109 protein-coding genes and 1 pseudogene (2 of these 110 only partly in view) are annotated in these 111,160 nt (G+C 67.5%); 77 read left to right on the plus strand and 33 right to left on the minus strand.

Annotation, left to right across the window (positions count from 1 at the left end; translation table 11 throughout):
• On the minus strand, positions 1–85 hold the start of the coding sequence (locus tag ACQEU1_RS39775; protein WP_433214201.1) for an NlpC/P60 family protein. The gene continues 902 nt to the left of window position 1, outside the view; 85 of the gene's 987 nt are visible here — the first part of the coding sequence; the start codon lies at positions 83–85; the stop codon falls past the left edge of the window.
• 89 nt (positions 86–174) lie between these two features.
• Between ACQEU1_RS39775 and ACQEU1_RS39780 the strand changes: the two genes are divergently transcribed.
• From ACQEU1_RS39780 to ACQEU1_RS39815, 8 genes are all read left to right on the plus strand, one after another.
• On the plus strand, positions 175–936 hold the full coding sequence (locus ACQEU1_RS39780; RefSeq protein ID WP_433214204.1) for a DUF3105 domain-containing protein: 762 nt from the start codon (positions 175–177) through the stop codon (positions 934–936).
• A complete protein-coding gene (locus tag ACQEU1_RS39785; protein ID WP_433214207.1) occupies positions 933–1,448 on the plus strand; it encodes a DUF305 domain-containing protein in 516 nt (171 codons plus the stop codon). Before ACQEU1_RS39780 ends, ACQEU1_RS39785 begins: the two co-directional genes overlap by 4 nt.
• Before the next feature lie 9 nt (positions 1,449–1,457).
• On the plus strand, positions 1,458–1,703 hold the full coding sequence (locus tag ACQEU1_RS39790) for a hypothetical protein (RefSeq protein WP_433214210.1): 246 nt from the start codon (positions 1,458–1,460) through the stop codon (positions 1,701–1,703).
• Between the two features lie 24 nt (positions 1,704–1,727).
• Positions 1,728–2,267, plus strand: a complete 540-nt coding sequence (locus tag ACQEU1_RS39795; protein ID WP_433214213.1) for a hypothetical protein — start codon at positions 1,728–1,730, stop codon at positions 2,265–2,267.
• Positions 2,268–2,324: 57 nt separating this feature from the next.
• Positions 2,325–3,047, plus strand: coding sequence for a YcnI family copper-binding membrane protein (locus ACQEU1_RS39800; RefSeq protein WP_433214216.1), 723 nt, complete (start codon positions 2,325–2,327; stop codon positions 3,045–3,047).
• A 29-nt stretch (positions 3,048–3,076) separates the two neighbouring features.
• Entirely contained in the window at positions 3,077–3,628 is a 552-nt protein-coding gene (locus ACQEU1_RS39805; RefSeq protein WP_433214219.1) for a copper resistance CopC family protein, read from the plus strand.
• A 189-nt stretch (positions 3,629–3,817) separates the two neighbouring features.
• On the plus strand, positions 3,818–4,291 hold the full coding sequence (locus tag ACQEU1_RS39810; RefSeq protein ID WP_433214222.1) for a COG4315 family predicted lipoprotein: 474 nt from the start codon (positions 3,818–3,820) through the stop codon (positions 4,289–4,291).
• 113 nt (positions 4,292–4,404) lie between these two features.
• Positions 4,405–4,758 (plus strand): hypothetical protein, encoded by a 354-nt coding sequence (locus tag ACQEU1_RS39815; RefSeq protein ID WP_433214225.1) that lies wholly within the window; start codon positions 4,405–4,407, stop codon positions 4,756–4,758.
• A 10-nt stretch (positions 4,759–4,768) separates the two neighbouring features.
• Here the strand turns inward: ACQEU1_RS39815 and ACQEU1_RS39820 are convergent, their stop codons facing one another.
• Genes ACQEU1_RS39820 through ACQEU1_RS39830 form a run of 3 tightly spaced genes read right to left on the minus strand, consistent with a single transcriptional unit; the run spans position 4,769 to position 7,534 of the window.
• On the minus strand, positions 4,769–5,428 hold the full coding sequence (locus ACQEU1_RS39820; RefSeq protein ID WP_433214228.1) for a response regulator transcription factor: 660 nt from the start codon (positions 5,426–5,428) through the stop codon (positions 4,769–4,771).
• The gene (locus tag ACQEU1_RS39825; protein WP_433214231.1) at positions 5,380–6,516 is read right to left on the minus strand and encodes a hypothetical protein; all 1,137 of its coding nucleotides are present in this window, start codon (positions 6,514–6,516) and stop codon (positions 5,380–5,382) included. Before ACQEU1_RS39825 ends, ACQEU1_RS39820 begins: the two co-directional genes overlap by 49 nt.
• Entirely contained in the window at positions 6,497–7,534 is a 1,038-nt protein-coding gene (locus ACQEU1_RS39830; RefSeq protein ID WP_433214234.1) for a sensor histidine kinase, read from the minus strand. Before ACQEU1_RS39830 ends, ACQEU1_RS39825 begins: the two co-directional genes overlap by 20 nt.
• 522 nt (positions 7,535–8,056) lie before the next feature.
• Between ACQEU1_RS39830 and ACQEU1_RS39835 the strand changes: the two genes are divergently transcribed.
• Positions 8,057–8,344 (plus strand): helix-turn-helix domain-containing protein, encoded by a 288-nt coding sequence (locus ACQEU1_RS39835; protein ID WP_433214237.1) that lies wholly within the window; start codon positions 8,057–8,059, stop codon positions 8,342–8,344.
• Positions 8,345–8,362: 18 nt separating this feature from the next.
• Here ACQEU1_RS39835 and ACQEU1_RS39840 read toward each other — a convergent pair whose 3' ends face one another.
• From ACQEU1_RS39840 to ACQEU1_RS39860, 5 genes are read right to left on the minus strand one after another with little or no spacing between them, the layout of a single operon-like run.
• Positions 8,363–9,889, minus strand: coding sequence for a PfaD family polyunsaturated fatty acid/polyketide biosynthesis protein (locus ACQEU1_RS39840; RefSeq protein ID WP_433214240.1), 1,527 nt, complete (start codon positions 9,887–9,889; stop codon positions 8,363–8,365).
• Positions 9,886–11,901 (minus strand): hypothetical protein, encoded by a 2,016-nt coding sequence (locus tag ACQEU1_RS39845; RefSeq protein WP_433214243.1) that lies wholly within the window; start codon positions 11,899–11,901, stop codon positions 9,886–9,888. The genes ACQEU1_RS39840 and ACQEU1_RS39845 overlap by 4 nt, the downstream gene beginning before the upstream one ends.
• A 9-nt stretch (positions 11,902–11,910) precedes the next feature.
• Positions 11,911–17,505 (minus strand): SDR family NAD(P)-dependent oxidoreductase, encoded by a 5,595-nt coding sequence (locus ACQEU1_RS39850; RefSeq protein WP_433214246.1) that lies wholly within the window; start codon positions 17,503–17,505, stop codon positions 11,911–11,913.
• Positions 17,502–17,756 carry an acyl carrier protein gene (locus tag ACQEU1_RS39855; RefSeq protein ID WP_433214249.1) on the minus strand — a complete coding sequence of 85 codons (255 nt, stop codon included), beginning with the start codon at positions 17,754–17,756 and terminating at the stop codon, positions 17,502–17,504. The genes ACQEU1_RS39850 and ACQEU1_RS39855 overlap by 4 nt, the downstream gene beginning before the upstream one ends.
• Positions 17,757–17,774: 18 nt before the next feature.
• Positions 17,775–18,404, minus strand: a complete 630-nt coding sequence (locus tag ACQEU1_RS39860) for an RNA polymerase sigma factor (protein WP_433214252.1) — start codon at positions 18,402–18,404, stop codon at positions 17,775–17,777.
• A gap of 209 nt (positions 18,405–18,613) precedes the next feature.
• Between ACQEU1_RS39860 and ACQEU1_RS39865 the strand changes: the two genes are divergently transcribed.
• On the plus strand, positions 18,614–20,092 hold the full coding sequence (locus ACQEU1_RS39865) for a hypothetical protein (protein ID WP_433214255.1): 1,479 nt from the start codon (positions 18,614–18,616) through the stop codon (positions 20,090–20,092).
• 39 nt (positions 20,093–20,131) lie between these two features.
• On the opposite strand, the gene ACQEU1_RS39870 is transcribed toward ACQEU1_RS39865, so the two are convergent.
• Genes ACQEU1_RS39870 through ACQEU1_RS39880 form a run of 3 tightly spaced genes read right to left on the minus strand, consistent with a single transcriptional unit; the run spans position 20,132 to position 27,386 of the window.
• Positions 20,132–22,492, minus strand: a complete 2,361-nt coding sequence (locus ACQEU1_RS39870; RefSeq protein WP_433214258.1) for a type I polyketide synthase — start codon at positions 22,490–22,492, stop codon at positions 20,132–20,134.
• 20 nt (positions 22,493–22,512) lie between these two features.
• Complete coding sequence (locus ACQEU1_RS39875; RefSeq protein ID WP_433214261.1) at positions 22,513–23,652, minus strand: OzmP; 1,140 nt, start codon at positions 23,650–23,652, stop codon at positions 22,513–22,515.
• Entirely contained in the window at positions 23,649–27,386 is a 3,738-nt protein-coding gene (locus ACQEU1_RS39880) for a non-ribosomal peptide synthetase (protein ID WP_433214264.1), read from the minus strand. Before ACQEU1_RS39880 ends, ACQEU1_RS39875 begins: the two co-directional genes overlap by 4 nt.
• 159 nt (positions 27,387–27,545) lie before the next feature.
• On the opposite strand from ACQEU1_RS39880, the gene fabG reads away from it, so the two are divergent.
• The 21 genes from fabG to pcaB all read left to right on the plus strand — a co-directional run bounded on the left by fabG (position 27,546) and on the right by pcaB (position 50,171).
• Positions 27,546–28,286, plus strand: a complete 741-nt coding sequence (gene fabG / locus ACQEU1_RS39885; RefSeq protein ID WP_433214267.1) for a 3-oxoacyl-ACP reductase FabG — start codon at positions 27,546–27,548, stop codon at positions 28,284–28,286.
• Between the two features lie 26 nt (positions 28,287–28,312).
• Positions 28,313–29,959, plus strand: coding sequence for an aldehyde dehydrogenase family protein (locus ACQEU1_RS39890; RefSeq protein WP_433214270.1), 1,647 nt, complete (start codon positions 28,313–28,315; stop codon positions 29,957–29,959).
• Between the two features lie 11 nt (positions 29,960–29,970).
• Positions 29,971–31,074, plus strand: coding sequence for an acyl-CoA dehydrogenase family protein (locus tag ACQEU1_RS39895; RefSeq protein ID WP_433217015.1), 1,104 nt, complete (start codon positions 29,971–29,973; stop codon positions 31,072–31,074).
• Between the two features lie 11 nt (positions 31,075–31,085).
• Positions 31,086–32,315, plus strand: coding sequence for an aspartate aminotransferase family protein (locus ACQEU1_RS39900; RefSeq protein ID WP_433214273.1), 1,230 nt, complete (start codon positions 31,086–31,088; stop codon positions 32,313–32,315).
• A 13-nt stretch (positions 32,316–32,328) separates the two neighbouring features.
• A complete protein-coding gene (locus ACQEU1_RS39905; RefSeq protein WP_433214276.1) occupies positions 32,329–32,805 on the plus strand; it encodes a type II toxin-antitoxin system RatA family toxin in 477 nt (158 codons plus the stop codon).
• A gap of 23 nt (positions 32,806–32,828) precedes the next feature.
• On the plus strand, positions 32,829–33,071 hold the full coding sequence (locus ACQEU1_RS39910) for an acyl carrier protein (RefSeq protein ID WP_433214279.1): 243 nt from the start codon (positions 32,829–32,831) through the stop codon (positions 33,069–33,071).
• Entirely contained in the window at positions 33,068–34,297 is a 1,230-nt protein-coding gene (locus ACQEU1_RS39915) for a beta-ketoacyl-[acyl-carrier-protein] synthase family protein (RefSeq protein WP_433214282.1), read from the plus strand. Before ACQEU1_RS39910 ends, ACQEU1_RS39915 begins: the two co-directional genes overlap by 4 nt.
• Before the next feature lie 9 nt (positions 34,298–34,306).
• On the plus strand, positions 34,307–35,122 hold the full coding sequence (fabI, locus tag ACQEU1_RS39920) for an enoyl-ACP reductase FabI (RefSeq protein ID WP_433214285.1): 816 nt from the start codon (positions 34,307–34,309) through the stop codon (positions 35,120–35,122).
• Positions 35,119–35,595, plus strand: coding sequence for a MaoC family dehydratase (locus ACQEU1_RS39925; RefSeq protein WP_433214288.1), 477 nt, complete (start codon positions 35,119–35,121; stop codon positions 35,593–35,595). The genes fabI and ACQEU1_RS39925 overlap by 4 nt, the downstream gene beginning before the upstream one ends.
• A gap of 62 nt (positions 35,596–35,657) precedes the next feature.
• Positions 35,658–36,485: a helix-turn-helix transcriptional regulator gene (locus ACQEU1_RS39930; protein ID WP_433214291.1), complete on the plus strand. Its 828-nt coding sequence runs from the start codon at positions 35,658–35,660 to the stop codon at positions 36,483–36,485.
• 200 nt (positions 36,486–36,685) lie between these two features.
• Positions 36,686–38,953 carry an MMPL family transporter gene (locus ACQEU1_RS39935; protein WP_433214294.1) on the plus strand — a complete coding sequence of 756 codons (2,268 nt, stop codon included), beginning with the start codon at positions 36,686–36,688 and terminating at the stop codon, positions 38,951–38,953.
• Positions 38,954–39,102: 149 nt separating this feature from the next.
• Entirely contained in the window at positions 39,103–39,786 is a 684-nt protein-coding gene (locus ACQEU1_RS39940) for a response regulator transcription factor (protein ID WP_433214297.1), read from the plus strand.
• Positions 39,786–40,658 carry a sensor histidine kinase gene (locus tag ACQEU1_RS39945; RefSeq protein WP_433214300.1) on the plus strand — a complete coding sequence of 291 codons (873 nt, stop codon included), beginning with the start codon at positions 39,786–39,788 and terminating at the stop codon, positions 40,656–40,658. Before ACQEU1_RS39940 ends, ACQEU1_RS39945 begins: the two co-directional genes overlap by 1 nt.
• Positions 40,659–40,727: 69 nt before the next feature.
• On the plus strand, positions 40,728–41,846 hold the full coding sequence (locus tag ACQEU1_RS39950) for an acyl-CoA dehydrogenase family protein (protein WP_433214303.1): 1,119 nt from the start codon (positions 40,728–40,730) through the stop codon (positions 41,844–41,846).
• Between the two features lie 27 nt (positions 41,847–41,873).
• Positions 41,874–42,905, plus strand: coding sequence for an SDR family oxidoreductase (locus tag ACQEU1_RS39955; protein WP_433214306.1), 1,032 nt, complete (start codon positions 41,874–41,876; stop codon positions 42,903–42,905).
• Positions 42,902–44,164: an aspartate aminotransferase family protein gene (locus tag ACQEU1_RS39960; protein WP_433214309.1), complete on the plus strand. Its 1,263-nt coding sequence runs from the start codon at positions 42,902–42,904 to the stop codon at positions 44,162–44,164. Before ACQEU1_RS39955 ends, ACQEU1_RS39960 begins: the two co-directional genes overlap by 4 nt.
• A 2-nt stretch (positions 44,165–44,166) precedes the next feature.
• The gene (locus ACQEU1_RS39965; protein ID WP_433214312.1) at positions 44,167–44,643 is read left to right on the plus strand and encodes a type II toxin-antitoxin system RatA family toxin; all 477 of its coding nucleotides are present in this window, start codon (positions 44,167–44,169) and stop codon (positions 44,641–44,643) included.
• A gap of 9 nt (positions 44,644–44,652) precedes the next feature.
• A complete protein-coding gene (locus ACQEU1_RS39970; RefSeq protein WP_433214315.1) occupies positions 44,653–45,174 on the plus strand; it encodes a flavin reductase family protein in 522 nt (173 codons plus the stop codon).
• Complete coding sequence (locus ACQEU1_RS39975) at positions 45,171–46,844, plus strand: AMP-binding protein (protein ID WP_433214318.1); 1,674 nt, start codon at positions 45,171–45,173, stop codon at positions 46,842–46,844. Before ACQEU1_RS39970 ends, ACQEU1_RS39975 begins: the two co-directional genes overlap by 4 nt.
• Positions 46,845–46,875: 31 nt before the next feature.
• Complete coding sequence (locus ACQEU1_RS39980; protein WP_433214321.1) at positions 46,876–48,798, plus strand: FAD/NAD(P)-binding protein; 1,923 nt, start codon at positions 46,876–46,878, stop codon at positions 48,796–48,798.
• Entirely contained in the window at positions 48,795–50,171 is a 1,377-nt protein-coding gene (pcaB, locus tag ACQEU1_RS39985; protein ID WP_433214324.1) for a 3-carboxy-cis,cis-muconate cycloisomerase, read from the plus strand. Before ACQEU1_RS39980 ends, pcaB begins: the two co-directional genes overlap by 4 nt.
• On the opposite strand, the gene ACQEU1_RS39990 is transcribed toward pcaB, so the two are convergent.
• Positions 50,158–51,582 carry a molybdopterin-dependent oxidoreductase gene (locus tag ACQEU1_RS39990; RefSeq protein ID WP_433214327.1) on the minus strand — a complete coding sequence of 475 codons (1,425 nt, stop codon included), beginning with the start codon at positions 51,580–51,582 and terminating at the stop codon, positions 50,158–50,160. The genes pcaB and ACQEU1_RS39990 overlap by 14 nt on opposite strands.
• A gap of 42 nt (positions 51,583–51,624) precedes the next feature.
• Between ACQEU1_RS39990 and ACQEU1_RS39995 the strand changes: the two genes are divergently transcribed.
• Genes ACQEU1_RS39995 through ACQEU1_RS40005 form a run of 3 tightly spaced genes read left to right on the plus strand, consistent with a single transcriptional unit; the run spans position 51,625 to position 53,570 of the window.
• Positions 51,625–52,206 (plus strand): TetR/AcrR family transcriptional regulator, encoded by a 582-nt coding sequence (locus tag ACQEU1_RS39995; protein WP_433214330.1) that lies wholly within the window; start codon positions 51,625–51,627, stop codon positions 52,204–52,206.
• A 13-nt stretch (positions 52,207–52,219) separates the two neighbouring features.
• Positions 52,220–53,095 carry an alpha/beta fold hydrolase gene (locus ACQEU1_RS40000; protein ID WP_433214333.1) on the plus strand — a complete coding sequence of 292 codons (876 nt, stop codon included), beginning with the start codon at positions 52,220–52,222 and terminating at the stop codon, positions 53,093–53,095.
• A gap of 7 nt (positions 53,096–53,102) precedes the next feature.
• Entirely contained in the window at positions 53,103–53,570 is a 468-nt protein-coding gene (locus ACQEU1_RS40005; RefSeq protein ID WP_433214335.1) for a hypothetical protein, read from the plus strand.
• On the opposite strand, the gene ACQEU1_RS40010 is transcribed toward ACQEU1_RS40005, so the two are convergent.
• The gene (locus ACQEU1_RS40010; protein WP_433214337.1) at positions 53,516–54,481 is read right to left on the minus strand and encodes a DUF4142 domain-containing protein; all 966 of its coding nucleotides are present in this window, start codon (positions 54,479–54,481) and stop codon (positions 53,516–53,518) included. The two genes, ACQEU1_RS40005 and ACQEU1_RS40010, sit on opposite strands and share 55 nt — an antisense overlap.
• Positions 54,482–54,528: 47 nt before the next feature.
• On the opposite strand from ACQEU1_RS40010, the gene ACQEU1_RS40015 reads away from it, so the two are divergent.
• A complete protein-coding gene (locus ACQEU1_RS40015) occupies positions 54,529–55,188 on the plus strand; it encodes a DUF305 domain-containing protein (RefSeq protein ID WP_433214339.1) in 660 nt (219 codons plus the stop codon).
• 8 nt (positions 55,189–55,196) lie between these two features.
• Here ACQEU1_RS40015 and ACQEU1_RS40020 read toward each other — a convergent pair whose 3' ends face one another.
• The gene (locus tag ACQEU1_RS40020; protein WP_433214342.1) at positions 55,197–56,114 is read right to left on the minus strand and encodes a cation diffusion facilitator family transporter; all 918 of its coding nucleotides are present in this window, start codon (positions 56,112–56,114) and stop codon (positions 55,197–55,199) included.
• 48 nt (positions 56,115–56,162) lie between these two features.
• Positions 56,163–56,537, minus strand: coding sequence for a BlaI/MecI/CopY family transcriptional regulator (locus tag ACQEU1_RS40025; protein WP_433214345.1), 375 nt, complete (start codon positions 56,535–56,537; stop codon positions 56,163–56,165).
• A gap of 257 nt (positions 56,538–56,794) precedes the next feature.
• On the opposite strand from ACQEU1_RS40025, the gene ACQEU1_RS40030 reads away from it, so the two are divergent.
• From ACQEU1_RS40030 to ACQEU1_RS40040, 3 genes are all read left to right on the plus strand, one after another.
• Positions 56,795–57,442, plus strand: coding sequence for a M23 family metallopeptidase (locus tag ACQEU1_RS40030; RefSeq protein ID WP_433214348.1), 648 nt, complete (start codon positions 56,795–56,797; stop codon positions 57,440–57,442).
• Positions 57,443–57,505: 63 nt separating this feature from the next.
• On the plus strand, positions 57,506–59,248 hold the full coding sequence (ctaD, locus tag ACQEU1_RS40035) for an aa3-type cytochrome oxidase subunit I (RefSeq protein WP_433214351.1): 1,743 nt from the start codon (positions 57,506–57,508) through the stop codon (positions 59,246–59,248).
• Positions 59,249–59,306: 58 nt separating this feature from the next.
• Positions 59,307–59,870, plus strand: a complete 564-nt coding sequence (locus ACQEU1_RS40040) for a hypothetical protein (RefSeq protein WP_433214354.1) — start codon at positions 59,307–59,309, stop codon at positions 59,868–59,870.
• Between the two features lie 369 nt (positions 59,871–60,239).
• Here the strand turns inward: ACQEU1_RS40040 and ACQEU1_RS40045 are convergent, their stop codons facing one another.
• On the minus strand, positions 60,240–61,331 hold the full coding sequence (locus ACQEU1_RS40045; RefSeq protein WP_433214357.1) for a hypothetical protein: 1,092 nt from the start codon (positions 61,329–61,331) through the stop codon (positions 60,240–60,242).
• Positions 61,332–61,629: 298 nt separating this feature from the next.
• On the opposite strand from ACQEU1_RS40045, the gene ACQEU1_RS40050 reads away from it, so the two are divergent.
• Genes ACQEU1_RS40050 through ACQEU1_RS40060 form a run of 3 tightly spaced genes read left to right on the plus strand, consistent with a single transcriptional unit; the run spans position 61,630 to position 64,219 of the window.
• Positions 61,630–62,637 carry a hypothetical protein gene (locus ACQEU1_RS40050; protein ID WP_433214360.1) on the plus strand — a complete coding sequence of 336 codons (1,008 nt, stop codon included), beginning with the start codon at positions 61,630–61,632 and terminating at the stop codon, positions 62,635–62,637.
• 56 nt (positions 62,638–62,693) lie between these two features.
• Positions 62,694–63,332, plus strand: coding sequence for a hypothetical protein (locus ACQEU1_RS40055; RefSeq protein ID WP_433214363.1), 639 nt, complete (start codon positions 62,694–62,696; stop codon positions 63,330–63,332).
• Between the two features lie 5 nt (positions 63,333–63,337).
• Positions 63,338–64,219: a hypothetical protein gene (locus ACQEU1_RS40060; RefSeq protein ID WP_433214366.1), complete on the plus strand. Its 882-nt coding sequence runs from the start codon at positions 63,338–63,340 to the stop codon at positions 64,217–64,219.
• Between the two features lie 342 nt (positions 64,220–64,561).
• On the opposite strand, the gene ACQEU1_RS40065 is transcribed toward ACQEU1_RS40060, so the two are convergent.
• A complete protein-coding gene (locus ACQEU1_RS40065; protein ID WP_433214369.1) occupies positions 64,562–65,164 on the minus strand; it encodes a hypothetical protein in 603 nt (200 codons plus the stop codon).
• A gap of 293 nt (positions 65,165–65,457) precedes the next feature.
• Entirely contained in the window at positions 65,458–65,709 is a 252-nt protein-coding gene (locus ACQEU1_RS40070) for a hypothetical protein (protein ID WP_433214372.1), read from the minus strand.
• A gap of 58 nt (positions 65,710–65,767) precedes the next feature.
• Here ACQEU1_RS40070 and ACQEU1_RS40075 point away from each other — a divergent pair, with 58 nt between their 5' ends.
• From ACQEU1_RS40075 to ACQEU1_RS40085, 3 genes are read left to right on the plus strand one after another with little or no spacing between them, the layout of a single operon-like run.
• A complete protein-coding gene (locus tag ACQEU1_RS40075) occupies positions 65,768–66,214 on the plus strand; it encodes a hypothetical protein (protein ID WP_433214375.1) in 447 nt (148 codons plus the stop codon).
• A gap of 57 nt (positions 66,215–66,271) precedes the next feature.
• Positions 66,272–67,156, plus strand: a complete 885-nt coding sequence (locus tag ACQEU1_RS40080) for a radical SAM protein (protein ID WP_433214378.1) — start codon at positions 66,272–66,274, stop codon at positions 67,154–67,156.
• A 21-nt stretch (positions 67,157–67,177) separates the two neighbouring features.
• Positions 67,178–68,032, plus strand: coding sequence for an aminoglycoside phosphotransferase (locus tag ACQEU1_RS40085; protein WP_433214381.1), 855 nt, complete (start codon positions 67,178–67,180; stop codon positions 68,030–68,032).
• Here ACQEU1_RS40085 and ACQEU1_RS40090 read toward each other — a convergent pair.
• From ACQEU1_RS40090 to ACQEU1_RS40100, 3 genes are all read right to left on the minus strand, one after another.
• Positions 68,016–68,690, minus strand: coding sequence for an AAA family ATPase (locus ACQEU1_RS40090; RefSeq protein WP_433214384.1), 675 nt, complete (start codon positions 68,688–68,690; stop codon positions 68,016–68,018). The two genes, ACQEU1_RS40085 and ACQEU1_RS40090, sit on opposite strands and share 17 nt — an antisense overlap.
• 83 nt (positions 68,691–68,773) lie before the next feature.
• Positions 68,774–69,274 carry an NUDIX domain-containing protein gene (locus ACQEU1_RS40095; RefSeq protein ID WP_433214387.1) on the minus strand — a complete coding sequence of 167 codons (501 nt, stop codon included), beginning with the start codon at positions 69,272–69,274 and terminating at the stop codon, positions 68,774–68,776.
• Entirely contained in the window at positions 69,262–70,413 is a 1,152-nt protein-coding gene (locus tag ACQEU1_RS40100) for a helix-turn-helix domain-containing protein (protein WP_433214390.1), read from the minus strand. Before ACQEU1_RS40100 ends, ACQEU1_RS40095 begins: the two co-directional genes overlap by 13 nt.
• Positions 70,414–70,949: 536 nt before the next feature.
• On the opposite strand from ACQEU1_RS40100, the gene ACQEU1_RS40105 reads away from it, so the two are divergent.
• The 5 genes from ACQEU1_RS40105 (at position 70,950) to ACQEU1_RS40125 (ending at position 75,114) form a co-directional block, all read left to right on the plus strand.
• Entirely contained in the window at positions 70,950–71,291 is a 342-nt protein-coding gene (locus ACQEU1_RS40105; protein WP_433214393.1) for a hypothetical protein, read from the plus strand.
• Between the two features lie 27 nt (positions 71,292–71,318).
• A complete protein-coding gene (locus ACQEU1_RS40110; RefSeq protein WP_433214396.1) occupies positions 71,319–72,158 on the plus strand; it encodes a helix-turn-helix domain-containing protein in 840 nt (279 codons plus the stop codon).
• Between the two features lie 6 nt (positions 72,159–72,164).
• Positions 72,165–73,025, plus strand: coding sequence for a helix-turn-helix domain-containing protein (locus tag ACQEU1_RS40115; protein ID WP_433214399.1), 861 nt, complete (start codon positions 72,165–72,167; stop codon positions 73,023–73,025).
• Positions 73,026–73,216: 191 nt separating this feature from the next.
• Positions 73,217–74,251 carry a GAF domain-containing protein gene (locus tag ACQEU1_RS40120; RefSeq protein ID WP_433214402.1) on the plus strand — a complete coding sequence of 345 codons (1,035 nt, stop codon included), beginning with the start codon at positions 73,217–73,219 and terminating at the stop codon, positions 74,249–74,251.
• A 29-nt stretch (positions 74,252–74,280) separates the two neighbouring features.
• On the plus strand, positions 74,281–75,114 hold the full coding sequence (locus ACQEU1_RS40125; protein ID WP_433214405.1) for an SDR family NAD(P)-dependent oxidoreductase: 834 nt from the start codon (positions 74,281–74,283) through the stop codon (positions 75,112–75,114).
• 40 nt (positions 75,115–75,154) lie between these two features.
• Here the strand turns inward: ACQEU1_RS40125 and ACQEU1_RS40130 are convergent, their stop codons facing one another.
• A complete protein-coding gene (locus tag ACQEU1_RS40130) occupies positions 75,155–76,669 on the minus strand; it encodes a pentapeptide repeat-containing protein (RefSeq protein ID WP_433214408.1) in 1,515 nt (504 codons plus the stop codon).
• Between the two features lie 433 nt (positions 76,670–77,102).
• Here ACQEU1_RS40130 and ACQEU1_RS40135 point away from each other — a divergent pair, with 433 nt between their 5' ends.
• From ACQEU1_RS40135 to ACQEU1_RS40190, 12 genes and pseudogenes are all read left to right on the plus strand, one after another.
• Positions 77,103–77,741 (plus strand): prepilin peptidase, encoded by a 639-nt coding sequence (locus ACQEU1_RS40135; protein ID WP_433214411.1) that lies wholly within the window; start codon positions 77,103–77,105, stop codon positions 77,739–77,741.
• Positions 77,742–77,966: 225 nt separating this feature from the next.
• Complete coding sequence (locus ACQEU1_RS40140) at positions 77,967–78,512, plus strand: hypothetical protein (protein ID WP_433214414.1); 546 nt, start codon at positions 77,967–77,969, stop codon at positions 78,510–78,512.
• Between the two features lie 171 nt (positions 78,513–78,683).
• Positions 78,684–79,352, plus strand: coding sequence for a hypothetical protein (locus ACQEU1_RS40145; protein WP_433214417.1), 669 nt, complete (start codon positions 78,684–78,686; stop codon positions 79,350–79,352).
• Between the two features lie 114 nt (positions 79,353–79,466).
• On the plus strand, positions 79,467–80,132 hold the full coding sequence (locus ACQEU1_RS40150) for an SAF domain-containing protein (protein ID WP_433214420.1): 666 nt from the start codon (positions 79,467–79,469) through the stop codon (positions 80,130–80,132).
• Entirely contained in the window at positions 80,132–80,947 is an 816-nt protein-coding gene (locus ACQEU1_RS40155; RefSeq protein WP_433214423.1) for a MinD/ParA family ATP-binding protein, read from the plus strand. Before ACQEU1_RS40150 ends, ACQEU1_RS40155 begins: the two co-directional genes overlap by 1 nt.
• Positions 80,944–82,344, plus strand: coding sequence for a CpaF family protein (locus ACQEU1_RS40160; protein ID WP_433214426.1), 1,401 nt, complete (start codon positions 80,944–80,946; stop codon positions 82,342–82,344). The genes ACQEU1_RS40155 and ACQEU1_RS40160 overlap by 4 nt, the downstream gene beginning before the upstream one ends.
• Positions 82,341–83,246: a type II secretion system F family protein gene (locus ACQEU1_RS40165; protein ID WP_433214429.1), complete on the plus strand. Its 906-nt coding sequence runs from the start codon at positions 82,341–82,343 to the stop codon at positions 83,244–83,246. The genes ACQEU1_RS40160 and ACQEU1_RS40165 overlap by 4 nt, the downstream gene beginning before the upstream one ends.
• Positions 83,243–84,136: a type II secretion system F family protein gene (locus ACQEU1_RS40170; protein ID WP_433214432.1), complete on the plus strand. Its 894-nt coding sequence runs from the start codon at positions 83,243–83,245 to the stop codon at positions 84,134–84,136. Before ACQEU1_RS40165 ends, ACQEU1_RS40170 begins: the two co-directional genes overlap by 4 nt.
• 37 nt (positions 84,137–84,173) lie before the next feature.
• Positions 84,174–84,359 carry a hypothetical protein gene (locus ACQEU1_RS40175; protein WP_433214435.1) on the plus strand — a complete coding sequence of 62 codons (186 nt, stop codon included), beginning with the start codon at positions 84,174–84,176 and terminating at the stop codon, positions 84,357–84,359.
• Between the two features lie 3 nt (positions 84,360–84,362).
• On the plus strand, positions 84,363–84,824 hold the full coding sequence (locus ACQEU1_RS40180; protein WP_433214438.1) for a TadE/TadG family type IV pilus assembly protein: 462 nt from the start codon (positions 84,363–84,365) through the stop codon (positions 84,822–84,824).
• A 215-nt stretch (positions 84,825–85,039) separates the two neighbouring features.
• The gene (locus ACQEU1_RS40185) at positions 85,040–85,612 is read left to right on the plus strand and encodes a hypothetical protein (RefSeq protein ID WP_433214441.1); all 573 of its coding nucleotides are present in this window, start codon (positions 85,040–85,042) and stop codon (positions 85,610–85,612) included.
• Positions 85,613–85,632: 20 nt separating this feature from the next.
• Positions 85,633–85,764: pseudogene (locus ACQEU1_RS40190) on the plus strand (TadE/TadG family type IV pilus assembly protein); the annotation flags it as partial.
• Between the two features lie 38 nt (positions 85,765–85,802).
• On the opposite strand, the gene ACQEU1_RS40195 reads toward ACQEU1_RS40190, so the two are convergent.
• Positions 85,803–85,994, minus strand: coding sequence for a hypothetical protein (locus ACQEU1_RS40195; protein ID WP_433217107.1), 192 nt, complete (start codon positions 85,992–85,994; stop codon positions 85,803–85,805).
• Positions 85,995–86,048: 54 nt separating this feature from the next.
• Between ACQEU1_RS40195 and ACQEU1_RS40200 the strand changes: the two genes are divergently transcribed.
• The 12 genes from ACQEU1_RS40200 to ACQEU1_RS40255 all read left to right on the plus strand — a co-directional run bounded on the left by ACQEU1_RS40200 (position 86,049) and on the right by ACQEU1_RS40255 (position 96,878).
• Entirely contained in the window at positions 86,049–86,468 is a 420-nt protein-coding gene (locus ACQEU1_RS40200) for a pilus assembly protein TadG-related protein (protein ID WP_433214444.1), read from the plus strand.
• A 19-nt stretch (positions 86,469–86,487) separates the two neighbouring features.
• A complete protein-coding gene (locus tag ACQEU1_RS40205; protein ID WP_433214447.1) occupies positions 86,488–86,838 on the plus strand; it encodes a hypothetical protein in 351 nt (116 codons plus the stop codon).
• A gap of 65 nt (positions 86,839–86,903) precedes the next feature.
• On the plus strand, positions 86,904–89,438 hold the full coding sequence (locus tag ACQEU1_RS40210; protein WP_433214450.1) for a BTAD domain-containing putative transcriptional regulator: 2,535 nt from the start codon (positions 86,904–86,906) through the stop codon (positions 89,436–89,438).
• 61 nt (positions 89,439–89,499) lie between these two features.
• Positions 89,500–89,868, plus strand: coding sequence for a DUF6355 family natural product biosynthesis protein (locus tag ACQEU1_RS40215; protein ID WP_433214453.1), 369 nt, complete (start codon positions 89,500–89,502; stop codon positions 89,866–89,868).
• 926 nt (positions 89,869–90,794) lie between these two features.
• A complete protein-coding gene (locus ACQEU1_RS40220; RefSeq protein ID WP_433214456.1) occupies positions 90,795–91,196 on the plus strand; it encodes a hypothetical protein in 402 nt (133 codons plus the stop codon).
• A 30-nt stretch (positions 91,197–91,226) separates the two neighbouring features.
• Positions 91,227–92,042: a DUF7178 family protein gene (locus ACQEU1_RS40225; RefSeq protein WP_433214459.1), complete on the plus strand. Its 816-nt coding sequence runs from the start codon at positions 91,227–91,229 to the stop codon at positions 92,040–92,042.
• 13 nt (positions 92,043–92,055) lie between these two features.
• Entirely contained in the window at positions 92,056–92,928 is an 873-nt protein-coding gene (locus ACQEU1_RS40230) for a hypothetical protein (protein ID WP_433214462.1), read from the plus strand.
• Positions 92,929–92,967: 39 nt separating this feature from the next.
• Positions 92,968–93,366, plus strand: coding sequence for a hypothetical protein (locus tag ACQEU1_RS40235; RefSeq protein ID WP_433214464.1), 399 nt, complete (start codon positions 92,968–92,970; stop codon positions 93,364–93,366).
• Positions 93,367–93,401: 35 nt separating this feature from the next.
• Positions 93,402–94,283: a DNA-processing protein DprA gene (dprA, locus tag ACQEU1_RS40240; RefSeq protein ID WP_433214467.1), complete on the plus strand. Its 882-nt coding sequence runs from the start codon at positions 93,402–93,404 to the stop codon at positions 94,281–94,283.
• Positions 94,280–95,059: a M48 family metallopeptidase gene (locus ACQEU1_RS40245; RefSeq protein ID WP_433214470.1), complete on the plus strand. Its 780-nt coding sequence runs from the start codon at positions 94,280–94,282 to the stop codon at positions 95,057–95,059. The genes dprA and ACQEU1_RS40245 overlap by 4 nt, the downstream gene beginning before the upstream one ends.
• 116 nt (positions 95,060–95,175) lie before the next feature.
• Positions 95,176–95,457: a hypothetical protein gene (locus ACQEU1_RS40250; protein WP_433214473.1), complete on the plus strand. Its 282-nt coding sequence runs from the start codon at positions 95,176–95,178 to the stop codon at positions 95,455–95,457.
• A gap of 167 nt (positions 95,458–95,624) precedes the next feature.
• A complete protein-coding gene (locus ACQEU1_RS40255; RefSeq protein WP_433214476.1) occupies positions 95,625–96,878 on the plus strand; it encodes a hypothetical protein in 1,254 nt (417 codons plus the stop codon).
• 70 nt (positions 96,879–96,948) lie between these two features.
• On the opposite strand, the gene ACQEU1_RS40260 is transcribed toward ACQEU1_RS40255, so the two are convergent.
• The 9 genes from ACQEU1_RS40260 to ACQEU1_RS40300 all read right to left on the minus strand — a co-directional run bounded on the left by ACQEU1_RS40260 (position 96,949) and on the right by ACQEU1_RS40300 (position 108,137).
• Positions 96,949–97,893 carry an NlpC/P60 family protein gene (locus ACQEU1_RS40260; RefSeq protein ID WP_433214479.1) on the minus strand — a complete coding sequence of 315 codons (945 nt, stop codon included), beginning with the start codon at positions 97,891–97,893 and terminating at the stop codon, positions 96,949–96,951.
• A complete protein-coding gene (locus ACQEU1_RS40265; protein WP_433214482.1) occupies positions 97,890–98,783 on the minus strand; it encodes a replication-relaxation family protein in 894 nt (297 codons plus the stop codon). The genes ACQEU1_RS40260 and ACQEU1_RS40265 overlap by 4 nt, the downstream gene beginning before the upstream one ends.
• A gap of 163 nt (positions 98,784–98,946) precedes the next feature.
• On the minus strand, positions 98,947–101,427 hold the full coding sequence (locus tag ACQEU1_RS40270) for a type IV secretory system conjugative DNA transfer family protein (RefSeq protein ID WP_433214485.1): 2,481 nt from the start codon (positions 101,425–101,427) through the stop codon (positions 98,947–98,949).
• Between the two features lie 34 nt (positions 101,428–101,461).
• Positions 101,462–102,247 (minus strand): GP88 family protein, encoded by a 786-nt coding sequence (locus ACQEU1_RS40275; RefSeq protein WP_433214488.1) that lies wholly within the window; start codon positions 102,245–102,247, stop codon positions 101,462–101,464.
• 17 nt (positions 102,248–102,264) lie between these two features.
• Positions 102,265–104,031 carry a VirB4 family type IV secretion system protein gene (locus tag ACQEU1_RS40280; RefSeq protein ID WP_433217018.1) on the minus strand — a complete coding sequence of 589 codons (1,767 nt, stop codon included), beginning with the start codon at positions 104,029–104,031 and terminating at the stop codon, positions 102,265–102,267.
• 2 nt (positions 104,032–104,033) lie between these two features.
• A complete protein-coding gene (locus ACQEU1_RS40285) occupies positions 104,034–105,113 on the minus strand; it encodes a PrgI family protein (protein ID WP_433214491.1) in 1,080 nt (359 codons plus the stop codon).
• The gene (locus tag ACQEU1_RS40290) at positions 105,110–106,879 is read right to left on the minus strand and encodes a hypothetical protein (protein ID WP_433214494.1); all 1,770 of its coding nucleotides are present in this window, start codon (positions 106,877–106,879) and stop codon (positions 105,110–105,112) included. Before ACQEU1_RS40290 ends, ACQEU1_RS40285 begins: the two co-directional genes overlap by 4 nt.
• 2 nt (positions 106,880–106,881) lie before the next feature.
• Positions 106,882–107,178, minus strand: coding sequence for a pilin (locus tag ACQEU1_RS40295; RefSeq protein WP_433214497.1), 297 nt, complete (start codon positions 107,176–107,178; stop codon positions 106,882–106,884).
• Between the two features lie 113 nt (positions 107,179–107,291).
• Positions 107,292–108,137, minus strand: coding sequence for a hypothetical protein (locus tag ACQEU1_RS40300; protein ID WP_433214500.1), 846 nt, complete (start codon positions 108,135–108,137; stop codon positions 107,292–107,294).
• 460 nt (positions 108,138–108,597) lie between these two features.
• On the opposite strand from ACQEU1_RS40300, the gene ACQEU1_RS40305 reads away from it, so the two are divergent.
• The 4 genes in view from ACQEU1_RS40305 to ACQEU1_RS40320 are tightly spaced (at most 8 nt apart) and all read left to right on the plus strand, a layout consistent with a single transcriptional unit that may run on beyond the window.
• Entirely contained in the window at positions 108,598–109,209 is a 612-nt protein-coding gene (locus ACQEU1_RS40305; protein ID WP_433214503.1) for a hypothetical protein, read from the plus strand.
• Positions 109,206–109,985: a DNA methyltransferase gene (locus tag ACQEU1_RS40310; protein ID WP_433214506.1), complete on the plus strand. Its 780-nt coding sequence runs from the start codon at positions 109,206–109,208 to the stop codon at positions 109,983–109,985. Before ACQEU1_RS40305 ends, ACQEU1_RS40310 begins: the two co-directional genes overlap by 4 nt.
• A gap of 8 nt (positions 109,986–109,993) precedes the next feature.
• Positions 109,994–110,548: a DNA methyltransferase gene (locus ACQEU1_RS40315; protein ID WP_433214509.1), complete on the plus strand. Its 555-nt coding sequence runs from the start codon at positions 109,994–109,996 to the stop codon at positions 110,546–110,548.
• Positions 110,545–111,160, plus strand: the 5' portion of a protein-coding gene (locus ACQEU1_RS40320) for a DNA-methyltransferase (RefSeq protein ID WP_433214512.1). It continues 221 nt past the right edge of the window; 616 of the gene's 837 nt are visible here — the first part of the coding sequence; it begins with the start codon at positions 110,545–110,547; its stop codon lies beyond the right edge, outside the window. Before ACQEU1_RS40315 ends, ACQEU1_RS40320 begins: the two co-directional genes overlap by 4 nt.

Genomic DNA, 111,160 nt, shown 5'->3' on the forward strand with positions numbered 1-111,160 from the left:
GCTGGGCGCTCGCCGGGATCACCGACACCGCGAGGACCGCGCCGGTCAGGGCGAACGGCAGGAGCTGTCTGCGCTGGGGTCGCACCGCTTCTCCATCTACTAGGGGGCGTAGTTTTACGGTCGAGCTTAGTACTAGGATTCCTAGTAGATGACCGGGGTGTGGAGGAGCTGAGGATGACGAGCGGCCGCAAGGCGAAGAAGAGTCGCGCCAAGTCCGTCGTCGTGGACTACCGGCCCAGACCCTGGGGCACGATCATCGCCGTGGTCGCGGTGCTGGGTCTGGCCGGCGGCGTGTTCGGGTATGCCTGGACCCGGATCTCGGCGAACAACGACCGCGAGGCGGCGCTCGCGCAGTGGAAGCCATCGGACACCAACAAGGACCCCTCGGACAAGATCGCCGGGGTGGTGAAGCTCGAGTTCCCCGCGGCCAAGCACGTCCAGCCGACCGAACGCGTCGCCTACGAGCACGCGCCGCCCATCGGTGGAGCCCACGACGGCCAATGGGCCGACTGCACCGGAGTCGTCTACGACCAGGCCGTGCGCAGCGAGAACATGGTCCACTCGATGGAACACGGCGGACTGTGGATCGCCTACAACCCCGATCAGGTCCGTGACGACGCCCTCGCGAAGCTCAAAGCCAAGGTCGAGGGCATCGCGTACATGGTCATGTCGCCGTATCCCGGCCTCGACAAGCCTGTCGCGTTGCAGTCCTGGGGTCACCAGCTGAAGCTGGACAAGGCCGACGACGAGCGCGTCGACCAGTTCATCTCGTCGCTGCTGCGCAACCCGAACACCTACCCCGAGGTCGGCGCGACCTGCGAGAACGCGCAGTTCCTCACCAATCCGGCCCCGTTCGTCGCCGAGAAGCCAGGGCCTGACGCCGTGCCGGTGAACGGGCGTCCAGAGACGAGCACGCCTCCGTCGGAGGGACCGTGAACTGGGAGCTGCTGCTGATCCTGGTTTTCCTCGGCATCGCGCTGCTGGTGATCGGCCTGGTGGTCGGCACCGCCTCGGCGAAGCAGACAGGACCGGCGGAAGCCGACGTGGAGTTCGCCCGCGCGATGTCGGCCCATCACCGGCTGGCGTTGCGCGTGGCGGTCGCGGCGGGAGTGCGCAGTTCCGATTCGCAGATCCGCCTGCTGGCGTTCGAGGTCGAGACGAGCCGCCTGGAGCAGATCGGCCGCATGGCGGGCTGGCTGGACCTGTGGAAGCGAGAACCCGCCGAGGACGTCGCGCAGCCCGAAACCAGGATGAGCGACGTCAGCTTCCTGCACTTCATGGTGCTGCACGACGACAAGGGCATCGCGCTCGCAGACCGGGCGCTGGCCACTGCGCGGCTCGCACCCGTGCGGCGCTTTGCGAGGAAGGTGCGGGCGCGGCAGCTCGAGGAGCGTGACGCGTTCGCCGAGGTGCTCGCGGCTCGCGATGTTCGTTCCGCACTTCGATAGCGAGAGATCATGACCGAAGAACTTCTGCTCGCCTTCGCCGTCCCGCTCGCGAGCCACGACGGCGAAGGCCAGACCTGGATCCTCGGAGCGGTCGCGGCGGTCGTGGTCATCTGCCTCGCTGCAGTGGCGATCGCGCAGTACCGCGACCCCAACCGCACCGCTGACAAGGAGATCCGCGAGATGCTCGTCGGAGGCGGGCCACGCAGGTCGTTCCCGTCCGGCGAGCCCGCGTCCGAAGAGGACAAGGGCTGGTAGAAGCCACGTGGTTAGCATGGCGCGGTGACCCGGCGACCGGAGCGGCTTCCCGCCTCACTGCGCATCGTGCGCGGTGTGCTCCTCGCTGCCTGTGCATTCGCGCTCACGGTCACCGCACACAGCGCGGGTGGGGGAGACCTGCCCGGTAGTGCGTTGACGGTGTTCCTGACGTTGCTGGTCGCGGCGGCGGGCACGGCGTTCGCGGACCGCAAGCGATCGGCCGGCGCCATCGTGCTTGCCTTGGGGGCGGCACAGCTGTTCATGCACCTGCTGCTCACCACGGCCGGTACGCACCACCTGGCGGAAGGCACCTCGGACACCGCGCGGATGCTGCTCGCACACACGGTCGCGGGTGTGCTGCTCGGTGCGTTGCTCGCACGAGCGGACGAGTGCGTGCTGATGTTCGTGTCGGTGGCACGCCGGGTTCTGCCAAAGCTGCCGCCACTGCTCGTGGTGCCCGACGCTCGCGTGCCACGGCCCGTCGTGCCCGAAGTCGTGGGCCTGCAGCACGGAATCGTCCTCGCGACGTGCGCGAGTCGCCGAGGTCCACCACCTTCTCGCTGACATCACTTCACCCGGTCCCACGTGGACCGGCTTTCGTCATGCGAGGAGCAACATCTCATGTCCCACAGGAAGTTCGGCGTGCTCGCGAAAGGCGCGCTGATCGCGTTCACCGCCACGCTGCTCACCACGGGCACCGCCGCAGCACATCTCGAACCCGTGCCCGGCCAGGCCGTCAAGGGCAAGTCCGCCACCATCACGTTCAAGGTGCCCAACGAACGGCCCGACGCCGGAACGGTCTCGGTGCGGCTCGACCTGCCGGCGGAGAACCCAGTGCGCACCGTGCGCCCGCGCACCACACCTGGCTGGACGGTCAACGCCGTCAAGGAGAAGCTCGACAAGTCCGTCACCATCAGCGGAGTCGAGGTCACCGAGGCGTTCCGCAACATCACCTGGACCGCGGCCGCGGGAACCAGGATCGGGCCCAACGAGTTCGCCGAGTTCGCCGTGACGCTCGGCCCCATGCCGGACAACGCCGACAAGCTCGTCATCAACGCCGTCCAGACCTACGACAGCGGCGAGATCGTCAACTGGAACCAGCCGCCACCCGCGGAAGGCCAGGGCGAGCCCGAACATCCGGCACCCGTGCTGAAACTCGTGACGGCCGACGCGACGACGGAGTCCGACGAGCACGCGGCACCCGCCGCGAAACCAGCCGAGCAGCCGGACTCCACCGCCACCTGGCTCGGCGGAGCCGCGCTCGCCGTGTCCGCCCTCGCGCTCGGCATCGCCATCGGTACCGCCCTGCGCTCCCGTCGCTCGCGCCCGGCAGGCGCAGCGTGAACCACCTCAGCTTCGAAAGGCCCCTTGTGATGCGTTACCTGCTCGTTCTGGCGATCACCCTGCTGTCGGTCCTCGCCGCCACCCCGTCCGCGTCCGCCCACACCCAGCTGACCTCCAGCGACCCCGCGAACGGAGCCCAGGTCGCCGCACCCCTGCAACAGATCACGCTCACGTTCAACGAGCCCGTCGCACCGGACTCGACGACCGTCACCGTGACCGGCCCGGACGGCGCCGCCTGGCAGATCGGCCAGATCACCGGCAAGGACGCCACGCTCACCGTCCCGGTCACGCCGGCAGGACCGGCCGGCGAGTACGTGCTCAACTTCAAGATCGGGTCGGCGGACGATCACGCGGTGACGGGCTCGCTGAAGTTCGCGATGACCGTTCCCGCGACGACCACGACGACCGCGCCACCCACCACCACGACCACGACGACCCCATCGGCCGCGCCGTCGGTCGCACCGGCCGCCCAGTCCACTCAGGACAGCGGGATTCCATGGTGGATCTGGCTCGTGGTCGTGCTCGTGGTGGTCGCGGTGGCAGTGGTGGTTCTGGCCACGAGGAAGAAGCGCACCGTCTGATCGCAGCGGGTCGGTCGGCAGCGTCGTGAACTGGTCGGCGCTGCCGCTTCTTCGCGCCCTGAAGTCGTTGTCTCCCAACGAAAAATCGGCTTTCTGGTGAACGCGGGCCCTGTTGTGGCCGTATCCATCGGTGGAGTGTTCTGGTCGACCGATCGGAGAAGAGCCTTGTCGCTACGTGTTTTGGCCGTCATGACTGTGCTGCTGGTCGCCGGTTGTGCGGGAGAACCGTCAGCCGAGTCGGAGCCAGACTCTCCGGCCGGCCCGGTCGTGGAGCCGTCCACAACTCGGGTCCTGCCCGGCGACATCGTCACCTTGCGCGCCATCGACGTTCCCGGTGTCGGCGCGGTGGTGGCCGATCGTCAGAACAACACCCTGTACCGCAACGAGAAGGACACCACGAACCCGCCGAAGTCGACGTGCCTCGAACCGGAGTGCACGCTCGTCTGGCCGCCGCTGCTCGCTGCCAAGGTGGAGACGGACGGAGTCGACGCCACGCTGGTGGGACTGATGGAACGACCGGACGGAACCAAGCAGGTCACGTTGAACGGCCGGCCCCTCTACCGGTACGTCGACGACGAGAACCCAGGTGACGCCGTCGGTAACGGCGTCGACGGGGTGTGGTTCGCGGTGGCGCCCAGCGGAGAGAAAGCACGCGCTCGGTGACGAGGAGACGTGCCGTCGCGCTGGCTCTTCTTCTGCTCCTGGGCGCGTGCTCGACGAGTCCCGCGACCTCACCGAGACCCGCCGGTTTCGCCGACACCAAGCCTGGCCCTCAGATGGAACTCCAGGTGGTGCAGTCGGCCATCGGTGACGTCCTGGCGGACCACCAGCAGCACACCCTGTACCGGAACGAGAAGGACCCGACGGATCCGCCGAAGTCCACCTGCGTCGAGGCGGCCTGCACGATGACCTGGGTGCCGCTGCTGGCCGGAGAGGTGCAGCGGACGATCGGGGTGGATGCCGGACTGCTCGGCATGATCGAGCGGCCGGAGGGCCCGAAGCAGGTGACGCTGAAGGGGTACCCGCTCTACCGGTACGTCCACGACGAACAGGCCGGCGACGTGAAGGGCGACGGCATCGACGGAGTGTGGTTCGCGGTAGGCCCGGACGGGGAGAAAGCCCGGGACTGAGGCGCGACGATCACGGCGCGTCGCCGTTGAGCTCCTCCGGCGCGACCAGGTTGTCCTCCAGGGCGCGGGCGAGCAGCTCTGACTTGGAGAACGCGGAACGGCCTGCCTTCTCGTACTTCTGCCGTGCCCGCCTGATGTACATGTCCACGGTGTGCGGGGACACCTGCATCTTCCGCGCGACCGACGCCTTCGACGAGGACTGGAACCAGAGCAGCAACGCCGTGCGCTCCTGGTCGGACAGCTTCGGCCGGTCCGCGTCGCCGTCGCTGATCAACGCTCCCGCCATCACCGGGCCGACGTACGGCTGGTCGGCGGCGACGGCGACCACCGCCTTGACGAGGTGCTCGCGGCCCTCGTGCTTCGCCACGAACTCCTTCGCGCCGGACTCCAGCGTGCGCAGGATGAGTCCGTGGCCGGTGAACTGGGAGTACACGACGACTCGTTGACCGGTGTCGGCCAGTTTGGTGACGTTGTCGAGGTCCATGCGACCGTGCAGGCTGAGATCGAGCAGCACGACGTCGGGCTGCGGTTCCTCGCTGGCGGTCAGCTTGTCCACGTCGTCGCCGGTGTGCACGACCTCGATGCGGGAGTCGCTGGTGAGCCAGCTCGCGACCCCCTCGATCACGACCGGGTGGTCGTCGATGATCGCGACCCTGATGGGGCTGTCCAATGAGCTTCCACCCACAGGCGTCCTTCCTCCTCCTGAACGTCGACCGACACTTCCTCGCTGGCCTCTTCACGGAACGGCTCCAGCGGCGTGTCACCGTCCGCGAAGATGCTCACCGTCACGGAGGTGCTCTCCGCGAGCACGGTGATCCTGGCGTGGGTCCGCGAGGCGGCGAGGGTGACCAGCGTTGCCTCGGTGATCACCCGTCTTGCTTCCGTGACGATGGGCGGCACCTCGCCGATCACGATGAGTTCCACGACGACACCACGACGCTCGGCGGCATCCGCGCTGGCCCGCAGTTCGTGCAGCAACGGGGCCTCGACGGAGTCGCTCTCGGCCAGCAGCCGGCGCATCCTGCCGACCGCGAGCTCGCACCGCCTGCGCACGGCGGGATCCGACGGTTCGGCTCCGCCACGTGCGAAGTCGGAGAGCAGGCGGGTGAACTCCTGGTCCATCTCGGCGAAACGCCGGAGCTTTCCGTGCTGGACGGCCCTGGCGGCGTTGTCCCTCGCCGCGATCGTCACGCCGGACTGGGTCGCGGCCACGGTGGTGCGCACGGCGTGGACGATCACCCGGTCCACCAGCACGGCGCAGACCTGCACGCCCACGGTGATGAACAGACCGCTGAACATCCGCAGCACCACAGAATGCGCCGGTTGCTGAACCAGTACCAGCACGGCGAAACTCAACGACGGAAGTCCGATGAGGACCCCGCCGATGATGTTCAGCTGCCAGTGCAGGATGAGTAACACCCCGAGCCAGCCGATCGTTCCCGAGACCCAGCACCCGATCTCCTCCGTGGCGCTGTCCGGGAGGTAGACGCCGACAGTGGCAATGCTGATGGCTGTGGCGCACAGAGCGAGCACACGTATCGCGTACACGCCGACCTGCAGTCGTGCCATCACCACCGCGACCAGGACGGTGAACCCGGTCAGCGTGATGGAGACCGAGGCCGCCGGGTGCACGAACGGAGCCGGCTTGTCCACGGAGAGCGCGTGCCAGACGTTCCACGCGGCCGCCATCACCACGACCACCGCGGTCATGGTGCGGTTGTTGCTCTTTCCCGCGTGATCAGCCGTTGCCGCGAGCATGCCACCACCGCATCGTCACGATCGTTCCCCGGTCGCGTCCGCTCTGGACCTCGGCCGTGCCGCCCACCGCGGCCATGCGGTCGACGATCGATCCGCGCAGACCCCGGCGGTGGAGGGGAACCAGCCGGGTGTCGAACCCCCGGCCGCCGTCGCGCACTGAAACCTCGATGCCGTCATCGCGTTCTCTGACGCTCACCGTCGCCGTTCGGCTCCCGGAATGCCGTGCCACGTTCGTGAGCGCTTCGGCCGTGGCCTCGGTCAGGGCCATGACCACGTGGTGGGGCAGCCGCGTGGGAACGAGGTCGAAGTCGATGCGCAGCGGGGGAAGACCCGGTACCCACGTCGACTCAAGGGTGCGCAGGGCGAGGTCGAGGCTGCTGTCGGAGAGGTCCGGTTCGGGCACGGTGCGGTCTCCCGCACTTTGCAACGTGGACAGGTCCGCAGCGGCCCGCTGGCGCAGCATCGCGCTGCTCTCCGTCACCGCGCCCGCCGCCACCATCGTCAGCGTCGCCAGCCCGGTGTCGTGCAGCCTGCGTTGGTAATCGTCCTGGTCGGCGCGGACGGCCGCGGCGATCACCGCTTGCACGTAGGCCGACGCAACTCGCGTGACGGCGTCGTCGACCTGCCGGACAGCGTTGTTGAGCAGGTGCACCAGCACCGCGGTGACCGCGCCTTGCGCCATCAGCATGGCCACGATGTACGCGGACGCACCGCCGAGGTGCTGGGCCGAAGCCAGCACCGCGCACACGACGAGTCCACCGGACGCGGAGAAGAGCATCTGGCCGGCGAGCAACGACCCGATGGCGAGCAGGATCGTCCAGTCCACGTGGTCCGAGGGCGAGGGCAAGAGCACGTCGTCGATCGCGCAGATCATCCCGACGATCGCGACGTCGGCGGCCACCACCAAGGAGTTGGCGTTGTCCAGAACGGCGACGGCAGAGATGACGGACCAGAGCACCATCGCCGACACGACCAGGCCCAGTTGCGCGCCGGACACTCCGTGAGCTGCGCTGGCCACGACCACAGTCCCAGCGGTCGTGACCAGCCGGACCGCGACCGCGATTCTTGTGAAACCTATTCGCAAACGCTGCTGTGTCAAGCTCACGCGCTGCTTCTCGCGCGTCTTTGCCAGAGTCCCCGTCTCCACGCTGCCCCCTTTGTGGCCAGTATGTCCGAGGGGGCGTTGCCGGTGTCGAGGTTTTGCGCGCAGATGAAGTCAGAGTGGCGAATATGGGCCGATCGGGGTATTTTTCTGCGGCCTCCAGGAGGTAGCTCTTTTATCTACCCGTGCGTAGAGTTACTGAGCGACTACAGGTCTCTCGGCCTGGTTCCGGTGTTACGCGTTCACGTGTTCCCTGTTCGCGTGTCATGCCTCGTCGGCACGTCCTCGGTACGGTCCGTTGCGGGATTGAGTGACGGCAGGGCCTTCCTCACTCCCGCTTCACGGGATTTGTTGCGCTGATCAGCACTATTCGTCGAACCGATTGGTGCGTTCGGGTGATTCTGCGTGATTGTCGGTGGGACAGAGGGGGACGTGGTAATGAGGGGTTCTGTTGTGGGCGGGACGCGTGCGGCGGTGCCGGGACCAGTGCGATTGCCGCTGGGTCCGTGGCTGCGCGCTCGGCGCCGAGGCCGGGGGCTGACCGTGCGTGCGGCCGCTGAGCTGGCCGGGATGTCGCCAGGGTTCCTGTCGATGCTCGAGAACGGGACCCGGCGGCTCAACCGCCACCGGGACATCGTCGCGCTCGCCGGGGTGCTCCGGGTGAGTGAGGCGGAACTCGTTGAAATCGAATCCACCCGGGACGAGTGCCTGAGCCTGGGTGCCTGAACTCGTGTTCCAGAAGACCTACTGCCTGTCGGCGTCGACGGGGCAGTAGGTCCATTCGTGTTCGCCCAGGATGGAAAATCCTGCTGCACGTAGTCGCGCTGCTCTCGTGGTGAAGGCAGCGCCTTTCATGAGGTGCAGGGCGACGTCGGCGACCTTTCGTCGATCCGGGTCCGCGAGGTACGTCGACCCCGCCCAATCGTTGAACCCGGCGATCGCCGGACCGCACCAGATCTGGTAGTCGAGACGACGGTTCTCGTCGCCGGTGCTGGCCCAACGCGACGCCATCCCCAGATACCAGCGGAACAACAGCGCCATGCGCCTCTTGGGGTCATTCGCGGCGCGGTCGAGCTGACTCGGGTCACGCCTGGAGAAGAACTCCGTGACCTCCCGCCACACGTTCTCGATCGGCTGCTGGAAGATTTCTGCTTCGAGCTTGGCGCGTTCCTCCGCTGGAATCGATTCCATGCTGTCGTGGCGCCGGTACAGCTCATGCAGCCTCCTGGCGCGCATGGGGAACATCGTGTTCCGCCGCAGCACCTGGATCTCGGCGCCGAGTTCGAACATGTCCGCCGCCGGTGCCATCTGGAAGTCGGCCAGCCTTGCGCCGGCCAGCGCCTGGCGCACCGCGGGTGACGTACCCGCCTCCACGCACGCCTGGTTGATCGAACCGGTGACCACGTAGTCGGCGCCCATCGTGAACGCCCCCGCGACCGCCTCCGGTGTGCCCAGGCCGCCTGCGGCACCGACTCCGACGCGGATCGCGTACCGGGAGGCGTGCACGTCGCGCTGGCGGATGATCATCGGCAGCAGGACGGGCAGCGCCCTGCGGTCCGTGTGACCGCCAGAGTCGGCTTCGGCCGTGATGTCGTCCGCCATCGGCACGAACGGGGCGAGCGCGGCCTGTTCGGCGGTCACCAGCCCGGCGTCGAGCAGGCCCGCGACGATCGATTCCGGTGGTGGGGCGAGGAAGCGCGCGGCCACCTCCGGCCTGGACACCTTCGCGATCACGCGGTTGGCGGCCACGACGACGCCGTCGCGGTCGCGGGACAGACCCGCGACCCGGTATCGCACGATGTTCGGGCTGAGTGCCACGAACGCCGAAGCCTCGACGCACCGGACCTGGTGCCGCAGGAACATCTCGACCGCGCCCTGCTCCAGCGCCGGTTCGGTCGGGCTGCTGATCAGGTTGCAGGCGAACGGAAGGCCGGGGATCTCCTGGGCGAACCGCACCAGCGCCCGCTCGATCACCTCGGGAGTGAGCCCGGCGGCGCCGAACGACGCCAGAAAGCCGGCGCGTGCCATGGCGATGACGAGATCGGCGGAGGCGATTCCCCCGGCCATCGCGCCGCTCTGGTAGCAGTACCGGACCCCGTGCCGTTCGCGGAACGCCGCCGAGCCGAGTCTAGTCGCGGGCAACGGGCCGACGCTGGTGACGACCTCGCTGTCGTCAGCGGGGCGTACCGCGGTCAGACTGCCGTCGCGCAGCAGGTGGACGTGGGCGTCGAGATCCGCCAGCAGGGACTGCTCGATCGTCGTCATCGTCATGACTCCAGGAGGTTGAGGCCGCCGAGTCGTGCGACGGCCTGCTGCTGAACGGCGTTGTGCGCGCGCAACACGTGGCGGTGTGCGCGGGCGACCTGGACGGCCCGCATCGGCTCGGGAACGGGAACGCGGTGGCACACGAGCCGGGCGAGCACTCTGGTGGCGGCGAGGCCGGTGGACACGCCCCGCTGGTCCACCGAGACCGCGACGTGCGCTCGGTCGCCGAGGGTGTCGCGGATCCACCTCGTGCAGCTCGCCGCCGGACCGACCTCGACGAAGTAGCGGTAGCCGCGCTCGTAGGCCGCTTCGACGAGCCGTGGGAAGTCGACGGGACGGGTCAGCGTGCGCGCGATCCGTTGTGCCGGAGTCGATCCCACCGGCAGCACGGCCGGGCCGAACTCGACCATCGACATCAGTTCGGCCTCCGGCTCGCGACGTACCTCGTGCGAGTGCAGGTCTGCGAACTCCGCCAGTGCACTGTTGAGCAACGCGCAGTGCAGCACGTGGGAAGTCGGTGACTTCGCCGAAGAACAACCGAGCCTCGCCAGCACTTCGGCGCAGCGCGCCGGATCACCGGCGATCACCGTCTCTTCCGGCGAGTTGACATGAGTGAGGAAGACCCGCTCCTCGCCACCGATGGCGGCGTGCACCGCTTCCGGACCCGCCAGCACGACGTGGGCGGCCCACACCTGATGATCAGGAACATCGTCGGGGACGTGCCACGCTCGCCGCACCACGTCCTTGTGCCCGCTGATGCCGCTCTGCACCAACGAGCTGGTGTCCAGCGTGGAGGGATCGCGGTCCGCGAAGTCCAGAGCGGACAACGCGAACAGCATGCTGGCCTCGCCGAAGCTGTAGGCCAATGCCCCGTCCGGCCGCACGTGCAGCTGGTCGCGCAACATCCGGGTGTGCAGCACGGCGACGTTCAGGCCCACGTTGACCATTCCCGCGAGGTCGTCCCGCAGCTCTCGTTCGTGCCGCATCGCCTCGGCAGGCCCCCGTCTCGGAGCGAGACCGTGGATCGTGTCGAGGCGGTAGTGCTGGGCGGGCTCGGAGGTTTCCCGCTCGAACTCGTCGCGCAGCGCGGGGAAGAGGTCGAAGAGGTCGTCGGCGACATCGGGATAGGCGGTGAAACCGCCGGGGTAAACGAACGCGACGCGATGAGCGACACCGATCGGAGCAGTGGTGCAGTAACTGCCCGTCGGGGTCGCCCACTCCCCGCCCGGTGGGACCCCTGGCAGCCCGCGCACGGCAGCAGACAGCTCGTCCCGCAGTCGCGCTTCGTCGGTGCCGACGAGTGCGGCACGCCAGCGGCCAGGACTTCCTGCTCGCTCCTCGATCAGCGAGCGAGCGGGCCGGCCGGAGTCGAGCTCGTCGAGGCACTGTCGCGCGGCGGTGACGAGCTCGTCGGTGCTGTCGCCCGCGAGGACGAGCAGCAGGGGCAGCGCTGTGGCCGCCGGAGGAGTGGCCTCGACGAGGACGACGTGGTCCTCGCCCGCGTCCACGGCCGCTGTGACGGGGCGATCCCGGTACCGGCGCAGCCACGGTCGGCTGTCGGCGGGGACCACGAAGCCCGCCAGGGTCAGCGGGGGCCCGCACTCCCGCGGCACCGCGAGATCGCTCGCCGGCATCCTGCGGCGGGCGATGTGCCGGGCGACGTGGGCGATCGCGGCGACCGGACCGGCACTGGCGCCGAGAGATCTGCTGAGACCGAGGCCGGGGTAGTCGGCACCGAGACGCACGAGCCGTGCCGCGGTCACGTCACCGACCAGTTCGAGGTGGTCGGGTTCGACCACGCCACTGGTCAGGTCGAGGGTCGCGTGGGCCTGTTCCGCCGTGGCGGACAGCACGACGGCGGCCGTGTCGTCCTGGACCACGACGGGCGGTCCGGCCCGCAGTGCCACCCGACGCAGGTGATCGAGCGAGTCGAGCGTGACCTCGTCGGCCGAGTCGACGCCGGCGTCCCGCAGCGCGGCGGCCGCGGTGTCGCCGATGCCGATGATCGATGTGCGCATGTGCCTTCCTCAGCGGCCGAACTTCGCGGCGAGGGTCGGGGTGGTGACGAGTTCGAGACCGGTGAAGCGCATCAGCACCCGCCCGTCCGGCGCGCAGGCCGTGACCGTGCAGATGGCCTTGGGTGCACGGTCGACGAGGTCCTCCACGACGACCACGAGCTCCTTGGGCAACGGCGCATGCACGTCGACCTTCTCGACCCGCGTGGGCAGAGCGGACCGGCCCAGTTCCCGCGCCACGGCCAGTGCCGCGGCTTGGGGGAGCAGGTCCGCCCGCACCGGGTCGTAGTCGTCCGCGCCGCACAGGCCGCCCGCCAGCGTGCTCGCGGGCAGCGAACATCGGAAGACGCGGCCGTTGGCAACGGCGTTGATCCCCTGGAAAGCCGGGCCGTGGAACAAGGTGCCGTCCGCGTACGGTGAGAGCGGAGTCCACTCGGCCGGCAGGTCGAGCTTCCCGGCTTCCGGATGTTCGAAGTGGACGATCGCGCTGTACCTCGGCGTGCCCGCGTCGTCGTGCACGCGCAGGGCGTCGCCGTCCGAGCTGACGAGCAGCTCGGACGGGCGGTGCTCGTCGAGCACGAGACCGCGGTGCACGGTCACCCCGCTCAGCCCCCGTGGCTGCCGATGCTCCACGGCGCCGAGCATCGCGCCGATCGCACCGGTCAACGGCAGTACCGGGATGCTGCCGATCGAGTGGTCGGCCAGCACCGGGTCGCTGCCGAGCGCCGCCACCCGCAGCCGGCGGCCCGCGGTCAGGCCTGGGCCGGCCTGTACGACGGCGTCTTTCGCGGTGACCAGCTCGGCGAAGATCCGGGCACCGGCGGCGACCTCGATCAGGTCGACGCCCCGTTCGGTGAACCGGCGGGCGAGTTCGGGGGTGACCATGCCGCCTGCCCAGGCGCCCCATGCCACCGAGGTCACGGACGTGTTCGGCAGGGCGACGCGCAACGCGCGAGCCATTCCGTCGAGAGCCTGGTTGGCCATCGCATAAGCCGCCTGACCCGGATTGCCGAAGAGCCCTGCGACCGAGGAGAACAGCACGACGTGGCGCAGCCTCGCGGTGTCGAGCGCGTCGAGCACGTGCCCGAGTCCGTCGACCTTCACCTTCAGCACCTGGCGGGCGAGATCCAGGTCGACGTCCGCGATCAACCGGTCGGCGAGTACCGCCGCGCCGTGCACGATGCCGGTGATGCGGTCGGCGTACGGGGCGAGTGCGGCACGGACCGCGCGCGGGTCGGTGACGTCCAACGTCACGTACTCCGCGCCGTCGATCGCGGCCAGCGTCGCCCGGATCTCGCGTTGTGCCTGGATCTGCTTCACGAGGTGGGTGACTGATCGTGGAGTCGGTCTCCCGTTCGCCGACAGCCGCTCGGTGACCGCCGCCGTCAAATCCTGGTCTGGAACACGATCGCTCCACGCGTGTTCGTCGGTCAGTTCGGTGCGTCCTGCCAGTACGACCTGGCACCGGTAGCGTGCGTGCAACTCGCGCACGCACGCGGCGGTGACACCCTGACCACCGCCCAGCACCAGGAGAACGTCGCTCGCATCCGGTGCTGCGGCCGTCGTGTCGACCACTGCGGCGCGTTCCGGAGCCAGCGTCCACCTGCCGCCGTCGTGACCGGCTTGGCGAAGCGTGACGTCGGCGTCGTGGATCTCGTCGAGCAACAGGCTGACGCACGCGTCCTCGTCGAGGTCCGGGTGGAGGTCGATCGCGCGGGAGAACAGGTCCGGGTGCTCGTGGCCGAAGGTCTTGGTCAGCCCTGGGAGGCCGGCCAGCACGGCAGGTGCCGGGTCGGACGACGCGGCGCCGAACCGACCGTCGATTCGGCTCACGGTCAGGAACGCCGCCCGCCCCGGTGACCCGGCGAGCGACTTCGCCGCCTGTTTGGCCGTCGCGAGTGCGTTGGCCAGCGCGGTCGCCGCCGCTGCGACCGTCATGGGCTCGTCGGCGAAGTGGACCACCAGGTCGAGCCGCTCGGCGGCGCTGGAGGACACCTGCCAGCCCTGGTCGCGCAGCGCGTCGGCCAGCCGCTTGGCCAGGCCGCACTCTCCCCTGACCAGCGCCCGCTTGGTGACGTAGGCGTCGTGCCTGACATCCGGTGCGGGCAGCGAGCGTGGACGCACCGGCGTGACGCCGGGTGCGTCCTCACCTGCTTTTGGGCCGACCACCTCCTGCACCGCGCCGGCCAGGAGGTCGTTGATGTCGGTGAGCGTGCGGAGCTCGGCGAGACGTTCAGGTTCGAGTTCGGGAGTCGCGGGAAAGCGTTCCCGCACCGCGCTCATGATCTCGACCCGCTTGATCGAGTCGACCCCGAGATCGGATTCGAGGTCCATGCCGGTGTCGAGCACGGCCACCGGGTAGCCGGTCTGTGCCGACACGATCTCCAGCACGACGCCGATCGTGGAGTTCGCCGGGGGTTCGGCAGCCGGGGGAGACGGTGGGGCGGCAGGAACTGCGGGAAGCACCTCGGCGGGGCGCGGCTCGATGGTGACGGGGGTCGGTGCCGGAGGGGGCAGGGGTGCCGGCGCGGCGATCGCCAGAGCCGGCGCCGGTGCCACGGCGGGCAGCGCACCGTCGTGCGGCCCGGCGAGGTGCGCGAGCCGTAGCAGGGTGTCGGCCGCGTGCACGTGCGTCCGTCCCAGTTCCTGGCTGTGCTGCACGAGCGACTTGATGCCGTCGGACAACGCCGGGTCCACGGTGCCGCGCTGTGCCTGGTCTCGCAGCAGTCCGGCGAGCTGCTCGGCGACGCGCAACTGCCCGCGCAGGTACTCGCTGTGGCCCGCGAGGTGTTCCGCCAGAAGGGAGTTCGTGGCCGAGCCGGCGGGTGTGAGGGCCGTCGGCGCCTGTGCGGGAGGTGAAGCGAGTTCGTCCAGGTAGGCACGCCGCTCAGGCGCGACGTGGTTGGCGCCGGTCACCAGGATCGCCATCCTCTCGATGTGCTTGGGTTGAGGTGCGTGCGATGTGTGGCTTTCGAAGCCGGACAACCTGGCCCCGAGCACGGCCAGCCGCGCCGCCGTGCGCTTCAGGCTGAGCTCGCTGTCGCCGTGCGGGCCGTCGTCGGCGGACAGCACCACGACGTCGGGTCGCTTGGCCAGGATCCGGCGGATGAGGCCACCCAGGACCTGCCTGGGGCCCAGCTCCACGAACACCCGGAAGCCGTCCGCGTACATCTGCTCGACGCGGGGCGCGAAGTGGACGGGCTCCCGCAGTTGCCGGGCGAGCACGGCGGCGTTCGTGGTCGTGTCCGTGCCGTACTCGGCCCCGAGGGTGTTGGCGTACACGGGGATCGCGGGTGCCTTCACGACGATCTGGTCCACCGCTTCGCGGAACGGTGCCAGCGCGTGATCGACGTAGGCCGTGTGGAACGCCGCGGCGACCTGCAGCCGGGAGGCACGCGGCCCGGTCACCTGCAACGCCTTCACGAAACGCGCGACGCTCGTCTCGCCGCCGCCGACCACGACCTGCTGCGGGCCGTTCACGTTGCAGATCCAGAGGTCTGGCTCGTTCGCGATGAGCCCTTCCACGTCCCGCTCCGAGGCGTACACGGCCGCCATCGCGCTCGGCTCCGGCCCGCTGCCGGCCATCGCGGCGCCTCTTGCAGCGGTGAGACGGAAGAGCTCGTCCGTGCTGAGACTGCCCGCCGTCCACAGCGCGCCGAGCTCACCGAGGCTGTGACCGACCGCGCCGTCCGGCATGAAGCCGAGTCCGCGCAGGTAGGAGAACTGGCCGGCGGCCAACGCGGTGATCGCGGGCTGCGCGAAGTCGGTGCGGCGCAACAGGTTCTCCTGTGCCGTCCGCCCCTCGTCGTCGGAGGCCGGGACAGGGAAGACCACCTGGCCGAGCGGCGGGGTGCCGGGGAACGCCAGCGCCGCAGCGTCGAAGGCCTCCCGCACCGCAGGTACGTACAGCGCGGCCGCAGTTCCCATGCCGACGTACTGGCTGCCCTGGCCCGCGAACACGGCGGCGATCCGGCCGGTGGCGGCTCGCCTGCGGTAGTACGCGGAACCGTCGATCTCGAACGAGTCCGGGTCGGTGCTCAGCCGCTGCACAGTTTCGGCCCGCAGTCGTTCGAAGTCCTCGTCCGACCTGGCCAGCAGCGCGATCCGCGCGTGGTCGGCCGGAATCGGCGTCGCGGTCGGTTCGCCGGCGAGCGACAGGACGAGGGTCTGGGCGTCAGGTGCGTGCCACAACCGGACTTCGGTCGTGGGGTGCAGTACCTCGGTCTGTCGTGACCCGGACTCCTCGACCACGCAGTGGAAGTTCGTGCCGCCGAAGCCGAACGCGGACACACCGGCCCGGCGGCGCGGTCGTTGGGGTTCCACGATCCACGGACGGGTCGTGCTGTTGACGTACAACGGCGACTCCGCGAACACCGCGGCCGGGGTGTCGACGTTGATGGTGGGCGGCAGCACCTTCTGGTGCAGCGCCAGCGCGGTCTTGATCAGACCGGCCGCTCCCGCCGCGCCCTTGGTGTGCCCGATCTGGGACTTGACGCTGCCGACCGCCACGCTCGCCTGAGGGGCACCTCCGAGAACCGCGCTGAGGGCCTCGAGTTCGGTGCGGTCGCCCGTGGGCGTTCCGGTGCCGTGGCACTCGATCAGCCCGATCGACTCCGGCTCGACCTCCGCCGCGGCGTGTGCGCGACGCAACGCGCGCGTCTGCCCTTCCGCGTTGGGGGAGTAGATGCTCTTCGACCGGCCGTCGCTGGAGGATCCGATGCCGCGCAGGACAGCGTAGACGCGGTCGCCATCGAGTTCCGCGTCAGCGAGCCGCTTGAGCGCGAGCATGCCGATGCCCTCGCCGATGAGGGTGCCGTCGGAGGCCGCGTCGAACGGCCGGATGTGGTCGCCGCGCGACAGGACCGTCGTCTTGGCGAAGCACATGTACATGAAGATGGTGTTCTCGATGTCGCAGCCGCCGGTGAGCATCAGGTCCGCGCGGCCGGACTGGAGTTCGGAGACGGCGACGTTCACGGCGGCGAGCGAGCTGCCGCACGCGGCGTCGACCGTGCAGTTCAGCGCGCCGAGGTCGAACCGGTTGGCCACCCGTCCCGCGACCACGTTGCTCAGCAGGCCGGGAAAGGAGTTCTCCTCCCACGGGGCGAAAGCGCGGGTGAACCGGTCGACCACGTCCTCGGTGTCCTGAGTGGACAGACCGCTGTGCTGGAGGACCTGCCGCAACACCGGGGTATGCAGGCGTGCCGACAACGAGTGCTGGAGTGTTCCGGTTCCGGTCATGCCGAACACGGCACCGGTTCGTTCGGGCGTGTACCAGGTGGAACCTGGTGCGCCGGCGTCGGCGAGGGTGTTCCTGGCCACGGTGAGGGACAGGAGCTGGACGATGTCGGTGACCTCCATGACGTTCGGCGGCAGGCCGAACTCGGTGGGGTCGAACCGCACCTCGGGCACGAAACCGCCGCGCACGCTGTAGGTCTTGTCCGGTGTGGACGGGTCGCGGTTGAGGAAGTCCGCCGCACGCCAATGCGTTTCCGGCACCGCGCTCAGGCAGTCCCTGCCGGCCAGGACGTTCTGCCAGAACGCGCCGATGTCCTGAGATCCGGCGAAGAGGCCGCCCAGACCGACGATCGCAATCCTGTTGTCGCTCATGCGGGCGTCGCCGCCTCACTGGCCACGTGCTCGGCGAGGCGCGCGATCGTGGGGCAGTACCAGAGCGTCGCGGAGTCGATCTCCACACCCGCCCACGCCGCGAGCTCCTCGGACAGCACCAGCATGTCCGTGGAGTCCAGCCCCAGTTCGTTGAAGTGCCAGTCGGGCGCGACCTGGCTCGCGTCGAAGCCCTTGCGCCGCGCGACGGCGCTGACGAGCCAGTTCCGCGCGGATTCCGTTGAGACCATCATGATTTCGTGCCCTCCAGATCAGGCCGTCGCGCTCAACTTCACAGAACTGCCGGAGCCGTCCGCGGATACACCGTCCGAGCTGTGGGAGACGGTGAGACGGCGCGGAACACCCAGCTCCTCGCGCAACAGGGTGAGAACGCGCCTGCGGGTCGGGCCGATGGAACCGTGCGGGATCCGCAGGCGTCTGCTGATCTCCGCGTAGCTCAGCTCGTCCTCGCCGAACAGCAGGCTCACCAGTTCGCGTTGCTGCTCGCTGAGTACCGACATGGCTTCGTGCAGGCGTGACACTTCGGCCGCGGCGTCGATCTGTTCCTCGGCGGTCGCGCTGGTGTCCGGCAGTTCGAACAGTTCCAGGCCGTCGCCGACGGGGTGATCGCGCTTCGGTCGCCCGACGTGCCGCAACGCCTCCCGCTTGGCCACGGTCACGATCCACGCGCGGATCTTCGCGGGCTCGCGGATCACGTCGATGCGCTGGAACAGCCGCGTCCAGGTCGCCTGGCAGGTGTCCTCCGCGTCCTCGGCGTCCAGACCGAACGAGCGCACCGTGACCCACACCAGCGGCCGGAACTCCTCGACGAGTTCGGCCCACGCGTGCTGGTCCGATTGCCGGCAACGGTCGACGACCGTACTGATGTCCGATGGCGGCACGACGCGATCCCCCTGCTATGTCAACAAAAGCCGTTGCCAGCGAACTTAAGCGCGGCTCAAGCGGTTTTGTTCACAGTCGTGATCCCCGCCGGATGTTCCTGCCCGGCGTGGAGTTCGCGATCACGCCAAGCGACGTTCATCCCCGGTTCAGAGCTCCGATCGATACTCGCCCGGCCGCACCGGCATCCCTGTCGAGGAGAGGTCGTTCGATGGCAGACAGCACGGAGTCGGAGCAGCCGCAGGTCTCACGGCGGCAGCTCGTCAAGTTCGCCGGAGTGGGCGCGACGTTCGTCGCCGCGGGCTCCGGGATCACGCCCGCGCACGCCGATGACGCGCAGGAGCGAAGCGGTGGATCGCGGAACCGGTCGTGGAGGGCCGGTGACCACCACGTGCATTCCGAGTACAGCGGAGAGTTCGACACCTCCGTCACGCCGCCGAGGTTCCACAAGGGAGCCGACGCGGCCTACCCGATCGTCACCAACGCGATCATGGCCAAGAACTTCGGCTTGACATGGGCGATGTGCACGGACCACGGCGGCCCGACGCACTCGAAGGTCAACCTGGAGCAGGCCTACCCGGACCTGCTGCTGTCCCGGGGGCTGGTGCCCGAGGTGCTCCAGTTCTGGGGCATGGAGTTCGACGCGCCCGCGCTGGACCACCACACGCTGATGATCCCGCGGCACGACGACGAGGCGAAGATGCTCTTCGAGCTGGAGAGCCGCTTCGCGAAGCACGACGCGTTCCCCGCCGACCCGAGTCGTGACACCGAAGCCAAGATGGTGGAGTTCCTCAAGGCCGCCAAGGACATGAGGCAGAAGCCGCTGGTGATCGCCCACCACGCCTCGCGTTCGGCGCCCGGCCTCGGCGTGTACGGCCAGGACACGCCCCGCGAGTTCCGCAACGGCAACGACGCCGCACCGGACGTGTACATCGGCTTCGAGGGAGCACCCGGCCACCAGGCCGGCCCGCTGAACGGCGGCGCGCGCGGCGGTTACGGCAACCACCCGACGTACGGCGGCTTCGACCAGATGACCGCACGCGTAGGCGGCCTTTGGGACTCGCTGCTGGGCGAGGGACGGCGTTGGTGGATCACGGCGACGTCCGACTCGCACGTGCACTGGACCCGCGGCGGTGCTGACTTCTGGCCTGGTGAGTACTCCAAGACGTACGTGCACGCGCGCCAGGACTACGCGGACATCATGGACGGCCTGCGCAACGGCCGGATCTTCGCGACGACCGGCGACCTCGTCACCAGCCTGGACGTCACCGCGAGCAACCGCGGCAGGAAGGCAGCGGCGGGCGAGAACCTCACCGTGCGGCGGCGCGATCGCAACGACGTCGAGATCGAGATCCGGTTCCGTCCGTTGCGCGGCAAGAACGCCAACGGCGTCCGGCCCGAGATCCGCCGCGTCGACCTGATCGTCGGCGAGATCACCGGGCCGAACTCCAACCGCGACGCGGACACGAACCCGACGACCAAGGTGGTGGCGCGGTTCGGGCCGGACCGGTGGCGTCGGGACGGCGACGAGTACTACGTGCGGCACACGCTGAAGGACGTGCAGACGAACCTGTACGCGCGGGTGCGTGGTACCGGCACCAATGAGGACGAGCCGTTGGCGGACGGCAAGGAAAGCCCGTGGGACGACCTGTGGTTCTACTCGAACCCGGTCTTCGTGCACCGCGTCTGAGCCGAGGGGGTGGGAGGTGACGGCCTCCCACCCCCTGCTTTACCTCGCCGCCACAGGCTCCTGCGCACCGGCCATCAAGGCGGTGACGAAGCCGCGGATGGTCGGATGCTCGGCGAACGCCGATGCGGGCACCTGCCTGCCCAGCTCGGCGCCGAGCTTCGCGGAGATGTCGATGAGCACCAGCGAGTCCAGGCCGATCTCGAAGACGTCCTGGTCCGGGTCGGGCGGCCCGTCCTGCGAACCGAAGATCCGCATGACCTCCTGCTGCACGTAGCCGATGATCGACGCCTCGTCGGTCAGCAGCACCCGCGACTGCTCGACCGGTGCCGCCTGCGCGCCGACGGCGTACCGCCTGCGCTCGAAGGGATAAGTCGGAAGAGGAACCCGGCGCGCACGTTCGTCCACGTAGAGCCGCTGCCAGTCGACTCCCGCCCCGGTGGTCCACAAGCGCGCCAGTGCGCTCAGCAACGCCCCACGCCCAGTGACGCAGTCGCCGAGGTAGACCCACAGCGCAACCGGGCCGCCGGAGGCGAACTCGGTGGCGGCGTGGCCCTCGACCCGGTCCAGTGCTTCCCGCAGGTCCGATGTTCCGGACAGGCAGGCGACGACGAGTTCGCCGAGACCACCGCGCAGGGCGGCGGGGGTGATGCCCCAGGAGTCGAGCAACTCCGTGAGCGCGAACTGCGCGAGGAAGGCGGCGACCGGTCCGCCGTCGTCGAGGAGATCCCGAACGTTCCCGATACCGGCTCGACTGGCCACCGAGTCGGCGGCCTCCGCGAAGGCGGCGAGTTCGTCGTACAGGCCGGCCGCGCTCCTGGTGCCGAAGGAGAAGCCGAACCGGGGCGCGGCTTCTGCGGCCGCGGTGACGACGTTGTTTTCGTCGCCGATCGCGAGCGTGAGCGCGGCGCCTCGAACGTCACCACTGCACAGGACGGCCCGCCGGTGGCGGTGGGGGCGACGGCCGACCGAGAGCGTGTGCGCCACGTCGGCCAATGCCAGGTCGGGGTGAGCACGCAGGTACCGCGACAGCTGCTCCGTCGCGGTCTCCAGCGCGGCCGGCGTGCGTGCGGACAGCACGAGCAGCTGTTCCTGGTCGCGCCGGTCCTCCTGCACGGCTGTGGGCGGCTGCTCCAGCACGACGTGGGCGTTGGTGCCGCCGATGCCGAACGAGCTGACGCCCGCCCGCCGCAGGCCGTCCCAGTCCGCGGTCTCGGTCTGCACGCGGAACGGCAGCGTGGCCGCGTCCACCTCCGGGTTGAGCGAGGTGAAGTGCAGGCTCGGCACCAGCTTCGCGTGTTCGAGCATGAGCGCGGTCTTGATCAGCCCGGCGACACCGGAGGCGGCGTCGAGGTGCCCGATGTTGCTCTTCACCGACCCGATGGCGCAGCCGCCGGTGGGCAGACCGGGACCGAACGCCTCGGTGAGCGCGGTCAGTTCGATCGGGTCACCGAGGGGCGTGCCCGTGCCGTGCGCCTCGACGTAGCTGATCGAGTCGGGCAGGACACCGGCCACGGCCTGCGCGTCGGCGATGACGGCGGCCTGACCCTCGACGCTGGGAGCGGTGTACCCGGACTTCGCGGCGCCGTCGTTGTTCACCGCGCTGCCCTTGATCACCGCGTGTACGTGGTCGCCGTGCCGCAGCGCGTCGGCCAGCCGCTTCAGCACCACGACCCCGACCCCGTTGCCCAGCACCGTGCCCCGCGCCGAAGCGTCGAACGGGCGGCAGCGCCCGTCCGGGGAGAGGATCATGCCTTCCTGGTGCAGGTAGCCCTCGGTCTGCGGGGTGCGGACGTGCACGCCACCGGCCAGGGCGATCTCGCACTCGCCGCCGACGAGGCTCATCACCGCCTGGTGGACCGCCACGAGCGAGGTGGAGCAGGCGGTGTTCACGCTCATGCTCGGGCCGCGCAGGCCGAGCTTGTAGGACAGCCGGGTGGCCAGGAAGTCCTTGTCGTTGGCGATCATCAGCCGGTACCGCTCCGGCCCCGACGCCGCGAGGTAGCGCTCGTGCAGGCTGTGCAGCAGGTGGGTGTTCATGCCGGCGCCGGCGAACACGCCGATCGAGCCTTCGAACGAGTTGGGGTCGTAGCCCGCGCGTTCGAGGGCCTCGTGGGAGACCTCGAGGAACTGGCGGTGCTGCGGGTCGAGGATCTCCGCGTCGTCCGCGGTGATGCCGAAGTGCTCGGCGTCGAACATGTCCGCGTCGGCCAGCGGCTGGCCCGCCCGGACGAACGCCGGGTTGGCCAGCACGTGCGGGGGAGTGCCCGCGGCGAGGAGTTCGTCGTCGGTGAAGTGGCGGACCGAGTCGTGGCCCGCGCACAGGTTGCGCCAGAACGCGTCCACGTCCGCCGCGCCGGGGAACCGGCAAGCCATGCCGACGATCGCGATGTCGAGTGCCATGATGCTCCAGGGTGGTCAGGTCAGCTGCGGGGCAGCGGAAGGCCGAACTCGGCCGCGGTGGCCCGCAGGTCGAGACAGGTCCGGGCGACGTGGGCGGCGGCGTCCCCGGTGGCGCCCAGCATCGTGAAGAGGCCGACGAGCTCCCGCTCGTGCTCGGCGGGGTCGCCCTCGTCCGCGGAGATCGCGAACAGCGTGGTGCGCAGCCGGTCCTCCAGGTCGATCACGTTGAGCGCCTTGGGGAACTTCAGGCTGAACGAGGTGCGCTGCAGGTCGGGGTTGCGGTGCGACGCGCGCAGGTGGCTGGCCGCGTTGATCTTGTAGTACATGCTGCCCCAGTGCGTGTACGAGTACAGGTTCAGCAGCCCGAACAGCCGGCAGTGCGTTTCCAGCGGTGAGGCGTTGTAGAGCCCCTTGTCCTTCAGTTCGGCGACCATCTGGTCCGGGTCGTAGTCGTAGCGCGAGCCGACGTACGGGAAGACGATCCGGGGCAGTTCCTCAGTGGACGCGAACAGGATCTCCTCGACCCTGCCCTTGAACACCTCGTCGGTGAGCTTCTGGCCGAACTGCTGGTAGAAACCCTGCACGACCTTCCGCACGTCCGACTCCATGGTCAGGATCTGCTGCGGGTCCGCGCACAACGCGATGTACGGGATCTTGCGCTCGAACGCGACGAGGATCGCGCGGATCAGGAAGAACGACCGGCACGAGTAACAGGGCAGCTTCTCGTCCAGGTACTTCCCGGGCTTCTCCGGCTTGCGGGAGAAGATCTCCGCCATCACCCGAGTGATGCCGTCGTCATCTGAGTCGAGCAGGAACTCCGCGCCGATCTTCCCCTGAGCACCGCGCACGTTCTCGACGGAGTGCTTGCTCTCGAACGGGATGTCGAACGTGTAGGCCAGCACCCGCTTGTTCATGCCGTTCACGAACCGGTCGAGCATGAACGTGCTGTCCTTGCCGCCGCTGTACATGAAGAGGCAGTCGAACTCGCCCGCGAGGTTCGGCCCGGCGTTCTGGAACTCGCGGTACCTCTCGCTGGTGTAGCGGAAGTTCTCGACGAGCTCGGTCGCCATCGTGAGCTTGCAGAGGTTGCACAGGCTGTCGTCGTCGAGCGTCACGCCGGGGTGCTGCGCCCCCAACGAACACACCTTGCATGAAGTCACTTCCGCGGCTCCCCGTCTCCCGTTGTCCTGACCGAACGCAGCGCGCGCAGCTCGGCGAGCCCCGCGGCACGCGTGCCGGTGTCCTTCCGCGACCTCGCCGACCCCTTCGACGTGAGGTGCCCGGCCATGGCGCGCACCGTGGGATGCGTGAACATGTCGACCCGCGTCACCGGAACGTCGAACTCGTCGCGCAGCCGCTTCACGACCTGCATCAGCAGCAGCGAGGTACCGCCCAGGTCGAAGAACCCGGAGTCCAGTCCTACGTCGCCACGACCGAGGACCTCCTGCCAGACACCCGCGACCGAGCGTTCGGCGTCCGAGCGCGGCACCACGAACAGCGCGACAGGCGCTGTCGGTACGGGGAGGGCCTTGCGGTCGACCTTGCCGTTGTCCGTCTGCGGAATGCTGCTGAGCCACACGAAAGCCGACGGCACCATGTAGCCGGGCAGCTCCGTGCCGACCCAGTCGCGCAGGTCGGCGTCAGGCACCCGCTTCTCGCGTGCGACCAGGTAGGCGACGATGCGACGGTCACCGGGCGAGTCCTCGCGCACGATCGCCACGGCGTCGGACACCGCGGTGTGCCCGCGCAGCCTGGACTCGATCTCCCCCAGCTCGATCCGGTGTCCGTGCACCTTCACCTGGTTGTCCAGCCGGTTCAGGTAGACGAGCCGGCCGTCCGGGCGTTGCCGCACCAGGTCGCCGGTGCGGTAGAGCGTGCCGGACGGGAGTCCGGCAGGGGCGGGGACGAACCGCGCGGCGGTGAGTTCGGGCCGGTTGAGGTAGCCCTGGGCGACACCGTCGCCGCCGATGTACAGCTCTCCTGGCGTGCCCGGCGGCACCGGTGTGCCCGTCTCGTCGAGCACGTGCAGCCGGGTGTTCGCGATGGGCCTTCCGATCGTCACCGGCTCACCGGCCACCACGCGGTCCACTGTGGACCAGATGGTCGTCTCGGTGGGGCCGTAGAGGTTCCACACCTCCGCGCAGGATTCGGCGAGGAAGTCGGCCAGGTCCTGCGGCAGCGCTTCGCCACCGCACAGCACCTTCAGGCCGGGATCGCCCCGCCATCCGGCCGTGCGCAGCATCTGCCACGTCGCCGGGGTCGCCTGCATCACCGTCGGCCGGCTGCGGCCGAGTTGTTCGGCCAGTGCGAACCCGTCGGCGGCGGTCTCCGCGGCCGCCACCTCGACGCGCCCACCGCTGATGAGCGGCAGGTACAGCTCCAGGCCGGCGATGTCGAAGCACACCGTGGTGACGGCGAACATGTGGTCCTCGGCCGTGCAGCCGGGCTGCTTCGCCATCGTCCACAGGAAGTTCGTCAACGCCCGGTGCCCGATGCGAACGCCCTTGGGCCTGCCTGTCGAACCGGAGGTGTAGATGACGTAAGCCAGATCTGCCGAGTTGGCCCTGTCCTGGAACTTGTCGCCGAGACCGTGCATCGCCCGCCGGTGTTCGTCGAGATTCACCACTGGCGAGGGGAAGTCCTCCACCTCGCGCACGAGCGCGGTCTCGGTCAGCAGCATCTTCAGTCCCGCGTCCTCGGCCATCGCGCGAATGCGGGCGGGCGGATAGGTGGGGTCGAGGGGCACGTACGCCGCGCCGGTCTTCAACACGCCGAGCAACGTCACCACGAGATCGGCCGAGCGGTTCAGGTAGACGCCGACGAGCGAACCGGGACCGACCCCCCGCCGGATGAGGAACACGGCGAGGTCGGCGGACCGCCGGTCGAGCTCCCGGTAGGTGAGGACAGCTTCCTCGAAGATCACGGCGGGAGCGTCCGGGGTGCGCCGCGCTTGTTCGGCGATCAGCCGGTGCACGCACTTGGCACGGGGGTAGTCACGACGTGCGTTGGCCCACGCGGCCGTCGCCCTCGTGCGGTCGGCGGACGTGAGCAAGGAGGCCGTGGGATCGGTGAACAACGCGAAGCGATCGGTGAGATCCGCGACGACGTCCGGGGAGAAGTGCTTGGCGGAGAACCGCCACAGCGCCGACTTCCCGTCGCCGGCGAGGCTGATCGACAACGTCGTACCCGGCCGGGGTTCCGCGTTCAGGCTGACCGGCAGCCCGTCGCGCGCCAGGTCGGCCAGCGGACCGGCCAGCTCCTCACGGGACCAGACCTCGTCCCGGCAGCGCGGTTGAGCGCGACTCACCGCGAGTTCGGTGCGCACCGCCGCTTCGAACGCCTCGGGTGCCGTTCGCTTGAGGGCGGGCACCCGCAGAACGCCGGTACCGAACCCGACGTCGAAGCCGTCGCTCTGCCCGCTGATCCTCGCGAGGAACGCGAGCACTCGCACGATGGTGTCGCCACGGGGTGTGGGGACCTCGACCGACACGTACTCGCCCGAGGGGGCGGAGGTCTGCTGTTCGTGGGGGAGCCGCAATGCGCGCAGAGCGGTGAGCCGGCGGACCCAGAACTCGTCGGCGGCGCGCGCGGCCGCGAAAGGGTCCGCAGGTCCGGGCAGCTCGCCGACCAGTCGGGTGGGATCCGCGGTCATCGCGCCCAGCAGGTCGACGAAGTGGGCGAGCAGCGCGGAGGCGGCGTCGTCGTCGAACCGGGACCGGTCGTAGCCGAGCGTGAACGCGAGCTCGAGGCCGCGATAGGCGTTGAGCGTGAGCGGCACGCCGACCTGGTCGCGGTAGGACGTGCGGATGTTCTCCCACCGGCCGCCCTGACCGCGGAACAACGCGTCCACGGCGAAGTCCTCGAACACGAGAATGCTCTCGAACACCGGGGTGGCCGAGGGTAGCTCGGTCCACTGCCGGATGCGGCCGAGCGGCGTGTGCTCGTACCTGCTCAGCGGCAGGTGCCGGTCACGCAGCTCACCGCAGAAGTCGATCACGGTGTGCGCCGGATCCACGTGAGCGCGGTGCGGCAGGGTGTTGATCAGCAGCCCGAGCATCGATCCGGCTCCTGGCACACCGGCGCGACACGACCGGGTGGCTCCGAACACCACGTCGTCTCGGCCCTGGTACTGGGCCAGCAGTACAGCCCACGCGGCGTGCGCGAAGACGCTCACCGGGATCCGTTGCTCTCTCGCCAGCCGCTCGACGGCCGCGGTCGCCTGCTCCGGAAGCGTCGCCGCGATCGAGCCGTAGCCGGTGTCGCCGGTGTCGCCACCCAGCCGGGGCGCGACGCCGAAGCCGGCCAGATGCGCACGCCAGAAACGCTCGCCCACGCCGAAGTCCTGCTGTCCCAGCCAGTCCAGGTGTGCGCTGAACGGCACCCGTCGTGGTAGGTCGAGCGGCGTACCGGCGCGAAGGCCGTCGTACCTGGTCACCAGCTCGTGCACCAGTGAGGCAAGCGACCGGCCGTCGACCAGCGCGTGGTGCACCGTCAGGAGGAATCGGTGCTCTTCCGCGCCCGTGCGCGCCAGCAGGAACCGCACGGGCGGTGCGGTGAAGTCGAAGGCGAGGTGTTTGTCGGCGAGCAGGTGGTCGCGCAACCGCTGGTCCGGGTCACCGGTGCGCCAGTCGACGACGCGCATCGTGCACTCGGCGTGTGCACGCACGGACTGAGTGGGACCGCTGGGGTCCAGCACGGTGCGCAGGACGGGGTGCTCCGCGACAAGTGCGCGCAGCGCCACGCCGAACGCCTCGACGTCGACGGCCTCGGACAGCGTGAGCGTGCACTGGACTACGTAGCTGCCCTCCTCGGGCGCGCTCAGGCTGTGCAGCAACATGCTGTGCTGAAGCTCCGTCAGCACACGCGGTTCGTCCGATGTGGATGGTCGGGTCATGGGTGCGGCTCCTTCACGTCGCATTCCCACAGTGGGGTCTAGTCCGGGTTCTGATACGCCGGAACGGAAATTGGCCGCCAGGTATCTGCGCCGGACGAGGCCGGGTCTGTGGCCGTGAAAGGGCGATCGCCCGTCACCACACCAGCTGGGGAGGAACCGATGTCGGAGCGTCCGTGCGCGATCGTCACCGGAGGGTCGCGCGGGATCGGCCGGGCCGTCGCGGTGAAGCTGGCCGCAGACGGCCACGACATCGCGTTCTGCTCGCGGTCGGTCGACGACCACGTCAAGGAGACGCTCGAGCTGATCCGGGCCGAGGGCGCGGACGCGGTGCACGAGGTGTGCGACGTGAACGACCTCGCATCGGCCAAGGCGTTCGCCACACAGGTCGAGGAGCAGCTCGGGCCGATCGCCGTCCTGGTCAACTCGGCGGGCGTCGTCCGCGACGGCGCGTTCTTCCGAATGTCCGAAGAGGACTGGGAGGCCGTGGTCGGCACCAACCTGACCGGCACGTTCAACCTGTGCCGGGCGGTCACGTTCGGCATGTTGCGCCGCAAGGGCGGGGCCATCGTCAACGTGTCGTCGATCGTCGGCACTCGTGCGGGCGCCATGCAGGTCAACTACGCCGCCGCGAAGGCCGGGGTGAACGGCCTGACCCGCGCGCTGGCCAGGGAGGTCGCGGCACACGGCGTGCGGGTCAATGCGGTGGCGCCCGGCTTCATCGAGACGGACATGACCGCCGACCTCGACGACAAGGTCCGAGAGGCCGCGCTGGCGATGACGCCGCAGCGGCGGTTCGGCACCCCGGAGATGGTGGCCGATCTCGTGGCGTTCCTCGTGTCACCACGTGCCGAGTTCATCACCGGCCAAGTCGTGCACGTCGACGGCGGAATCACTCTGTGAGCCAAGCGAAAACGAGAGGCAGCTCGATGAAGACGGTGCCGACCTACGCGTCGTTCGTCGGCGGGAAGGACGTCGACTCCGACCGCCACCTCTACACTGTGAGCGCGCGTTCGGTGCTGGAGGACGTGTTCTCCGCGCTGACGCTGAAGCGCAAGCTCGACGCCGGCACCGCTGATCCCGCCGAGTTCGCCGACCGGATCGTCGGCCGGTGCGCTGCCGCTGATGACGACGTGAACGAGGCGGCGTTGCGAGCCGCCGCCGACGCCGCGCCGATCTGGGCCGCGACGCCGTTGCGCACCCGCATCGAAGGCATGGCGATGATCCGGGAACGGGTCCGGGCCAGGCACGACGAGATCGTCGACACGCTGATCGCCGAGGGCAACCCGCGGCTGCTCGCCCAGTGGCAGGTTTCCGGCATGCTGACCGCGGCGAGCGACGACATGCTCAGCTGGTTCGAAACCCAGCTGTGCCAGGAGTTCTCGGTCGGGCCGCGCCGGTTGCTCGTGCGCCGGGTGGCGGACGGCGTCGTGTGCGTGAACCCACCGCAGAACGCTCCCGCGTCGAGCGCGTTGCTCGGCTGCATGTCCCTGGTGGCCGGCAACGCGATCGTCGTGCGGGCACCCCGCAGCGCGCCGCTCGGCGTCATGTACCTGCTGCGCGAGTTCGTCGCGCCGGTGTTGGAAGAGCTGGGCGCGCCTCCCGGCACGTTGAACGTGTTCTGCGCGCGGCCGGGCCGCACGATCGACACCTGGCTGGGAAGCCCGCTGGTCGACGACATCTTCTACACGGGCAGCGTCGAACGGGGCCTTGAGGTCGAGCGCAAGTGCATCGAGGCCGGTAAGAAGCCGATCCTCGAGCTCAGCGGCAACGACTGTGTGGTCGTCTGGCACGACGCGGACGTCGAGCTCGCCGCGCAGGCGCTCGTCGAGGCGTTCTACGGCTCAGGCCAGATCTGCATGGTGCCCAACCAGGTCGTGGCACATCCGCGCATCGCCGACGAATTGCTCGCCGCGCTGGACGCCGCGCTGCAGAACGTGAAACCCGGCTACCCGGACGAGGACGGCGTGCTGCTGTCCCCGGTCATGCGCACGGAGAGGTTCTTCGGCTATGTACGAGACGCGCTGGAGCACGGTGCCGAGCTCGTGCGCGGTGGACGGCGGCTGGAAGTCGACGGCACACCCTCCGACACCGGGATGTTCCTCGAGCCCACGGTGCTGCGGGTGGATGGCCTCGTGGACTGCCGACGCGTCGAAATGGTCCGCGAGGAGACCTTCTTCCCCCTCCTCCCGGTCGTCGTCCCGCAGGAGACGGAGGACGACGACCTGCTCGACGACGTGATCGCGTTCGTCGAGAGCAACCGCTACGGGCTGCGCAACTCGTTGTGGAGCAAGGACCCCGTCGTGATCGACCAGTTCGTGCGGCGCGTCCGCAACGGCGGTCTGCTCAAGGTCAACGACTCGCACATCGGGTTCGCGCCCTACCTCCCGACCCACGGCGGCACAGGTCTCACCGGTGGCGCCTTCGGCGAGGCCAACTACCCGGCCCTGCGGACCTCCCACCTGCAGGGCGTGTCGATCGCAGAGGGCGTCCGGCCCCTCGACGCGGTCTTCGACTCGTACCGCCTCGTCGCCGGCGTTCCCGCCCAGAACAAGCCCGTCCAGACCAAGGAGTAGCAGTGCAGTTCATGGAGATCGACCGGACCACGCTCGACGGACTCCTCCCGGGACTGCGCGAGCGGCTCGCCGAGATTCCGCTGACCGAGCTGGAGTCCGAGAAGAACCCCGGCATCGAGATCTTCCGCAGCCTCGGCGGCACGAACCTGCTGGTGCCGAAGGAACACGGCGGCCTCGGAGCCGACGCGCTCGACTCCGTCCGGGTCATGCGCGCACTGGCCGCGGTGGCACCGTCGACGGCCGTCGCGACGATGATGCACCAGTTCTCGGTCAGCACGATGGTGGCCGCGGTGTCGTTCGGCGCGGAGGGCGGGGTGAACCCGGCGCTGCTGGACAGCATCACGCAGAACCAGTTGCTGCTGTCGTCCGCCTTCGCCGAGGGCCGGACCGACCAGGACATCCTGCAGCCGACCATGACGGCGACGCCGGTCGACGGCGGTTACCTCGTCAGCGGCAGCAAGAAGCCGTGCAGCCTCTCGCGGTCGATGAACCTCATGACGGCGAGCGTCGCGCTCCCGCCGGAGCACAGCATCACCGGTCTGGGCATCGCGGTGATCCCGGCCGACGCCGACGGTCTCTCGGTGCACCCGTTCTGGTCGAGCTTCGTGCTCGCCGGCGCGGAGAGCGACGAGGTCCGGCTCAACGAGGTGTTCGTGCCCTTCGAGCAGATGGTCGCGCCGCCGATCGAGCAGGCGATCGCGTTGCAGATGACCGGACTCGTGTACTTCCAGCTGTCCGTCGCCGCTGCCTACACCGGCATCGCGAGCTCCCTGGTGCACCGAGTCCTGGAGCGCGGACGTGGCTCCGTCACCGACCGCGCCGACCTCGCGGTGCGCATCGAGTCAGCCGCGCTCGCGACCGAGGCCGTCGCCAGGCAGATGATCGCCGGTGACCCGATCCACGTCACGCTCGCCGCGGCGCAGGTCGCGCGGTTCGCCGCGCAGCAGACGATCGGCGACGTCGTCAACCGCGCGGTCGAACTGCTCGGTGGCATGGCCTACGTGTCCTCTTCGGACGTCGGCTACCTGGCCGCCGCCTCGCACGGCATCTCGTTCCACCCGCCGTCGCGGACCAGCGCCGCGTCGTCGATCGTCGACTACTTCACGGCCGGCTGATGACTGCCGTCATGAGCGAGACGGTGCGCCGGTACCGGGCGCACCTGGGCAAGGGCCGCGCCGCGCTCGCCGAACTGCTCGGAGGTGAGGAGGAAGTCGCGTCCTCCGGCGCCTGGGTGCACACCGACACCGGGCGAAGGCTGTTGAACTGCGGCGGGTACGGCGTGCTGATCATGGGCTCGCGGCATCCCCGCGTCGTCGAGGAGGTGTCGGCTCAGCTAGCCACCCACCCGGTGTCGACGCGACTGTTCTTCGAACCGTCGATGGGCCGTGCCGCCGAGGCGCTCGTTTCGGTCGCCCCGGCCGGACTCACCAAGGTGCACTTCGCGAACTCCGGCACGGAGGCCGTCGAAGCCGCGGTGAAGATGGCGCGCAGCAAGGGAAAGCGGAAGCTGATCTCGGCGCACGGCGGCTATCACGGCAAGACGCTGGGCGCGTTGAGCCTGACCGCCAAAGACGCGTTCCAGCGTCCGTTCCAGCCGCTGCTGCCGGACGTCACCCACGTGCCGTACGGCGATGCGGAGGCGATCCGCGCCCAGCTGGTCGCGTCGCCGGGGGAGTGCTGCGTCGTGCTCGAACCCGTTCAGGGTGAGGCCGGCGTCGTGGTCCCTCCACCGGGCTACCTCAAGGAGGTTTCCGCTCTGTGCCAGGAGTTCGGGGCCTTCCTGGTGCTCGACGAGATCCAGACAGGCATGGGCCGGCTTGGGAGCTGGTGGGGCGCCGACGCCGAGTCGATCACCCCGGACGTGCTGCTGACGGGCAAGGCGCTCGGCGGGGGCCTGCTGCCGGTGTCGGCGGCCGTGGCCACCGAGGCCGCCTACAGCGAGTTCGACCGCGATCCGTTCCTGCACACGTCGACGTTCTCGGGCAGCCCGCTGGGCATGGCGGCCGTCATCGGTGCCATCGCGGCGGTCGAGGAGGACGGGCTGGTCGACCGGGCGCGACACCTCGGCGCGGAGCTCCTACCCGAGCTGCGCGCCGTCGTCACCCGCGTGCTCGGCGACCACGTGCGCGACGTTCGCGGTGAAGGCCTGTTGATCGGGTTGGAGTTCGCGACACCGGACGTGCCGACGCTGCTGATGGTCGACCTGGTCGCGGAGGGCGTGGTGGCCAACCACTCGCTCAACGAGGGCCACGTCCTGCGCTTCACCCCGCCCGCCGTGCTCACCGGTTCCGACGTCGCATTCCTGCTGGAGGCCGTCGAACGAGCCGCCACCCAGGTCGCGCGCTGGTGCGACTGATGAGGAGTTCCGAATGAGGACCATCGAGCTCAGGGCGTCGGTGCCCGCGTGCGCGCCCGCCGACGCCTTCGAGAAGCTGAGCGACTTCAGCCGGTTTCCCGAGCTGTGCAGCGAGATCCGCTCGATCACGCAGCACCCCGGCGAACCCCGGCGCACCGACTGGTCCGTGGAGTTCCGCCAGGGCCTGCTGAGCTGGACCGAGCGCGAGATCTTCGACCACGAGGGCCTGCGCGTCGAGTTCAGCCAGGTCGACGGCGACTTCGCCGACTTCCGCGGCACCTGGCAGGTCACCGGTACCGGCGACGCCAGCGAGATCGTCTTCGAGGTCACCTACGACTTCGGGATCGAGAGCCTCGCGGGCGCCATGGACCCGATCGCCGAACGCCTGCTGCTGCGCGTGGTCGGCGACATCCTGCACGGCCTGTTCGACGACGTCGTGCTGGCCAGGAGCACCGATCCCGAGGCGCTCAGCCTCGCCAAGTCCGAGTAACCACCAGAACGAGGGTGACCCACATGTCAACGACCATCGAACGCCTCACCGCCGTGCTCGTCTCGCGCTTCGGCATCTCCGAGGGCGAGGTCAGCTCGGACACGAAGCTGACCGACCTCGACCTCGACTCGCTGGCCCTGATCGAGCTCGGCATGGTCGCCGAGAAGGAGTTCGGCATCAAGATCAGCGAGGAGGACGTCGCGCCGAGCGACACCATCGACAAGGTCGCGTCCCTGATCGACGGCAAGGTCGGGGTCGCCGGATGAGCGGGACCTTCGACGTCGCGGTGACCGGGGTCGGCCTGGTCACCTCGGCGGGAATCGGCGTCCAGGCCTCCTGGGAGCGCATCCTGCGCGGCGAGCCGACCGCCACCACCGACCCCGGTCTGGCCGGGATCGGGCTGCCGGCGGACTTCAGCTGCCGGGTGCCCGACTTCAACGCCGCCGAGCTGCTGGACCGCCGCACGGCGTGGCGTCAGGAACGCTTCACCCACCTGGCGCTCTACGCGGCCCGCGAGGCCGTCGCCGACGCGAAGCTGGACCCGGCCACGTGGGACGGCGCCAGGGTCAGCGTGATCATGGGCAACGCGCTCGGCGGCACGCCGACGTACGAGGCCCAGCTCACCGCCCTGCGCGAGGACGGCGTGTCCGCGGTGACACCGATGCTCATCCCGATGATCGGGCAGGGCGGCTCCACCGGGTTCGTCTCCATGGACTGCGGTGCGCGTGGCCCGAGCTGGAGCGTGTCCTCGGCCTGCGCCTCCGGTGTCACGGCGCTCGGCACGGCTCGCGACCTGTTGCAGCGGGGCATCTGCGACGTGGTGATCGCGGGCGGCTCCGAGTCGGCGCTCAGCCCGCTGATCACCGCGGGTTTCGCGCGCATGGGTGCGATGTCGACTCGGTGCGACGACCCGGCGGCCGCATCCCGGCCGTTCGACGTCGACCGCGACGGTTTTGTCGCCTCCGAGGGCGCGGGCGTGCTCGTGCTGGAGCGGTTGGACCACGCGCTGGCACGCGGTGCGCACGTGCGGGCCAAGCTCAGCGGCTACGGCTCGACCTCGGACGCGTTCCACGTCAGCGCACCCCGCCCGGACGGTTCCGGCGCCGAAGCGGCCATCCGGATGGCGCTCGCCGACGCGGGTGTGAGCCCGGACGAGGTCGACCACGTCAACGCCCACGGCACCTCGACGCCGCTCAACGACCTCAACGAGGCCAAGGTCGTGCGCCGGATCTTCGGTGAACGCCCCGTCGTCACGTCGGTCAAGGGAAGCGTCGGCCACTCGCTGGGCGGTGCCGGTGCCATCGAGGCCGTCTGCACGGTGTTGTCGGTCGAGCAGGGCCTCGTGCCGGCGACGGCGAACCTGGAGAACCAGGACCCGCAGATCGAGCTGGACGTCGTCACCAGGGCCCCGCGGAAGATGCCGGTGAACGTCGCCATCAACAACTCGTTCGGCTTCGGCGGCGCCAACGCCGTCGTCGTGTTCACCAAGTAGGGGAACACCATGCTGCTCAAGGACAAGCGAATCCTCGTGACGGGGGTCCTCACCGAGGACTCCATCGGGTACGCGGTCGCGCGGATGGCCCAGGAGGCCGGTGCCGAAGTCGTGCTCACCGGGCACGGCAAGGCACTGCGGCTCACGAAGCTCACCGCGGACCGGTTGCCCTCTCCGTGCGACGTCCTCGAAATGGACGTGACCGAGCAGGACCAGGTCGAGGCCGTCGCCGCCGATCTGGAACAGCGGTGGGGTGCGGTCGACGGCGTCGTGCACGCCATCGGCTTCGCGCCGGCCACCGCATTGGGCGGTGGCTTCCTCACGGCGCCGTGGGACGACGTCGCCCTGGCGCTGCGGATCTCCACCTACTCCTTCGCCACCCTCGGCAACGCGTTCGGCCCGCTGCTCGCCAAGTCCGGCGGCGGGTCGCTCGTGGGCATCGACTTCGACGCCCGCCAGGTGTGGCCCGGCTACGACTGGATGGGCGTGGCCAAGGCGGGACTGGAGAGCTGCAACCGCTACCTCGCCTACGACCTGGGCCGCGACGGCACGAGGGTCAACCTCGTGGCGGCCGGACCGCTGCACACCGTGGCAGCCCGGTCCGTGCCGGGACAGAACCTGCTCGAAGAGCTGTGGGGTGACCGCGCTCCGCTGGGCTGGGACGTCCGGGACGCCGAGCCCGTCGGCCGGGTCGTCTGCTCGTTGCTCTCGGACTGGATGCCCGCCGTCACGGGCGAGCTCATCCACGTCGACGGCGGCGCGCACGCCATCGCCACCAGCGTGTCCGGCACCTGGCTGAACCGGAAGACGGAGAACACCGCATGAAGCGCTACAGCTCGCCCGCCGAGATGATCCCGGATGCCGGCACCACGCTGGGCACCAGCCCGTGGCGCCTGGTCGACCAGCAGATGATCAACGTGTTCGCCGACCTCACCGACGACCCGCAGTGGGTGCACGTCGACGAGGCGCGAGCCAAGGAAGGCCCGTTCGGCGCCACCGTCGCGCACGGCATGCTGACCATCTCCCTGGCGGTCTCGCAGCTCGGCGAGATCGTCGAGGTCGGCGGCACGGACATGCTGCTCAACAAGGGCATCGACCGGCTGCGGTTCTCGGCGCCGGTCACGGCCGGCACGCGGATCCGCACCACCGCCGAACTGGTGTCCGCCACACCGAGGATCCGCGGCTTCACGGAGATCGTCTTCGGCATCAGCGTCGAGGTCGAGAACTCGGGCAAGGTGGCCCTGACAGCCCAGGTGCGCGCGTTCGCTCACGTCGCTGAATCGGACGAATCGAACTAATGATGTCGGCCCCTGCCACAATGGTCTCCGAGTGCGGCGACCGGCGTGGACAGGGGAGGCTGATGGCGGACGGCACCTGGAGCGGTGGGTTCGGCGTGATCCGGCCGGGGTGGCAGCTCTACCTCGGCGCGGTCGGCCAGGCGGCCGAGCACGCCCACCACGCGATCCAGATCGTCGTCGCGGACGGCTGGATCGAGCTCCAGGACGGCGCAGGCGATCGGCAGCGATGCCGGTCCGCGGTGATCCCTGCCAACGAGCCGCACGCCATTCTCGAGGGCAACCCGCGCACGGTGATGCTCTACCTCGAACCGGAGAGCACCACCGGCCGGGAGCTCATGGAGCGTGGTGCTTCGTCGTCGGTCGGTTCGTGGGTCGAGTCGGCGCGCGCGTTGACGCCCGCGTTGCTCAATCGCGACGACCAGGAGCCCGAAGCGCTGGTGTGCCGGATCTTCGGCGCACTGGGCGTGGACTGCCGGGTGGTGACGGGTGTCGCCGGCCATCCGGTGCTCGAGGACGCGATCCGGTACCTGCCGACGATCATCAGCGGTTCGGTGTCGCTGTCCGCGGTCAGTGCGGCTGTGGGCATCTCGGACAGTCGGCTGCGGCACCTGTTCGCGTCCGAGATCGGCCTGTCGTTCCGCCGGTACGTGCTGTGGCTGAGGCTGCAACGTGCCGTCGAGTCGGTGCTCAGCGGTGCCACGCTGACCGAAGCCGCGCACACCGCGGGCTTCACCGACTCCGCACACCTCACGAACGTCACCCGCCGCACCTTCGGCCTCGCCCCGTCCCTGCTCGCCAGGGCGGTGTCCTCGCACCCGCCGAGCGAGGACTGCGAGAAGGTGACCGTGGGATGCATGGACGTCCCCGAACTGCACGGTCGCACTCGGTAGGTCTTGTTTGTGTTCCGCCGCCCCTGCGGCGGAACACAAACAAGACCTACCGGCAGATGTAGCGCCAAGTGTCACTGTGCGCGTACCCCTGGTGGGTATAGCCGTTTCTTACAAGTCTCGGGACGGGCCACGCCCGCAGACTTCTGTCATCGGGCGATGTTCGCCCGCTCGCAGGAGTTTCACCGAGGAGTGAGCAATCCATGACAGCGGACCAGAAGGAGCGGGAGGCGCCGCCCGGCATCGCGAAGGGGGCGAAGCGCTCACTGCTGGAACGCATCGGACACGGCGTCTTCAAGCGCCGGATCCTGGTGCTGGTCGCCGTGGTCGTCGCGATCGGACTCGCGTTGCCGTTCGGCTCGGACGTCACGGAACGGTTGTCCGAAGGCGGCATCACCGCGACGAACGCGGAGGCCACACGCGCAGACGACATTCTGAACAAGGACTTCAAGGGCGGGGCACCGCACCTGGTGTTCCTCGTGAAGACACCGGGGTCCGTCGAGGACGAGGCCGCCGTCAAGTTCGGCACCGACCTGACCCAGAAGCTCGCCAGGGAATCCGGTGTGGTGCAGGCGGAGTCGTTCTGGACCTTGGGCGGCGCGCCGCCGTTGCGCGGTGAGGACAGTCGCTCCGCGATGATCCTCGTCCGGCTCGCCGGTGACGAGAACGAGGTCAGCAAGGCGACCACCCGCATCGTGCCCGGCATCGTTGGGCAGCGCGAGGGCTTCACCGTCGAGGCGACAGGTGTGGCGCAGGTCCGCGCCGAGGTGAACAAGCAGAGCGACGAGGACCTGGTCCGCGCCGAGCTGATTGCCGCGCCCCTGACGTTGCTGATCCTGCTGCTGGTGTTCCGCGGTGTCATCGCCGCGCTGACGCCGCTCGCGGTGGGTGGTCTCGCGGTGGTCGGCGCACTCGTCATGTTGAAGGTGTTCAACATGATGGTTCCTGTGTCGGTGTTCGCGGTGAACATCACCATCGCACTGGGACTGGGTCTCGCTATCGACTACAGCCTCTTCATCCTCACCCGGTTCCGAGAGGAACTGGCGAGCGGATCCGACGTGCGGGAGGCGATCGGCACAACAGTCCGCACCGCCGGACGCACCGTCGTGTTCTCCGCGTTGACGGTCGCCGTATCGATGTCATCGCTGTTGTTGTTCCCCATGAACTTCCTACGCTCGTTCGCCTACGCCGGCATTTCCGTCGTGGCGCTCGCGGCTTTGGGCGCAGTGGTCGTGCTCCCGGCTCTGCTGTCGGTTCTGGGACGCAAGGTGGACGCGCTGAGCCTGCAAGGGCTGTTCCGGTCCCGGAAGAAGAAGGCAACGCCGACGGACGGCAGCAGTGGCTTCTGGCACCGCTGGTCGCTGATCGTGATGAAGCGGCCGCTGCCGTTCTTCCTGGTCGTCACGGCGTTGCTGCTGGTCGTCGGTTCTCCGTTCCTGGGGGCCAAGTTCGGCGAGTCCGACGACCGTGTGCTGCCGCCTGACGCGCCCGCACACGTTGCCGCGCAGTACATCCGCGACAACTACGCGAGCAAGGAAGACTCGCCGATCACCGTGGTGCTGCCGGGCGTTCCCGCCCAGGCGGACAACACGAAGATCAGTGACTACGCCACGAAGCTCTCCCAGATCGGCGGGGTGACCAGGGTCGACGCCGCGACGGGCTCGTACATCAAGGGCGAGCAGGTCGCGCCCGCGGATCCCAGCTCGAAGCGGTTCGACGCTCCGGTCGGTACCTGGGTGTCGATCATCTCCGAGCCCGAGGCGTACTCGCCCCAGGGCGGTGATCTGGTGGCGAAGGTGCGTGACCTGGCGTCGCCCTCCACGGACCGGCTCGTGGGTGGCCAGGCGGCCCAGCTCGTGGACGCGCGCAAGAACGTCGGTGGCGCGCTGCCGTGGGTGCTGTTGTTCATCGCGGTGACGACGTTCGTGCTGTTGTTCCTGTTCACCGGCAGCCTGCTGATCCCGTTGCAGGCCATCGTGATGAACCTGCTCAGCCTCACGGCGACCTTCGGGGCGATGGTCTTCATCTTCCAGGAGGGTCACCTGCGCTGGCTGGTGGGTGACTTCATCGTCACGGACAACGTCAACATCCGGATGCCGATCCTGATGTTCTGCGTGGCGTTCGGCGTGTCGATGGACTACCAGGTGTTCATGTTGTCGCGCATCAAGGAGCACCACGAGCTCACCGGCGACAACGTGGCCTCAGTGGCCTGGGGTCTGGAGCGGGTCGGCAGGCTCGTCACAGCCGCGGCCGTGATCGTCGCGGTCGTGCTGTTCGCCTTCGCGACCTCAGGGCTGACCCCGGTGAAGCTGCTCGGGGTGGGGCTCGCGATCGCGGTGATCGTGGACGCCACGTTGATCCGCGGTGCGCTCATGCCCGCGTTGATGCGCATGTGCGGCAACGGCAACTGGTGGTTGCCGGGATGGCTCCGCGCGTTCCACAACAAGTTCGGGTTGTCGGAAGCGCGGTAGTGGAACGCGGGGCCGGCTCCTCCTTCCCCCGGAGGACCCCCTCGGGAGCCGGCCCCGTTGTTCACGAGTGCTGACAAATCCGCCTCCAGCGCCTCGACACTGGTCGGTGCGGCCCGTCTGCGCCGCACCGGCTGTGAAGGGGCGACGGAGTGCGGATCTTGCTCATCGAGGACGACGACCACGTCGCGGACGCGTTGCGTGAGGCACTGGCCCGGTTCGGGCACACGACCGACCACATCACCCAGGGCGCCCAGGCCGTCGGCGCCGCCGAAAGGGCCGACTTCGTCCTGCTCGACCTCGGGCTACCGGATCTCGACGGCCAGGAGGTCTGCCACCGGCTGCGGGAGACCTCCCAGGTGCCGATCATGGTGCTGAGCGCGCGGACCGAGGAGATCGACCGGATCGTGCTGCTCCAGGCCGGTGCGGACGACTACCTGGTGAAACCGTTCAGCACCCGTGAACTGGTCGCGAGGATCGAGGCGGTCAGCAGGAGGTCGCTGCGCACGACGGTGAGCGAGCCGGAACACCAGGACGACCAGATCCAGCTCGGGCCGTTGACGGTGGAGCCCCGGACCCGCAAGGCCAGCGTGGACGGGCGATCGATCGCCCTGACCCGCAGGGAGTTCGACCTCCTGCTCGCGTTGCTGGCCGATCCCGGCGCTGTCCGGCACCGGGAAGACCTGATCAACGAGGCGTGGGACCCGCACTGGCACGGCTCGACCAGGACCCTCGACGTCCACGTCAGCTCGTTGCGCACCAAGCTCGGTCATCGGGACTGGATCACGTCGGTGCGAGGCGTGGGTTTCCGCCTGGCTGTGCCAGTGGTCTCCTGATGACCTACGTCGCCCTGGCTCTGTTGATCGGACTGATCGTGGCGGCTCTGGTGTTGGCCCGGCACGTGCGCAGGCTGAGGGCGGTCCTGGTGGGGTTCACCGAAGGTGATTACCGGTTGAGACTTCCTTCCTCCGCGCTGCTCGGCACGTCCGTCAACGTGCTGGGAGACCGGCTGGTCGAGTTGCGCGACTCCCAACGGTCGTTCGTCGCCGACGCCTCCCATCAGCTGCGCAACCCGCTGGTGGCGTTGCAGTTGCGGCTCGAGAACCTGGAGCCGCACGTCAGGCCTGAGGGTCTGGGCAAGATGGAGAGCGCCCTGCGTGAAGCCACTCGGATGAGCCTGATCCTCAACGCCCTCATGACGATGGCGAGAGGTGAGGGACGTGCCGACGCACGCCAACCCGTAGACGTCGCGGCGGTGCTGGAAGACCGGATGGCGTCATGGCGCCCGATCACGGCCGTGGCCGGCGTCGACCTGCTCATCAAGCCCTGCACCGGGTTGTGGGCCACGGCGTTGCCGGCCGCCGTCGACCAGATCCTCGACGTGTTCATCGACAACGCCCTGCGCGTCTCACCCGCGGGCTCGACGATCCAGCTGTTCGCCGAGGCGACACTGCACCAGGTCCGGCTCTTCTGTCGCGACGAAGGTCCCGGCATGAACCCGGCCGACGCGGCCCGCGCCTGCGAACGCTATTGGCGTGGCACACAAAGACGTGACACGGACGGTGCCGGTCTGGGCCTGGCGATCGCTGCGGGTCTCGCACGGGCGAGTGACGGGTGGATCGCGTTGAATCCGGCACCTGCTTCGGGCACGGACGCGGTTCTCGTCCTGCGCACCGCACAGTCCACAGTGGATGACAGAGAAGTTTAAGCAATCCCTTACAAAAGCCTGTCGCTGTCTTGGGTGGACGTTGCAGCACTGGTTTCTAACGTTGTTGCCATGCAGTACTTGCGACGCGAACGAGAGCAGCTGGAGCGCCTGCTCCCCGGTCTGGACGACGCGCTGGCCGCGGTGCCGCTCGCCGAGCTGGAGCAGCAGGGCGGGCCCGGTATCGGCCTGTTCCGCGACCACGGTGGTGCCGCACTCCTGGTACCTGCCGAGCACGGCGGCCACGGCGCCGACCTCCTGACGATGGTGCGAGTCCAACGCGCACTCGGTTCCCGGTCGCCGTCAGTCGCGGTGGCCACCACCATGCACCACTTCTCGGTGGCGTCGCTGGCCGAGACCGCGCGCACGAGCAGCGGCATGGAATGGCTGCTGCTGTCCGCGATCGCCAAGGACAACCTGTTGCTGGCGTCCGCCTTCGCGGAGGGCCGCACCGGGCAGCACATCCTCTCCCCGTCGATCCAGGCACGCGTCGACGGCGGCAAGGTGTTCCTCAACGGCAGCAAGAAGCCGTGCAGCCTCGCCCGCTCGATGAACCTCATCACGGCCTCGGTGTCGTTGCCCGGCCCGGACGGCGAGTCCCAGCTGGCGGTGGCGCTGGTTCCCGCAGACGCCCCCGGCGTTTCGGTGCGGCCGTTCTGGACCAGCCCCGTGCTGGCGGGCGCGGAGAGCGACGAGGTGGTCCTCGTCGACGTGGAGGTCCCCGAGGAGCTCGTCGTCCGCACCGGTGTGACGTCCGATGGACAGCTCGACCACCTGCAGACCGTGGGCTTCGTGTGGTTCGAGCTGCTGATGACCGCGAGCTACCTGGGGGCGGCCTCGGCGTTGGTGGAGCGCGTGCTCGCGGTCGACAAGGTCGACGCGCGGGTGCGCGCCGACGTGGCGAGCGCCCTGCAGGCGGCGATGCTGGCCGTCGAACGAGTGGCGCTCCAGGAGCCCGACCACGACTCTCTCGCCGACGCACTCGCCGTCCGGTACGCCGCGCAGGACGCGATCGACCAGGTGGCGGGCCGTTGTGTCGAAGCCTTGGGCGGCATGGCTTTCATCGGTTCCGGGGACGTCGCCTACCTCAACTCCGCGTGCCGCGCGCTGGCGTTCCACCCGCCTGCCCGCGCCCGCACGTCCAGCGCGTTGCTCGACCGGCTTCGCGGCGAACCGCTGCGCATCCCGTAGCCCGACAGACATCAGGTGAGTGAACTCGTGACATCGCAACAGACCATTCTTCTCACCGGCGCGTCCGGTGTCGTCGGGACAGCGTTGCTGCCGAAGCTCGCAGGCCACCGGGTCATCTCCCTGGTGCACAAGCAGGTTCCGCCCGGCGCGTCCGAGCACGTGCGCGGTGACCTCGCCGCGCCCGGTCTGGGTCTCGATCCGGCGACCGCCCGCGGGCTGGTCGCTGAGGTCGACGTCGTCGTGCATTGCGCGGCGGTCACCGACTTCGGCGCGGGCGCCACGACCACGGACGAGCTCAACGTCGTGGGCACGGCCGGCGTGCTGGACTTCGCCCGCAGAGCCGATGCGACCGTGCACTACCTCAGCACCGCGTTCGTCGCCCGCAACGGCATGACCCGCGGACGCACCAACGAGGGCGGCGCGGACCCCGCCGACTACCTGACCTCGAAGCTCGCCGCTGAGCAGCTCGTCAGGGACAGCGGGGTGGCCGCGACCATCGTGCGCCCTTCGGTGGTGATCGGCGACAGCGAGACCGGGGCCATCTCGAAGTTCCAGGGTCTGCACTCACTCGCCCTCGCCGTGCTCAAGGGCGCGCTGCCGTTGCTGCCGCTCGACCAGCGCGCCCACATCGACTTCGTGCCCCAGGACCACCTGGCCGACGCGCTGACCGCGTTGATCGACAACAACGTGCGTGCGGGGGAGTACTGGGTCACGGCCGGCGAGGCCGCGCTGTTCACCCAGGCGATGATCGACATCGTCACGGACGAGGCGGTGCGGATCGGCCTGTCGCTCACGCCTCCCCGACTCGTCGAGCCGGACATGGTGGATCGACTGGTGCGGCCGGTGTTCATCGACCCGCTGCCCAAGGGTGTGCGCAGGCGCTTCGACGACATGCTCGCGATGACCGCGTTGTTCGCCGGCGCGGACTTCTTCCCGTGCAGCGAGATCCCCGGCCTCGAGCCCCTCGGCGAGGAGCGGTTGAGCGAGGCGTTCCGCAGGTCCGTTCGCTACCTCGCCGTCGAGAAGGGCCTCGCGCGTCCCGGAACGGAAGCTGCATGACCACGCCGGACGTGGCCGCCCTGTACCGGCGGCACCTCAGCAGCGGGCGCGCCGGGCTGGCCCAGTTCACCGGTGGGCACCTCGAGACGGACTCCCTGGGCGCTCGGGTACACGCGAGCGGGCACGAGTACCTCGACTGCGGCGGCTACGGCGTGTTCCTGCTCGGTCATCGGCATCCCGTCGTCACGAGCGCGGTGATCGAGCAGATCGGGCGCAACCCGATGGCCACCCGCCTGTTGCTCGAACCCACCGCGGCCGTTGCGGCACAGGCACTGGCCGCCGTCACACCGGCAGGCCTGGACCGCGTCCACTTCGTCAACTCGGGAGCCGAGGCGGTCGAGGCGGCCATCAAGTTCGCCCGCGCGCAAGGCAGGACGACGCTCGTCTCCGCGGTCAACGGCTACCACGGCAAGACCACCGGTGCGCTGAGCCTGACCGCTCGCGCGGTGTACCAGCAGCCGTTCCGGCCACTGCTCCCCGACGTGCAGCACGTGCCGTACGGGGACGCGTCCGCGATCGCGGACTTCCTCGCGGCGCACCGCGACCGCGCCTGCGTGGTGCTGGAACCCGTTCAGGGCGAGGGCGGCGTCGTGCTGCCGCCGCCGGGTTACCTGCGCGAGGTGTCGCGGCTGTGCACCGAGCACGGCGCGCTGTTCGTGCTGGACGAGGTGCAGACCGGTCTGGGCCGCCTGGGCACCTGGTGGGGAGCCGACCGGGAAGACGTCGTCCCCGACGTGCTGCTGGTCGGCAAGAACCTCAGCGGCGGCGTGATCCCCGTTGCCGCGGCGGTGACCACCGACAAGATCTACGCGCCGTTCGACCACGACCCGCTGCTGCACACCTCGACATTCGCGGCGTCGCCGGTCGCGATGGCCGCCGCTACGGCGACCATCGCGGTCATCGAGGAGGAAGGCCTTGTCGGCCGTGCGCGGGACCTCGGTGAGCACCTGCTGGTGAACCTGAGGTCGATCGCCGAACGCGAGGCGCCGCACCTCGGGCTGGTGATCAGGGGCGCCGGCCTGCTGATCGGTGTCGAGACGCCGACCGCACACCTGGCCGGTGACCTGGTGCTCGAACTCATGTCCCAGCGCGTCCTGGTCAACCACTCGCTCAACGCCGGCACGGTGCTCCGGCTGACCCCGCCCGCCGTGCTGACCGAAGCCGATCTCGACTGGCTGTTCACCGCGTTCGTCGTCGCTCTCAAAGCAGTCGGCGCGCGCCACCGGGGTACCGCCGCCGCTCTCGAAAGGACGTCCTGACCATGCCAGCCGTACGTGTGGAGACACTCGTCCCCGCCGCCGACGCCGACTTCGTGTTCAGCCGGATCAGCGACTTCCCCAGTTACGCCGACTACACCGACGCGGTGCGCGAGATCAAGGTCGAGCAGCTCGCGGACGGGTCCGTGGTGTCGGACTGGTCGGTCAACTTCCGCAACGGCGTCATGTGCTGGCAGGAGAGCGACCGCATCGACCCGGTTGCCCGTACCGTGGAGTTCGAGCAGCTCAAGGGCGACTTCGTCGGCTTCAGCGGGAGCTGGCGGGTCGAGCAGGTGGGTGCGGACGTGACGCTGCGCTTCGACGCCGACTTCGACCTGGGCATGCCCAGCCTCGCCCCGATCATCGACCCGATCGCCGCGAAGGCCCTGGGCGACAACATCGAAGCGATCATCCGCGGCCTGCTCGGCGAGCACGTCGTCTTCCTCGCGGACGACGAGCCCGAGCCGGTCAGGGTCGGTTAGGCCGCGCTGATGCGTCCATCCGCGCTCGTCGACCACGGAGCTCGTTTCCGGGACGTCTGCGCCGAGCTCCCCGCCGCCGTCTGCGTCGTCACCGGTACCGGACCCGGCGGCCTGTACGGCGCCACGGTGTCGTCGATGTGCTCCGTGTCGCTCGACCCGTTGATCGTGCTGGTGTGCCTGGACAACCGCTCGTCCACTCTCGCCGCGGTGCTGCAGAGTGGCTCGTTCGCGGTCAACGCCTTGCACGCCGGGCAGAACGACGTTGCCTCCAGGTTCGCGTCCCGCGTGGACGGTGCGACGAAGTACCAGGGAGTGCCGCATCGGATCCGCGACGGCGTGCCGGTGCTCGACGACGCGCTCGGCTGGTTCGTCTGCGACGTGGCGCAACCACACCTCAGCGGTGACCACACGATCCTGACCGGCCTGGTGCGTGCGGTCGGCGGTAGCGATGGCGAACCGCTTCTTTGGCACAGAAGGACTTTCCGCGGGCTCACCCCCGAGACCCCCTCCAGTGGACAGGTGCAACGATGACGACCAAGCCCGACTTCCTCACGAACTACGCGCCGACCTGGGGGCGCCGCAGGCTCACCCCGTTCTCCCGCGTGCCGGCGACCGCCCGCCTCGGTGACGTGTGGCAGACCGCCGCTGAGCGCGGCGGGTCGCGCACGGTCACCGTCGACCGCGCACCCGACATCGACCCCAGCAGTCCGCTGGTGCGCACCTACGCGGGCTGGGCGGAGCTGGTCGACGACGCGGCCGCGTGGCTCTACGAGGCCGGTGTCCGCGAGTGGGACCGCGTGGCGATCATGAAGTCGAACCACCTCGACGTCGCGCTGCTGGCGTGCGCCGCCGCACGTCTCGGCGCGGTGCCGGCCCAGCTGGCGTGGACGCACCCGCCGGAGTTCGCGATGCCGATGCTCGCCCGCCTGCAGCAGCCGTTCCTCGTGACGGACCAGGTGCGCCTGCTCCAGTGCGGTCTGGACGAGCACGCGCTGTCGACGCTGGTGAAGCGGACGATCGTCGTCGACGGCAGCGACCGGACCGACGTGGTGTCGCTCGACGACCTGCGCGGTGCCGCCAGGGCCACGCCGAAGCTGCGCGGCCTGGACGAACCGATGGTCATCACGCACACCTCGGGCACGACGGGCGTGCCGAAGCTCGTCATGCACTCGGCGACCACCGCGCACGCGCTGTCGCTGGTGGAGGCGGAACGCTGGCCTGGCGCGGCGTTGCAGGCCGAGGACACGATGGCGCTCGCCGACCCGTTCTGCCACCAGCGTCTCAGCACCGGCATGCTCGCCATGGCCACCATCACGCCGACCATGCTGATGCTGTCGGACCCGCAGTCCGACCAGGCGCTCAAGCTCATCCGGGACCACAAGCCCACCGTCGTCGAGACGCTGCCGAACATCTACCTGTACTGGGAGCAGTTCGCGAAGGAGGCCTCGCGGCCGTTCCGCAACGTCCGGCTCTACGTCAACTCGTTCGACGCGATCCACACCCGCACCATTCGCACGTTCCTCGACGCGACGGACCACAAGAAGCCCATCTGGGTGCAGTCGTGGAGCCAGAGCGAGGCCGGCGCGATGGTGATCCGTCCGTACACCAGGAAGTCCGTCGCGAAGCGCGGTCACCGGCCTCCGCCCACCCAGGTCCTCGGCTGGCCGATCCCCGGCCTGTGCAAGGCGCGCGCCGTCGACCCGGAGACCGGCGAGAAGGTGCCTGCGGGCCAGGTCGGCCTGATCGAGATCAAGCAGCCCGGCCGGTGCCTCGCCTACGTCGGCGAGCAGGACCGGCACGAGCTCAAGACCAACGGCTTCTGGTGGAACACCGGCGACCTCGGCGTCGTCAGCAAGTTCGGTGCCGTGCGCCTGGTGGACCGCGAGATCGACCGCATTCCCGGTGCCAGCGCGATCGAGCTGGAGGACGTGCTGCTCGACCGCCTGCCGCTCACGACCGAGGTCGTGATCCTGCCGTCCGGCGGGCAGTTGCCGGTCCCGGTGCTGAGCACCCAGGACGACGAGCCGTTGGCCAAGGCCGACTGGGCACGGGCGACAGCGGACCTGCCGGCTCTCGCGGACCCGATCCAGATCAAGTGGGACGAGTTCCCGCGCACGGCGACCTGGAAGATCCGCCGCGTCCAGCTGCGCGAGCAGCTGCTCGACGGTGCCTCCGCCCTCGGCATCGGCCGCTGGACCTGATCGCCCTCGAAGCAACGGGGACACCATCGCGATGAGCATCAACCTGACTTCACTCACCCTGGTGCCGACGGCGGTGCGGGACGCCGTCGAGATCGGCCTGATCGGGGTCGGCCCGCGCGGTCTCTCAGTGCTGGAACGCCTGTGCGCCAACGCCGGCCGCACGCCGGACCGCTCCGTTCGCATCCACCTCGTCGATCCCCACCTCGGTGCGGGTGGGCGGGTGTGGCGGGCCGACCAGTCGCGGCACCTGCTGATGAACACCGTCGCCTCGCAGGTGACGATGTTCGTCGACGAGAGCGTCGACTGCGAGGGCCCCGTAGTGCCGGGGCCCAGCCTGCACCAGTGGGCCCGCGTCGTCGCGCTCTTCCTGCCGGGCCTGCCGGTGTGGGTGCGGGAGGAAGCATTGGGACTCGGCCCGGACACGTATCCGACCAGGGCGTTCTACGGGCACTACCTGCGCTGGGTGCTTGACCACGTGATCAAGTCGGCTCCGGCCAACGTCTCTGTCGTCCACCACGCGGACCAGGCCGTCGACCTGGTGGACGGCGAAGGCGGACTGCAGAACGTGGCGTTGCAGTCCGGTGGTCACCTCATCGGACTGCACGCGGTGGTCCTCGCGCTCGGACACCTCGACGTGGTGTCGACACCGGCCGAGAAGAACCTCGCCGCCTATGCGCAGAGGGAGGGGCTGCACTACGTCGAGCCGGGCAATCCGGCGGACGCCGACCTCGACGCGATCGCCGCGGGGGAGACGGTGATCCTCCGCGGCATGGGCCTCAACTTCTTCGACCACCTCGCGATGCTCACAGCGGGGCGTGGTGGTGTGTTCGTGCGCGAGGAGCACGGTCTGCGATACGAGCCGTCGGGTTCGGAACCGTTGCTGATCGCTGGTTCCCGTCGTGGCATCCCGTATCACGCTCGCGGCGAGAACCAGAAAGGCCCGTTCGGCAGGCACACGCCGTTGTTCCTCACCGAGGAGCGAATCGCCCGCATGCGTGCGGCCGGGCAGCTCGACTTCCTCGGGGACGTGTGGCCGTTGGTGGATCGAGAAGTCCGGTCGGTCTACTACGCGGCTTTGGTGACGGAGCTCGGCGGCGACGCGGTCAAGTTCGTCGAGGAGTTCGTGTCCACCGAGGACGAAGAGGAGCTCCTTGTCCGTCACGGCGTCGACTGGCGGTGGGACTGGGACGCGATCGCGTTCCCGGAACGTGGCATCGAGTTCGCCGGTCCGGACGACCATCGCGAGTGGATGCTCGCCTATCTGCGCCAGGACGTGGCGGAAGCCAGGCGTGGCAACGTGAGCGGGCCGCTGAAGGCAGCGCTCGACGTGCTGCGGGACCTGCGCAACGAGGTTCGGCTGCTAGTCGACCACGGCGGGCTCACCGGTGACTCGTACCGCGAACACCTGGACGGGTGGTACACGCCGCTCAACGCGTTCCTGTCGATCGGCCCGCCGGTCCACCGAATCGAGGAGGCGATCGCTCTGATCGAGGCCGGCGTGCTCACGGTGCTCGGTCCAGGCATGGTCGTCGAATGCACTGATGACGGCTTCCGCACCTACAGCCCGCGGGTGCCGGATGCCGTGTACCAGGCACGTGCGTTGGTGGAGGCAAGGCTGCCGGAGGTCGACGCACGACGCACGACCGATCCGTTGCTGGCGCGTCTTCTGGTCCGAGAAGACTGTGCTCTGAATCGGATTCCGAACCGCGACGGAGGTCATTTCGAGACCGGAGGACTCGCAGTCTCCGGGCGGCCGTACGCCTTGCTCGACGGTATGCGCAGGCCGCATCCGCGGCGGTTCGCGTTCGGCGTGCCGACCGAGACGGTGCACTGGGCGACGGCGGCCGGGGTGCGGCCCGGCGTCAACTCGGTCATCCTCGGCGACGCGGACGCGTTGGCCCGGCAGAGCCTTTCGCTCGCGGAACTGATGATCACCGAGCCGGTGACGGCATGAGCGGGGCGAAGTTGTTCGCGGACACGGGATTTCTCTCACCGGGCTGGGCGCACACCGGGTCGGACCACCTGCTCGACGACCGGGCATGGCTCGCCGCCATGGTCGAGGTCGAGATCGCGTTGGCCAGAGCGCAGTCGAAGGTCGGCATCGTGCCGGCCGACGTGCCGGACGCGATCGCGGCGGCGGTCGACCTCGAGAAGTTCGACTGGGAGGGGCTGGTCGCCGGTGTTCGTGCCACGGGCAACCCGGCGGTGGCGTTCGTCGCGCAGCTGACGAAGATCGTCGCGGTCGTCGACCAACGCGCCGCCGACCACGTTCACCGCGGCAGCACCAGCCAGGACATCCTCGACACGGCCACGATGCTGGTCACGCGGCGGGTGTTCGACCGGGTGCACGCGGACCTGTCCCGCGTGGCCACCTCGCTGGCCCGTCTCGCCGAGGAGCATCGGGACACCGTCATGGCCGGCCGCACCCTCACCCAGCACGCGGTGCCCATCACGTTCGGGCTCAAGGCCGCAGGCTGGCTCAACCCGGTGATGGACGTGCTCGATCGGCTCGACCGCCTCGCGCTACCCGTCTCGCTGGGAGGTGCGGCGGGCACCCTGGCGGCCTACCAGGAGTTCAGCGACAGTGACTGTCTCGACCTGGTCGAGCCCTTCGCCGACGAACTCGGGCTCGCGGCTCCGCTCGTGCCGTGGCACAGCGCCCGCCTCCCGGTCGTCGACGTCGGTACGTCGCTCGCGGCGGCGGTCGGGGTGCTCGGCAAGATCGCGGCCGACGTCGAGGTGATGACGCGCACCGAGATCGGTGAGCTGACCGAGCCGCACGCTCCCGGCAAGGGGGCTTCCTCGGCGATGCCGCAAAAGCGCAATCCCGTGTACACCACGGCGATCCTCACTGCAGCGCGGCAGATCCCCAACCTCGTCGCCGTGCTGCACCAGAGTCTCGTGGTGCCCGACGAGCGGTCCGCGGGCGGCTGGCACGCGGAGTGGCAACCGCTGCGCGAGTGCCTGCGCCTGGCTGCCGGAGCCGCCCGCAACGCTGCGGACCTGACGGACGGGCTGTGCGTGTTCCCGGACCGCATGCGCGAGAACCTCGCACTGACCGGTGCCGCCGTCGTGTCGGAACGGCTGAGCGCGGTGCTCACGCCGTTGCTGGGCAAGAGCGAGGCGAAGGCCTTGCTGACCGAAGTGGCCTTCGCCTCGGCCGGCAGACCGGGGGACCTGCCGGAGATCTTGACGAACCTCCTCGCGTCCCGGGGTCACGAACTGCCCGGTGTGGCCGGGCTCTGCGACCCGGCCGCCTACCTCGGCGCCGCCGGTCGGCTGGTCGACCGGGTGCTCGACAGACACGAGGAGGTCAACGTGCGGTGATCGTGACCGTGTGATGACCACCCGCCCCGACCGGAAAAGGCGGACTAGGAGCGGCTTCCTGCACGTGGCCACTGGCCGATGTGCATCGCGCCCGGACGCGGTGAGCGCCGGGGGAGAGGTCGAGCTGGACCCGCCACCGCCGCCACGCCGAGGGTGCGAGCTCGTCCGCGAGCTCAGCGTGCTGCCAGTCCTGGTCGTCCACCGCGACCTCCACGGCGCTGACACCTTCCGGCGGTGCCCAGGCCACGCCGGTCATCTGCACGGATCCGGCCCGCGTGCGGCGTGGTGGGTGGTCGATGCGGGTCAGCGGCCGAACCCGCAACGGCCCCCGCGTCCACCCGCGGGCGTGCCAGTAGTCGGGGTTGGGCTCGGTCTGGATTCGCAGGCAGGTCACCCACTTCGCCCCGGTGTACTGCCCGTAGAGACCGGGGAAGAACACCCGTGCGGGGAAGCCGTGCTCGGCGGTGAGGGTGCGGCCGTTGAGGCCCAGCACGACGTACCCACCGAGCCGCCGGACCTCGGACAGCGGGACGCTGCAGTCCCACCCGTCGACGGCTTGGGTGACCAGGAAGCCGTTCTCGGTCGTCGGTGCGGCACGATCGAGCACCTCGGCGAGCGGAACGCCGAGCCAGCGGCCGTTGCCCAGCCGATCCCAGCCCAGTCTGTTGTGGACGCACACCATCGCGGCGTCGAACTCGACCAGCCCCGTGCCAATCAGGTCGTCGTGGGACAGCGACAGCTCGTTCTCGACCTCGCCCGTGATGCTCAACCGCCACGTCGCCGGGTCGATCACGGGTGGCCGCATGTTCGCGTCGGTCACGTAGAACTCGTCGACCGGCGTGATGAGCGGCGGCACCCCCGGCCAGTCCTCGCCACCGTCGACCGCCGAGGGCAACGGGTCACGAGCGAACAGAGGCCTGCCCACGCACGCCACCTCTTCCCGGAGGTGTCGTTGACCGCCGAGCGCGCCCGCGATCGCCAGGGCACTGACCGGAAGCGTGGCGGCCGCGGGAAGCCGTAGCGCGGTCAACGTGCCCAAAGCACCCGCTCCGACCGCACAGGTGGCGTCGAGAGCCCGTTCGTCGGGAGTCGCTCTGCGCCGGGTCAACCACCAGCCGACGGCAGCCACCGCGCTGACCGCCGCGAGATCGCGCCCGGCCCGGCGTCCCAGCACCCCGCCCATCGCGACGACCGCCGCGACGACGGTTGCCCGGATCACGGGCTTGTCGGACTCCTTCAGCAACCGCACTACCCGTTCGACCAGCGAACGCGGTCCGTGGTCGACGACGAACTGGCTGATCGCGTCAAGCGGGGATCTCGATCTGAGCAGGGCCGCGACCGTCTCTGCGGCCGCCAGACCCGCCAGCGCCGCAACGAACCCCCGGTTGCCCGATGTACGTTCGCGTCCCATAGTTGCAACATAGGTGTTCCAAATGGGAGGCGCGACCGCTACATGAATGAACGGATCCCGCTGCTCGACGACGCGGTGCTCGCGGCGGCCGCCAAGGTCATCGCGGAGCACGGCTGGCACGAGTTCACCCTGGAGCGGGTGGCTCAGGCAGCCGGCATCTCGCGCGTCACCTTGTACCGCAAGGGAGCGACGCGCGAGCTGCTCATCGAGGCGTTGGTGGTCGGCGCCGCGCAGGCGTGGCAAGCGGGCCTCTGGCCGGCGCTGACCGGGCCTGGCACGGCGGCCGAACGATTGCGTGCTGCCCTGCGTGCGTCCTGCGTTGTGGTTGAACAGCATCTCTCGCTGCTCGCGGGTCTGAGCAATGCGCCGGACCCCGTCTTCCACCTCGACGACGGCGACACCCGGAACGTCTACGTCGCGCCGTTCGAACGGCTCCTGCACGACGGCATCGCGGACGGCTCGCTGCGCGCCACCCTCGACCCGGCCGAGACGGCGTTGCTGCTGTTCAACATCGTGCCCCGCACGTACATCCACCTGCGAGGTGCCCACCACTGGCCCCCGGACCGCACCGCCGACGCGTTGCTGGACCTGCTGATGCCAGGAGTGCTGCCCGCACGCCCCTGAACGGAGGAGATCGATGGCCACGAGCCTGCAAGAACTCGGTCCGGTCCACGAGGTCGACCTGCCCGAGGGACGCATCCGCTACCACTCGCGCGGTGAAGGGCCGCCGATCGTGTTCGTGCACGGCATCATCGCCAACGCCGACGTCTGGCGGCACATCGTCCCCGCGTTCGCCGACCGCTACCGCTGCATCACGCCGGACTGGCCGTTGGGGGGCCACCGCGCGCCCATGCGCGAAGGCACCGACTTCTCGCTCTACGGCTTGGCAGACCTGGTGAACCGCACTATGGCAGCCCTCGACCTGGACGAGGTCACGCTGGTGGGCAACGACACCGGCGGCGCGGTGTGCCAGGCGGTGGCGGCCCGGCACTCCGAACGCCTGGCACGGTTGGTGCTGACCCCGTGCGATGCCTTCAACAACTTCCTGCCGTTGCCGATCAAGCACCTCCAGCTGACCGGACGAACGTCCGCCGGTCTGAAGCTTCTCGCTGAGACGCTCCGCTTCCGACTCATCCAGCGCATGCCGATCTCGTTCGGCTTGCTGACCCGTCGTCCGATCCCGGCGGACATCATGGCGAGCTACACCGCTCCGCTGCGCGAAGACCCCTTGGTGCGTCGTGACTTCGCACAGCTTGTCCGCGCCATCTCCACGCGCTACACGCTGGACGCCGCCGAAGCCCTGAGCCGGTTCGACCGTCCGGTGTTGCTTCCGTGGGCCCGGCAGAACTTCTTTCCGGTGGCGCACGGCGAGCGCCTCGCGGGCAAGCTGCCCAACGCCACGTTGCGGATCATCGAGGACTCCGGCCCGTTCGTGACCGAGGACCAGCCACGGCAACTCGTTTCGTTGATGGAGGAGTTTCTTGCGGCAACGGAGCGCCGAGAGGTGCTTTGATGCCGGGATGACCGTTGCGGCGTTTGTCATCTCTTGCCTCGGGTTCGTCGTCGCATGCGTCGCGGCTTGGTACGGCCGTGGCCAGAAGCGCGCGGCAGAGAACGCCGCAGCGGAGTCGAAGCGTTCAGCCGACGCGGCGGTGGCGCTCGCGGAGGTGGAGGCGGCTCGCCGCGCGGACGAGCTGGCGGAGTCCGAACGTCGCCGCGTGCGCTTTGTACTGGAGCCGGATGGTCGAGACAGGTACCTGCTCCGGAACGTCGGCACTGACAGTGCGTACGGCGTTCACGTCAACACCGGCGGGATGGGTGTTCAGGACGAAGTCACCGATTTCGACGAGTTCGAGTCGGATCGCGAGCAGCGGTTCTTCCTGGTCAGCACCTACGATCCTGAACAGGAAGAACACATCGTGGTGACGTGGCACTACAAGGAGGACCGATCGGATGAGCCGCGGTCGGTGAAGCTGCTCGGCCCGTAGCTCGCTGCCCGGCGAGCCGGCTTCCTGCGTTGCCACCACAACCAGAGCGCTGCCACCGCACCGATCGCTCCGAGAACAACCAGCAGACTCGTCGTGCCGGTCGAACGGGAGCCCGCGGTGGGGGAGACTTCCGGTGAAGAGCGTTGCAGCGACTGCGGTTCCGCGGTCGTGACCGCCGTGTCCGGCGGCGGCGCCGACTGGCCGAGCACGGTGGCCGAGGGCAGCGCGGCGAAGTCGACCAGTCCGGTCTTCTCCAGCATGGTGATGTGGTCGAAGACGGTGTTCATGGTCTGCGCGGCCATCCTGCGCACGAGCTCGTTCTTCGTCCCGGCGCGGATCTGGGCGGCGAACCCGTAAACCTTGCCGTGAGCGGCGCGCAGCCTGTTCACGAAGGTCCGCTCGTACTCTTCGCCCTGGGTGTCGGAGAGCTCCTTCAGCCAACCGGACTGATCGGAGTTCGGCTGGTTCGGCAGCTCCACGCCGAGCGCCTGCCCACCCTTGCGGATCATGTCGTCGAGCGCGGTGTGCCCGTCGATCAGGTGCTGGCCGGCCTCGAGGATCTTGGGGTTCTGCGACTTCTGCATCGCCTGCTGTCCCGCGGGCAGCTCCCAGAGTCCGGCCAGCCGGACCTTCGAGATGAAGTCCCGATCACCGGCGCCGAGCGGACCCCACTTGGTCTCCACCACCTCGTCGCCCTTGCCGCCGCTGCCGAGCGGTGCGGCGGGCAGGCTCTCCGTGATCGCGAGAGGTGGCGGGGGAGCACTGCTCTTGTCGTGCTGAGCAGCCGCGACGCCCGGCGTGCTGAACGGCATCAGGAGGCTGATCCCGACGGCCGCCAGCCACCGGGTCCTCGACTTGCAGGCGCTGTCACCCATGTCGTGGTCTACGTAGCCGGATAGTAGATGGTTCATTATCTACTAAGGTGACTAGTAGATGATCGCTCTGCGGGAGGTAGCTGATGATCGGGTGGCCGGCCTCGAACTGGCAGCGACGGACGATCGTGATCGCCGTCAGCGTCGCGCTGGTGTTGTTCGGTGCGGCAGGCGGGATCGCCCTCGCTCGCGCGAAACCCTCTCCTGCTGAGCCGACCGCGGTCGACATCGGGTTCGCCCAGGACATGGCGGTGCATCACCTGCAGGCCGTGCAGATGGCCAACCTCGCGGAGGGCCGCAGCAAGGACGCGGCTGTTCGTCAGGTTGCTTTCGACATTGCGTCGGGGCAGCTGGAACAGGTCGGCCGCATGAAGGGCTGGCTCGGGATGTGGGGTGAGCTCGAGCAAGCGCCCGCAGGCGAGTCGATGGCGTGGATGGCCTCCGAACACGACGGCATGTCCGGAATGGGCGGCGCGACCGGCGGCAAGATGCCTGGTATGGCGACGACTCAGGAACTCGCCCGGTTGCGGGGGCTGAGCGGACCCGAGTTCGACGTGCTGTTCCTGCAGTTGATGACTCGCCACCACCAAGGCGGGATCTCGATGGCGGCCTACGCGGCGGACAAGGCCGTTGTTCCGGTGGTGCGAGGACTGGCGAGTTCGATCGTCGCGAGCCAGAAGACCGAGGTCGACGCGCTCAAGGACATGCTCCTGGCCCGCAACGCCTGGTTGCTCGACGCGAAGTGAGCACCTGCTCAGGGATGGGCGGGTTGCTCGTGGGCCGCGTGGCTCTCAGGTTCCAGTTGGAAGGTGGAGTGCTCGACGTCGAAGTGCCCCGCGAGACACGTCTGGAGCTGGTCGAGCACCTGAGGTGCGTGCCCGTCGTGGAAGCACTCGTCCTCGACCACGATGTGCGCCGACAGCACCGGCATGCCGGAGGTCACCGTCCACGCGTGCAGGTCGTGCACGTCGCGAACGTGCGGCACACCCAGGATGTGCTGCCGCACCTCGTCCAGGTCGACGTCCTTGGGCGCGGCTTCGAGCAGGACGTCGACGGCCGCGCGCAGCAGGCTGAACGCGCGGGGGAGGATCAGCAGTCCGATGAGGACGGCCACGATCGCGTCGGCGCGGGTGAATCCGGTGAACATGGCGATGAGCGCGGCGGCGATGACGCCCACCGACGCCAACGTGTCGGTCATGACCTCCAGGAACGCTCCGTGCATGTTCAGGCTGGCGTTCTGGGCCTTGAACAGCAGCATCATCGAGGCGACGTTGCCGACCAGGCCGATGATGCCGAACACGAGCATCGACCCGCTCTGCAGCGCGGGAGGTTCGGTCAGGCGCGAGATCGACTCGTACATGATGTAGGCGCCGAGGCCCAGCAAGACGGCCGCGTTGACCGCGGCGGCCAGGATCTCCGCCCGCGCCAGCCCGAACGTGCGCTTCGCCGTCGGAGGCCGCGCGGCGAGCGTGATCGCGACGAGAGCCAGCGCCACGCCCGCCGAGTCGGTGAGCATGTGGCCGGCATCGGCGAGGAGCGCGATGCTGCCGGACAGCAGAGCGCCGATGACCTGCACGACCATGATGCTCGCGGTGATCGCGAGGACGCCGATGAGCCGTCCGCGGTGCTGGCCCGCGGCGGTCACGTGGCCGTGCCCGTGTCCAGTTCCCACTTCGAACGCTCCCTAATTCATGCAAACATAGCGATCTATGCATGAATGCTAGCGCGCTCGCCGGTCGGGCGCATCCCGGCCCGACAAAGCGGAATCGAGCAGGTCTGCCTCGTGGTCGGTGGCGAGGCGAGCGAAGTGCAGCAGCACCGCTTCCGGGTCTCCGGCGGCGTCGACCACCTCGCGCAGTGCACGCACCGCCGCTTCGGTTCGTCCGAGCGTGGCCTCGTACAGGAACGCCTTACCTGCGCGGGTGCGGCTCACCCACGCCTTGCGGTGCAGGTTGTCCAGGACGGTCAGGACCGTCGTGTACGCGCGTGGCCGCTCGTCATCGAGCAGGTCGAGCACGTGCCGAACCTTGAGGGGGTGCTGTTCTCGCCACAGCACGTCCATGACCGCCGACTCCAGGTCTCCGAGTCCGTGCATGACTTCTCCTGGGCGGGCGCCGATCGAAACCTAACTACTATCTGACATAGTATCCCTAGACTGCCTTCCTGCCTCACGGATTCGCCCGTTCGGGCCGCTCGTGCGGGTGCTCATCGCCGGAACGACGGAGGTATGCGCGACGTGACGTCGCAACGTTCGAACAGCGGTCAGGTCTGATGCCGCGACATCTTCAGGTGAAACCCACTCCTGGCTGGTCTGCCAACCTCGTCATCTGCGGCGTCGCTGCTGGAGCCGCCGTGGCGGCCTATCAGGCGAACGACGATTCGACGACCTCTTCCTCCACGTCGGTGCAGGCCCGGCTGCTGTCGGCCGACCTCACCGGCGCGAACATCGGTGTGGGGGGAGACGTGGACAAGCCGACGCTGCTCGCTCTTCGCCCGCCCGAGCATGTCGGCGACGTTGAACAGCTCACCAAGAGCCTGCGCATGACTGAGAAGCGCGAAGCCGACGAAGCGGCTCGATTGAAGGCCGAACGCGAAGAGGAAGAGCGGCGCAAGATCAAGGTGTTCGCGCCGACCGAGGGGACGCTGACGTCGGCCTATGGCCCTCGGTGGGGCGGCACGCACTACGGCCTCGACATCGCCAACCGGATCGGCACGCCCATCCGCTCCGTGATGGATGGCGTGGTGATCGACGCCGGGCCCGCGAGCGGTTTCGGTCTGTGGGTGAGGGTCCGGCACACCGACGGATCCGTCGCGGTCTACGGCCACATCAACAGCTACGCGGTGAGCGAAGGTCAGCGGGTCAGTGCGGGTCAGGTCATCGCCGAGGTCGGCAACCGCGGCAACTCGACGGGTCCGCACCTGCACTTCGAGCTGTGGGACGCGGCCGGCCGCAAGGCCGATCCACTGGCGTGGCTGAGCTCCTACGGCGTCCAGCTGTGATCGTCCGCGACTCGTGAACTACTATCTATCTTAGTAGTTCACGAGTCGCTGGGAGTGCAACTCATGACGGTCACCGCACAGCCCGTACCCGTCGCCCGCGCGACCAGGCCGGCGAAGGGCTCGTTCCTGCTCAGGATGTTCCGCACGACGGACCACAAGCAGATCGGGGTGCTCTACCTGATCACGAGCTTCGCGTTCTTCCTCGCGGGCGGCCTGATGGCGTTGCTGATCCGGACCGAGCTCGCCCGACCGGGCATGCAGTTCCTGTCGAACGAGCAGTACAACCAGCTGTTCACGATGCACGGCACGATCATGCTGCTGCTGTACGCGACGCCGATCCTGTTCGGCTTCGCGAACTTCATCCTGCCGTTGCAGATCGGCTCACCCGACGTCGCCTTCCCGCGCCTCAACGCGTTCTCGTACTGGCTCTACCTCTTCGGCGGCATCATCGTCGTCTCCGGCTTCATCACGCCAGGTGGTGCCGCGGACTTCGGCTGGTTCGCCTACACACCTCTGTCGAGCGCGATCCACTCGCCGGGCGTCGGCGCAGACCTGTGGATCTCCGGCCTGCTCGTCAGCGGACTAGGGACGATCCTCGGCGCCGTCAACATGATCACCACCGTGGTCTGCCTGCGCGCGCCCGGCATGACCCTGTTCCGCATGCCGATCTTCACCTGGAACATCCTGGTGACCAGCCTGCTGATCCTGATCGCGTTCCCGATCCTCACCGCGGCGCTCTTCGGCCTCCTGGCCGACCGCCACCTCGGCGCCCACGTGTTCGACCCCGCCAACGGCGGCGTGATCCTGTGGCAGCACCTCTTCTGGTTCTTCGGGCACCCAGAGGTCTACATCGTCGCCTTGCCGTTCTTCGGCATCGTGTCGGAGATCTTCCCGGTGTTCAGCCGAAAACCCATCTTTGGCTACAAAGGACTGATCTTCGCGACCTTGGGCATCGCGGCCTTGTCCGTCGCCGTGTGGGCACACCACATGTACGCGACCGGCGCCGTGCTGCTGCCGTTCTTCGCCTTCATGACGTTCCTCATCGCGGTCCCGACCGGCATCAAGTTCTTCAACTGGATCGGCACGATGTGGAAGGGTCAGCTCACCTTCGAGTCGCCGATGCTCTTCTCGGTCGGCTTCCTGGTGACGTTCCTGTTCGGCGGCCTCTCCGGCGTCCTGCTGGCGTCACCGCCGATCGACTTCAACCTCTCCGACACCTACTTCGTCGTGGCGCACTTCCACTACGTCCTCTTCGGCACGATCGTCTTCGCCACCTACGCCGGCATCTACTTCTGGTTCCCCAAGATCACCGGCCGCATGCTCGACGAGAACCTCGCCAAACTCCACTTCTGGACGACCTTCATCGGCTTCCACGCCACGTTCCTCGTACAGCACTGGCTGGGAAACCAGGGCATGCCGCGCCGCTACGCCGACTACCTGCCCTCGGACAGCTTCACGACCCTCAACATGATCTCCACAGCCGGCGCCTACCTCCTGGGTGTCTCGACGCTTCCGTTCATCTGGAACGTCTTCAAGAGTTACCGCTACGGGGAGAGGGTGACGGTGGACGACCCGTGGGGCTTCGGCAACTCCCTGGAGTGGGCGACCTCCTGTCCGCCGCCGCGGCACAACTTCACCGAGCTGCCCCGGATCCGTTCGGAGCGCCCGGCGTTCGAGCTGCACTACCCGCACATGATCGAACGCATCCGCCTGGAAGCCCACGTCGGGGGAGGGTCGGGGCACGACGGCCCTGCAGCACCCTCGGAACGTGCCGCTGAAGCACTGGCTCCGGACGACAAGGCTTAGCCGGGCTGCCACTCATCGGCCCAGCTGTGCGATCGCGCCTGCCTCTAGGCTGGCCGTCGTGGTGGAAGACGTAATCGCTCGGGGTGTCGTGCAGGTCGAGCACCACATGCTCGTCCTGCGCGACACCCAGGCCACGGCGTATCCAGATCTGCCTCCTGGCAACGGATTGGCTGGAGTCGCGGACGGTGTGCTGGTCGTCTTCACCGGTGTCGCCCACGGCCCGGTGAGCCTCACGATCCACGTCCGGGAACAGCCACCCGCGGAGTTGGACGAGCATCGCTGGGACGAGATCGTCGAGCTGTCGACGATTGCTGCTGCGGACATGAGCACTGACACGACAGATCTTCCGGCGCTTACCTCGTTCGGCGCCGGTACGTACCGCCTTCGCGTTCACGCGCGCGGGCGCGACACCGCCCCTGATGCCACGGCTGCCGACTCGGCGGAGGAGTGCCTCGTCATCTCCTGGCCTCAACGCTCCGCACCTGAAGTTGTTCACAAGCAGACCGACTCCTACGGGGAACAAGTCCGATCTTCGCGTTCTGCTCCTGGCCCCTGGATCCAGCTGGATCCCGACCAACAAGCACGCGATGCTCAACTGCGGAGGGCGACAGAGCGGCATTGACCGCGACATCAACTAGGTGGGCCACTGGAAGCCTTCGATCTCGAAATTGGCCGCCTCCTAAGGCTCTGCCCCTCACAGCAGCCGACCGGTCAGGAGTTCCACACGCGCCTGCCGAGCAGCCGCATTCCGTTGAGTACCACGAGGACGGTGGAGCCTCGTGGCCTGCGACGCCTAGAGGCAGTGGCAAGTTTCCGAACAGGTCCCACATGGCCGGTACGACAATGAACGTGCCAAAGTCGGTACAACCGACCGGATGAGTCTGCCTTAGCTGGCCTGAGCTTGCCTTCGGGCGTGGATGTGCTGCTGGACAGGGCCTTTGAAGTTTGGCGCTTGCCAGAACAGGCGGTGGTCAGCGTGGTTGTGCCGGTCTCAGGCCGTTGCGCCCGCCTGATCATGGTCTTTGCCGGATGTGAGCAGGGCTGAGGTTCCGTCCGCGATGCGCACGATGTCAGCGGCGAGCAGGTAGGTCCAGATGATGCAGGTCTCTGCCTCCGAAGCTGAGACCTCGTCGTGAACTCCTTTGCTTGCAAGGGAGTCGAGCGACTTGAGTCGCGAGCCGAGTCCGTCGAGGGTAGCTTGGAGGACACTGCTTTGGGTTCGTTCGCCCAGCTGCTCGCGGACGTATTGAACGAGACGGTTGCGGTACAGATCGTCTGACATCTTGCGTTCGACGCCGTCGTTGCCTCTGACCTTGAGGTCGGTTGCGGGGTACAGCGCATCGGCGAGCGCCTTGGTCATGCGCCGACACGACGTCAATGCGTGCGCCAGGTCTTCTGACCTTCCGCTGTAGAGACGATCCTGAGCGGCGACGAACTTCTCCAGCGCGGCAGGGGCATACTTCGCCAGCGCCGTGTTGATGTACTCCTGGGCGCGGAGGAAGAGCGGTGCTTCTTGCTGGCCCTGATCCAGTTCGCACTCGGTCGTGACGAGGAAGGTGTGGATGGTGCTCTTGACGCGCTCCAGGAGATGGTGGTCTCGGTGGAGCTGAGGGAGCATCTTGGCTTTCGCCGCGTCCATGTCCCGCGCGACAAAGTAGGTGTCGATCTGAGTGAGGTTCGCGGAGGGGGTCAAGTCATCGAACAGCCGCTGTGACATTGCCAGGTCTTGTTCGATCTGACCTAGAGATGCCGATTGGAACATCTCCTCATTGTCGATCATGAACGTGCGGTTGCGCTCGAACCGGAGGTACGCTCGGCGGCGCTCTCGGTCGCCTTCCTCAGGGCCGAGAAGCGTCATAAGTTGAGTGATGATCTTTGAAACCGCTGGGTCCTGCTGCTTGAGGCGGTGTCCGGGTTCGAGATCGGTGAGCTCCCATTGCAGCCAGAGTTGATGCCCATAATCCCTTCGCAATGCCGCGATTCTCAACGCTCGTCTCGCGCTGGCGGTCACGGTGTTGGTGGGCTGGTCGAACTCATCGAGGGCCAGACGAAGTAGTTCGCGGACACCTGACGCTGTGCTCATCTCTGGATGCTAGCTACACGCACCGACAGTTCGGGGCTCATGCGGTCGACATGGCGCGGTCGATGGCCGTCTGTCGAGGACGATGCTGATCGCAATGGGGACAGTGTCTGAGATTGCAGACATTGCCAGGGTACTTAAGGACACTCGCAGGCATGGCTGTGGGCGGCCTGTCTCGCGAAACTGTCGCTCGTTCGTCGTGTCCGGCGGAAATTGCGCGCGAATTGTCATAGCCGAGGTGCACAATCTCAACATGCGGAGCAGAGGTGGTGGAAGTTGGCGCGGGGCTGACCGATATCGGATGCCCGAGGGCGCGGAGATCGTGGACCGGAACGGCGACGTCGTGGAGATGCGGGTCAGCATCCCGGGCGACGAGCACGGCTTCTTCGGTCGCCAGTGTCCTGGCTGTGCGCAGATGTTCCGGGTGAACATGGAGGATTACGAGGCGCTGCCCGAAGAGATCGAGCTGTGGTGCGTGTACTGCGGCCACCATTGCGACCACTCGGACTTCATGACCCAGCAGCAGAAGGACCGTGCCTTGCGCGCAGTTGCCGACCTCGGCGTCCAGATGGTCGGACACGTCGTCGAGGACGTGTTCGGTGGGCGTTCTCGGACTCGGTCACGATCGCGAGGCTCGGGTTTCGGGGTTGAGATCCGGTTTCGCTCCACCCCGTTCTACCCGCAGCCGCTTCCCGGTCTCGACGAGGAAAAGCTCGTTCGGGAGCGCAAATGTGCCGACTGCGCACTGCGGTACGCGGTCTTCGGCGAGCATCGGTTCTGCCCCGTCTGCGGGCCGCTTGCCTCAGCCGTCGTCTCAACCGACGCGCTTGGCGCCGAGACCGCTCGTCTGGACGGTCTGGCGCAGCTGCCCGCCGAGGTGAGAGCGGATCTCCGTGAGAAGGGTGTGTTCACCCGCATCTGGGTGGACACGCTGGAGAACCTCGTCGGCATCGTGGAAACGTTGGCGGGCGCTGTTTTCCGCGCTGCCGTTGCCGACGCCCCGGCTCGCCTCAACGGCAAGGGCAACATCTTTCAGCGCCTCGACGACACGGCTGATCTGTTCGTCGCAGCTGGCTACGCGGACCTGCGAACCGTGCTCGACGCGCCGACTTGGCAGCGCCTCACCGAGTCGTGGGCAGCTCGCCACGTGTTCACCCACAACGACGGTGTGGTCGACGCCAGATACCTGACCAAGGTACCCGGCAGCACCGCCCGGCTCGGCCAGCGGCTCACCATCACGGAGGCAAGCTGCCGGCAGGCGATCTTGGACGCGGGTGCCTTGTGCCATGCGGTTGCCGCGCTGACCTGAACCCTCCAAGCACGTCGACATGACTTGTCCAACGGAACCGAGAAGGGCCCGCTCCAGTGGCTGAACTGCACCCGTCGACCCACCTGCAGGCGGCAGCCTGGGTGCCTGACGACGACCCGGAACGTCCGTGGGAACAGGCTGCCGACCTTGCCGCGGCGTGGATCTGGAAACGCAGCCGGGCGGAAGGGGTTGCTCCACTGCTGGTGACCAACACGCAGCAGAACGGTGCCGGCATCGGATGTCTGGAGGAGATCGTGCGTCGAAGCGGCCGAGCTACACCGCAGGGAAAGCAACGATTCGACTCCGGCCCAGTGTTGGCGTACGTGCCGAACGAGCGAACGCTGAGGTTCGCTCTCGACCTCGCGCGCGGCTATTCCCTAGCGGTCGTCGAGTCGACCAGGTTTCCCCTTGCTGAGTGGGCGGCGGGAGCAGAAGCGGTCAATCTGCTTGATGGACGTACAACCACAAGCGGTATCCCCGACGGCGTCAAGGCCGACCTTGATCGCGCGATCTCCTTCGGGGGCCGAAACGGCTGGACCGGACCAGACGAGAAGCGCCACGCCCGCACCCATCTTGAGACCCACGTCCGGTCTGGCCGTCTCGATCCCGAGCAGGCTGCGTCGTACGTGATGTCGCGGGGGGTTGCCGACACCGGTGCCAAGAGGCTTCGACAACTGCTCGAGAAGCTGGGGTGACCCTCATGCAGGAGCTCTACGATCGCGCGTTCGCGCGCCTGGAACGCGTGGCGGCCAAGCGTGGGGACTTCGCTCAGTGCTGGGCGGACTACATCTCCGTCCATCCGTGGGACATCGACGTCAGGAACGTCGACGCCAGAACGCTGGAGGTGCTGGCGGTCATGCGCGAGCCGGCACCGGTCGAGCTTGCCCTGATCTTCTCCGAGTGGCTTGCGGCGTTGCGGGCATCGCTCGACAACGCGATCTACGCCTTGGCCGTCGCGATCACCGGACAGAACCCGCCGCCGCACGCCGGACGCATCCAATTTCCGATCTGTTCGACGGAAGACGACTTCAAGACCCAGGCCAGGCGCCTCACCATGTTGCCGACACGCATCATCGAAGCGCTGGATCGAGGACAGCCCTACCAGTCCCCATGGGGCCCCGAAAGCAACCTGACCTGGTGGGTCAACGAGCTGGCCCGCAAAGATCGTCACCGAGAACTGCACGTCGGACTCGGCCGCGTCGACGAGCACCGCGTCAGGATCGCGCCACCGTCCGGAGTCGCCATCGAGTTCGACGAAACCGTGGAGCCGTACAGCCACATCGAGCACGAGCTGGTCGTCGCGCGCTTTAACGCCAGCCAGCCTCTGCACCCCTCGGAGATCACGGCGGACCTTCGGGGAGTCGTGATCGGACCGGAAATTCAGGCGTGGGCGGACTTTCGGCTCGATGGTCGGCGGCAGACCCTCGAGGATCGGATGATCTACACCGAGATCTTCACCCGCAACCACCTGGAGAACATGGCGCGGATGGGCGAGTGCGTGCCGCCTCGTGGATTCAGAACGTTGGATCCCGAGGAACCCGAGGACTCGGCAAAGCCCGATGTCCGAGGCACTTCAGGCTGACGATCAACGTCGGCTGGCGACCAGGTAGCACTCGTCCGCGATTGCTCGTCCCCATAGCTGAACGTGGTTCAGCGTCTTAACCAGTGCTTCACTACTGACCGAGCTGATGAGTTCGTGGGTCTGGGCGCCCGTCAAGCTGGCGCCCGCTGACCAGTGACCTTCAATGAGCAGAAGAACACTGTCCAACCTCAGCGCACCACCCACTCGCTCAGAGCGACAGCGCTTGGACGCGAGGCGAGCGCACCAGCGTCGGCTGGCCTACAGGACCCTCCACGGCAGCCCATTCCAGCTCGCCCGGCTTGCTCAACACGCTGCCGACGGTTTCACATGCAGGACCTTCTGCTACTCGGCCAGGCGCAAACAGTCGTCCACGAGCAGAACGGTCGTGCCTGCGATGTGGAAGTGACGCATGACTGCCTGATGGCCCCACTCGTCGCTGCCGGGTCCTTGCAACTGCTGGTACAAGCGGCGCGGCTCGGCGTTCATGTGGATCAACCCGCCGCCGTACAGGTAGGCCTCGGCGATCTCGCGGTCCGAGTACAACCGGGTGGGAGGCTGCTCCCCGACCCTCCAAGTGATCGTCGAGGCGAAGAGCATGCTCTTCACCGCGCGCCGATAGTCGTCGCGGATGTCCGACAAGCCCTGCCGCAGCACGGCATCGCCGATCACGGTGCCGAACAGCTTCAAGCACACGTCCAACGACGGGAGGTCACGTTGGGATATGAACGGGCGCAACACGGACGCGAGATAGTGCTGCTGGTCTGGAGTGGCCGTCGGAAAGAGGAATCTCGTGCCCGCGGTGGTGATCTGGGCCCGGAAACTGAAGGTGTAGTCCCGGATCGCGAACAGCGGGTGAGCGCGCACCTTCGCCGCCTGCGACTGGAACGCGCCAATGCGCTCGCCGATACTTGGAGCATCGGGGGACTTCGCGCGTCTGCTGCTCATGGGCGGAGGCTAACCCCGGACACCGACAATTCCGGGGCCATTTACGGCCGACGGCTGAGCCTCTGAGCACTGCCGGGCCGTGTCTCTCCTCGGCTAGGGCCCGCCAGCGGTATGTCGCTGATCATCGGGAATCACCCGAAGGAGTCGGTGCACGCGGTGTTGAGGGTAAAGGATCGATACAGGCGAGAACGGAGTCGTGTGCACTGGCACGGCGACCTCCGTTCCCGCGTGTTGTCTCGTGACCAGGAATCTGAAGCTGACGCGAACGGCCTAACCACGCCTGCTGAAGCAGTTCACTCGAGCGGACGCAGAGCGTGGAACGGAACTAACTGGTCGACGAGGTAGAGCTGCTCCCGACGACCATCGGCGTACCTGATCTCGTAGTTGACGACGCCGAGCCAGTCTCCTTCGATGCTGGGGAACCGTCCGTGCAAGCGTCCCTTCGCCTCTCCGGTCAGATCGAGGCCGGTCGCGATGACGTGCCGCTCGGCGCCAGGGTGGCGTGGAAACAGTCGGTCGAGGCTGACAGAGACCCCGGTGAGCACGGCTCGCCGGCCGTGTACGTCGTCGCCCTCCCATTTGGTGAACGGACTACGGAGCGTCATGGCTGCTCGTCAGGGGAAGGGTTCGTTGTACGCGTCGGAGGGCAAGATCGAAGTAGAGTTCCTCGGAGAGTTCGGCGCGGTCAGGGGCCGGGGTCGCTGCGGTCAATCGCCAGAAGTGGTCGGCACCGTCAGTGGCGCACGCCAGACAGCTGATGGTGGCTTCGCCGTCCTGGACGACGGCGCGGAACTGGGCGTGGCCGAGGGTGTGTCGTCCGAGCTTGCACCTCGCCGGAAGCAGGGCGACCTGCTGGCCGGTCGAGTCGTACCTGTACGTGAGCTTGCCGTCCATTTGGGACGGTTCGAGAAGGTGCCGATCCATGAGGCGAAAACCTATCACCGTCGTCGCACGTATGTTCGATTGGACGTGTGTGGCGTTTTGCCTGCCCTTCAAGGGCTTAGAGCTGGAACAACGCGGACGGTAGCCCGCTTGGGCGACAAGTCGTGATCTCCGGCGTTCTCTCCTCCAGACTCCGAAGAGCAGTCCGAGGTGGGGGAGAACAGGATGCGTTCGACGTCGTTCTTGTGGCTGGAGATCACCGGTCGCTGTCAGCTGACGTGCACACATTGCTACGCCGACAGCGGGCCGACCGGCACTCACGGCTCGATGACGGTGTTCGACTGGATCCGAGTGCTGGACGAGGCGACTTCTGCCGGTGTCTCGTCGGTGCAGTTCATCGGAGGGGAGCCAACCCTCCATCCTGGGTTGACGGGGCTCGTTGAGCACGCGCTGGCCAAGAACCTGCGGGTCGAGGTCTTCAGCAACCTCGTGCACGTTTCGGACGTGCAGTGGGAGGTCTTCGGCCGGGCAGGAGTTTCGCTGGCCACGTCCTATTACTCAGACGATCCGGGGGAGCACGCGCAGATCACGGGTCGCTCGACTCATCGGCAGACGAGGGCGAACGTCGCCGAAGCCGTCCGCCGTGGGATACCGCTCAGGGCTGGAGTCATCGACCTCCGTGACGGCCAGCGGGCAGAGCACGCGCAAGCCGAGCTCGTGGACCTCGGGGTGCCGTCGATCGGCTACGACAGGCTGCGCGAGGTCGGCCGCGGAGGTGCGGGCGGTACACCCGATACCTCCCAACTGTGCGGCCACTGCGCCCAGGGAGTTGCCGCTGTCTCGCCAGACGGAGCGGTGTGGCCCTGTGTCTTCAGCAGGTGGCTGCCTATGGGCAACGTGCTGGAGCAGCAGCTCGATGAGATCCTCGCCGGCCCACGGGCGCGCGCGATCCGGGCTGAGCTAGCGGAGGATTTCAGTCGCAATGCTCGCAGTGGGCAGTGCTATCCGGACTGCTCGCCGTCCCCGTGTGAGCCGCAGTGCAGTCCGCGGTGCTCGCCTTCCTGCAACCCGTGCACGCCGAGCCAGCGCTGTTGGCCGTCGTATCGGTGAACACGTCGTTAGGCTGATCGAATGTCCTCCCAACTGGACTGGCAGAGCGATGACTCTCACGGCCGCTGGCTCCGTCGCGAGCTCGACCGGGCGGCCGCCAAGGCCGACGCGGAGCTTGACGGTGAGCCGGTGTGGGGTTGGCGGCAGCGATCTGTCGGAGCACGCGTGCGGACACCGAACGGGCCCAGCTGGTTGCGAGTGGTGTCAGAGGATCAACGCTGGGCGCACGGCGATTTTTGGACCGGCAACGTTGACGCCGCGTCAATCTCCGGGGTGGCCAAGCCGAGGGTGCTCGACCACTGGGAGTGGACCGACGGCTCGTCCAGGCTGCGGGCCGAGCTGATGACTTTGGCACCTGGTCGCCCGTGCTCGGTCACGCCGGAGATCCGGCAGACCTTCGAGCTGCCGGACGGCTGGTGGCAGCAACTCCGCGAATCGCTGGCCGCGATCCAGAAGCAGCCCGAGCGCACACGCGTTCACCTCACTCAGGACACCATCACCCGCAGGGCTGCCGTGTTCTTCGGCGACCGCGTCGATCCGACGATCACGAACTGGGCGCCGGCCCACACCGATCTGCACTGGGCGAATTTGCTGGCGCCGGAGTGCGTGCTGGTCGACTGGGAAGGCTGGGGGATCGCGCCCGCCGGATTCGACGCGGCGACTCTGCACGTCTACTCACTGCTGCAGCCGGGGATGGCGGCGAAGGTCGAAGCCGAGCTCGGCGACCAACTGTCCACACGCGACAGCCTGCTCTCCCAGCTCTACGTGACCGGTCGGCTGCTGCTGCGCATCGAGTCGGGAGACTTTCCGGATCTCGTACTTCCACTGCACCACAATGCAGATCGCGTGATTGAGCGACTCAGTCTGAATCGGTGAGCAGGTGCCGCAGGAAGTTCTGCGGATCCGCCAGGAAGTTCCTCGTCAGCCGAACGGGTTCGGCGTCGTCGTATTCGACGTGTTCGAGCTCGCCGCTGCTGTCGATCTGGAGGATGCGTGCGCCTGGCAAGGCGAGCACGATCGGGGAGTGGGTGGCGATGACGAACTGGCTGCCCTGTGACGTGAGCTCCGCGATCCTGGAGACAAGCGCCAGGCAGCTCTTCAGGGACAGTGCGGCCTCCGGTTCGTCGAGCAGGTAAAGCCCCCTGGGACCGAACCGGTGCGTCATCAACGACAGGAACGACTCGCCGTGAGACTGCTCGTGCAGCGAGCGACCGCCGTAGGAGGGCAACAACGGCGGCGTACCGGGTTCCTTGTCCAGGCGGTCCACTTCGGAGGCGACGTTGTAGAACGACTCCGCCCTCAGAAAGAAGCCGGTACGGGGCTTGCGCAGGCCCCGCTGCAGTACGAGGTAGTCGCCAAGGCTCGACTCGGTGGCGCGGGTGGCGAACCGGAACGACTGCGAGCCGCCTTCCGGGTTGAAGCCGGCGGCCACCGCAAGAGCCTCCATCAAGGTCGACTTGCCGCTGCCGTTGTCGCCGACCAGGAACGTGACCTGCGGGTCGAGCTCGATCTCGTGTTTGAGCAGAGACCGCACGACGGGCAACGTGAAGGGGTAGCCGCCGACAGCACCAACAGAGTCCAGCCGTACCTGGCGAATGAAACCTCCAGGTTGAACTTTCACAGCTGACCCTCGGAATAGTCGGTGGATTCGCGTTCGAGCGCTCGAATCGCACGATCCACGCGCTCCGACATGTCGGAGCGCAGCAGGTGACGCGCCTCCCGGAGCGGAACCACGGCGACCTCGCTGATCTCTGGATCCCGCGGAACGAGCTGCTCGGCGTCGCTGTCGGACAGGACACCACCATCGAAGATGAAGAGCAGCTGGTCGTCCCATGGACCGTGTGCGCCGATCCAGTCGAGCACCAGCACCCGGTCCGGTTCAATGGTCAGGCCCAGCTCTTCGCCGACCTCCCGTACAGCCGCAGCACGCGGAGCCTCGTTGTCCTCGACCATGCCGCCGGGGAGATCCCAGTGCTCTTTGTAGGTCGGATTCACCAGCACGACGTGGCCGCGCTGATCCCGGATGAGCACTTTCGAGGCGACGCGCTTGCGGGCCTGCTTTGCGTTGCCTTCAGCGAGATAGGCGAACCGGGCATCGTCGTCCTTCAGACCGGCCACGTCGCAGTTTGACCTTCCTGAGCGTCGGATACGTGGCTCAGCGCACCCAGAGTGGCCAGGAAGTGCGCCACCTCAGGAACGCTGCGCGCCGACGCCAAGGTACGCCCCAGGCCGTTCAGCTGATCGAGGACGCGGGTCGAGCTGAGCGAGGCTGTCACCTTGCAGACCTCGTTGCCGAACGAGGCCGCTTCGTCCAGCCTCCCCGCGCCGACCAGGATGTTGGCCATCGTGAGCTGGCCGAACGCCCGGCTGCGAACGCGGTCGCCGGTACGCAGCCGGATCGCGGCGGCCGCGTGCTGCTCCGCCTCGGCGTATTCGGCCAGGTCGAGGAAGCATTGGGCTGCCTCGCTGGCCAGGGACGCCTCGTCGAAGTTGGCGATCCAGTCGGCCGGCTTCTCGCTCACCGCCCGGTCGAGCAGCGACTCTGCCTGGTCGAGGGATTCTGCGCAGGCTTGGTGCTCGCCGACGAGCGCGAGCGCCCTGGCGCGCATCGTGTGCAGACGCGCGGTGAGACGCAGGGTGCCGTCGGCCTGGCTCGACTTGGCGATTCCGGTGGAGGCGATCCGCAGGGCGTCGGAGTGCTTCCCCAGTTCGATCGCGAGATGCGACATGGACGCGCAGGAGTTGCCGGCGAGCGCGTTGTTGTCGGCGGCAACGGCCAAGCGGAACGCGCGTTCGAAGTAGGCGCGAGCGCGCTCGTTCTGCCCGCTGTCGTGCGTCATCCAGCCGGCTATCTCGGTCATGGACGCCGCTGCGGAGAAGATTCCCGCAGTCGAGGTGCCGCTGTGTGCGTCGAGCAGGTGCGGCGCGATTTCCTGGCTCAGGTAGAGCTCGACGGACGGGAGCAGCACGCCGCCGCCGAGTCGCCTGTCCGTCTCCTGGAACGCCAACGCAGCACCTTGGATCCGCTGGACGACGTCGTGTCCGGACGACCGGGTCTTCTGCGGGACTGCGGGGGTCGACGCGCACTTCTGATCCGGGTGAAGGAGTTCGACCAGCTCTGTGGAGGTGACTTCCAGCGCCGCGGCCAAGCGCGGCTGGAGGGACGGATCTGGTGGGTTTTCCAGCCGGTCCCACCTGCCCACGGTGACCCGGCTGACTTGCAGGTGGTGTGCGAGCTTCTCCTGGGTGAAGCCCATGGCCTCACGATGCAGTGCGAATGCACTTCGCCACCTGGCCATCGGTGCCCCCGGAGAATGTCAGCAGACTCTCGCGAGCGTATCGCGCGAGATTCGGCGGACGACGACTCTGGAACTGGGAGTTCTGTTTTCACTCGATCGGGTCAATGCGGCATTTCCGCTGTTCAGCGATCTGCGTGTGGCAAATGTGTGTCATCTGCGCGGCATCTGCGAGGTGGTCGTAGGTGGTGCTCGCGGCGTCTACTCGATCACGCCCACCGGTTTCGCAGACGACGTCAGCGAGTGGAGGCGCGCACATGGCAAAGCGAGAGGGAACGGTTCGCGTGGTTGTGAGGCTGACCTATACGCAGGCGTCGGTGCTCGCACGTGCGGCGGTAGTCGTCACGTCCGCTCTGGATTGCAAAGAGGTCAACGCCGCCGACCAAGGACTTCGCGAGTTTCGTTCCGCGACCGCCGAAGCTTTGTCTCGGGACATCGTGCCCAAGGTGGCTGCTGGATCGGAACGCCGAGCCAGCTAGTTGTGAGAGGAGCCACCGATGAGCAACCAGGTCTTGTCCGCAGGCCTCCGCCGGAATCTCGACGAGCACCTCGACCGCGTCACTCAGGTCGCTGTGGAGGGCGACGCTGGTACGGCGCTTACTTTTATGCGCCAACATGTTCCTGGCATCGTTGCCGCGTTGAAGGTCCTCGCCGACGAGCATCAGGCGGACGAGAACGGTCACTGCTCGAAATGCCGAAGCGGACCGTTCTGGCGTCGAGTGGCGGCGCCTTGTCGCATGCTTCTCGACGTCCACCTTGCTGTGACGGTGGCGGCGACGACCGCGCGCGCCTGCGCAAGTCCTCAGAGCCACAGACTGCGGTCAACCTCTTCCGCCTGAATCTGCCACTACTGCAAGGAAGCAGCCATGCCAATTAGGGTTTCCACCGTACGCGGGCGCGAGTTCGGAGACGGTGTTCGCGCGGTCGTCGAGGGGTCTGGTCTGACCTCGCGTCAGGTCGCGATGTTGGTCGGCTGCGACGAAGGCAAGATCTCGGAGGTGCTGAACGGCAAGCTCCAGCTCAGTGCGCTGGAACTCGCGGTGCTACTGAGCGTGTGTCGTCCGAAGGCGGCGGAGCGTGATCGGTTGCTGGAACTGCACCCCGCCCAGGACTGGCTGGGGTGGTGGCAGCAGCACGGACAGCACTCGCCGGCTTGGCCGGCTACCGCGGCTGCGCAAGTGCGAGTGGCGAAGGAGCTGATCGACTGGCAGCCACATGTGTTGCCTGTCTTCTTGCGGACGGACGAGTACGCGCGTGAGCTGATGGTCGCTTCAGGAGCCGTTGCGCAGGAAGAAGAAAAGCAGGAGGAACGGGTGCTTGCGCCTGGGCGGTTGCGGAACCTGCTCAGGGATCGCCTCGCCTGCACCTTCTACATCCACGAGTTCGCTCTGAGGCTCCAGGTCGGCGGCCCTGCGGTGCAGAAAGAACAGCTGCTGTACCTGACGTTGTTGGAGAACTGGACTTACGTCACCATTCGCGTCGTGCCCGCCTCGGCCGGTGCACACGCGGGAGTGACAGGCGCGTTCACCCTGCTGAAGTTCCCCAAGTACGCGCCTGTCGTCTGGCTGGAAGCCCTGAACTCCAGCACGTTCCTCGAGCAGAAGGACTCGGTCAAGGGATACGAGACAGCCGTGAAGCAGCTCGACAAGGTCAGCATGGGACAGCAGGAGTCGTTGAAGTTCATCAACGATCTCCAGAACTGGTGAACTCTCATGCCGAAGGATTTCCGAGCCACCGCACTGGAGCGCGCCGTCGGTCGACAGCTGGCCGGGTGGCGCGCCGAGCGCGAGCTGAGCCTCACCGAGGCCGGTCGGCGTGTGGGCTTCAGCAGCGCCAAGCTGTCCATCATGGAGAACGCGGTGCAACCGTCGGCAACGCTGGACATCATGGCACTCGGCTACGTGTACAAGGTGCCGACGCCGGAGTGGCAAGCCGTGGTGTCGCGCGCGCAACATGCGGAACGGGTACGCAGGCGGGCGTCGGAGAGCGAAGTCAACTTCGATCCGGCGGCGGACTTCGCGAACCTCGTGTTCGAGGCGACGGGTCTGCGCGTGTTCGCGACGGACATGGTTCCGGCCGTGTTCCAACTTTCCGAGTACTCGTCTGCGGTCATGCGGTCCGACGACCCGGCGCGGACCGCCAGGCAGGCGATGGTGCGCGAAGCGTGGTCCTCACGCCTGAACGGCAACGAACCGCTGACAGTGCAAGCCGTGTGCTCGGAGGCCGTGCTGCGGCAGGAAGTAGGCGGCCCGCGGGTGATGAGAGCGCAGTTGATGCACCTGATGGAGGTCAGTGAACACGAGGCGGTGAGCCTGCGGGTGGTGCCGTGGTGTGCGGGGGCGCATCCGGCGATGGGGTCACCGTTCACGGTGCTCAGGTTCCCTCACCGCCAGCACGACGACGTGGCGTACATGGAGACGTTCTTGAAGGCGGAGTACATCGAGGAGCCAGGGCTCGTCGAACAGTGCGCGCAACGCTTCGTGAGCTTGGAACAACTCGCCCTCGGACCGGGGGAGTCGCTGGAGCTCATCGCGGAGGTGGCTGCGGGTGAAGCTCACGTGCTGCAGCGCTGAGGTCGGTGGACTCAAGCAGCACTCACGCGGAGCGCTCGGCCTGTCTGCAGTGAGCACCACAACCAATTGATTCACTCAACTGAATGAACTGAAGGCCGCATCGTCGGCTTCTTGGAGGAGCTCCAAGCAAAGCCCGGTTGGCGGAGTTAGCCTGCTTGAGCAGGCCAATCTTCGACCGGGGGGACGGAGCTATGGCGGCTGACTGGGTGTTGGTCGAGACATTTGGTGGGGTTCGGCAGGAACCGACCGTGCTGGCGGTGGGGAACAAGCCGAAGAACATGGTCACCGTTCGTTCGGTGCTCGGGCGGGGGCCATTCCTGCCCGACGTGCTGGGCGCGATCACGCGGGTGGTCGTAGGCCGGGAACCGGTCGAGGCGCGGACAACCGCAGGTAGGCGGCGCGTGATCGCGTACCCGCTGCTCGCGCACGGAGGGGAACCGGTCCACGGCGTCCAGCTGTGGGTAGGTCCGCTTGAGGAAGACCCTCCGCCGCGGCCTGCTGCCGGCGCTTGGCACATCAACCTCGCCCGGCACGTCAGCTGCAGGTCCGACGACCTGCTGAGGCTCTACGGGACTCGGCCGGACAGGTGGCGGAACGAGCACGACCTGGCTGAGCTCTTCGCCTACAAGAGGCTCCAGACCAACTCGGACGAGTCGAAGGCGTTGGCGCTGATTGTCAACGCGACCGCTGGTGCGGAGCACCTGGCCACGTGGACGGTGAACCGGGACGACGGGGTCAGGCGAGCGGTGCGCTTCGCCTGCCGATGCGTAAAGATCCAGACTCCCGGTGGCCGGACGGAGCTGGTCGTCCGCGGCATCACCTACGACATCGGTCCGGCCGAGGCCGTGCCTGCCGCGCCGCCGCCCATGCCGGTCCTGCTCGCGCAACAGGTCCTTGCGGCCGAGGCACGGCCTGGACGCTGGCGGGCGATCGTCGACCTGCGCACGATGAGGCTGCTGAAGTGGGTCGACAACCCCATGCCCGGCGTGGCGTGGACGCTCGGCAGATCCCACCGTCCCGCCATCCACCGTCAGGACCTGCGCACCGCGCTCGGCCTGTCCAACGAGCTGGCTTCGAGCGGCCGAGCCACGGGAGTGCTGCGGCTTCGGGCGGATGACGGAAGCTGGATGAAGACGAACGTCTCCGCTGCGCTCATGGCTCTGGACCAGCACACCACCGCGGCGCTCGTCACCCTGACCCTGGCCGAACGTGGGAAGGTCGACTGAGTGGCCGGCCGCGGGGAAGGTGCTGGGTCTTGAGCTGTTACGAGGGCAAGGTCTCAGTGATCACCGGCGCTGGGGCTGGAATCGGTCGCGCTCTTGCGGTTGAGCTTGCACGACGTGGAGCTCGGCTTTCGCTGCTCGACCGCGATTCTGCTGGGCTGGAGGAGACGCTCCGCCACTGCGAGGCGGTTGGAGTGCGGGCGCTCGTGCAGGTCGTTGACGTGACGGACTGGGAAGCGCTCCAGGCCGCCGCGGAGGTTGCCGAGTCCGAGCTGGGTGGCGTGGATTCGGTGTTCGCGGCTGCCGGAGTCATCCATCGGGGAAGCCTGCTCGACTCCGACGTCGAGGACATCGAGCGCGTCATGGCGGTGAACTGGCGGGGGCTCATGTACACCGTCAAGGCGCACCTGCCGTTCGTCGTCAGGTCGAACGGTGGTCGTGTCGTTACGTTTTCGAGCGCGTTCGGTCTCGTGGCGACGTCGAAGTACACGGCGTACAACTCGTCGAAGTTCGCGGTCCGCGGCTTCAGCGAGTCGTTGCGGCAGGAGCTCGCCGACGCCGGTAGCGGGGTTTCGGTGACGTGCGTGTTCCCTGGAGGCGTGCGGACCTCGATAGTCCGCAATGGGAGCTTCGCGGGCCCTGAGAACCGAGAGGCAGTGGCCAGGGGCTTCGAGAAGAAGGTCGCCCGCACCGAGCCCGAGGAAGCGGCATTGACAGTCCTAAGTGGAGCAGAACGTCGTCGCGCAAGGGTCTTCGTCGGTGCCGACGCGCGCATGGTGGCCGTCCTCGCTCGTCTGGCTGGAGGTCACTACCAGGACCTAATGCCGTTTGCGGAACGGTTGCTCGGACGTCGCCGCGGTAAGTGAACAACCGCTTCGGAGGCGCGCGCGGAGTTGTTGTTCGGATCTACCACTCAGAACCATGGTCGGGCGGCGGGTGCTGAGGTGGTGTGACGTTGTGATCCGACCCTGTGAAAGGTCTGATCTCACCCGGAACATGACCGCCGCCGAACTGTGCCTGGTTGAAATTGGCGCCGCTGGCGAACTGGACCTCGGTGAACCAGGGATGGGCGTTGAACTGCGCCCCGCCGAACAGGGCTTTCCCGGCAAACTGAGCATTGCTGAATCCGGCGAGTCCGTCGAACTGTGCCCTCATGAACTCGGCTTCGCCATCAAAATTTGCCCGACCGTAGTCGGCAGCTCCGGCAAAGCACGTCTCGTTGAACCAGGCGGTACCGGTGAACCTCACCTTGAGAAACTGAGCAGAGCCAGCGAACGTCGCCTTGCTGAACCTGGCTGTGTCGGCGAACCACGCCTTGTTGAACCAGGCGTGGTCCTCAAACCGGACGTCGCTGAACCCGACGGGACGGTTGAATTTGGCGTCGCCGAACCCGGCAACGTCGGCGAACTGTGCCTCGTCGAACTCGGCGTGGCTGGCGAAGCGCGCCTCGTTGAACCAGGCGGGGCCGTCGAACTTTGCCCCCTTGAACCTGACGATGCTGGCGAACTGCACCTTCTCGAAGCTGACAGGGCCGACGAACTTCACTTCGTCGAACTCGGTGCGAGCGTTGAACCGCGCACCCTCGAACCTGGCGTTGGCGTTGAACTGCGCGCTGACGAACTGAGTGGTGCCGGTGAAGCATGTGCTGGTGAAGGTAGCGGTGCGGGTGGCGCTGTGCGAAAGGTCCAGGTTGATGAGAGTGGCTTCGGTCAGGTCGAGATCGACATCTGCCCAAAAGGTAGGGGCCAGGTTGTTGGGGTCCGCTCCGGGCCGGAGATGGTGGGTGAGGATGCGTTGAGCTGTGAGTCTGACTTCGCGTTCTTGGACTTGTTCGCGGTGGAGGTCGGCTGTCTTCGCGGGAGGATTCTCGGTGGGTAGGTCGTCTGGGAGCGTGTAGGGCATGCGTAGGTAGGCGCAGAGGACGTTGACTATGGTCTGCCTCTGGTTCTCGTGGTCCTGGGCTAGGCGTTCGAGCGCGTAGAGGCCAGCGAGTCGGACCGGGGCTTTGTCGGAACCGAGTTGTTCAGCCGCTTTGGTGTAAAGATCGGTGATGCGGCGAGCCTCTGCGTCCCGTTCGGTTGCGGTGGCTGTGCGTAGTTGAAGGTCGTAGGCGCGAGCGACATCGGCCTGGTCGCGTTCCTTCTGCTGAAGCGCGATTTCGGCGGCGCGTTGGCGCCGCCAGGCGAGGTAAAGGCCGAAGAGACCACCGGTACCTAGCAGGACGGTGAGCGCGATGCGGATGAGTTCGAGCTGGATCGTGGCTTGCCCTGCTGCGCTGCCCATGAGTAGTCCGACCGTGGTCAGCAGGCCGCCAACGACTACCACGACTCCCACGACTACGGCGGTCAGCGTCCGTTTGGCGACGGGCTTGAGCCGAGTTTCGGGAGCGCGATCAGGGCGAGGCACCGGCGCGTTCGTCACCGGCTGATCATCGCTCAAATCCAGGCCTCGCAGGCGATCAAACACCCGAAGTGCTACGTGCTCGCGGACTTGCAAGATTCGTCGGGACGGGTCCTGCCGTCTCGTTCAGCTGATGGGTCGAGATGACAGGTCGCTGAGCTGAGCGATGACAGGCAGGTTTGGACGATCATTGGAACACCGGTTGACGTGATCGCCGCCACTGCCTACGCTAGGCCAATCGGACTATTCCGATTGGGTTGGCTTTGTCGCTATCGAGCTGATCCCTGAAACGCACACGTGAGGCAGCCCTTGGGCTGACCTCGAACGCGATCGGGGATCACGATGTCTCGGCGACCATTCGCTACCGGCAAACACTTTCCGCCGCTGCGCAACGCGTCGTTGCGCTTGCCTGCGTTGATCACTCCCTTCGAACTTTCAGCTGCTGGAGGGCGTGATGATCACGTTGTCCTACGGTCTACTTGGCGTGGCCGCCGGACCGCTGGTGGTGCTCACCGCCTTCTCGATCGCGCGCCACGAACCGGTGCACTGGTCGCTGACCGGTTGGCCTCCGAGTACTGCTTCCCTTGCCGCGAGCATGTTTCTGGGTTCTTCGCTGACGTACGTGGCGCTGGTCGTACCGCGGTCCGCGGAGATGCTGGCCTGGCTGCTGATCGTGGGAACGGTCCTCGCTCTGGTCGATTCGGCCTGCCACCTCCTGCCGCACAGGGTCGTCGGCCTGCTGTTCCTCGGGGGCTTGGCGTTGATCGGTGCCCAGGCACTCGTGCGGCGCGAGTTCGAACCGCTGCTCCGGGCGGGAGTCTCGAGCATCGCGGTATTCGCAGCCGGATTCCTCCTGTACCAGAGGTTCACCGCCGAGCTCGGGTTCGGCGACGTCACGTTGGCCACGGCCTTGGCGCTGTACCTGGGTTGGTTTGGCTGGGCGTCTGTCTTCTTAGGACTGACAGTGGGATTGCTGGCGGCTTCCTTCGTCATGCGGATGTTGCTCATCGCGAAGCGGGTCGGCCGTCACGATCCAGTGGCGCTCGGTCCGGCACTCCTCGGCGGAGCCGTCTACGTGATGTTGCAGGCCTGACAGGGGTTGTGTGATGTGCCTGCCACTTCCGGAACCCGATCCCGTCATCGCGTACGAGGCGCCAAGGGCGCTTCACCGCGCCTGCGCGACCTTCGTGTTCATCGTGTTGCTCGCGCAGGCTGAAGAACTTCGCCCGGAATTCACTTTCACTCCGGGCGCCCGAGTCGTGGTGGTCTCTGTGCCCCCAATCGAGGCCACCACGACGACAACTTCCACCGTGCCGACATGGAGGCCGCGATGAAGAGGACCACGATGTTGCTCGCGCTCGGCGGCGTGTTGGTGGCGGCGAGCGCATGCGACCGAGGGCCAACGCCGTCCACATCGTCTCCCGAGACGACGTCTGCTGTGCAACCGGCGGAGCTGGCCAGTACGAGCGCGGTCGTCGCCTACAAAGGGATGTGGGAGGCCTTTGCTGCCGCAGGCGTCACGTCGGATCCGGATTCGCAGCGACTTGGTCAGCACGCGGCCGGCGTTGCGTTGGACAAGCTGAAACGCAGTCTGCGGTCAGACCGGGATAAGGGGTTGGTCAGCAGAGGGGAGCCGGTCCTCGCTCCGAAGGCGTCGGATGTGAAGCCGGTCGATGTCCCAACGAGGGTCCAGGTCACCGACTGCGGGGACTCGACGAACTGGCTGAAGTACCGCAAGGACACCAACCTGCTGGCCGACGACGTTCCAGGCGGCCTGCGGCTCATCGAGGCCGTGGTCGACAAGCAGTCCGACGGCACGTGGAAGGTCTCGGACTGGGCGGTTCACGAGATCGGGAGCTGTTGAGCGATGCGACGATCACTCGTTCTCGCGGTAGCGCTTCTTCTCATCGCGCCGCCGCCCGCGGAAGCGGATGATGCCTGGGGCACAGCCACTTGCGCTCAGAATCCCTCACCGTGGTGCCAGGTCTCGGCAGGGAGACGCCCGGACGGTTCGACCAGCCAAGCTCAGCGCCCGGTGGGCGGCCAGGAGCAGAACGGCGGCGACGACGAGCTGCTCGGCTGCCGGTACGTACCTGCTGGACCGAAGCCCGGTCAGGAGACGCCGAAGGAGCCTGGCGGGTGGTTCATGATGCTGTGCTCCCCGGACGGGAAGGACCCGAACTCCCGCGGTCCGATCTGGGTTCCGGCAGGAGCCGACGCTCCACCACCCAGCCCGGAGCAGGTCGCGGAGATGGCCGCCAAGCGGTTGCGCCTGCCCAAGCCGAAGATCCGGGCGAACCCGGCCGGAGAGCAACTGGTCAACCTGCCCACCTGGATGTGGCTGGATCGCGACAGCTGGGGCGACGTCTCGGCCACGGCGTCCGTGCCCGGTGTGTCGGTGACAGCGGTCGCGAAACCCCAGTCCTCCACGTGGTCGATGGGTGACGGCAGCTCGGTGACCTGCACCGGTTCGGGCACGCCGTTCACCTCGGGCGACGATCCCAAGAGCGCCTCGCCCGACTGCGGGCACACGTACAGGTCCTCTTCGGCCGGTCGGCCGTCGCAAGCGTTCCTCGTGAGCGTCAAGGTGCAGTGGACCGTGACCTGGTCCGGCGCCGGTCAGAGCGGGACGTTCCCGAACCTGTCGACCAATGCCTCGGCCACGTTCCGCGTGGCCGAGAGCCAGGGGATCACGACCGGCTGACCACCTCACGTCCGCCTCGACAGGCGGTCCGCACAAACACATCCGCTGGTTGAAGGCACGTCGAACCGCTGAACCGACGTGTCGCGATGGAGCCATGCCAAAAGGGGGCCCGAAATGATCACGACCGACACCAAACCGCCTTCCCAACCCTCGAACTGGATTGCGCGTGACGGCAGGCCGCCAAAGCGGTGGACCGGTCGCCGCCGTCGGATTCCGCATCTGTTGCTGGGGCTCGTACTTGTGCCCGGCTGCGGCTTCGCGGGAGCGGTCCTCGCCACTGAGCTGGGAGACCGGCAGAGCGTGCTGTCGCTGGCTCGACCAGTCGCTGCCGGGCAAGTCCTGGTCGCGCAGGACCTTCGTCCCATCGCCGTCGCGGTCGACATGGGGACCGACGTGGTCGTTGCGTCAGCGGCACCCACGGCTGTGGGGCAGCCGCTCGCCTACAGCCTGCCGGCGGGAACGCTCGTGACGCGGTCAATGCTCGGTACTGCTCAGATTCCCGAACAGGGAAAGGCGATCGCCGCGGTCGGACTCAAGCCCGGGCAGTTCCCTCCCGACCTGGCCGCGGGTACGACCGTTGCCGTCCTGCTTGCACCGGGCCAAGGAACACCAGAGGGCGTCGCGAAGTCCTGGATAGCGGTGGTGCTCGGCGTCTCGGGGCGTGAGAACGAGCAGACCACCGTCGTCTCGTTGCGAATGTCCGAAGCGGACGGTCGCGCTCTGCTGCTGGCGCCCGCCGGCCAGGTGAGCCTGCTCGCCGTTGCAGGAGGGAACCGCTGATGCTCATCGCGATCTGTTCGCTGAAGGCCTCGCCGGGCGTGACCACCCTCGCCGTAGCGCTCGGCGCCCGGTGGCCGGGTCCTGAGGTCCCGGTCGTCGTCGAGGCCGACCCAGCAGGAGGCGATCTGCTCGCAAGGTTCCGGCTGAGCCCTGACCCGACCCTGGTCAGCCTGGCGGCGTCGGCTCGCGTTCGTGGCAATGCCGATTCCGAGCACCTCGCCCACCACGTGCAGTTCCTCCCCGGTGGACTTCGAGTCGTTCCCGGGCCTGCCGGCGCCGAGCAAGCCCGTGCAGCACTGAGCTTGTTGACCTCGGGCACGGTGTCTCCCTTGCGGCGCGCAGGCGACCGAGCGGACACCGTCGTGATCGCCGACTGCGGACGAGTGGATCCGGCTGCACCAGCACTGTCGATCATTCGCAGCGCTGACGCGATGTTGCTGGTCGTCCGGCCGCAGGAGGACGAACTCGCCCGTGTCGCCCTGAAGCTCCAGGCGGTTCAGCAGTGGTCACCGCGGCCGTGCCTGGTCCTGGCTGGGGAAGGCCTCGACACGAACCAGGTGCACCAGGAGCTGCGCGTCCCAGTCATGGCGCACATCCCGTGCGACGCCAAGGGCGCAGAAGCTCTGTGCGGTAGGGGAAACAGCAGGCATGGACCGAAGAAGTCCGCTCTCGGCAGGGCTGCTCTCAAGCTCGCGTTGAGTTTGCAAACTCGCGTGAACGCCTCCGTGCCTCAGCCGCGCGGCGCTGCTCGCCACCTGGGGCTGGTCGTCGAGAGGCAGCCGGTCGAGGCTCGCAGGGACGGAGCTCCGTCATGAGCACGCCGAATCTCAACGGCACCAGTCTGGCCGGCCCGTCCGAGCTGCCTCACCACGTCGCAGGAGAGGCCGCTGCGGTGCGGCGGCTGCGCGATCACCTGCGCAGCACGCTCACTGAGCAACTCGGCCAGCGCATCAGTGGCGACGAGGTGGCTGGACGGCCGCCGATGAACGCGCAGGACCGCCGACGTTTCGCGGAAGCAATCCTCACCGACGCCGCCGAGGCACACGCTCGCACTGAGCTTCACAACACCGCGACCGGCGGAATGCTGGTCACGCCCGACACAGAGCTGCGCTTGATCGAACAGGTGCTGGACGAGGTCTTCGGACTGGCGGGTCTGGAGCCGCTGCTGGCCGACCACGAGATCGAGAACATCAACATCAACGGCGAGCGCGTCTTCGTCAGGTGCGCGGACGGCACCCGCAAGCGCTTGCCGCCGGTGGTCGGGTCGGACACCGAGCTGGTCGAGCTCATCCGCGACCTGGCAGCCCGGTCCGGTGTGGAGGAACGCAGGTTCGACCGAGGCTCGCCGATCGTGAACTTCCAGCTGCCCGGCGGCGAGCGGGTCTCTGCGGTCATGGCCGTCACCTCACGCCCGTCGGTCTCGATCCGCCGCCACCGCTTCAGCACGGTGGACCTCGAGCAGCTGCGCGAACTCGGGACCATCGATCTGGCGCTGGAGAGCTTCCTGTCGGCTCTTGTGCGGGCCCGCCGCAACGTCCTGGTCACCGGTGGCACGTCGATCGGCAAGACCACGATGCTGCGCGGGCTGGCTTCGGCGATCCCGTCGTGGGAACGGCTCGTCACCGTCGAGGACGTCTTCGAGCTGGGCCTTGGCGAGGACCCGGAGCTGCATCCGGACGTCGTGCCGTTGCAGGCCCGCGAACCGAACATCGAGGGCCAGGGCGGCATCTCGATGTCGGACCTGGTGTGGCAGTCGCTGCGGATGAGCCCTGACCGGGTCATCGTCGGGGAGGTCCGCGGCCCCGAGGTCATCCCACTTACCAACGCGATGTCCATGGGCAACGACGGCTCGATGGGCACCCTGCACGCCAGCTCCAGCCAAGGCGCGTTCACCAAGCTCGCCGCCTACGCGGTCCAGGGCCCCGAGCGGCTGCCGATCGAGGCCACCAACCTGCTCGTCGCCTCGGCCCTGCACTTCGTCGTCCACCTGAACAAGCCACGCGGCGAAGACGGAAAGCGCGTTGTGTCGTCCGTGCGGGAGGTGGTCGGAGCCGAAGGCGCGCAGATCATCAGCAACGAGTGCTGGCGCCCAGGTCCGGACAGGCGAGCGGTCCCCGCCGCACCGCTGCGCACCGACACCGTCGAACTGCTCGTCAAGGCGGGCTACCACCCCGAACTCTGCGACCGACGCGACGGCTGGTGGACGCCATGACCATCACCACGCTGCTCTTCGCCCTGCTGGCTGCCGGTGCCGCCACCGGAGTCATTCTCATCGTCATCGGGCTGCGCGGTCAGCCTGAAGCCGATGGACGAACGGCCACGTCTGTGAAGTACTTCGACCAGAAGGTCGCCGGCCGCCTCGCCGTCGCGTTGCTCGTCGGCGTCGGGGTCGGGATGTTCACCGGCTGGGTGGTGGGCGCCGTCCTGACTGCGGCCGCGGTGCTCGGGCTTCCGCGGATCCTGGCGTCGAACGCCGACCACCAGCAACAACTCGAACGCATCGAGGCGATCGCTAGCTGGACGGAGATGCTCCGCGACACGCTCATGGCCGCGGCCGGCCTGGAGCAGGCGATCATCGCCACGGCGTCCACCTGCCCGGAGCCGGTCCGAGGCGAGATCACGGCCCTCGCGGTAAGGCTGGAACGCGGCGAGCGCCTGGCGCCATGCCTCCGCGAACTCGCCGAACAGCTGCACGACCCGACTGCGGACCTGGTCATCTCCGCTCTCGTGCTGGCCTCCGACCACCAGGCCCGCCAGCTCGCGGACCTTCTGGGCGAGCTCGCCGTCGAGGCACGGGAGCAAGCGACGATGCGGATGCGCGTGGATGCCGGGCGCGCTCGTAGCCGAACCAGTGTGCGGGTCATCGTCGTCACGACGCTCGCGTTCGCAGCAGGCCTCGTGCTCTTCAACCGCGACTACCTCCGTCCGTTCGACTCCCCGGCCGGTCAGCTCGCGCTCCTGCTCGTCGGTGCGCTGTTCGCCACCGCGTTCGCCTGGATGGCGAAGATCTCCCGGTTCCGCGAGCCGGACCGATTCCTCACCGAACTGGACTCGATCCGCGCACCTGAGTCCGTTGTGGACGAAAAGGCTGGCGGCAAGGGGGCAACGACATGATCAGCATGGCGTTTTGGGGAGCCGGAATCGGGCTAGGGCTGTGGATGCTCGCGGTGTACGTGTTCCCGCCACGGCCGCCGCTGCGTCCGCTGATCGACCAGCTGAAGGCCGAGCCCACACCCGCACCGATCCTCACCGCCGGCTCCGGCAGCTGGGCCACCGGTATCGGCAAGCCGTTCGTGAACGCCCTGTCCTCGTTCGGTCTGCCCGGCAGAGCGCTTCGAGGTGACCTCGCGGTCGTCGGCAAGGCTGTGGGCGACCACCTGGCCGAGAAGGCCGCCCTCGCGCTGACCGGAATCTTCTTGCCCGCGCTCGTGCAGCTGGTGCTCCTGGTCGCCGGTTCCGGGCTCAGCTGGCAGATCCCCTTCCTAGCAAGCGTTTCGCTCGCTGTTGGTGGCTTCTTCCTGCCTGATGTCCACGTTCGCCGTGAGGCCGAGCAACGACGCTCGACGTTCCGGCACGCGTTGTCGGCCTACCTCAACCTGATCCGGGTCCTGCTGGCCGGCGGCGCAGGTGTTGACGGAGCGATGAACGTGGCGGCCGGGGTAGGCAAGGGCTGGGCGCTCGAGCAGCTTCGCACGGCCCTGATGACCGCCAAACTCACCCGGACCACGCCGTGGGCCGCGCTTCACCAGCTCGGCGTCGAACTCGGCGTGCGGCCGCTCACGGAGCTCGCCGCCTCGGTGAGCCTCGCCGGCACCGAAGGCGCTCGCGTTCGCGCCAGCCTCGCGGCGAAAGCCGGAGCCCTCCGCACGAGGGAGCTCGCCCTCACCGAGGCCGAGGCACAGGCGGCCACCGAGCGGATGAGCGTGCCGGTCGTCGTCCTTTGCGCCGGGTTTCTGGTCTTCATCGGTTTCCCGGCAGTCCTGAACGTCTTGGAAGGGCTCTAAGGGCCCGATCAACCACTTAACGCAGGTAGGAGAGGTCATGTTCATCGAAATCCAGATACTCGTCCTCTACTTCGAAGCCGGTCTGGAACAGGCCCGCCGCGACGAACGTGGTTACTCGACCGAGTTCGTCGTGACCACCGCGCTGGTGGTGGCCGCGGCGATCGCGATCGTGGCGGTCATCGTGGCCAAGGCCATCCAAAAGGCGAACAGCATCGAGTTGTAGGCGATGACGATGCTCAAGCTCATCCAACGCGCCCGCCTCGATCAACGAGGAAGCGGCTCAACCGAGCTCGCGATCACCGCACCGCTGTTGTTCCTGCTCTTCCTGATGATCGCGCAGTTCGCGCTGTACATGCACGCGGCGCACATCGCGCAAACCGCGGCAGCGCAGGGGTTGTCCTCGACCCGCGTTCTGGGCGGGAACGCCAATGCTGGTGCAGCGGCAGGTGAGCGGGTGCTCGACCAGCTCGGTAGCCGAACTCTGCGCGGCGCCACGGTTTCCGCACAACGCGGTACAGCACAAGCCGCTGTCCAGGTCCACGGGAAGGCGATCAGTGTGGTTCCGTTCCTGTCTCTCTCGGTGCACGCCGACGCCGTCGGCCCGGTCGAGAGGTTCACCCCGATCTCTTACGGGTTCACGAATTCTGCAGCGGTCTCCGTTGGGAGCCCGAGTGGCGGTGGTCGGTGATGACCGTACCCGGACGCTTCAGTTCCCGAACTCAGGCCAGATCTGAACCTGGCGCCCAGGTTCGAGCTGGGTCAGCGCGAGGTCGATGTTGGACCGCTGGAGCCAGAGGCTTGGTCAGCTTCATCGGAGCGCTTTCCTCGCGCAGTCGGAAGCGTGTCTGCCAGAGGTATCCGTCCAATCGGGAACCTCGTGAGAGCTGCTCTGTTCCTCATGACGTGAAGGCGAGCCTTGTTCAGGAATTCGAGGCGGTCGGCCTCCATGCGGTCCCTGACCGGACTCCATGCCGACTCGTCAGTGATCTCGCCGTTGGCGATGCGCATGCTCTCGTCCCAGAAGGTTTTGTCGATTCGTACCGCAGCATCGACAACTTCAGGCTTTCCTACCAAGGAGATCATCGCGAGTGCCTGGTTCCATCTCATCCAGTCAAGGTCGTCGCCGTGCCGCCACCGACGACGCAGGCTGAGTTGAACGGACGTCGACTCGGTGAGGATGTCAGCGCAAGCGTTGAGCTGTTTGTCTTGGCTCCAATGGCGTCTGTGAGCTCTGCCAGAGAGGAAGGTTCCAACGAGGACTCCGATGAGCGTTATCAATGCGCCAGCCGCACTCGACGTAGCGATCTGCCATGGGAAGGGCATACGTTCCCCTCTGTTGTCTGGTTGATGAACAGCCTGCGGCCTGCCTCCCTACGTGTCGATGGTCCGTTGGGCTACTGCGTGAGCGCAGGCTTGAGCAAGTCAGGTTGCCTGGAGATCGTGGTCGTAAGTGTTCTGACAGCGGTTTCGCCATGAGCCCCGCGGCCCGAGCACGAATGCGCGACGAACGAGGCTCAGCCGCAGCCGAACTGGCGTTGGGCGCACCGCTTCTGATCCTTCTGATGGTGTTCGTGGTGTTCTGCGGCCGGCTGGTCACCACACAGATACGGATCAACGACGTGGCTCACCAGGCCGTTCGAGCGGCAACATCAGCTCGAACGCCGACTCAGGCCGCGGCCGCTGCCCAGGAGACCGCCACCTCAGCGCTCGCGGCCGCGGGCGTCAGCTGCAGAGCGTTGGCCGTCACGATCGACACCGCCGGACTCCGGCCGGGCTCCACGGTGACCGCGACCGTCACGTGCACCGTCGACCTCAGCGACCTGTCAGGGTTTGGGCTGCCCGGAAGCCGCGTCCTCACCTGCACCTTCTCCTCAGTCGTCGACACCTGGCGCGGAACGTCAGGAGCAACGCCGTGAGGACGTCCGAACGACTACGAGCTGATCAACGAGGCCAGGTCACCGCCTACGTGGTCACCATCGCGGTCGCCGCACTCGCGTTCGGCGGCCTCGTCCTCGACGGCGGGCTCGCGCTCGCCGCGAAGGTCCGCGCGATGGGGCATGCACAAGAAGCCGCTCGGGCCGGAGCACAGGAAATCGACCTGGCCGCCTATCGGGCCGACGGCACCCTGCGCCTTTTGCCGATCCAAGCCGGCACCGCGGCCAACAAGCACCTTGCCGCCTCGGGGCACACCGGCTCGGTCGCAGTCACCGGCAACACCGTCACCGTGATCGTGACGATCCACCAACCACCACAGCTCCTCGGCCTCTTTACCGTCGACACGATCACGGTCACCGGCCGCGGCGAGGCACAACCGCAACGCGGAATCTCATAGCAGGAAGGAAATTTCGGAGATGGCAACGACTGACGACATCGTCCGCCGCGTCGAAGAAGCCGACTCCGCTCGCAGCGCCAGGCGAGCCAAAGCCGCTCTGCTCGTCGGCGAGTTCGCGCACGAGCGCGCCGCGGTGCTCCAGCGGCTCGGCGAGATCGAGCAGCAGATCGGCGACGCGATCTTCGACAACAACGACGTGATCGCCGTCGAAGAACTGGCCGCCTTCACGGACACCCCGACCGCGGAACTCGAACAGATCGTCGGCGCCCGCAAACCGAATCGCGGAAGGCGCAAGCGGCGATCCGCGGCTTCGTCGTCAGCGCCAAGCACAGCTGATTCCATTGCACCGCAGGAAAACGAGACACCATGACCGGGGAATCGGGAACAACGCTCCGGTCCGCAGTGCTCGCCTCAACCCTTGTGATGCGAGGACTGTTGGCGCTGGTCGCGTTGTCCACGCTCGTGATCGGTCTGCCCTGGGCGCTGGCGCACTTCGTCGGCTGGCCGCTACCGGACCACGTCCCGACGTGGGACGAGGTCCACGCGACGTTACTCAATCCCATGAGCGGCCAGTTCTTCATCAACCTGCTCGCGACCGTTTGCTGGATCTCGTGGTTCGGTTTCGTCCTGGCCGTCGTCCGCTCCATCATCGACCTCGCCCGAGGCATGACCTGGACCGCACCACGTGCCCGAGGCCCGCTGCAGGCCCTCGCCGGCACCCTTGTCGGGGCCGTCGTCCTCACCCTCCTGACCAACCGCGCACTCGCCGTCACATCTGATGGGCGCGCTCACGACCTGAAGCCCACCGAGGTGGTCGGGCCCGCTGTGCCTGGCCGAGCTTCTGCACCTGCATCTGGCCTTGTAATCGATCGCACCGCACCTGCGCCGCCCGGCCTTGTGCGAGTTGTCGACGAGGTCCGGCTGCCGCACAACGGGGTCTACGACAGTCTGTGGCGGCTCGCCGAACGGATCCACGGGCCGGGCAGCGGTCACCGCTGGCCCGAGCTCTTCCAGCTCAACCGCGGAGTCGAACAGGCCGACGGACGTTCTCTCACCGACCCGAACCTCTTGCGACCAGGCTGGAAGATTGCTGCATACGTATCCGAGCAAGCCGAACCACAGCCCCCGCAACAACTCCCTCGCCCGGACAGCACAGCGCCGCCCGCAACGCCGAGCGCTACAGCGACACCTGCGCCAACACAACAGCAGGTTGATCAGGCGACGCCGGGTCTGGAGCCGAAGGTCGGCGTGTTCGTGAGCGTTGGGTTGGCCGCAGCGCTCTCGGCCGTGCTGGTGTCGACGCGCCTGCGACGTCGCCGGCGGTACCGCCTGGGCAGCGGCGAACGCTCTGACCTCCAGCGCCCGGTCGCACCGGCAGTCCGCGCGCTGCAAGCGGCTCACCAGAACGACCGGTCGGCGCACGGTGGCGACATCGAGATCGTCGACTTCGGCCCGGCCTCGTCGGAGCCCCAGCTGCCCGTGGCCGTCGGTGTGAAACAGGGGCACGAGTTCGCCCTATCCCTCGCGAGCACGCGAGGGATAGGGCTGGCGGGCCCTGGATCCGCCGCTGCGGTGCGCGCGCTGCTCCTGCACGTCCTTACAGCACAGGGGACTCTCAAGGCTCTCAGCGTCCTTCTGCCCGCTCAGGACCTTCACCTGCTTTTCGGCGAGACCGAAGTTCAGGACCTGCCGATGGCTGTGCGGGTCGTTTCTTCAATCGACACCGCCCTGGACGAGATGGAAACAGCCCTGCTCAGCCGAGCCCGCTGTGCAGGCGGAGAACCTACGACCGGGTTGCCGGCCGTCGTACTGGTCGCCCGTCCTGCGGCCCATGCCGAGCGTCGGCTCCAGGCCGTGCTGGACAACGGCTCCACACTTGGCCTGGCGGGCATCCTCCTGGGCCCGTGGAAGCCTGGAACGACCGTGGTCGTTCGCGCTGACGGCACCGTGAGCGCGACCAGTCCCCGCCTCGGAACCGAGTTCTCCGGTGCTCGGTTGTTCACGCTGCCCTCGACGGACGCCATCGACCTGCTCACCGTCCTCCGCGATGCCGAAGCGGCCCTGGCACCGGCAGAAGACCGCCCTCACCAAGGCCGTGCCGACCTCGAGCCAGAGCCTGCAATTCCCGCACCGTGCTCCTGCGCAGCCGCAGTCGATGAGATCGACACGCCTTGTCCTCATCGACCGCGGCTGACTGTGAAGGCGTTCGGCCGCTTCCAACTCGTGTTCACGCCGATCGGAGCGGAAGCCCGTGACCTCAACGAACTGCTCACGCCGAAACACCGCGAAGTGCTCGTTCACCTGGCACTGCACCCGCAGGGCGTGCGACGCGACGTGCTGAACGAGGCGGTGTGGCCGGACAGCAGGCCACCGCGCCCGTACAACTCGTTCCACAACGCCATGTCCATGCTCCGGCGCCTGGTCACCGACGCCACTGACGGGGCCATGGCCAACTTCGTACTGAACGACAAGGGCCGCTACCGACTGAACGACGAACTTGCTGACGTCGACCTGTGGGAGTTCCAACGCGCCCTTCAGGAACCGCTCCACACAGGCAATGACCGCACAGCTCAACTACACGCCGCCGTCGACCTGTACGTCGGAGACGTTGCCGAAGATCTGCTAGCGCCTTGGGTGGAGCCGCTTCGAGAGTCCGCACGTCGGGATGTGCTGGACGCACTTGCTGCCCTGGTTCGAGAGCACAGCCTCACCGACCCCGAGGCCGCGCTCGCACTGCTCGAACGAGCGCGCAAGCTCGACCCGTACAACGAAGGCGTCTACCGCGACATCATGCGAACCCAGGCACGGCTGGGACAACACACCGCGGTGCCCAGAACGCTCGCCCTGTTGACCGCCACGCTCGGCGAGATCGACGAAGAACCCAGCGTCGACACGCTGACCCTCGCCGAGCTGTCTGGCCGAGGCACCGCTGAGCCACTGCTCACTGCGAGAGATCGCGCCGCGTCCTGAGGCACCGGCGCTCTTCAGATGTCCACTGCACCAAACCTTTTCAACGATCGGAGCCATCTCGATGAACCGTCGACTGGTCAACGTGTTCAGCGCCGTGTGCATGTTCGCGGCGGCCGCTATCGGCAATGCGCCAGAAGCAGACGCCGCGACCAGAATCATGCCGCCCCCAGGCTGCGGGTTCGTCCGACTGCCCCAACCGGTCGGTGAACTCACCGCGCGTTACTTCCACTGCGATGACAGCTTCATCCTCATCAAGTTCCATTGGAGCGGCGGGAACACCGGAACATCCTGTGTGCCGCCCTACCACCAACGTCCCTTCTTCCGCTCTGACGGCCAGACGGTCGTCAACGCCTACTACGTCACCACACCGCCGAATCTGACGGGTCCTCCCAGCGACCGGAGGTGCGCACTTTCGCAACCGCGCGTTTGAGCGGACATGCGGCTGTAGGGGAGTGCGTTAAGTATTCCGGTATCCTTGCGGTAATGCCTGTGGTCTGCGCGCAATTCTTTGTGGCACCTGGGCCTTCTTGTCTTCGTGTGTTCTGATTGCCAATCTGGTTCAAGCTCGGGAATTGAGAGGCGTGGCGCCCCGCGGCTTTAGTCGTGGGCCACCACGCCTCTCATTGTTCCCGTCGACCTTCCTGGGCAAGTTCTCGTATAGCTTCCCGTTAGATGGGAAGTCCTCGGTGGCTGCATAACCGCTGCTTGGCGCCCTTGAAGGGGCTTCCCGTGCGGCACCCGGCTCAGTGGTCGACAAGCGTCTGAACAGTCGGCTTGGTTGGCGGTCGGCTCTCCTGACGCCGAGCTGTGGTCCAGCTGGTGGCGACGGCTTGGCCGGCGCTCGCTCCAGACTCCCCGGCGCCCTGAGCTCGTTCTCCTGCGTGCGGCCTGGACGCCCTCTAAGGGCTGCCAGTGCGAGTTTTGCCCGCTGGGGCTTGAACACTGCCGGCTGCGTGCCCGTCGTGATCAAGTCGGGCTTGGCTGGCGGCCGTCAGCGCAGCGCTTGGGGCCCTGAGGTCGATGTTCGCAGCGCTCTGGGTGCATCCAGTGCTCTGACCTGCATCTTTCGCGTGCGGAAGGTCACGAGCGGGTGATGTGGGCACCTCGGGCTTGAAAAGTGTTGACCAAAGATGTGTACTTCTACATGTCGACTCCACGACATGAGGTAAACAGTTTGAGTGAGGGTGAGGATCAGGGCGCGACGTCCCTGTGAGCCTTCCTGATTGGTAGCGGCCTCTTTCTGGTGTCGGTGGCAACGGTAGTCCCTCTGTGAGAACACGGTTCCTTGATTGCCGGTCTCGCTGGATTTGAGTTGCAACGTCATTCGGCCGAATTATCGCCAAGTGAGGTGCTGTCATGGCTATGACTCTGGTTGATTGGTCTGCCCGTATCTGTGCGATCGCGGATGCTTTGTCTGTTCCCGATGGCGGGTTCTCCATTGATCCTGTTGGGGGTTCGGATGTTCGCCGTGGCTACGCAGTGGCTGTTCATCCGGAACACGAGCGCGTCTATGAGCGTCGTGTGACCAGTGGTGACATTCACGAGTACATCGCCCAAGTTGTGGACGTCCTTTCGCTGCCGGGGCGTGTTCTCGGTGGTTGGTGTGATCCCTCGACCGGTTGTGTCTACCTGGACGTCTCCGTTGTGACTGCGGATCGGTCCGAAGCGATGGAGCTCGCGCTGAAGACAGATCAGCTGGCGATCTTCGACTTCTCCGCCATGGCGTCGATTCCGGTTTCGGCTCCGTCCGCCGCGTGACTTCAGAAAACCTGTAGGAGCTGAACCGCTATGCCCGCAACCGCCGCTCACCCGTGGTTCCAAGCACATCCGGTAAGTCATGAAAACGTTGTGTGGCACTGGAATCAGGCCACCGATGACGAGATCGCGCAGGGCATGCGTTGGTATCTCGACGCGCACCACGTCGCGATCGTGATCGCGCAAGGCAACGCTCATCTCGGCGCCGGAATGCTTGCGCTCTACTCCCCGCAACAGGGGTGGATCGGCAACGTCCTCAACGCTGCCCGTGTCCTGCGCGGGGGCAAGGGGATCGGTGGTCCCGGTTGCGGGATGTTCGCCACGGCAGCGCAGAAGCGTGCAGCTGATCGGCTGTTGAGCGGCGAACAGTACGAGAACCTCTTGAGCGGTCCGAAGATCCGCGACTTCGCGCACTTGATCGAGTTCGGCGGGGACCGGGATCCAGAGAACCCGTGTGTGGTGATCGATCGCCATGCGCTGTCAGTCGCACACGGACGCGCGCTCACGTCCGAGGAGTACGAAGCGGCGCCCATGAACGGGTCCCGACGTAAGGACGGATCGATCTCTCGACGGCACTACGACCACGTCGTGAGCCTCTACCACCGCGCGGCGGACCGCATCTCCGCACAAGCGGGTGAGCAGGTCTCCGCGCATCAGGTTCAGGCCGTGACCTGGCTGGTCCGCCAACGCCTCAATCAGGAAACGGAACAGCGGCGCGGCCTGACCCGCTTGGACAAAGGCCGCAACCACGCTCGTGCCAACGCTGAGCGCGCGTGGCACGAGTTCCGCACCACCTATCTACCCAACCTGGCCACGTGCCCTGGCACGGGATACCAGACAGCCGCGTAAGTGAGGTCCCAAGATGAGTCGCAACAGTTCTTCCGAACACGACGATCTTCGTGCAGAGCTCCACAGGGAGCGCGAACGTGTTCGTGCCTTGGAGGTCGTGAATCGCCTGCAGGCAGCGGGTCTCTCCAGCTTGAGCGAGCTGGCGGGGGACCTTCGTTGCCAGGTCGCCGACCTCCACGACGACGCGATCGGTTCGCAGCCGATGCGAAACCGTGGCCTCCGGAACGTCACAGGCCGGATGAGCGGCCTGGCGGAGACGTTGAGTCGTGCGGCAGACGGCTACGCCGGCGTTCGCACCACGGACATGATCTACCTGGACGTTGACGACGATCTCCGCGCACACCGGTGGACGCCAAGACCTGATCGGGTTCTGGAAGACGTGTTTCCACCGGTTCCGATCGGCGAACTGTCTGATCGGCGAGGCTACGTGCGCGGTTGGCATCGCGGCCCGCATTGGATCACCTTGTGGTTCACGAGTCCGCACTCGTTCGCCTACGCGGACAGCAGTGATTTTGGTCGACTTTCTGATTCGGATGCTGTCCGCTGCGTGATCACCTCCGGTCCGCCGATGTCAGCAGACGAGCTTGCTGAATGGGTTGCAGCACAACGGGAATCTCACGCCGTGCCGTTCGACGCTTCGTACCTTCGCGTGACCGCGCACTTGCACGCGTCTTGGGGTGGACCGATCGACGACGGCCGTTGCGACGAACACGGTCACTCTGCGCCCAACGGGCCTGGGCGCCGCTCGGTATGGGCCTGCCCAAGCGACCCCGATCTCCGGCTCTACATCTGGAGTGTCGGGGACGAGCCAGCGCACGTCACCTACTGGGCGGGGCCCGTGGTCGACATGGCGCACCTAGTTCAGATCACCGGCCATTGCCGCTGATCACACCATTTGAGCCTCCTGTCTGGACGGAGAAACGCAATGAATGATCAGCTTCTGACGCCTGACGACACCTGGAACGTCTGGTTCGACTCATGGGACATGCGGCGCTTCTGGTCGACGGTCGTCGACGAACAAGTCGTAGTGCGGGCTGACACGGACACCGGCATCGACGATGTTCTCGAGTGGACGGTGGTCCTTGAAGAGGACGAGACCGGGGATCGCTTCACGTTGGACCACAACATGATCATCGCGACGATGCGCCGCATCGCGCGCGAACGAGACTCCATTCAACTGTCGCGCAAGATCGCGGATCAGATCGCATCCGTGGTCGCCACTGAGAGCCACGACGAAGCCACTGACGAACTCTGCCAACTCGACTGCGTCGGCTTCGACGTCATCGTCCAGTTCGCCACCCTCGGTCAACTCGTCTACGGCTGACCGAGTTCGCACCACGTTCCCAAGGAGATTTGATCATGCCGTCATCCGACGTGGTTCGCGCGCGGCTCCTCCTGTTGCGCGCCGTTGAACCGCCAGCGCCATTTACCTGCCAGTTCGTCGCCGTCCACGGACCGGTCGACGCGGCCGCCAGCATCCAACACGGCACCGCTCCGGCTGCAGTGCTCTCCGAGGTCTCCCGGCGGGACGTCCAGATCTCGCCTGACCTTCAAGCTATCGAAGACGGCACGGCCCGTCTGTTGGTCCCTGAAGACGACGACTGGCCGGTTGAACGCTTGTCGGCTCTGGCAAGCGCGGACGCGCCACCACTCGCCCTCTGGTTGCGCGGTAGAGCCTCGTTGGCCGCACACACGGCAACAGCTGTGACCATCACTGGGTCTCGCGCGTCTACTGCCTACGGCAACACAATCGCTGCGCACTTTGGTGGCGCACTGGCAGATGCCGGGGCGACGGTTGTCAGCGGCGGAGGGTTCGGGATCGATGAATCCGCCCACAGGGGTGCGCTAGTCGCTGGAAGGCAGACGATCTTGATCCTGCCCTGCGGTGTGGACCAGATCTATCCAAGCCGGCACGACCGCCTGCACTCGGAAATTGTTGATCAAGGCGGATTGCTGATCAGTGAGTACTCGATCGGCTCCGTGCCGAACAGAATTCGATTCCACGCTCGGTGCCGCCTGCTGGCCGCCCTGACGGCGGCGACCGTGGTCGTCGAGGCCGGGCGAAAGAGCGGTGCACTCAGGGTCGCCGAGATCGCGAACCGCTTGAACAGGCGGGTATATGGCGTTCCTGGCCCGATCCACGCCGCAACGTCGACCGGAGTCAACGAGCTCCTCCGCGTTGGCGGTGCCGTGATGGCTACCTCGGTCGAGCACGTCGAGTACTCGGAGACGTCGCGATGACCGCCTTGGACCGGTTCCATGCCGCGCTGGCCGCCGCGTCGCTACCTGCTGACTGGCAGGTCGAGGTTGCGGTGAGGCCACGACGTCGCCGACTCGCACTTCAGGTCAATCCAGGTGGCTCAGTGGTGGTCTTGATCCCGCCGACCACCGACCCCCGGTTGGTCACCTGGTTCGTTGCCAGCAAACGGCGGTGGCTCGCAGAGAAGGTGAAGACCGCGACGGAGCTGGCTCCCGCCCACCCGATCAAGGGGTTCACGGAGGGGGAGGAGTTCCATCTCTTCGGAACCGGCTACCGGTTGCAGCTCGTCGATCGTGCTCCCGCGGGCATCGACCAGCTTCCGGCGTTCGGTCCAGACGGGATCTTGTACGCGCGCCGGCAGTCGCGAGCCGCGGTGCGGCGGGCGGTCGTAGGCCTCTACCGCCGGATCGGCCTGGAGTGGGTGCAACGGCTTGGCAGGCCGTACGAGCTCGACGGCCAGATCTCAGGCCTTATGTACGTAGTGAGGGACCTCGGACGGAGCCACTGGGGCCTGTACTACCACCCGCCGACGCACCTCGTCGCCGTGCACTGGGCGATCTTCGGCATGCCGGTACGCCTCGTTGAGTACGTGCTGACACACGAGATGGCCCACGCCACGAGGCCGGGCGGACGCGCGCACGGCCAAGCCTGGGAACGGCGGATGAGTCAGTGGATGCCGGACTGGCGAGTGCGCCAGGCTGAGCTCGCCGAGGCGGGGCGGCGCGCCTGGCTTGGAGGCTGGAGCCGCGCGGTGTGAGCTCAGGCCCAGCTTCCCTCAGTGTGGAACGAAGGTGTTGCGGTCCACATCGTGATACAACAGATTCCACAAGCCTGCGTCATCGGCAGGGCAGGCGTGCCGGAAGGATGAGGCTGGTGGACAAGGAACAGCACTTCGAGGTTCTCAGGGAGAGTGCGGCCGAGGTAAAGGAGCTTCAGGACCACCTTGAAGCTATCCGCGAGAAGGAGGCCGCGCTCCAAGCCGACCGGGTCGCCACCCTTGAAAAGCTCGGGAAGGCGCGCGCGTCGCGGTTCACCCGGATGACCGCAGCCATCGAGTCCGGGGTTCCCAAAGCGCAGGTCGCACGGGAGCTGGGCATGGACCGAACCAACCTGTACAAGCTGTTGGGCGGGAAAGACAACGCTCCCGACGCTTGAGCGTCCAGCCTCTGCGGGCTGGGTGAGTTGTCGAAAAGGCCTCGGTCGCCTCGAGATCCCTGGCTGCCACCGCCGCTTGGTCGTGAGTGGCGCGGGATGGGCGTAGCTGCCTGAGGTGTCGAACTAGGTGCAGGCTGACCTGCCGTACCGCGTGGCAGAATCGACTGGTGGGCACATATCTCTTCTCCGAGTACTGGCGGCAGCATCGCCCACTTGTAAAGGTGCTCGATGAATGGGCGCAACTAGCTCGCGCGCGAGCAGACGGGTTCAGTCGGACGAGGTTCAACCAGGACGGCGACTCACAGCTCGTTGACGAGGCGCTATCCGACTGGCGTCGGCAGGCAACGCCTCTTGTCAGGCAAGGCGATCCAACGACGCATCCGGAACCGACTCCCACTAGTCGGTCGGATACCGAAGGTTCGCCTGTTCGGCACTGGCGCTGGTTCTTCAAGTTTCCTGTCACCGGCAACGTCAAGCTCTTTGAAGCTTGGCCACCAGTCGACATCGAACCGTGTGGCGATAATCTCCACCTGCTTCCGGCGCCAGAGATGGTCTGGGAATTGACTGGTGCTGGACCATCGGCCATGTTCGACGTGCCGCTTCAAGAAGATCACGAAGGTGTGATCCCTCCCGTCGGTCGAGTATTGGCCGCAGCGGGCCTTCTTGATCGGATAATAGAGGCGATCAACTATGGGCTCGCGGACTACGAACTTCAGCTTGAAGAAGAGATCCGCGAAACTGTCCGCAAGCGCCGTGCGCGACTGGAACACATCGACCGGAACGTCCGGGAAACAATCGCAATTGTGGCTCGTGAACGACCTCCGTTGCGGTTGGAGACCGTCCGCGGTGAGGTTGTCGAACCTGGCGTCGAGGCCGTCCAGTGCTCGCAGGTTGGCCTTCCAGTAGCCCCCACTCGCAAAACTTTTTCGGACCTCTTGCAAATCACGCAACTATGGATCGACGCATCTCAGCGCTACCCTGTCGCGTTTGCGAGGCTGTACGAGGAAGAGATCACCAGCGTGCTGGTCACGACTCTCAACCTTGTGTTTGACACGGCGCAACGCGAAGTGTTCATCGGAAGCGGCAAGAGTGACATCTACATCGAAGCTGAAATTGGCGACCGCTCGCGCGCTGCGTATGTAGGCGAGTCCAAGTTCTGGGACGGCTCAGGTGCGGTTGACGAGCACATTCGCCAGCTCTTGGGATATGCGCCGTCGCACATTCGCGAAGTGCTGTTCCTGTACTACGTTAAGAATCTTGAATTTGACAGTGTGCGCCGAAAGGCGGAGGCGGCGTTGTCGGAGCTGGACGAACTGTTCGTGGCCTGGGTCGAGCCTGGCAAACGCGCGACCATGAAGCATCCGCGGTTCGGCCACCACGTCGAGGTCGCGATCCTGTTCGCCCACTTTCCCATGGGGTGAGAGATCGGTTCGCCGAGTTCTTGGGCGGCACCGGTTCGAAGTGGTCGTGATCCGCAAGCCGACGAGGAACCTACAAGTGAATAGCTGCAATTGGCCGGGAGGCTGCGAGGTAGTCGTCGCCGTTCCAGCGGTACGGGCCGACCTGAACGGGCTGGCCGAAGGTCGGAGCGTGAACCATCTTTCCCGCCCCGAGATACAGACCGACGTGGTGAACGTCGTTCGGTTTGCCGTAGAAGACGAGGTCGCCGGGCAAGAGCGGTTGACCGGCCGGCACCAGCGGACCTGCCTCGTACTCCGGTTGTGTGGTCCGAGGCACGAAGACGCCGGCGTGCTTGTACGCGGCGTGTACAAGGCCTGAGCAGTCCCAACCGGTTTCGCCGTTGCCACCCCAAACGTAGGGCTCGCCGAGCTGGGCGCAGGCGAACGCGATCGCCTTTGCTACGACGGGATTGGGAGCTTGGATGTTGTTGCAGTCTCCGGTTCCGGTCATGGCGTCGCCGTACTTCTTCGCTTGGGCGAGCACGTCGTTGACGTACCAGTCCGCGTGGTTGTAGGCCCAGATCGCCTTGCGGATGTCCTTCTGGGCGCCGGAGTCGCACAGGTAGTGAGCTGCCGCGTAGATGGCGTCATGCCTGTTCCAGGGGGACGGTGGTTTCTGGCCGCCAGGCGGAAGCGGATGTCGGGCCACGACGTCGTCGAATGTGGGTTGAAGGAACTGCATCGGCCCCCGAGCGCCGGCGAAGTTCTCGGTTCCCTCGGCGATGCCGACGAGCGGGCTGCGGCCATGGTCGCTTTCGATCTTGCCGATGGCGGCGAGGATCGACCAGTCCAGACCGGGGCAGATCGGTGCCGCTGCCCGGTAGAGCGCCAGGTAGTCGCCGGGGATGTCGGCCAGCGCGTTCGCGCTCGGATGGGTGCTGCCGCCGAAGAGCCCTTTCACGATTGCTTGCCCGATGCCGCCTATGACCAGGGACAGGGCGATGATCGCCGTGAGGGCGCCGATGACGATCTTCATCTGCGACCTCCGAAGGTGCTGATCGGTGGCGGCGGCGGAAGTGGCTCTGGTGGGCTGAGGGCGGTGATCGCCTGTCCGTCCAGGGCCGCCTTCGAGCCTGGGGGTGTGGCCGGAGGGATGGCCTGCGGCCAGAGCTGGGCGAGTTCCGCGAGCCGCAGGCGTTTCGACTGCTGTGGGGCGGCGCTTGAGGTCGGCAGCCACCTTGCACCAGCTGGGTCGCGACCGTCTGCGGCACTCGTGGCCACCGACACGAGCAACGGGTCGTCGAGCTGAGCCAGCTTGGTGGAGAGCGCGTTGCGTGCGTTGGCCTCGCGGCGCTCGTTGGGCAGCCACACGAGCACGGGGGTATTGATTCCCGTTGCCGCTGAGAGCTTCTCATAGCCGCTGAGCTTGCTGCTGAGCGTGTCGAGGTCCTCCGTGCCGAAGTCGAATTCGAGGAAGAACTCGAACTCGTGGTCGTCCTCGCGCCAGCGGCCGTACGCGTCGGGGCGGACCATGTCGCCAAACAGGCGCATACACCGCAGTTCGGACCACCAGGCGGTGAGATGTCCGTTGGCGTCGGGCCGTTGGCTGAGGGCGGCCAGGCTGGTGAAGAAGCCGTTGACTCCGACGGTGTGGGCGAGGCGCAGGGAGTGGGCGATTCCCATAGCGTCTTCGTGGCGGTAGCCGATCGTCTTCGGGTCGAGCCCGTCCTCGTAGGCGAGTGCGATCGCGCCAGCGTGGTCGAGCACGTAGTGCATCGGGGCCGTGCCCTTATGCACGAACGGCTGGAAGCGGTCGACGACGCGCCACCTGAACAGGTTGAGCAGCCGGTGGTTGGCCGCGCGCTTGCCCGGAAAGCAGAGATCGACGATCTGGTGGACGGTGAGGACCTTGTGCTCGTAGAGCATCCTGGCCAGCCAACGGTCTCGTTCTGTGAGCCGACCGGCGAGTTGGGCGTGGTGTTCTGCCGTCGTGGCTGTTCTCGGCGTCGGGCGTTGTGGCATGTGTCCTCGCAGCGCCCTCTGGGGAGTGGGATTCGAGATCATGGGATACACCTCCCAAGAGCGGAGATCAGGCCGCGCGACGTGGATCCACAATGGATGGTGGCTTCGCCGTCGCGGTGTCGGGCGTTGTCCGGCGGGCGGTGTTCACCCTGGCTGCCTTGCGAATGGTCTTGGCGCGTCCAGGTACGGCCGGTGGCAGCTTCTCGGTCATGGCGGTGAACGCGGGCACTTCCTCGCCACCCACCACCATGCGGACCGCGATGTGGAAGACGCCCAGGTGCGACAGGTCGTGCTCGGACAACCACGGCGACATGTGCCTGGCCATGTGCCGGGCGTCCTGCGGCGACACGTTGAAGACGTACTTCGTCCGCGCGTTCGCGCTGATGCCTTCCGAGAGCTCCTTGGGCAGTTGACCTTCGTACTGGTGGGCCAGCGTGGCCGAGAGACCGTGGGAGCGCGCTTCGGCGAGGATGTCCTCGGGCGGGTAGGGCAGATTGAGGAAGTTGTGGCACTCGTCGATGTAGAGCCCGCAATCGCGCCGTTGCCGCTTGGGGATCGAGGCTCGACGGGTGGTGGCCTGCCACGTGCTCGCGACGATGATGGAGCCGACCAGTTGCGCGGTCTCCGTGCCCAGCGAGCCGCGTGGGATCCTTACGAGGCAGATCCCGCCGTTGTTGAGCACGTCCTCCATGCTCACGGTGGACTCGCCGCCGGCGATTGCCGCGCGGACGAAAGGCCGGAGCAGGAAGCCGCGGACCTTGTTCATCAGCGGCGCGATCACCTGCGCGCGGTTGGCCTCGGTCAGATCCTCGTACCAGGACCAGAAGCCTCTGAGGACGTCGTCGGTGATGTGCTTGCGTGCTCGCTGCCGGAACGCCTGCACGGTCAGCAGCTTCGGCAGATCCGCGAGCGAGGGCGTCCCAGGCATCGAAGTGAGGGTCAGCAGGCCGGCGCGCAGGATGTCCTCGGTACGAGGTCCCCAGGAGGAGGCGTAGATCCGCGAGAAGATGCTGACCAGGTTGTCGACCGCGCGGGCTGCGTCCTTGTCGTCCAGGGGATTGAGGACCGGCGGGCGGGTCTTCGAGTCGGCGTCGAAGAGCACCACCTTCTCACCGAGCTCCTCTGGCAGGCGCATGAGGATGTCGGAGACCAGGTCGCCCTTCGGGTCCACCACCACGACGCCGCGGCTGGCCTCGGCGTCGGCCAGGATCATCCTGGCCATGAGCTCGGACTTGCCGGAACCCGTGGCCCCCAGGATGTGCACGTGGTGCCGGGCATCCGCGACGTGCAGCCCGACTGGGCGAGGATGGCCGGAGTCCGACAGGCCGATCGGCTTGATGTGCTCGCCGACGTCAGGAACCCCAGGCGGAGGCGGCACGGCTTTGGCGCCGGCCCTCCGCAGACCCGGTGTGGCTTCGTCGACCGGTAGGTGTGCGATCGCGCCCAGCTCGCGAATCGAGAGCAGATCGCCCTTGCGGAGTCGGCGGTCAGCCAGCGTGGACACGGGCTCCCGGAGGCGGATCCGACGGTAGTAGTTGTGTTCGGAGTAGGCGGCGAACGCCGACGCGATCGCGTGCCCGCGGCCACGCAGAACCTCCTGCACGGCTTGGATTTCGCCGGAGGTGGCGCTCGTGGGAACGGTGGTGGTCACCGCGTACCTGATGCGGGTCTCGAACTGGTTTGCGCGCAGCTTCTCGACCACCGCACGGTCTTGAGCTGCGAGCTCGAGGTTGCTTTGGCGGTCCACCCCCGGACGGTGAGGCCCGGTTGACCGCTTGGGTGTCTTGCCTGGTGTGACCAGGTCGAGCAGCCTGCCGATCAAGTGCGGTGATCCGCCTGCACGCTCGCGTCGAGCCGCACGGCGTGCCCTGGCGACTCGATGACCGGCGACCGGGCGTGCGAGGAGCTGGACGCAGGCTCGTTCGTGTGGTCCTAGCCCGACCGGCGCGCCGAGCAGGGCTCGGATCGGGTCGACGGGGTGCTCGGTGCGGATCGGCAGCGCCTCCGGTCGTGCGAGCCGGAGTTCGCCGCCGACGGCCACCACCTTCCGCTTCTCCGGCGGGGAAGGGATCGGCGGCTTGGCAGGCGTTGTCCGGGTGTGGGCTCCAGGCCAGGCGGCCTCGATCGCGCGTTCGACCATCCCCGGCGGTACCAGGCCCGGGACCCAGAACTGGACCTCGACGCCGTCAGCGGTGAACGTGAGCTCGAACGTCAGGTGCGGTTGACCTGAGAAACGGCGCAACCATCCAGGCCGGAGCAAACCGACCAAGTTCGACCACAGAGTGAGCGCGCCGGACGGGTCGACCGTCGGCGGCGCGAGCACGGTGATCAAGCGGGCATCGCTCATCAGCTGCAGGTGATACCGGCGACGCCAGCGAAGTCGTGTGACGAACACAGCGGTGACTGCGGCTGCGGTCAGCGCACCGACGGTTAGTCCCCACTCCAAGGCGAAGTCGCGGAGGTGCACGAGCACGCTGTGGAACGCCCCGAGTGGGTCGCGCAGGTAGTCGTTCACGGGGGAGAAGTGGTTGTGAGAGATGGAGTGCACGAGGTCCTCCCGTGGTAAGGCCAAGCAGGAGAAGTCACGCAGCATCGGCGTGTTCAGTGGTGTCGACCACCAGCCGTAGCTGACGACGATGGCCGCGGGCTGCGCGCTCGGCGTCTACCTCGGCCTGCCATTCGGAGAATCGGCGACCTGCGAGCCGCTTGAGGTAGGCAGGAATCCGGTTGGCCGGAATGCCCACCAGGTGTGGGCCGAGCACGGCGAGCAGGTCGCTTGCTTCCTGTGAGGCCCAGCCGGCTTTCGCGATGGCGGCCTCGTCCGGGAACACGTCGGCGACGCGGTCGATGTGCGGGTTCAACGCGGAGTCCTGCTTGCCGCCGTACGAGAACACCCATAGGAGGTTCGGTGGCGGGTCGGGCTCGACGAGCCGGCGGAACCGGTCGACTTCTTTGCTGTAGGCGTAGAAGTTGGTATCCGGCCGGGCGAGGCCGATCCGCAGCCAGGCCTGGAGGTAGGTATCGGAGAAGAAGTCGCCGCTGTCGTGGATCCGGACCCACGCGCCGCGGAACTTCGCGGCACCCAGCTCAGCGATCATGGCGGACTCCCAGCCGGCCAGGTCGTCGAGGACGAACGTCAGGTTCGCCTGGTGCTTGGCGCGGACGACGGGCCAGGTGTAGGTGCCGTGGCGGGCGTAGCAGGCCTGGGCGCAGACGCCCGCGCTCGGGCAGGTGTTGTAGGTGCGGCCATCTGGAAGGCGACCGGCCCAGGCCGGGAGCGACCAGTTCCACGCGCCGATCTGGCGCATCTCGCGGTTCTGGGTGAGAAGTCGAGCCGGACGTCCGGCTCCAGGAAGCGGAGCGGGCATGGTGTCTCCTCGGAGCGCTAGGCGGCGTTGAGCTCGACGAACGCGGACTCGATGTCCGCTGCGGTGCTGGGCATCTCGGCGACTTCGGTCGGGTCCGACGTGACCAGGTAGTGCTCGGCAGGGGAGGCGATCGCCTGGAAGGCCACCCGCTGCATCCCGGTGCTGAGCAGGCCTTGGCCTTGGTCGGCGGACAGCAGGAACTGGCGTTCGCCGAGAGAGAGGTTGAAGACGCTGCAGATCTCGTCGATCGCCTGCGGGGACTGCCGCAGCAGGATCTGCGTCGCGGAGTTCGCGACGACCGCCTTGCCCAGGTGGGACGCCAGCAGGTCCGGGGTGTCCTGCGTGATGGCCACGAGCCCTGCCTTGTGCTTCCTGAACGTCTTGGACGCCCGGAACAGGAACTCGGCGCCTGCGCGCTCCTTCATGAGCAGCCACGCCTCGTCGACCACCGCCAGCCGTCGCTTGCGGATCGCGGGGTTGGAGACCTGGCGCCACACCGCGTCGAGGGCCAGTAGGGTGCCGATCGGCTTGAGCTCGTCGGACAGGTCCCGCAGCGAGAACACCACCAGGTGCCCTTCGGGACGCGTCGTCGTCGGCCCCGAGAACATGCCGGAGAACGAGCCGGTGACGTAGGGCTCCAGCCCTGCTGAGAGCTGGGCACCGCCGCTCTCCGTGAGCACCGCGACGAGGTCGGCCAGCAGCGGTGCCGCTCGGGTCCAGGTCCGCGGATCCGAGGTGATGCCGGCACGTTGGTAGGTCGCGGTGATGGCCCGGTCCAGCACCGCACGCTCGGCCGGCTCCAGCTCGCGGCCCAGCAGCACTGAGACGACGGTGTGCGTGAACAGCGACCGGCGGATGAGGGCGTCGCGAGGTGCGGTTCGCCGCCCGTCCGGGCGGGTGTGGATCGGTAGGTCCATCGGGTTGAGCCGGACCTGGTCGGCACCGAGGCGGATGTGGGTGCCGCCGATGGCTGCGGCGAGCCGCGCGTACTCGTCCTCGGGATCGATGACGTGGACTTCGATTCCGCGGTAGAGCGAGCGCAGCAGTTCGAGCTTCACCAGGTACGACTTGCCTGCTCCGGAGCGTCCGAGGATCACCGAGTTGTGGTTGTCCAGGGCGAACCTGTCGTGGTGCACGAGGCCTTGGCTGCCGATGTTGAAGCCGTAGAGCACGCCGGTCGGAGCGCCGACCGAGGTCGGATCCGGCGGTGGCAGGTCGGGAGAGGTGAACGGGAACGCCGACGCGAGCGCGCTGGTGTCGAAGGTGCGGCGCATGCCGATCAGGTCCAGGCCCATCGGCAAGCTGGTGATCCAGCCCTGAAGGCTCCGGTAGGTCGTTGGCTTGCAGTCCAGCAGCAAGGACGCCGCGAGCGATCGCACCGCCGACACCTCGTTGCTGAGCGCTTCTTCGGTGGGCGCGTGCACGGTCAGGTACAGGCCGAACCTGTACAGCTTCCCCTCGCCGCGAGCGACCCGCGCGGACAGCTCGTACGCGTCCTCAGTGGCAGCTTCGACGTGAGGATCGATCAACCGGCCCTTGTCGCTGGTGTGGCGGCGCCCGGATTCCAGTTTGGACAGTTGCTTCTTCAGGCGGCTGGCTGCGGTGACGGGGTCGATCGGCTCGACGTGCAGCGAGACGTCGACCCGGCCGGGGTAGGTGAGCAACGGTTGCAGCCAGCCGGGATGTACCTCGCGCGGGTAGCCGGTGACCGCGAAGGACGCGAGCCACTCGCCGCCGACCTCCAGAGCACGCGGGTGGACCGAGATGGCGTCTGGGGTGAACATGCTCATCGGTTGCTCCTCCCGACGGAGTCGAAGTCATCTGGGTCTTCGGCGTCCTCGTCCCACTCGGGTTCGGGCGCGGTGGTGATGACGTCGTCCGAGCCGGCCAGACCCGAGTTGGGCGGGATCAGGCTGTCGGGGTCGCAGGCCGAGGCCAGCACTCCGGTCGCCTGCCCGGCATCCAGCGGCGTGACCACGATTCCCGCGGGGGACAGCAGCTCGGCGGCCTCGCCGAGCCGTCGAACAAGCCGAGTCTCTGCGGCTCGTCGAGCGGGCTCGTCTACCACTTGGGCTTGCTTGGCGGCCTTGCGTTTGGCCACCAGCGCGGTGAGCGGGGAGACGCCACCTAGGCCGTCGGTGGGGGCCGTGGCGAACAGCGGTTCGCGCAGGATCAGCAGGACCTGGCGCCGCAGCAGTTCGGTGGCACGGCCGAGCTGGTCGAGGTACTCGGCGTGCTCGAACGCGGCCTGTTCCAGCGCCGGGTGCGGTAGCCCGCCGGCTTGTTCGCGGAGCTCGGCGATCTGACCCGACAGATCCAGCCGCTCGGTGCGCACGAGCACCTGAACCGGGGCGGTGAGCGAGTGCAGGTACCGGCCGAACGAGGCGACGAGCGACTCCTGCTCGGTGTGGGTGCGCAGGCTGAAGTTGACCGTCGAGCAGACCGCGACCACCGCGACGCCGTCCTTGCCGAGGTCGATCACACCGGTGTCGGCCACTGCTTCGGCGGGCAGAGTCAGTGCGGCAGGCGGAGCTGAGGCGTCGGCCAGCCACTCTGGAACTGCGTGGACGCCTTCGGGAGCCGTGACGCGGTGCCGCGGACTCATCCGCTGCCGCAGTGCGGCGAGCGCCAGCCGGTCGAGCGTGACGCCGTCGCGCTGGCCGAGCGCGAGCAGCGTCGCGATGGCGCCGATCGGGATCGCGATGATCAGGGACACGGCCAGCGGCACGAAGGCGCGCACGGTCATGTAGATCGCGTACAACACGATCCCGGTCCCGGAGACGATGAGCAGTTGCCGCGCGGTGAGCGGACCGATGACCCGGTCCTCGCGATCGACGTCGGACGGAATCCTGATGGGATGACTCATTTCTCTTCACCTGCCTGGGGCTTCGGTGCGCGGAAGACCGGTGGCGCAACGGAATGAGTGCGCCGGTAGGCATCGCCGAATCGCGGCTCGGGCTGTGCCGGCTGGAACACAGGCGTGGAGGGCACCGATGCCGGCTTGGGTGACGGTGACGTCGGCGCTGGAGGAGTCGCCTGACGGAACTGCAGCTGGGGCGGAACCGACGCCACCCGAACCGGGCGGCCCACCTTCGGCGCGGTGGTGCGGCGCCGAGGACCACCCGCGACTTGGAACTGAGGGGAGCTGCCGGGCTTGGGTCCGCGCCGGGGCGGGGCGACCGGAGCGTCCGGCGTGGAGGCGGAGCTGAACTCCGGCAGCGCCGACGCGAGTGTGGCCGGAACGACCGCCGGATCGTGGATCGTCTGCTGGGGTTGCGGCTGCAGAAACTTCGGGTCCTGAGAGGGAACGCGCGGACGACGCGCGGCCCGCCACCGCTCGGCGTCGTACGACTCCTTGAGGCGCCTGGCTACCATCTGCGGCGTGGAAGCGAAGGGAGATTGCGTCGGCCACGGAGGATCCGCAGGCCCGGCACGGCCCGCACCGCTGCTCGACTGGGCAGCTGTACGTGCGCCGGCTGCGGCGGCTCGCCCACCACCGACCAACGCCATGGCTTTGCCGAACGCGAACGCGTAAGCCAGCCCACCCAGGAACGAACGCCGCCCACCACCGACGCCGACCTGTTTCATCACCCAGCCTGGGATCTTCACCAGGATCCAGATCAGCGCGATGAGGACGATCAGGTTGATGATGCCGTCCGACGTCGGCGCGCCGAAGAAGGCGAAGCCGCCGGGCTCCAGGAACACCTTGAGCGCCACGATCAACGCCAGGCTCTGCCCGACCTGGATGCCGAGGACGCCGGCGCCGGAGCGCCAGAACCAGTGCGCAACACCCTCCAACTGCGGCAGGCCGTGACACATGAGCGCGAGCGGGGCTCCGGCTATCAGGAGCGCGGTGAATGCGACCCGCACGACATAACCGATCAACAGCCCGATCAACAGAATGGCCAGCGCGAGCGACAACAACCCTGCGAACAACCCGCCGTCGAGGACCGACTGCTTCACCAGCGCCACGAACAGCTCCGAGACCGCCTTGCCGGACGTCTGCGGATCGAGGCCGTCGCCGAGTACGGCCGACGAGGCTGCGTTGGCGAACCGAATCGCCTGATCGCCTACCAACAGGCTCAGGTTCGCGGCGATGAAACCGATGCCCACGCGGGGTGCGATCTCGCGGATCGTGTAGCGCGTCTGGACGGTTTGGTGACCCATCACGAGGATTCCGGCGAGCAGCACCAGGAGCGAGTAGGTGGCGACGACGAACAGCCGGGACTGCTCCCAGATCTCGCCGAGGCGAGGCAACTGGTCGAGCGTGGGCGTGGACAGCAGGGTGGTGCCGAGCATCTGCAACAGCCAGTTCAGTGACTCACCCACCAGCAGGTTGAGGAACGACGCGAAGCCCTCGTTCACGCACGCCGACAGGTCGGTGATGCCGCACTCGGCACGTTCAGCCGGAGGCGGCTGCGGGCTGACGTTCGGCGGTGACGTCGTGGCCGGCACCGAAGACGACGTGGTCGGAGGTGGCGTCGGTGCGGTGGGTGTCGGCGTGACGGGCTGTGCGGAAGCAGCTGCCGCGAGACCGCACAGCAGGCCGACGACGATGCTCAACACCGCCACGCCCGTGCACCACCACGGCGGCCGGCGGCCCCTCGTCCGGGTCAGGATGTTGGCGTCCATCGTCAGGCACCCACGATCCCTTTGAGGATCTCGACGACCAACGGCGCGAGGGCTGCCAGCCCATAGCCCCAGCCCGCCGACCTGAACGCGGACTTGGCCTTCTCGACCTCGCCGGGGTCGTTGCCGCCCATGATCCAACGGGCGCCGCCGATGGACAGGAACACCGTCGCGAGCAGAGCGAGGATTCCCATGATCCAGTTGCGGATGTTGGTCAGGACCTCGTCGACCGACTTGGCCAAGGCGACGGCCGTCGTGTCCGCATGGGACACCGATGCGAACGACACCAACACGAGGGCCACAGCTCCCGCGGTCAGAACGATGCTCGACCAGTTCGTCAGTCGGGAGTGAACCGGTTCTGCTGGGGTTGTCGACTTTGGATCTTCGTAGGCGGCAGGGGAGCAGAAGTGATCGGTCAGGCGCATTGGGACCCCTCCGAAGGCTGGGCTGCGGGTGGATGTGTCCCGCACCCCTGAACTCCGGAATTCGCGTCCGTTTTGGACATCGGTGCAGCAGATTTCTCGTTCGCTTCGGTCTCGTCGACGTCGTCGCGGAGGTACGCGAGAAGGCGGAACTCGGCTCGCTTGCGGGCCTTGTAGACGGCCCACTCGCCCATCCCGTGCTGTGTTGCCCAGTCCTGGACGGACACCTCTTCCAGGCGAGTGGCGAGGATGAGCGAGGCCTCGGTCTCGGTCAGGACGCCATCGCGAACGGCGTGGGCGAGCACCAGGTCCGGATGTCCCCACGGCGGGTGTGGCGCCTCGGAGCGGAACCCGTCCGCAACAGGAATCGGACTCGCGAGTGCTTCAGCGAGCGCGCGGTATCCGGACCGGTAGGCGGCCCAGCGGAGGCGCAGCATGATTCGTGGACGACGCAGATCGATGGTCGCCAGCGCGGTGAGGAAGCCGCGGAGGACCTCGCCGTGCACATCGGCCGGGTCGTCGGCGAACCGAGCGGACAGCGTGGCCGCGACGGAGGTCAGCGCGGGCAACGCGACCCCGACTGCGGCAACCGTCCAGGTCGCTCCCTCTGCGCGGGATCGCAGGACCAGGTGCTTCCAGACCACGTCCTTCGTCGCCTGCGTGCAGCTGCGGGCGAGCAGGTGGTCGCGTACCTCGTCCAGCGCCAGCTGCCGATTCGGCAGCTCCTCGAACTGGCGGCCGTCGAGCGACACGGGATGTGGTCCGGTGACGAGCCACGTGAAGGTATCGCGGGCTACGTCCAGCGAGTTGTCGGAGTGGTTTGGCGATTTCGATGACATGACATGGCTCCTGTGGCATCGGTGCGGAAAGCAACGACGCCATCGGGCCACGGTCGATACCACGGAAATACCAAAGGGCTGCTAGGTGCTCGCTATCTAGCGGGAGGTAGAAGCTGATTCTTGACCAGGCCGGCCGGTGACTCGCGATGGCGGGAGCGTGCCCGGCGTGGTTGACCATGCTCTTGACCAGGTACTTAGTTCAAGCTTGGTCGCTTGTTAGTAGGCGCGAGCGGCACTCGGAAACTTTCTTCGGAGTTGCGTGTCCAAAATCGGCCCGGATCGCGGAGTTAAGGAGTGTCGGAACCTGGGATCGCTACGTAAAGGAGGTCGACGATGATTTCAGCTCGCTTCGGCCAAGCGTGCAGACCACCTCGTAACCGCAGGCGGCGTAACCCCCCTTCTCACACAGCCGAACACCGTATGGCCGTGCGCACAAGACGACCCTCGCGAAGGAACAAGCGTGCTTGCCAGCTGGTTGTTGACGGCCGTCGCCAGGACGGTCACGACCTACACGAAACCGAGCCAACGCGTACTCCTGCTGCAGCCGGCTTCCTACCTCACGACGTCGGGCCGAACCTGGACTCAACAGCACTGCTACGACGGACTCCACGAGGCGGGATGGACCGTTTTCCGACTCGGTCGCGGTGTCCAGACGCGCACGGCGGTCACCTCCGCCGCGGACCTACGAGAGTGCGGACCCGCTGAGTCTGAATCCGGACTCGACCGCTATGAACTCGTGCTTGCCGCAGTCGACCCGGACGCGGTTACCCGGTTCCACCCGTCCGGCTGGGCCGACCTTCTCACCCCCACGGGCACACTGGCGGTCATCACTCGAGGTGCTCGATCTGGAGGTCGTTTTGTCGACCCCGCTGCGCAGATTGTTCGCGCGGTCGCGCACGATGCCGGGCTTCTCTATCTCGACCGGATAGCGCTCTTGCGCGAACCTCTGGGCGACGTGCTGCCCGGTCGTTCAGCCTCAGTTCTGCATCGCGAAGTGCACGACGACCTCTTGGTTTTCGGACGGCCAGCTGCTTCGGCGCGCATCACGGAACCTGTAGGTGACAGCCGATGAGCGACCACAGCACTTCCGTGTGGCCGACCGGGCAGCACGGCCCTCGCGCGCAACTGCGCGAGGCGGGTTGCGTCGCCGGTACCGAGTTCGACCGCGAACGGATCCCGCCCGCCGTCGCCGCGCATGCGATCGCGGCGTGGACACACTCCGGCGACCTCGTGCTCGATCCCGACTGCGGCGCCGGCACCGTGTTGACCGAGGCTCTGCGGGCAGGTCGGCACGCACTCGGACTCACGGTCTGCAAGCCGTGGTGGACCCTCGCCAGGGCCAACGTCACTGCCGCGAAAACAGCTGGCGCGTGGTGCGACGGCTCCGTGCTCGAGACCCGGCCAAAGATGCTCGCGACCGTGGGCGCCGCCGGGTTGGTCGGACGAGTCGGACTCGTGCTGACAGCATTGCGAACCGGACCGGAAGGGGACCTGACGGAGTCCGTTGTCGCCGAGCTCGCGAAGTCCATGCGGTACTGCGAGCCGTTGCTGAGGCCCGGCGGACACGTGGTGATCGTGGCGAGTCCGAGCAGGCGATCGGACAAGTCCCTCGTTGACGTGACCTCACTCGTCGTCGGCGCTGCGTCTGCTGCTGGACTGACGCTGGTCGAGCGCTGCATCGCGCTGGCTGCGGAAGTGCGCGGCAATCGGTTGGCTGCTGTCGCAGACCGCCAAGCCCCGCACCGTGAGGTGCTCGTCTTCCAGCTGACGCACGAGGTGGTGCTCGCTGCGTCGGCAGTCTCGCCGTCGCGATTGAGGGGGTACGGCTTTGGGAGGCGAGCTGCATGATGGCGATCTTGGAAGCCCTCCAAAACCTCGCGGACGGGTCTGTCGACTGCGCGATCGTGCGGCCGCCAGCTGTGGGCGGACCGAGCGGTGTCGTCGAACTCCAGAACGTCTTCGTGGAGCTCCGCCGGGTCCTCGTGCCGACCGGCACGGTCTGGTTGCAGTTGGCGGACGTCGAGCAGAGCGACGCATGGGTTGGGGTGCCTTGGCGAGTCGCGCTCGCCTTGCAGGCGGACGGGTGGATCGTGCGCAACGCCGTCGTCCTGCAGCACCAGGTGCGGCCGGCATCCGGACTTCGGCGCCTGGGGACGGCTCACGAGCTCGTCTTCCTGCTCACGAAGTCGCGGACTTACTACTTCGATCGCGATTCGCTTCGTGATGACGCGAAGGGCCCTGGGGACGTGTGGGCGAGTACCTCGTTCTTGAGGTGTGTCGAGGCCGGCTGTCCTACAGGCGGTGCGGTGCTCGAACTGTTCCCCCGTTCGTCCGCGACTGCGGAAGCGGCGCGACTGCTCGGTCGAAGGTTCGTAGACATCACCAGCAAGACGGAGAGGAGTGCGGCATGAGCACGGCCTCCACCTACCACCAAAGCGCAGGGATCGAGCTTCACCTGGGTGACGCCTTGCAGGTGCTCTGCGGACTCGCTGCGCGTTCTGTTGATTGCGTGGTGACGTCGCCGCCGTACTGGGGGCATCGCGACTACGGCGTCGTCGGACAGTACGGGCAGGAGGAACGCGTCGAGGACTTCGTTGAAGTCCTGCGCGACCTGTTCGCCGAGGTACGTCGTGTGCTCAAACCGTCTGGGACTTGCTGGTTGAACCTCGGCGACTCCTACGGCGGATCGTGGGGAAACTACGTCGCCGTCGGCTCAACAGCGCCCACTGCCGGCGACGAGGTTCGCCGCCGTCGCCACGGCACGCACCGGCCACCTCAATCCCGTGTGCTGAGGAAGAGCCTCATCGGGGTTCCGTGGCGAGTTGCGCTCGCGATGCAGGAGGACGGTTGGCTTTTGCGGAACTCGATCGTGTGGCACAAGCCGAACGCTCGACCTGAGTCCGTGCGGGATCGCCTCGGCACTCGCTACGAGTCGGTCTTCTTCTTTGCGATGTCGAAGGACCACTACTTCGTGCCCGCGTTGAGTCCGCTCGGCGATGTGTGGAGCGTGCCGACGCAGTCCT

This window comes from Lentzea sp. CA-135723 (assembly GCF_050936595.1).
GTDB lineage: Bacteria > Actinomycetota > Actinomycetes > Mycobacteriales > Pseudonocardiaceae > Lentzea.

Bases quoted from the DNA above. Each gene is read 5' to 3' on its own strand.
- ACQEU1_RS39780 (WP_433214204.1), top strand. From the start codon at position 175: ATGACGAGCGGCCGCAAGGCGAAGAAGAGTCGCGCCAAGTCCGTCGTC.
- ACQEU1_RS39790 (WP_433214210.1), top strand. From the start codon at position 1,458: ATGACCGAAGAACTTCTGCTCGCCTTCGCCGTCCCGCTCGCGAGCCAC.
- ACQEU1_RS39800 (WP_433214216.1), top strand. From the start codon at position 2,325: ATGTCCCACAGGAAGTTCGGCGTGCTCGCGAAAGGCGCGCTGATCGCG.
- ACQEU1_RS39805 (WP_433214219.1), top strand. From the start codon at position 3,077: ATGCGTTACCTGCTCGTTCTGGCGATCACCCTGCTGTCGGTCCTCGCC.
- ACQEU1_RS39810 (WP_433214222.1), top strand. From the start codon at position 3,818: ATGACTGTGCTGCTGGTCGCCGGTTGTGCGGGAGAACCGTCAGCCGAG.
- ACQEU1_RS39815 (WP_433214225.1), top strand. From the start codon at position 4,405: ATGGAACTCCAGGTGGTGCAGTCGGCCATCGGTGACGTCCTGGCGGAC.
- ACQEU1_RS39825 (WP_433214231.1), bottom strand. From the start codon at position 6,516: ATGCTCGCGGCAACGGCTGATCACGCGGGAAAGAGCAACAACCGCACC.
- ACQEU1_RS39835 (WP_433214237.1), top strand. From the start codon at position 8,057: ATGAGGGGTTCTGTTGTGGGCGGGACGCGTGCGGCGGTGCCGGGACCA.
- ACQEU1_RS39840 (WP_433214240.1), bottom strand. From the start codon at position 9,889: ATGACGATGACGACGATCGAGCAGTCCCTGCTGGCGGATCTCGACGCC.
- ACQEU1_RS39845 (WP_433214243.1), bottom strand. From the start codon at position 11,901: ATGCGCACATCGATCATCGGCATCGGCGACACCGCGGCCGCCGCGCTG.
- ACQEU1_RS39850 (WP_433214246.1), bottom strand. From the start codon at position 17,505: ATGAGCGACAACAGGATTGCGATCGTCGGTCTGGGCGGCCTCTTCGCC.
- ACQEU1_RS39855 (WP_433214249.1), bottom strand. From the start codon at position 17,756: ATGATGGTCTCAACGGAATCCGCGCGGAACTGGCTCGTCAGCGCCGTC.
- ACQEU1_RS39865 (WP_433214255.1), top strand. From the start codon at position 18,614: ATGGCAGACAGCACGGAGTCGGAGCAGCCGCAGGTCTCACGGCGGCAG.
- ACQEU1_RS39870 (WP_433214258.1), bottom strand. From the start codon at position 22,492: ATGGCACTCGACATCGCGATCGTCGGCATGGCTTGCCGGTTCCCCGGC.
- ACQEU1_RS39880 (WP_433214264.1), bottom strand. From the start codon at position 27,386: ATGACCCGACCATCCACATCGGACGAACCGCGTGTGCTGACGGAGCTT.
- fabG (WP_433214267.1), top strand. From the start codon at position 27,546: ATGTCGGAGCGTCCGTGCGCGATCGTCACCGGAGGGTCGCGCGGGATC.
- ACQEU1_RS39890 (WP_433214270.1), top strand. From the start codon at position 28,313: ATGAAGACGGTGCCGACCTACGCGTCGTTCGTCGGCGGGAAGGACGTC.
- ACQEU1_RS39895 (WP_433217015.1), top strand. From the start codon at position 29,971: ATGGAGATCGACCGGACCACGCTCGACGGACTCCTCCCGGGACTGCGC.
- ACQEU1_RS39900 (WP_433214273.1), top strand. From the start codon at position 31,086: ATGAGCGAGACGGTGCGCCGGTACCGGGCGCACCTGGGCAAGGGCCGC.
- ACQEU1_RS39905 (WP_433214276.1), top strand. From the start codon at position 32,329: ATGAGGACCATCGAGCTCAGGGCGTCGGTGCCCGCGTGCGCGCCCGCC.
- ACQEU1_RS39910 (WP_433214279.1), top strand. From the start codon at position 32,829: ATGTCAACGACCATCGAACGCCTCACCGCCGTGCTCGTCTCGCGCTTC.
- ACQEU1_RS39915 (WP_433214282.1), top strand. From the start codon at position 33,068: ATGAGCGGGACCTTCGACGTCGCGGTGACCGGGGTCGGCCTGGTCACC.
- fabI (WP_433214285.1), top strand. From the start codon at position 34,307: ATGCTGCTCAAGGACAAGCGAATCCTCGTGACGGGGGTCCTCACCGAG.
- ACQEU1_RS39925 (WP_433214288.1), top strand. From the start codon at position 35,119: ATGAAGCGCTACAGCTCGCCCGCCGAGATGATCCCGGATGCCGGCACC.
- ACQEU1_RS39930 (WP_433214291.1), top strand. From the start codon at position 35,658: ATGGCGGACGGCACCTGGAGCGGTGGGTTCGGCGTGATCCGGCCGGGG.
- ACQEU1_RS39935 (WP_433214294.1), top strand. From the start codon at position 36,686: ATGACAGCGGACCAGAAGGAGCGGGAGGCGCCGCCCGGCATCGCGAAG.
- ACQEU1_RS39945 (WP_433214300.1), top strand. From the start codon at position 39,786: ATGACCTACGTCGCCCTGGCTCTGTTGATCGGACTGATCGTGGCGGCT.
- ACQEU1_RS39950 (WP_433214303.1), top strand. From the start codon at position 40,728: ATGCAGTACTTGCGACGCGAACGAGAGCAGCTGGAGCGCCTGCTCCCC.
- ACQEU1_RS39960 (WP_433214309.1), top strand. From the start codon at position 42,902: ATGACCACGCCGGACGTGGCCGCCCTGTACCGGCGGCACCTCAGCAGC.
- ACQEU1_RS39965 (WP_433214312.1), top strand. From the start codon at position 44,167: ATGCCAGCCGTACGTGTGGAGACACTCGTCCCCGCCGCCGACGCCGAC.
- ACQEU1_RS39970 (WP_433214315.1), top strand. From the start codon at position 44,653: ATGCGTCCATCCGCGCTCGTCGACCACGGAGCTCGTTTCCGGGACGTC.
- ACQEU1_RS39975 (WP_433214318.1), top strand. From the start codon at position 45,171: ATGACGACCAAGCCCGACTTCCTCACGAACTACGCGCCGACCTGGGGG.
- ACQEU1_RS39980 (WP_433214321.1), top strand. From the start codon at position 46,876: ATGAGCATCAACCTGACTTCACTCACCCTGGTGCCGACGGCGGTGCGG.
- pcaB (WP_433214324.1), top strand. From the start codon at position 48,795: ATGAGCGGGGCGAAGTTGTTCGCGGACACGGGATTTCTCTCACCGGGC.
- ACQEU1_RS39990 (WP_433214327.1), bottom strand. From the start codon at position 51,582: ATGGGACGCGAACGTACATCGGGCAACCGGGGGTTCGTTGCGGCGCTG.
- ACQEU1_RS39995 (WP_433214330.1), top strand. From the start codon at position 51,625: ATGAATGAACGGATCCCGCTGCTCGACGACGCGGTGCTCGCGGCGGCC.
- ACQEU1_RS40000 (WP_433214333.1), top strand. From the start codon at position 52,220: ATGGCCACGAGCCTGCAAGAACTCGGTCCGGTCCACGAGGTCGACCTG.
- ACQEU1_RS40005 (WP_433214335.1), top strand. From the start codon at position 53,103: ATGACCGTTGCGGCGTTTGTCATCTCTTGCCTCGGGTTCGTCGTCGCA.
- ACQEU1_RS40010 (WP_433214337.1), bottom strand. From the start codon at position 54,481: ATGAACCATCTACTATCCGGCTACGTAGACCACGACATGGGTGACAGC.
- ACQEU1_RS40015 (WP_433214339.1), top strand. From the start codon at position 54,529: ATGATCGGGTGGCCGGCCTCGAACTGGCAGCGACGGACGATCGTGATC.
- ACQEU1_RS40025 (WP_433214345.1), bottom strand. From the start codon at position 56,537: ATGCACGGACTCGGAGACCTGGAGTCGGCGGTCATGGACGTGCTGTGG.
- ctaD (WP_433214351.1), top strand. From the start codon at position 57,506: ATGACGGTCACCGCACAGCCCGTACCCGTCGCCCGCGCGACCAGGCCG.
- ACQEU1_RS40045 (WP_433214357.1), bottom strand. From the start codon at position 61,331: ATGAGCACAGCGTCAGGTGTCCGCGAACTACTTCGTCTGGCCCTCGAT.
- ACQEU1_RS40050 (WP_433214360.1), top strand. From the start codon at position 61,630: ATGCCCGAGGGCGCGGAGATCGTGGACCGGAACGGCGACGTCGTGGAG.
- ACQEU1_RS40060 (WP_433214366.1), top strand. From the start codon at position 63,338: ATGCAGGAGCTCTACGATCGCGCGTTCGCGCGCCTGGAACGCGTGGCG.
- ACQEU1_RS40065 (WP_433214369.1), bottom strand. From the start codon at position 65,164: ATGAGCAGCAGACGCGCGAAGTCCCCCGATGCTCCAAGTATCGGCGAG.
- ACQEU1_RS40075 (WP_433214375.1), top strand. From the start codon at position 65,768: ATGGCTGCTCGTCAGGGGAAGGGTTCGTTGTACGCGTCGGAGGGCAAG.
- ACQEU1_RS40080 (WP_433214378.1), top strand. From the start codon at position 66,272: ATGCGTTCGACGTCGTTCTTGTGGCTGGAGATCACCGGTCGCTGTCAG.
- ACQEU1_RS40085 (WP_433214381.1), top strand. From the start codon at position 67,178: ATGTCCTCCCAACTGGACTGGCAGAGCGATGACTCTCACGGCCGCTGG.
- ACQEU1_RS40100 (WP_433214390.1), bottom strand. From the start codon at position 70,413: ATGGGCTTCACCCAGGAGAAGCTCGCACACCACCTGCAAGTCAGCCGG.
- ACQEU1_RS40105 (WP_433214393.1), top strand. From the start codon at position 70,950: ATGAGCAACCAGGTCTTGTCCGCAGGCCTCCGCCGGAATCTCGACGAG.
- ACQEU1_RS40110 (WP_433214396.1), top strand. From the start codon at position 71,319: ATGCCAATTAGGGTTTCCACCGTACGCGGGCGCGAGTTCGGAGACGGT.
- ACQEU1_RS40115 (WP_433214399.1), top strand. From the start codon at position 72,165: ATGCCGAAGGATTTCCGAGCCACCGCACTGGAGCGCGCCGTCGGTCGA.
- ACQEU1_RS40120 (WP_433214402.1), top strand. From the start codon at position 73,217: ATGGCGGCTGACTGGGTGTTGGTCGAGACATTTGGTGGGGTTCGGCAG.
- ACQEU1_RS40135 (WP_433214411.1), top strand. From the start codon at position 77,103: ATGATCACGTTGTCCTACGGTCTACTTGGCGTGGCCGCCGGACCGCTG.
- ACQEU1_RS40140 (WP_433214414.1), top strand. From the start codon at position 77,967: ATGGAGGCCGCGATGAAGAGGACCACGATGTTGCTCGCGCTCGGCGGC.
- ACQEU1_RS40150 (WP_433214420.1), top strand. From the start codon at position 79,467: ATGATCACGACCGACACCAAACCGCCTTCCCAACCCTCGAACTGGATT.
- ACQEU1_RS40155 (WP_433214423.1), top strand. From the start codon at position 80,132: ATGCTCATCGCGATCTGTTCGCTGAAGGCCTCGCCGGGCGTGACCACC.
- ACQEU1_RS40160 (WP_433214426.1), top strand. From the start codon at position 80,944: ATGAGCACGCCGAATCTCAACGGCACCAGTCTGGCCGGCCCGTCCGAG.
- ACQEU1_RS40165 (WP_433214429.1), top strand. From the start codon at position 82,341: ATGACCATCACCACGCTGCTCTTCGCCCTGCTGGCTGCCGGTGCCGCC.
- ACQEU1_RS40170 (WP_433214432.1), top strand. From the start codon at position 83,243: ATGATCAGCATGGCGTTTTGGGGAGCCGGAATCGGGCTAGGGCTGTGG.
- ACQEU1_RS40175 (WP_433214435.1), top strand. From the start codon at position 84,174: ATGTTCATCGAAATCCAGATACTCGTCCTCTACTTCGAAGCCGGTCTG.
- ACQEU1_RS40180 (WP_433214438.1), top strand. From the start codon at position 84,363: ATGACGATGCTCAAGCTCATCCAACGCGCCCGCCTCGATCAACGAGGA.
- ACQEU1_RS40205 (WP_433214447.1), top strand. From the start codon at position 86,488: ATGGCAACGACTGACGACATCGTCCGCCGCGTCGAAGAAGCCGACTCC.
- ACQEU1_RS40215 (WP_433214453.1), top strand. From the start codon at position 89,500: ATGAACCGTCGACTGGTCAACGTGTTCAGCGCCGTGTGCATGTTCGCG.
- ACQEU1_RS40220 (WP_433214456.1), top strand. From the start codon at position 90,795: ATGGCTATGACTCTGGTTGATTGGTCTGCCCGTATCTGTGCGATCGCG.
- ACQEU1_RS40225 (WP_433214459.1), top strand. From the start codon at position 91,227: ATGCCCGCAACCGCCGCTCACCCGTGGTTCCAAGCACATCCGGTAAGT.
- ACQEU1_RS40230 (WP_433214462.1), top strand. From the start codon at position 92,056: ATGAGTCGCAACAGTTCTTCCGAACACGACGATCTTCGTGCAGAGCTC.
- ACQEU1_RS40235 (WP_433214464.1), top strand. From the start codon at position 92,968: ATGAATGATCAGCTTCTGACGCCTGACGACACCTGGAACGTCTGGTTC.
- dprA (WP_433214467.1), top strand. From the start codon at position 93,402: ATGCCGTCATCCGACGTGGTTCGCGCGCGGCTCCTCCTGTTGCGCGCC.
- ACQEU1_RS40245 (WP_433214470.1), top strand. From the start codon at position 94,280: ATGACCGCCTTGGACCGGTTCCATGCCGCGCTGGCCGCCGCGTCGCTA.
- ACQEU1_RS40260 (WP_433214479.1), bottom strand. From the start codon at position 97,893: ATGAAGATCGTCATCGGCGCCCTCACGGCGATCATCGCCCTGTCCCTG.
- ACQEU1_RS40265 (WP_433214482.1), bottom strand. From the start codon at position 98,783: ATGCTCTACGAGCACAAGGTCCTCACCGTCCACCAGATCGTCGATCTC.
- ACQEU1_RS40275 (WP_433214488.1), bottom strand. From the start codon at position 102,247: ATGCCCGCTCCGCTTCCTGGAGCCGGACGTCCGGCTCGACTTCTCACC.
- ACQEU1_RS40280 (WP_433217018.1), bottom strand. From the start codon at position 104,031: ATGTTCACCCCAGACGCCATCTCGGTCCACCCGCGTGCTCTGGAGGTC.
- ACQEU1_RS40285 (WP_433214491.1), bottom strand. From the start codon at position 105,113: ATGAGTCATCCCATCAGGATTCCGTCCGACGTCGATCGCGAGGACCGG.
- ACQEU1_RS40290 (WP_433214494.1), bottom strand. From the start codon at position 106,879: ATGGACGCCAACATCCTGACCCGGACGAGGGGCCGCCGGCCGCCGTGG.
- ACQEU1_RS40300 (WP_433214500.1), bottom strand. From the start codon at position 108,137: ATGTCATCGAAATCGCCAAACCACTCCGACAACTCGCTGGACGTAGCC.
- ACQEU1_RS40310 (WP_433214506.1), top strand. From the start codon at position 109,206: ATGAGCGACCACAGCACTTCCGTGTGGCCGACCGGGCAGCACGGCCCT.